Annotated in this window: 111 protein-coding genes (1 of these 111 running past the window's edge); 55 read left to right on the top strand and 56 right to left on the bottom strand. The window is 32.2% G+C overall.

Features of this window, described 5'->3' with window-relative positions:
- The 3 genes from WN975_RS01765 to WN975_RS01775 form a co-directional block, all read right to left on the bottom strand.
- Nucleotides 1–56, bottom strand: partial view of a hypothetical protein gene (locus tag WN975_RS01765; protein WP_099711565.1) — the 5' portion only. The gene continues 271 nt to the left of window position 1, outside the view; only the first 56 of its 327 coding nucleotides appear in the window; its start codon is at nt 54–56; the stop codon falls past the left edge of the window.
- A 5-nt stretch (nt 57–61) separates the two neighbouring features.
- Complete coding sequence (locus WN975_RS01770; protein ID WP_337964934.1) at nt 62–1,318, bottom strand: dihydroorotase; 1,257 nt, start codon at nt 1,316–1,318, stop codon at nt 62–64.
- A gap of 79 nt (nt 1,319–1,397) precedes the next feature.
- Nucleotides 1,398–3,326 carry a BatA domain-containing protein gene (locus WN975_RS01775; RefSeq protein ID WP_337964935.1) on the bottom strand — a complete coding sequence of 643 codons (1,929 nt, stop codon included), beginning with the start codon at nt 3,324–3,326 and terminating at the stop codon, nt 1,398–1,400.
- 285 nt (nt 3,327–3,611) lie between these two features.
- Between WN975_RS01775 and WN975_RS01780 the strand changes: the two genes are divergently transcribed.
- On the top strand, nt 3,612–4,724 hold the full coding sequence (locus tag WN975_RS01780) for a lactonase family protein (RefSeq protein WP_337964936.1): 1,113 nt from the start codon (nt 3,612–3,614) through the stop codon (nt 4,722–4,724).
- Nucleotides 4,725–4,875: 151 nt separating this feature from the next.
- Here WN975_RS01780 and WN975_RS01785 read toward each other — a convergent pair whose 3' ends face one another.
- The 9 genes from WN975_RS01785 to WN975_RS01825 all read right to left on the bottom strand — a co-directional run bounded on the left by WN975_RS01785 (nt 4,876) and on the right by WN975_RS01825 (nt 15,896).
- Nucleotides 4,876–6,228 carry a DEAD/DEAH box helicase gene (locus tag WN975_RS01785; RefSeq protein WP_099711569.1) on the bottom strand — a complete coding sequence of 451 codons (1,353 nt, stop codon included), beginning with the start codon at nt 6,226–6,228 and terminating at the stop codon, nt 4,876–4,878.
- Between the two features lie 110 nt (nt 6,229–6,338).
- Nucleotides 6,339–6,707, bottom strand: coding sequence for a response regulator (locus WN975_RS01790; RefSeq protein ID WP_337964937.1), 369 nt, complete (start codon nt 6,705–6,707; stop codon nt 6,339–6,341).
- A gap of 9 nt (nt 6,708–6,716) precedes the next feature.
- Complete coding sequence (locus WN975_RS01795) at nt 6,717–8,930, bottom strand: DUF4838 domain-containing protein (protein ID WP_337964938.1); 2,214 nt, start codon at nt 8,928–8,930, stop codon at nt 6,717–6,719.
- A 5-nt stretch (nt 8,931–8,935) separates the two neighbouring features.
- Nucleotides 8,936–10,198: a YaiO family outer membrane beta-barrel protein gene (locus WN975_RS01800; RefSeq protein WP_337964939.1), complete on the bottom strand. Its 1,263-nt coding sequence runs from the start codon at nt 10,196–10,198 to the stop codon at nt 8,936–8,938.
- 7 nt (nt 10,199–10,205) lie between these two features.
- Nucleotides 10,206–11,642, bottom strand: coding sequence for a glycosyltransferase (locus tag WN975_RS01805; RefSeq protein WP_337964940.1), 1,437 nt, complete (start codon nt 11,640–11,642; stop codon nt 10,206–10,208).
- Nucleotides 11,639–12,700, bottom strand: a complete 1,062-nt coding sequence (locus tag WN975_RS01810) for a HEAT repeat domain-containing protein (protein ID WP_337964941.1) — start codon at nt 12,698–12,700, stop codon at nt 11,639–11,641. The genes WN975_RS01805 and WN975_RS01810 overlap by 4 nt, the downstream gene beginning before the upstream one ends.
- Before the next feature lie 73 nt (nt 12,701–12,773).
- The gene (locus tag WN975_RS01815; RefSeq protein WP_337964942.1) at nt 12,774–13,538 is read right to left on the bottom strand and encodes a TIGR02757 family protein; all 765 of its coding nucleotides are present in this window, start codon (nt 13,536–13,538) and stop codon (nt 12,774–12,776) included.
- Nucleotides 13,531–15,231 carry a hypothetical protein gene (locus tag WN975_RS01820; RefSeq protein WP_337964943.1) on the bottom strand — a complete coding sequence of 567 codons (1,701 nt, stop codon included), beginning with the start codon at nt 15,229–15,231 and terminating at the stop codon, nt 13,531–13,533. Before WN975_RS01820 ends, WN975_RS01815 begins: the two co-directional genes overlap by 8 nt.
- The gene (locus tag WN975_RS01825; RefSeq protein ID WP_337964944.1) at nt 15,231–15,896 is read right to left on the bottom strand and encodes an ABC transporter ATP-binding protein; all 666 of its coding nucleotides are present in this window, start codon (nt 15,894–15,896) and stop codon (nt 15,231–15,233) included. Before WN975_RS01825 ends, WN975_RS01820 begins: the two co-directional genes overlap by 1 nt.
- A 132-nt stretch (nt 15,897–16,028) precedes the next feature.
- Here WN975_RS01825 and WN975_RS01830 point away from each other — a divergent pair, with 132 nt between their 5' ends.
- Together WN975_RS01830 and WN975_RS01835 are read left to right on the top strand one after the other, a co-directional pair.
- A complete protein-coding gene (locus WN975_RS01830; protein ID WP_337964945.1) occupies nt 16,029–16,754 on the top strand; it encodes a phosphodiester glycosidase family protein in 726 nt (241 codons plus the stop codon).
- A 114-nt stretch (nt 16,755–16,868) separates the two neighbouring features.
- Nucleotides 16,869–17,165, top strand: a complete 297-nt coding sequence (locus tag WN975_RS01835) for a hypothetical protein (RefSeq protein WP_337964946.1) — start codon at nt 16,869–16,871, stop codon at nt 17,163–17,165.
- Here the strand turns inward: WN975_RS01835 and WN975_RS01840 are convergent.
- The 6 genes from WN975_RS01840 to WN975_RS01865 form a co-directional block, all read right to left on the bottom strand.
- A complete protein-coding gene (locus WN975_RS01840; RefSeq protein ID WP_337964947.1) occupies nt 17,162–17,464 on the bottom strand; it encodes a diacylglyceryl transferase in 303 nt (100 codons plus the stop codon). The genes WN975_RS01835 and WN975_RS01840 overlap by 4 nt on opposite strands.
- A gap of 33 nt (nt 17,465–17,497) precedes the next feature.
- Nucleotides 17,498–17,938 carry a DUF6146 family protein gene (locus WN975_RS01845; protein WP_337964948.1) on the bottom strand — a complete coding sequence of 147 codons (441 nt, stop codon included), beginning with the start codon at nt 17,936–17,938 and terminating at the stop codon, nt 17,498–17,500.
- 188 nt (nt 17,939–18,126) lie between these two features.
- Complete coding sequence (locus tag WN975_RS01850; protein ID WP_337964949.1) at nt 18,127–18,690, bottom strand: hypothetical protein; 564 nt, start codon at nt 18,688–18,690, stop codon at nt 18,127–18,129.
- 102 nt (nt 18,691–18,792) lie between these two features.
- A complete protein-coding gene (locus WN975_RS01855) occupies nt 18,793–19,743 on the bottom strand; it encodes a D-2-hydroxyacid dehydrogenase (protein WP_337964950.1) in 951 nt (316 codons plus the stop codon).
- Nucleotides 19,744–19,978: 235 nt separating this feature from the next.
- Nucleotides 19,979–21,049, bottom strand: coding sequence for a 3-phosphoserine/phosphohydroxythreonine transaminase (serC, locus tag WN975_RS01860; RefSeq protein ID WP_337964951.1), 1,071 nt, complete (start codon nt 21,047–21,049; stop codon nt 19,979–19,981).
- A gap of 93 nt (nt 21,050–21,142) precedes the next feature.
- A complete protein-coding gene (locus WN975_RS01865; RefSeq protein ID WP_337964952.1) occupies nt 21,143–22,216 on the bottom strand; it encodes an acyl-CoA reductase in 1,074 nt (357 codons plus the stop codon).
- 135 nt (nt 22,217–22,351) lie between these two features.
- Between WN975_RS01865 and WN975_RS01870 the strand changes: the two genes are divergently transcribed.
- The 3 genes from WN975_RS01870 (at nt 22,352) to WN975_RS01880 (ending at nt 24,444) form a co-directional block, all read left to right on the top strand.
- On the top strand, nt 22,352–22,702 hold the full coding sequence (locus WN975_RS01870) for a 4Fe-4S dicluster domain-containing protein (protein WP_129537800.1): 351 nt from the start codon (nt 22,352–22,354) through the stop codon (nt 22,700–22,702).
- A 67-nt stretch (nt 22,703–22,769) separates the two neighbouring features.
- Nucleotides 22,770–23,120 (top strand): hypothetical protein, encoded by a 351-nt coding sequence (locus WN975_RS01875; RefSeq protein WP_337964953.1) that lies wholly within the window; start codon nt 22,770–22,772, stop codon nt 23,118–23,120.
- 160 nt (nt 23,121–23,280) lie between these two features.
- Nucleotides 23,281–24,444: a hypothetical protein gene (locus WN975_RS01880; RefSeq protein ID WP_337964954.1), complete on the top strand. Its 1,164-nt coding sequence runs from the start codon at nt 23,281–23,283 to the stop codon at nt 24,442–24,444.
- A 351-nt stretch (nt 24,445–24,795) separates the two neighbouring features.
- Here WN975_RS01880 and WN975_RS01885 read toward each other — a convergent pair whose 3' ends face one another.
- The gene (locus WN975_RS01885) at nt 24,796–27,462 is read right to left on the bottom strand and encodes a TonB-dependent receptor (RefSeq protein ID WP_337964955.1); all 2,667 of its coding nucleotides are present in this window, start codon (nt 27,460–27,462) and stop codon (nt 24,796–24,798) included.
- A gap of 317 nt (nt 27,463–27,779) precedes the next feature.
- Between WN975_RS01885 and ychF the strand changes: the two genes are divergently transcribed.
- The 12 genes from ychF to WN975_RS01945 all read left to right on the top strand — a co-directional run bounded on the left by ychF (nt 27,780) and on the right by WN975_RS01945 (nt 42,270).
- Complete coding sequence (gene ychF, locus WN975_RS01890; RefSeq protein WP_053473683.1) at nt 27,780–28,874, top strand: redox-regulated ATPase YchF; 1,095 nt, start codon at nt 27,780–27,782, stop codon at nt 28,872–28,874.
- Between the two features lie 492 nt (nt 28,875–29,366).
- Complete coding sequence (locus WN975_RS01895) at nt 29,367–30,044, top strand: TIGR02117 family protein (protein WP_337964956.1); 678 nt, start codon at nt 29,367–29,369, stop codon at nt 30,042–30,044.
- Nucleotides 30,045–30,052: 8 nt separating this feature from the next.
- Nucleotides 30,053–30,727, top strand: a complete 675-nt coding sequence (locus WN975_RS01900; RefSeq protein WP_337964957.1) for a hypothetical protein — start codon at nt 30,053–30,055, stop codon at nt 30,725–30,727.
- A 355-nt stretch (nt 30,728–31,082) separates the two neighbouring features.
- Nucleotides 31,083–32,042: a YihY/virulence factor BrkB family protein gene (locus WN975_RS01905; RefSeq protein WP_337964958.1), complete on the top strand. Its 960-nt coding sequence runs from the start codon at nt 31,083–31,085 to the stop codon at nt 32,040–32,042.
- Complete coding sequence (locus WN975_RS01910) at nt 32,039–32,563, top strand: NAD(P)H-dependent oxidoreductase (RefSeq protein WP_337964959.1); 525 nt, start codon at nt 32,039–32,041, stop codon at nt 32,561–32,563. The genes WN975_RS01905 and WN975_RS01910 overlap by 4 nt, the downstream gene beginning before the upstream one ends.
- A 3-nt stretch (nt 32,564–32,566) precedes the next feature.
- Nucleotides 32,567–33,544, top strand: a complete 978-nt coding sequence (locus WN975_RS01915; protein ID WP_337964960.1) for a transglutaminase domain-containing protein — start codon at nt 32,567–32,569, stop codon at nt 33,542–33,544.
- Between the two features lie 44 nt (nt 33,545–33,588).
- Nucleotides 33,589–34,572 carry a transglutaminase domain-containing protein gene (locus tag WN975_RS01920; RefSeq protein WP_337964961.1) on the top strand — a complete coding sequence of 328 codons (984 nt, stop codon included), beginning with the start codon at nt 33,589–33,591 and terminating at the stop codon, nt 34,570–34,572.
- An 88-nt stretch (nt 34,573–34,660) separates the two neighbouring features.
- Entirely contained in the window at nt 34,661–35,836 is a 1,176-nt protein-coding gene (gene pncB, locus WN975_RS01925; RefSeq protein ID WP_337964962.1) for a nicotinate phosphoribosyltransferase, read from the top strand.
- A gap of 162 nt (nt 35,837–35,998) precedes the next feature.
- The gene (locus WN975_RS01930; RefSeq protein WP_337964963.1) at nt 35,999–37,870 is read left to right on the top strand and encodes a DNA topoisomerase IV subunit B; all 1,872 of its coding nucleotides are present in this window, start codon (nt 35,999–36,001) and stop codon (nt 37,868–37,870) included.
- Between the two features lie 19 nt (nt 37,871–37,889).
- Nucleotides 37,890–38,996, top strand: coding sequence for a PDDEXK nuclease domain-containing protein (locus WN975_RS01935; protein ID WP_337964964.1), 1,107 nt, complete (start codon nt 37,890–37,892; stop codon nt 38,994–38,996).
- Between the two features lie 24 nt (nt 38,997–39,020).
- A complete protein-coding gene (locus tag WN975_RS01940; RefSeq protein ID WP_337964965.1) occupies nt 39,021–41,741 on the top strand; it encodes a DNA gyrase/topoisomerase IV subunit A in 2,721 nt (906 codons plus the stop codon).
- A 196-nt stretch (nt 41,742–41,937) separates the two neighbouring features.
- Nucleotides 41,938–42,270 (top strand): hypothetical protein, encoded by a 333-nt coding sequence (locus tag WN975_RS01945; protein WP_337964966.1) that lies wholly within the window; start codon nt 41,938–41,940, stop codon nt 42,268–42,270.
- Nucleotides 42,271–42,278: 8 nt separating this feature from the next.
- Here the strand turns inward: WN975_RS01945 and WN975_RS01950 are convergent, their stop codons facing one another.
- From WN975_RS01950 to murQ, 8 genes are all read right to left on the bottom strand, one after another.
- Nucleotides 42,279–42,905 carry a 3'-5' exonuclease gene (locus WN975_RS01950; RefSeq protein ID WP_337964967.1) on the bottom strand — a complete coding sequence of 209 codons (627 nt, stop codon included), beginning with the start codon at nt 42,903–42,905 and terminating at the stop codon, nt 42,279–42,281.
- Nucleotides 42,906–42,907: 2 nt separating this feature from the next.
- Entirely contained in the window at nt 42,908–44,827 is a 1,920-nt protein-coding gene (locus WN975_RS01955; protein WP_337964968.1) for a DUF294 nucleotidyltransferase-like domain-containing protein, read from the bottom strand.
- A gap of 162 nt (nt 44,828–44,989) precedes the next feature.
- On the bottom strand, nt 44,990–45,361 hold the full coding sequence (locus WN975_RS01960) for a DNA topoisomerase IV (protein ID WP_337964969.1): 372 nt from the start codon (nt 45,359–45,361) through the stop codon (nt 44,990–44,992).
- A gap of 152 nt (nt 45,362–45,513) precedes the next feature.
- The gene (locus WN975_RS01965; RefSeq protein WP_337964970.1) at nt 45,514–45,978 is read right to left on the bottom strand and encodes a hypothetical protein; all 465 of its coding nucleotides are present in this window, start codon (nt 45,976–45,978) and stop codon (nt 45,514–45,516) included.
- Nucleotides 45,979–46,009: 31 nt separating this feature from the next.
- Complete coding sequence (locus WN975_RS01970) at nt 46,010–46,585, bottom strand: DUF1572 family protein (RefSeq protein WP_337964971.1); 576 nt, start codon at nt 46,583–46,585, stop codon at nt 46,010–46,012.
- Between the two features lie 77 nt (nt 46,586–46,662).
- Nucleotides 46,663–47,235, bottom strand: a complete 573-nt coding sequence (locus tag WN975_RS01975; RefSeq protein ID WP_337964972.1) for a pentapeptide repeat-containing protein — start codon at nt 47,233–47,235, stop codon at nt 46,663–46,665.
- Nucleotides 47,236–47,308: 73 nt separating this feature from the next.
- Nucleotides 47,309–47,530 (bottom strand): DUF6095 family protein, encoded by a 222-nt coding sequence (locus WN975_RS01980; protein ID WP_099712824.1) that lies wholly within the window; start codon nt 47,528–47,530, stop codon nt 47,309–47,311.
- A gap of 227 nt (nt 47,531–47,757) precedes the next feature.
- Nucleotides 47,758–48,570 carry an N-acetylmuramic acid 6-phosphate etherase gene (gene murQ / locus WN975_RS01985; protein ID WP_337964973.1) on the bottom strand — a complete coding sequence of 271 codons (813 nt, stop codon included), beginning with the start codon at nt 48,568–48,570 and terminating at the stop codon, nt 47,758–47,760.
- A 104-nt stretch (nt 48,571–48,674) separates the two neighbouring features.
- On the opposite strand from murQ, the gene WN975_RS01990 reads away from it, so the two are divergent.
- The 3 genes from WN975_RS01990 to WN975_RS02000 all read left to right on the top strand — a co-directional run bounded on the left by WN975_RS01990 (nt 48,675) and on the right by WN975_RS02000 (nt 53,602).
- A complete protein-coding gene (locus WN975_RS01990) occupies nt 48,675–49,820 on the top strand; it encodes a helix-turn-helix transcriptional regulator (protein WP_337964974.1) in 1,146 nt (381 codons plus the stop codon).
- 100 nt (nt 49,821–49,920) lie between these two features.
- Nucleotides 49,921–51,063 carry an AraC family transcriptional regulator gene (locus tag WN975_RS01995; RefSeq protein WP_337964975.1) on the top strand — a complete coding sequence of 381 codons (1,143 nt, stop codon included), beginning with the start codon at nt 49,921–49,923 and terminating at the stop codon, nt 51,061–51,063.
- 154 nt (nt 51,064–51,217) lie between these two features.
- Nucleotides 51,218–53,602 (top strand): TonB-dependent receptor, encoded by a 2,385-nt coding sequence (locus WN975_RS02000; protein WP_337964976.1) that lies wholly within the window; start codon nt 51,218–51,220, stop codon nt 53,600–53,602.
- A gap of 237 nt (nt 53,603–53,839) precedes the next feature.
- On the opposite strand, the gene WN975_RS02005 is transcribed toward WN975_RS02000, so the two are convergent.
- Nucleotides 53,840–54,508, bottom strand: a complete 669-nt coding sequence (locus tag WN975_RS02005; RefSeq protein WP_337964977.1) for a ZIP family metal transporter — start codon at nt 54,506–54,508, stop codon at nt 53,840–53,842.
- An 85-nt stretch (nt 54,509–54,593) separates the two neighbouring features.
- Nucleotides 54,594–55,358: a class I SAM-dependent methyltransferase gene (locus WN975_RS02010; protein WP_099711607.1), complete on the bottom strand. Its 765-nt coding sequence runs from the start codon at nt 55,356–55,358 to the stop codon at nt 54,594–54,596.
- Nucleotides 55,359–55,490: 132 nt separating this feature from the next.
- Between WN975_RS02010 and WN975_RS02015 the strand changes: the two genes are divergently transcribed.
- The 3 genes from WN975_RS02015 to WN975_RS02025 all read left to right on the top strand — a co-directional run bounded on the left by WN975_RS02015 (nt 55,491) and on the right by WN975_RS02025 (nt 57,797).
- Complete coding sequence (locus WN975_RS02015) at nt 55,491–56,654, top strand: THUMP domain-containing protein (RefSeq protein WP_337964978.1); 1,164 nt, start codon at nt 55,491–55,493, stop codon at nt 56,652–56,654.
- A 194-nt stretch (nt 56,655–56,848) separates the two neighbouring features.
- Nucleotides 56,849–57,085 (top strand): hypothetical protein, encoded by a 237-nt coding sequence (locus WN975_RS02020; protein WP_337964979.1) that lies wholly within the window; start codon nt 56,849–56,851, stop codon nt 57,083–57,085.
- A gap of 19 nt (nt 57,086–57,104) precedes the next feature.
- Nucleotides 57,105–57,797 carry an aspartate/glutamate racemase family protein gene (locus WN975_RS02025; RefSeq protein WP_337964980.1) on the top strand — a complete coding sequence of 231 codons (693 nt, stop codon included), beginning with the start codon at nt 57,105–57,107 and terminating at the stop codon, nt 57,795–57,797.
- 76 nt (nt 57,798–57,873) lie between these two features.
- Here WN975_RS02025 and WN975_RS02030 read toward each other — a convergent pair whose 3' ends face one another.
- The 3 genes from WN975_RS02030 to rlmD are packed head-to-tail and all read right to left on the bottom strand — an operon-like array spanning nt 57,874 to nt 60,674.
- Nucleotides 57,874–58,710, bottom strand: a complete 837-nt coding sequence (locus WN975_RS02030) for a DUF6048 family protein (RefSeq protein ID WP_337964981.1) — start codon at nt 58,708–58,710, stop codon at nt 57,874–57,876.
- Complete coding sequence (locus tag WN975_RS02035; protein WP_337964982.1) at nt 58,682–59,248, bottom strand: DUF6452 family protein; 567 nt, start codon at nt 59,246–59,248, stop codon at nt 58,682–58,684. Before WN975_RS02035 ends, WN975_RS02030 begins: the two co-directional genes overlap by 29 nt.
- 13 nt (nt 59,249–59,261) lie before the next feature.
- A complete protein-coding gene (gene rlmD / locus WN975_RS02040; protein WP_337964983.1) occupies nt 59,262–60,674 on the bottom strand; it encodes a 23S rRNA (uracil(1939)-C(5))-methyltransferase RlmD in 1,413 nt (470 codons plus the stop codon).
- A 100-nt stretch (nt 60,675–60,774) separates the two neighbouring features.
- Here rlmD and WN975_RS02045 point away from each other — a divergent pair, with 100 nt between their 5' ends.
- Nucleotides 60,775–61,884 (top strand): HAMP domain-containing sensor histidine kinase, encoded by a 1,110-nt coding sequence (locus WN975_RS02045; RefSeq protein WP_337964984.1) that lies wholly within the window; start codon nt 60,775–60,777, stop codon nt 61,882–61,884.
- Nucleotides 61,885–61,989: 105 nt separating this feature from the next.
- On the opposite strand, the gene WN975_RS02050 is transcribed toward WN975_RS02045, so the two are convergent.
- The 3 genes from WN975_RS02050 to epsC all read right to left on the bottom strand — a co-directional run bounded on the left by WN975_RS02050 (nt 61,990) and on the right by epsC (nt 64,798).
- Nucleotides 61,990–62,976: an aldo/keto reductase gene (locus tag WN975_RS02050; protein ID WP_337964985.1), complete on the bottom strand. Its 987-nt coding sequence runs from the start codon at nt 62,974–62,976 to the stop codon at nt 61,990–61,992.
- 140 nt (nt 62,977–63,116) lie between these two features.
- Nucleotides 63,117–64,004 (bottom strand): cysteine synthase CysM, encoded by an 888-nt coding sequence (cysM, locus tag WN975_RS02055; RefSeq protein WP_337964986.1) that lies wholly within the window; start codon nt 64,002–64,004, stop codon nt 63,117–63,119.
- Between the two features lie 2 nt (nt 64,005–64,006).
- A complete protein-coding gene (epsC, locus tag WN975_RS02060) occupies nt 64,007–64,798 on the bottom strand; it encodes a serine O-acetyltransferase EpsC (protein ID WP_337964987.1) in 792 nt (263 codons plus the stop codon).
- A 190-nt stretch (nt 64,799–64,988) separates the two neighbouring features.
- Here epsC and WN975_RS02065 point away from each other — a divergent pair, with 190 nt between their 5' ends.
- Nucleotides 64,989–65,690, top strand: a complete 702-nt coding sequence (locus tag WN975_RS02065; protein ID WP_337964988.1) for a DUF1003 domain-containing protein — start codon at nt 64,989–64,991, stop codon at nt 65,688–65,690.
- A gap of 168 nt (nt 65,691–65,858) precedes the next feature.
- On the opposite strand, the gene WN975_RS02070 is transcribed toward WN975_RS02065, so the two are convergent.
- Entirely contained in the window at nt 65,859–66,125 is a 267-nt protein-coding gene (locus tag WN975_RS02070; RefSeq protein WP_338140827.1) for a DUF2752 domain-containing protein, read from the bottom strand.
- Nucleotides 66,126–66,249: 124 nt separating this feature from the next.
- Between WN975_RS02070 and WN975_RS02075 the strand changes: the two genes are divergently transcribed.
- Together WN975_RS02075 and WN975_RS02080 are read left to right on the top strand one after the other, a co-directional pair.
- The gene (locus WN975_RS02075; RefSeq protein WP_337964990.1) at nt 66,250–66,435 is read left to right on the top strand and encodes a hypothetical protein; all 186 of its coding nucleotides are present in this window, start codon (nt 66,250–66,252) and stop codon (nt 66,433–66,435) included.
- Nucleotides 66,425–66,976, top strand: coding sequence for a DNA mismatch repair protein MutS (locus WN975_RS02080; RefSeq protein ID WP_337964991.1), 552 nt, complete (start codon nt 66,425–66,427; stop codon nt 66,974–66,976). The genes WN975_RS02075 and WN975_RS02080 overlap by 11 nt, the downstream gene beginning before the upstream one ends.
- A 143-nt stretch (nt 66,977–67,119) precedes the next feature.
- Here the strand turns inward: WN975_RS02080 and WN975_RS02085 are convergent, their stop codons facing one another.
- Complete coding sequence (locus tag WN975_RS02085) at nt 67,120–68,085, bottom strand: hypothetical protein (protein ID WP_337964992.1); 966 nt, start codon at nt 68,083–68,085, stop codon at nt 67,120–67,122.
- A gap of 86 nt (nt 68,086–68,171) precedes the next feature.
- On the opposite strand from WN975_RS02085, the gene WN975_RS02090 reads away from it, so the two are divergent.
- Nucleotides 68,172–69,296 carry a cysteine desulfurase family protein gene (locus WN975_RS02090; protein WP_337964993.1) on the top strand — a complete coding sequence of 375 codons (1,125 nt, stop codon included), beginning with the start codon at nt 68,172–68,174 and terminating at the stop codon, nt 69,294–69,296.
- A gap of 123 nt (nt 69,297–69,419) precedes the next feature.
- Here WN975_RS02090 and WN975_RS02095 read toward each other — a convergent pair whose 3' ends face one another.
- Nucleotides 69,420–69,980 (bottom strand): L-threonylcarbamoyladenylate synthase, encoded by a 561-nt coding sequence (locus tag WN975_RS02095; RefSeq protein ID WP_337964994.1) that lies wholly within the window; start codon nt 69,978–69,980, stop codon nt 69,420–69,422.
- A 243-nt stretch (nt 69,981–70,223) separates the two neighbouring features.
- On the opposite strand from WN975_RS02095, the gene WN975_RS02100 reads away from it, so the two are divergent.
- Complete coding sequence (locus tag WN975_RS02100; RefSeq protein ID WP_337964995.1) at nt 70,224–70,985, top strand: hypothetical protein; 762 nt, start codon at nt 70,224–70,226, stop codon at nt 70,983–70,985.
- A gap of 98 nt (nt 70,986–71,083) precedes the next feature.
- Here the strand turns inward: WN975_RS02100 and WN975_RS02105 are convergent, their stop codons facing one another.
- Entirely contained in the window at nt 71,084–71,848 is a 765-nt protein-coding gene (locus WN975_RS02105; RefSeq protein WP_337964996.1) for a DUF4422 domain-containing protein, read from the bottom strand.
- Nucleotides 71,841–72,953 carry a UDP-galactopyranose mutase gene (glf, locus tag WN975_RS02110; RefSeq protein WP_337964997.1) on the bottom strand — a complete coding sequence of 371 codons (1,113 nt, stop codon included), beginning with the start codon at nt 72,951–72,953 and terminating at the stop codon, nt 71,841–71,843. Before glf ends, WN975_RS02105 begins: the two co-directional genes overlap by 8 nt.
- A gap of 54 nt (nt 72,954–73,007) precedes the next feature.
- Here glf and WN975_RS02115 point away from each other — a divergent pair, with 54 nt between their 5' ends.
- Nucleotides 73,008–73,874: a hypothetical protein gene (locus WN975_RS02115; protein ID WP_337964998.1), complete on the top strand. Its 867-nt coding sequence runs from the start codon at nt 73,008–73,010 to the stop codon at nt 73,872–73,874.
- 42 nt (nt 73,875–73,916) lie between these two features.
- Nucleotides 73,917–74,693, top strand: a complete 777-nt coding sequence (locus tag WN975_RS02120; RefSeq protein WP_337964999.1) for a Kdo domain containing protein — start codon at nt 73,917–73,919, stop codon at nt 74,691–74,693.
- Here the strand turns inward: WN975_RS02120 and WN975_RS02125 are convergent.
- The 4 genes from WN975_RS02125 to WN975_RS02140 form a co-directional block, all read right to left on the bottom strand.
- Nucleotides 74,690–75,460 (bottom strand): glycosyltransferase family 2 protein, encoded by a 771-nt coding sequence (locus WN975_RS02125; protein ID WP_337965000.1) that lies wholly within the window; start codon nt 75,458–75,460, stop codon nt 74,690–74,692. The genes WN975_RS02120 and WN975_RS02125 overlap by 4 nt on opposite strands.
- A complete protein-coding gene (locus WN975_RS02130; protein ID WP_337965001.1) occupies nt 75,457–76,533 on the bottom strand; it encodes a glycosyltransferase family 9 protein in 1,077 nt (358 codons plus the stop codon). Before WN975_RS02130 ends, WN975_RS02125 begins: the two co-directional genes overlap by 4 nt.
- Nucleotides 76,534–76,655: 122 nt before the next feature.
- Nucleotides 76,656–78,431 carry an LTA synthase family protein gene (locus WN975_RS02135; protein WP_337965002.1) on the bottom strand — a complete coding sequence of 592 codons (1,776 nt, stop codon included), beginning with the start codon at nt 78,429–78,431 and terminating at the stop codon, nt 76,656–76,658.
- A 387-nt stretch (nt 78,432–78,818) separates the two neighbouring features.
- Complete coding sequence (locus WN975_RS02140) at nt 78,819–79,634, bottom strand: 2,3,4,5-tetrahydropyridine-2,6-dicarboxylate N-succinyltransferase (RefSeq protein ID WP_026982140.1); 816 nt, start codon at nt 79,632–79,634, stop codon at nt 78,819–78,821.
- A 290-nt stretch (nt 79,635–79,924) separates the two neighbouring features.
- On the opposite strand from WN975_RS02140, the gene WN975_RS02145 reads away from it, so the two are divergent.
- The 3 genes from WN975_RS02145 to WN975_RS02155 all read left to right on the top strand — a co-directional run bounded on the left by WN975_RS02145 (nt 79,925) and on the right by WN975_RS02155 (nt 82,746).
- Nucleotides 79,925–80,554, top strand: coding sequence for a PAS domain-containing protein (locus tag WN975_RS02145; RefSeq protein ID WP_337965003.1), 630 nt, complete (start codon nt 79,925–79,927; stop codon nt 80,552–80,554).
- Between the two features lie 154 nt (nt 80,555–80,708).
- A complete protein-coding gene (ruvX, locus tag WN975_RS02150) occupies nt 80,709–81,125 on the top strand; it encodes a Holliday junction resolvase RuvX (RefSeq protein ID WP_099711640.1) in 417 nt (138 codons plus the stop codon).
- A 121-nt stretch (nt 81,126–81,246) separates the two neighbouring features.
- Nucleotides 81,247–82,746: a malate:quinone oxidoreductase gene (locus tag WN975_RS02155; protein WP_337965004.1), complete on the top strand. Its 1,500-nt coding sequence runs from the start codon at nt 81,247–81,249 to the stop codon at nt 82,744–82,746.
- Nucleotides 82,747–82,782: 36 nt separating this feature from the next.
- Here the strand turns inward: WN975_RS02155 and WN975_RS02160 are convergent, their stop codons facing one another.
- The gene (locus tag WN975_RS02160; protein WP_337965005.1) at nt 82,783–85,005 is read right to left on the bottom strand and encodes an FUSC family membrane protein; all 2,223 of its coding nucleotides are present in this window, start codon (nt 85,003–85,005) and stop codon (nt 82,783–82,785) included.
- Nucleotides 85,006–85,206: 201 nt separating this feature from the next.
- Between WN975_RS02160 and def the strand changes: the two genes are divergently transcribed.
- The 4 genes from def (at nt 85,207) to mazG (ending at nt 88,251) form a co-directional block, all read left to right on the top strand.
- Nucleotides 85,207–85,797 carry a peptide deformylase gene (gene def / locus WN975_RS02165; protein WP_337965006.1) on the top strand — a complete coding sequence of 197 codons (591 nt, stop codon included), beginning with the start codon at nt 85,207–85,209 and terminating at the stop codon, nt 85,795–85,797.
- Between the two features lie 69 nt (nt 85,798–85,866).
- On the top strand, nt 85,867–86,355 hold the full coding sequence (locus WN975_RS02170) for a DUF5606 domain-containing protein (RefSeq protein WP_337965007.1): 489 nt from the start codon (nt 85,867–85,869) through the stop codon (nt 86,353–86,355).
- A 250-nt stretch (nt 86,356–86,605) separates the two neighbouring features.
- Nucleotides 86,606–87,376, top strand: coding sequence for a carbonic anhydrase family protein (locus WN975_RS02175; RefSeq protein ID WP_337965008.1), 771 nt, complete (start codon nt 86,606–86,608; stop codon nt 87,374–87,376).
- A 104-nt stretch (nt 87,377–87,480) separates the two neighbouring features.
- Nucleotides 87,481–88,251 (top strand): nucleoside triphosphate pyrophosphohydrolase, encoded by a 771-nt coding sequence (gene mazG / locus WN975_RS02180; RefSeq protein WP_337965009.1) that lies wholly within the window; start codon nt 87,481–87,483, stop codon nt 88,249–88,251.
- 1 nt (nt 88,252) lies between these two features.
- Here mazG and WN975_RS02185 read toward each other — a convergent pair whose 3' ends face one another.
- Nucleotides 88,253–88,933: a Crp/Fnr family transcriptional regulator gene (locus tag WN975_RS02185; RefSeq protein WP_337965010.1), complete on the bottom strand. Its 681-nt coding sequence runs from the start codon at nt 88,931–88,933 to the stop codon at nt 88,253–88,255.
- A gap of 205 nt (nt 88,934–89,138) precedes the next feature.
- Here WN975_RS02185 and WN975_RS02190 point away from each other — a divergent pair, with 205 nt between their 5' ends.
- From WN975_RS02190 to WN975_RS02225, 8 genes are all read left to right on the top strand, one after another.
- A complete protein-coding gene (locus WN975_RS02190) occupies nt 89,139–91,532 on the top strand; it encodes a heavy metal translocating P-type ATPase metal-binding domain-containing protein (protein ID WP_337965011.1) in 2,394 nt (797 codons plus the stop codon).
- A 109-nt stretch (nt 91,533–91,641) separates the two neighbouring features.
- Entirely contained in the window at nt 91,642–91,833 is a 192-nt protein-coding gene (gene ccoS, locus WN975_RS02195) for a cbb3-type cytochrome oxidase assembly protein CcoS (protein WP_026982149.1), read from the top strand.
- A 2-nt stretch (nt 91,834–91,835) separates the two neighbouring features.
- The gene (ccoN, locus tag WN975_RS02200; protein WP_337965012.1) at nt 91,836–94,022 is read left to right on the top strand and encodes a cytochrome-c oxidase, cbb3-type subunit I; all 2,187 of its coding nucleotides are present in this window, start codon (nt 91,836–91,838) and stop codon (nt 94,020–94,022) included.
- Nucleotides 94,023–94,029: 7 nt separating this feature from the next.
- Entirely contained in the window at nt 94,030–94,224 is a 195-nt protein-coding gene (locus tag WN975_RS02205; RefSeq protein WP_121325800.1) for a CcoQ/FixQ family Cbb3-type cytochrome c oxidase assembly chaperone, read from the top strand.
- Nucleotide 94,225: 1 nt separating this feature from the next.
- Nucleotides 94,226–95,164, top strand: coding sequence for a cbb3-type cytochrome c oxidase N-terminal domain-containing protein (locus WN975_RS02210; protein WP_337965013.1), 939 nt, complete (start codon nt 94,226–94,228; stop codon nt 95,162–95,164).
- Between the two features lie 12 nt (nt 95,165–95,176).
- Nucleotides 95,177–96,595 carry a cytochrome c oxidase accessory protein CcoG gene (gene ccoG, locus WN975_RS02215; RefSeq protein WP_337965014.1) on the top strand — a complete coding sequence of 473 codons (1,419 nt, stop codon included), beginning with the start codon at nt 95,177–95,179 and terminating at the stop codon, nt 96,593–96,595.
- Between the two features lie 12 nt (nt 96,596–96,607).
- On the top strand, nt 96,608–97,057 hold the full coding sequence (locus WN975_RS02220) for a FixH family protein (RefSeq protein WP_337965015.1): 450 nt from the start codon (nt 96,608–96,610) through the stop codon (nt 97,055–97,057).
- Between the two features lie 363 nt (nt 97,058–97,420).
- Nucleotides 97,421–98,122, top strand: coding sequence for a sulfite exporter TauE/SafE family protein (locus WN975_RS02225; protein WP_337965016.1), 702 nt, complete (start codon nt 97,421–97,423; stop codon nt 98,120–98,122).
- Here WN975_RS02225 and hemN read toward each other — a convergent pair.
- The 5 genes from hemN to WN975_RS02250 all read right to left on the bottom strand — a co-directional run bounded on the left by hemN (nt 98,119) and on the right by WN975_RS02250 (nt 102,849).
- Nucleotides 98,119–99,483, bottom strand: a complete 1,365-nt coding sequence (gene hemN / locus WN975_RS02230; RefSeq protein WP_337965017.1) for an oxygen-independent coproporphyrinogen III oxidase — start codon at nt 99,481–99,483, stop codon at nt 98,119–98,121. The genes WN975_RS02225 and hemN overlap by 4 nt on opposite strands.
- A gap of 119 nt (nt 99,484–99,602) precedes the next feature.
- On the bottom strand, nt 99,603–100,079 hold the full coding sequence (locus tag WN975_RS02235; RefSeq protein ID WP_337965018.1) for a hypothetical protein: 477 nt from the start codon (nt 100,077–100,079) through the stop codon (nt 99,603–99,605).
- A 114-nt stretch (nt 100,080–100,193) separates the two neighbouring features.
- A complete protein-coding gene (locus WN975_RS02240) occupies nt 100,194–100,556 on the bottom strand; it encodes a hypothetical protein (protein WP_337965019.1) in 363 nt (120 codons plus the stop codon).
- Between the two features lie 120 nt (nt 100,557–100,676).
- A complete protein-coding gene (locus WN975_RS02245; protein ID WP_337965020.1) occupies nt 100,677–101,099 on the bottom strand; it encodes a DoxX family protein in 423 nt (140 codons plus the stop codon).
- Between the two features lie 121 nt (nt 101,100–101,220).
- A complete protein-coding gene (locus tag WN975_RS02250; RefSeq protein ID WP_337965021.1) occupies nt 101,221–102,849 on the bottom strand; it encodes a carboxyl transferase domain-containing protein in 1,629 nt (542 codons plus the stop codon).
- A gap of 200 nt (nt 102,850–103,049) precedes the next feature.
- On the opposite strand from WN975_RS02250, the gene WN975_RS02255 reads away from it, so the two are divergent.
- The 4 genes from WN975_RS02255 to WN975_RS02270 all read left to right on the top strand — a co-directional run bounded on the left by WN975_RS02255 (nt 103,050) and on the right by WN975_RS02270 (nt 104,724).
- Complete coding sequence (locus WN975_RS02255; RefSeq protein WP_337965022.1) at nt 103,050–103,640, top strand: TetR/AcrR family transcriptional regulator; 591 nt, start codon at nt 103,050–103,052, stop codon at nt 103,638–103,640.
- A gap of 164 nt (nt 103,641–103,804) precedes the next feature.
- On the top strand, nt 103,805–104,167 hold the full coding sequence (locus WN975_RS02260; protein WP_337965023.1) for a hypothetical protein: 363 nt from the start codon (nt 103,805–103,807) through the stop codon (nt 104,165–104,167).
- A 6-nt stretch (nt 104,168–104,173) separates the two neighbouring features.
- Nucleotides 104,174–104,494 (top strand): DUF3817 domain-containing protein, encoded by a 321-nt coding sequence (locus tag WN975_RS02265; protein ID WP_337965024.1) that lies wholly within the window; start codon nt 104,174–104,176, stop codon nt 104,492–104,494.
- 23 nt (nt 104,495–104,517) lie between these two features.
- The gene (locus tag WN975_RS02270) at nt 104,518–104,724 is read left to right on the top strand and encodes a hypothetical protein (protein WP_337965025.1); all 207 of its coding nucleotides are present in this window, start codon (nt 104,518–104,520) and stop codon (nt 104,722–104,724) included.
- Nucleotides 104,725–105,068: 344 nt separating this feature from the next.
- Here WN975_RS02270 and lpxD read toward each other — a convergent pair whose 3' ends face one another.
- The 4 genes from lpxD to prfB all read right to left on the bottom strand — a co-directional run bounded on the left by lpxD (nt 105,069) and on the right by prfB (nt 108,425).
- Complete coding sequence (gene lpxD, locus WN975_RS02275) at nt 105,069–106,067, bottom strand: UDP-3-O-(3-hydroxymyristoyl)glucosamine N-acyltransferase (protein WP_337965026.1); 999 nt, start codon at nt 106,065–106,067, stop codon at nt 105,069–105,071.
- Between the two features lie 115 nt (nt 106,068–106,182).
- Nucleotides 106,183–106,728, bottom strand: coding sequence for a DUF1697 domain-containing protein (locus tag WN975_RS02280; protein WP_337965027.1), 546 nt, complete (start codon nt 106,726–106,728; stop codon nt 106,183–106,185).
- 72 nt (nt 106,729–106,800) lie between these two features.
- Nucleotides 106,801–107,247, bottom strand: a complete 447-nt coding sequence (gene msrB, locus WN975_RS02285; RefSeq protein ID WP_337965028.1) for a peptide-methionine (R)-S-oxide reductase MsrB — start codon at nt 107,245–107,247, stop codon at nt 106,801–106,803.
- Nucleotides 107,248–107,326: 79 nt separating this feature from the next.
- Nucleotides 107,327–108,425, bottom strand: a protein-coding gene (gene prfB, locus WN975_RS02290; RefSeq protein WP_337965029.1) for a peptide chain release factor 2 whose coding sequence is annotated in 2 segments (ribosomal slippage) — nt 107,327–108,361 and nt 108,363–108,425 — 1,098 coding nt in all. Because the reading frame shifts where the segments join, the coding sequence is not laid out codon by codon here.
- Nucleotides 108,426–108,953: 528 nt separating this feature from the next.
- On the opposite strand from prfB, the gene WN975_RS02295 reads away from it, so the two are divergent.
- Nucleotides 108,954–109,973 carry a GntG family PLP-dependent aldolase gene (locus WN975_RS02295; protein WP_099711668.1) on the top strand — a complete coding sequence of 340 codons (1,020 nt, stop codon included), beginning with the start codon at nt 108,954–108,956 and terminating at the stop codon, nt 109,971–109,973.
- Between the two features lie 206 nt (nt 109,974–110,179).
- Here the strand turns inward: WN975_RS02295 and WN975_RS02300 are convergent, their stop codons facing one another.
- Nucleotides 110,180–110,500, bottom strand: a complete 321-nt coding sequence (locus WN975_RS02300) for a YbaB/EbfC family nucleoid-associated protein (protein WP_041517942.1) — start codon at nt 110,498–110,500, stop codon at nt 110,180–110,182.
- Between the two features lie 144 nt (nt 110,501–110,644).
- Between WN975_RS02300 and WN975_RS02305 the strand changes: the two genes are divergently transcribed.
- The 3 genes from WN975_RS02305 to WN975_RS02315 all read left to right on the top strand — a co-directional run bounded on the left by WN975_RS02305 (nt 110,645) and on the right by WN975_RS02315 (nt 115,011).
- Nucleotides 110,645–112,705: a S9 family peptidase gene (locus WN975_RS02305; RefSeq protein WP_337965030.1), complete on the top strand. Its 2,061-nt coding sequence runs from the start codon at nt 110,645–110,647 to the stop codon at nt 112,703–112,705.
- Nucleotides 112,706–112,775: 70 nt separating this feature from the next.
- The gene (locus WN975_RS02310; protein WP_337965031.1) at nt 112,776–113,816 is read left to right on the top strand and encodes a cysteine synthase family protein; all 1,041 of its coding nucleotides are present in this window, start codon (nt 112,776–112,778) and stop codon (nt 113,814–113,816) included.
- Between the two features lie 340 nt (nt 113,817–114,156).
- A complete protein-coding gene (locus WN975_RS02315) occupies nt 114,157–115,011 on the top strand; it encodes a LamG domain-containing protein (protein WP_337965032.1) in 855 nt (284 codons plus the stop codon).
- Nucleotides 115,012–115,343: the final 332 nt, after the last annotated feature.

The raw sequence follows: 115,343 nt of genomic DNA on the forward strand, positions 1-115,343 counted from the left end.
ATCAAAATATAACTGGTAATTGCGATTGATTTTCCCTCTTCTATTGAATTATTCATTTTAATTATTTAGATGTAATAAGTTGATTTTGGTTCAAAATTCCGTACACAGAACCTTTTATTTCGGTTCCTAAAAAAGCAGAATTTTTAGATTTTGAAAGGATATTTTCTTTCGTAAAAGTTGATTTCCCTTCCGGAGTAAAGAACGTAAAGTTAGCTTTAGAACCTTCAGCAATTGAGTTATTTTCGATTCCAAAAACTGCTTTCCCTAAAGTAAGTTTTTCGATTATGGTTTCCAGAGGTAAAACAGTAAGTAAAGCTCCAAAAGCACTTTCTAAACCAATAGTTCCGTTTTTAGCGGTATCAAATTCCATTTTTTTGAATTCAATATCAATCGGGTTGTGATCAGAAGTAATCATGTCAATTGTTCCGTCTGTAACTCCTTTTAATAAAGCTTGTCTGTCGCTTTCAGTTCTTAGCGGAGGCGTAACCTTAAAACGAGTGTCAAAACCTTCTAATTTTTCATCGGTTAAAACCAAATGATGAACAGATACACTTGCCGTTACGTTCAAACCTTTTGCTTTAGCTTCTCTAATTAATTCAACAGATTTTGCTGTAGATATTGTCGGAATATGAAGTTTTCCTCCAGTATATTCTAATAGAAATAAGTTTCTCGCTACTTGCAATTCTTCTGCTAAAGTTGGGATTCCTTTAAGGCCTAATTTCGTAGAAACGATTCCTTCATTAGCGACACCATTTCCTTTTAGATTCGCATCTTGTGCATATGTAATTACTAAACCGTCAAAATCCTGTACATATTGTAAAGCGATTTTTAAAAGATTAGCGTTGTCGATACTTTTATTATAATCTCCAAAAGCAATCGCTCCGGCTTTTTTCATATCAAATAATTCTGCCATGTCTTTTCCTTCGCTGGCTTTTGTTAAAGCTCCAATTGGGAAAAGTTCTGTAGCAAAACCATTCGCTTTATTTTTTACAAAATTTACCTGCGATTGATTGTCGATAATAGGGAAGGAGTTGGGTTGTAAAGCAATTGCAGTAAAACCGCTTTTTGCAGCAACATTTAATCCGTTTGCGATTGTTTCTCTGTCCTCATAACCTGGTTCTCCAAGAGAAACACTGCTGTCAAACCAACCTTGTGAAAGATGTAAATTGTCAAATTTTACCTCAGTTGCTTCATTGTTTTCAGGAAGTGAAGTTCCTATTTTTTCTATTAAACCATCTGCAATTAAAAGATCAATAGTCTGGTTATGAAACGGACTTTTTGAATCGATAATTTTGGCGCTTCTGATGATTATTTTCATATGTAGATAAATTTATTTTGTACTGAAATCGTAAAATGATTTTTGTAAAAAGTAAAATGGTTAAAAGTAAACTCGAAAATTACTTTACAAATTTGATGATCGCCATTTCTAATGCTAAAAATAACAGTGCAAAGATAATAAACCATTTCCAAATTTGGCTGTCTGTTCGCTCAGTTTGTAGTGTATTAAAAATGGTCGAAATAGTATCAGCGGTTTTAAAATCTGAAACTACATTTGTATTGATCTGACTTAAATCACTTTCGCTTCTTTTGTAGTTGAAACTCAGGTTTTCAATCCATTCTTTTTTATCAAAAATGCTATAATTTCCAGCTGTTTCAGGAAAATCATTGAATGTTAATTTTACTTTATTATTCAATATTTGCTGAATCGGAATAAAAGAATCTTCGTTTCCTTTTACTTCCAGAATAGCATCTTTTGTCAATAAAACATCTACAAAATAAGGCTGATTGTTACCAATTGTCAATACATTTACACCAGTTTTTTGGTTGTTTTGTCCCATTTTATAAAACAATGGAACTATTAAAGGTGATTGCTGAAAATTTGAATTCGTAGTATTTATTGGTGCCGAAAAAACGGTAATTCCAGAAACCGGATTTTGAATTGCAGTTACAAATATACTTTGATCTTCATAAGACAAAACAGCCGGATATGGGCTTGAAATGACAAATGAGTTTGTTGTTTTTGGATATTGAAAATTGGTGATTTTATTTTCAAAAACACCTGAAAACAATGGATGATCGAAGTTTATTTTGGTAATTAATTTGCTTTTATTTTCGAGAGATCCAAATTGAACTTTTCCAAAATTGCCTAAAAAAGAATTCAAATTTGAAATCGAACTTTTTTCAGAAGGAATTACAACCAAATTTCCGCCTTTGGTTACAAATGCTTTTAAAGTAGTTTGCAATGCTTGAGGAATTTCGACCAATTCATTTAAGATAATCGTATTTTGTTTATCTAAACTATTATAATCTAAACTGCTTATCGAATAATTGTTATAATTAAATTCTGCTGAAGTATAAATTCGGGATAAGAAATTGCTTTTTTCCGGTTCTCCAATACTAATAACATTCGTCTTTTTAGTTTTTGAAATGCTAAAAAACAGCTTATTATCATAAGTTAAACCATTGTCTTCAATAGTTACATATCCGTGAAAAGCTTCTTTTGGAATTGTAAAATTGATTTTCTTTTTCTTCGTGTCGAATTTGATAATCGTTTTTGCAATTAATTTATTCTGATTGTATAAAGCCATCGAAACAGGTTTGAAATCTTCTCCATAAGCAGATAAATTAACTGCGATTTCATAGAAATTTTCTAAAGTCTGATTGATATAAACACTGTCAATTGCAATATTATTTTTTTGTTCAGCTTCCGGAATAATAAAATAAGGTTTCTCTTCGCTATCAATGTTTTTCACATCTTTTTCGGCCAAACCAATAGCGTCTGTAATAATAACAATGTCTTTTTTATGTGCCGATTTATGCGCTTTTATCTTCGCCATAATTGAAGGAAGCTCAAATTGAGTTGCGCTGTAATTTAGATTTTGTAAGGCACTTTTAGAAGATTTTATATCCGTATTCCAGTAATTTTCAGTGTTGGTTAACAAGGAGAATTGTGTAGTTTCGGGAGTATTTTCTAATAATTCCTGAACAGCACGTTTCAATAATTCACCTTTTTTTCCTTTGGCTTGCATACTGAAGGAATTGTCCAGAATGATATACATTTCGTTTGAAGCATTTTTACTGTCTTTGGCTTCAAAAAAAGGTTGGGCAAAAGCCAAAATAATACACGTTAGCAATAATAAACGAGTTGCTAATAAAAGTCTTTTTTTGATTTTTGAACTTTTCCGAGTTTGTACAGCAAGTTCTTTTAAGAAGCGTACATTCGTGAAATAAGAGATTTTAAAACGACGTAATTGAAATAAATGTACCAAAATTGGAACAATCAATAAAAACAGAAAGTATAGAATTTCGGGGTGTTTAAAATGCATTCCGGCTTAGATTTACTTCACTACATTTTGTAGATGCTGGTCAAAAATACAAATTTTTCATCAAACCTTACAGGTAATATTGGTTAAACCATATAAGTTATATAAGATCATTTAATTTTTGCTAAATTAAGTCTTGCTTATAATTTCTTATATCACTTATATGGTTTAAATTTTGAGTCCAATAGTTTAAAAAATGTAACTTTTGAGAATTCTTTTGTAATAAATAATGAGTTTGCGAAAGATATTATTGAGTATTTTAGCATATTCAAAAAACAAATAAAAAATATGAGAAGATTATATATACTGCTTTTTGCAGTTTTTGCTTTCGTAAACTTACAAGCTCAGAACAAATTCAATTTATTGGTGGGAGCTTATACCAATACTTGCCAAAGTAACGGGATTTACGTTTATGAATTTGACGCTTCAACAGGGGATTTTAAATTAAAAAATTCATCTGAGAACGTAATAAGTCCAAGTTATTTATCCGTTTCTGCAGATAATAAATTTATATATGCTGTAAACGAAAATGGAAAGGAAAGTGCGGTAAGTGCTTTTAAATATGATTCAAAATCAGGGAAAGTTAGTTTTTTAAATAAAAATGATGCTTTAGGCGCTGATCCTTGTCATATAATTAATGATGATAAAAATGTAATTGTTTCTAATTATTCTGGTGGAAGCCTTGTTGTTTTTAAGAAAAAAGCAGACGGAAGTATTACTGAAGTACAACAATTAATTCAGCATGAAGGAAAAGGACCAAATGCTGGGCGTCAGGAAAAAGCACACGTACATATGGCTGTTTTCTCACCGGATAAAAAGTTTGTTTTGTCTAATGATTTAGGTTTGGATAAGGTTTTTGTATATAAATACAATCCAAATTCAGCAAATGAAATGTTGACTTTAAAAGGAAGTGTTGACGTAAAACCAGGAAGTGGACCAAGACATTTAACTTTTAGTAAAGACGGTAAATTCGTTTATTTGATTCAGGAATTAGACGCTACTTTGACGACTTTTAGTTACGATAAATCAGGAAGTTTAAAAAAGATTGCCGAAACAAGTATTTTACCAAAAGGTTTTACTGGCGGAACTGGTGCTGCAGCAATAAAAATTTCGCCTGACGGAAACTTTTTATACGTTTCAGATCGTGTAGATGCAAATTCAATTTCGGTTTATAAAATCCGTAAAAACGGTGGTATTGACTTGGTTGAACAAGTTAGCACTTTAGGAAAAGGCCCAAGAGATTTTGCGATTGATCCAACAGGAAATTACCTTTTAGTAGGACACCAATACACAAACGATATTATAATATTCAAAAGAGACAAAGCAACAGGAAAAATAACCGATACCGGTAAAAAAATAGAATTGTGTTCTCCGGTTGGGTTGGTTTTTACGAAAATATAGTTGAGGAAAGGTTCTGAGGTACTAAGTTGCTAAGGTTCTAAGTTTAAAATAAAAAAAGCTAAAAAAAAGGCGGAATTAAGTTATTTCTTAATTCCGCCTTTTTTTAGCCTTAGAACCTTAGCAACTTAGTACCTCAGAACCTTAAAAAAAACTATTTATCCTTATCTTTTCTTTTCTTATCTCTCGTTTTCAACATGTTTCGATTGACAGATCCGTGAGTTTTCTTTTTTGTTTTTGAAGGTCCTCCTAAGTTAACTTTCTTATTCTTTTTATCTTTTTCATGAAAAGCACCTTCACCTTTTAGGGTTTGTTTTTTCATTAAAAATTTAATCGGTTGTTTGTCTTTTTCAGGTTCAATTAGTTTAGCTGAAATTTCTACTTCTTCCGGAAATTCTGCTATTTCAAGTTCCTGATTCATTAAAACTTCAACTTCCACTTTAAACTCTTCTTCACGAGGCGTGATAAAGCTAATTGCTGTTCCTGTAGCATCTGCACGACCTGTACGACCAATTCTGTGCATATACAACTCAGGAAATTCTGGAAGTTCGAAGTTAATAACGTGAGAGATATTCGAAATATCCAAACCTCTCGCCATAATATCAGTAGTGATCAATCCACGAAGATTTCCTTCCTGGAATTCAGCCATTGTACTTAAACGATAATTCTGAGATTTATTGGAGTGAATTACTCCAAACTGACCTTCGAAATCTTCTTCGATTCGTGTATGAAGCATATCTGAAATCTTTTTATTGTTCACAAAAACCAAAACACGTTCCATGCTTTCGTTTGTTTCTAATAAATGTTTTAACAGATTTACTTTTGTATTAAAGTTTGGAACATTATAAGTAATTTGAGTAATGTTTTCCAACGGAGTTCCTGATGCAGCAAGTGTTACTTCTTCAGGAAAATCAAAAAAGTCATTCAAAACAGCATCAACTTCATCAGTCATTGTTGCAGAGAATAAAATGTTCTGACGTTTGGTTTTCATCATCGCCAAAAGCGCCGTTAATTGTGTACGGAAACCAAGATTCAGCATTTCGTCAAACTCATCGATAACTAATTTTTGAGTTTCATCAAAACGAATTACAGCATCAAGAGCTAAATCCATTGTACGACCTGGCGTTCCAACTAAAATGTCAACACCTTCGTAAACAGCTTTTTTCTGTGTATTAATATTTACTCCACCAAAAATACCAAGCGTCTTAACAGACATGTATTTGGTTAGTTTTTCAACTTCTTCTACAACCTGAACAACTAATTCACGAGTTGGAACCAGAATTACGATTTTAGGCGTATTGGTTGGTGTAAATTTGTATAATTTTAAAAGTGGTAGTAGGTATGCAAATGTTTTTCCAGTACCGGTTTGTGCAATTCCCATCATATCTCGACCAGACATAATAACTGAAAAAGATTTTTCCTGAATAGGAGTAGGCGTAACAAATCCTAATTCGTCGATTGCTTTTTGTACTGATTTTGGAAGATTGAATTTCTCGAAAGTGCTCATTTGCATTAAATTTTGTGCAAAGATAGCTATAAATAGCTGAAAAATCGATACTTCTTAGAAATTACGAAAGCTTGGGGTATTCGTATTTCTCAAAAAAGGGCTTTCAAATACTATAAAAAACGTTTTATTCGCAATAAAAGTTCGTTTGGATTAAACGGTTTTGCAATAAAATCGTCGACGCCCAATTCAAAAGCTTCTTCTACAGTATTTTCTTCTTCGCCAAGTGACGAAAGTGCTACAACACGAATGTCTTTGAAGTTTTTTTTAATATGACTTATGATTTCCAATCCGGATTTTAACGGAATTGTTATCGTTGTTATTACAAGATCAGGCATAATTGTCGCCATACGTTCTATGGCGTTAATTCCATCTTTTGCAATACTTATTTTGTAGCCTTCTTTTTTGAAAATGAATTTTAGAATTTCAATCGTCATTTCATCATTCTCAATAATCATAATTTTTTTTTCACTGGTGCTCATTTCTAAGGTTTATTTTTTATACAATTCTACTTCGTCAAGCATAACCATTGGCTTTTTGTTTTTACGTTTTCTCCAAACAGGTATTTCTGTTTGGTTTTCTATGATCACTTTTATCTTGGCAAAACTACTAAAGTCCTCATTTTTAGTTTCCCATGATTTTGTTGTAATTTCATTGTTTTCTGTTAAAATTTCACCATTCAATTCTTGTAAGAAATTCCATTTTTGATCTTTAAAACCATAGATTTTTATTTTTTTTGGTGTAAAAATCCAATGTCTCTGATCATTCAGAAAATTTAATTTTAAAGTATTAAAGTTTAATTTATTTGTTTCAATTTCAAATTCCGCATTGTTTTCATACCAGCCAATCCAGTTGATATTGAAATCTTTAAAACCTCGATTTCCATCTACTAAACTGTAACTTCCTTTTCCTTTAAACTCATTTGAAGGTTGTGTAATAAAATTTACTTTTAAATCTTCACCCAGATGAGTTGTGGTGTTTTTACAGATTTTCAGCCATTCTTTATAATAATTATCAGGAGAAAGTCCTCCTTCGCTCAATTCATAAATTCCCAAAGTATTACATGTTTTAGAGAATTTCAAAACTCTTTCGGTTAGTCCTTCGCGAACTTCTTTTTCTCCTTTATTATTTACGACAAACATTCCGTGTTGGTTTTTTCCATAAAACTTAGATTGCTCAAAAAAGGCAAATTCAAGTGCTAATCTTAATTTTTGAATTCGAAGACTTAAAACCGAATCCGTTTCAACAGCATTTGCCGCTTGCTCTAATAATGTATCGTATTGATCCATCGCTTCAGGCGTTAGAAACGTATTTCGGGCTTGAACCGGACCAGAATAAATGTCTAAATTCGCATTGCTTTTACTTTGATATTCTGCCAAGAGATTTAAATATTTATTGACAAATGGCGCTGCTTTTCCGTAGAAACCTCTTAAAAAATCAGAAGTTGTAGCTTCAATATTAATATCAGTATTCCACATTAATTTGGCCAAAAGATATTGTCTCAATTCTGAGAAATCTCCCGGAACATCTGCATATCCCTGAGCAAATATTCCTTTAACTTTATTCTGTTTGAAGAGTTTATAATTGCTCTGAAAAGGCTCAATATTTGGAAATGGTGACATATAATTTGAAAATTGTACTGTATAATCCCAAAGAAATAAATGCGGAGAAGTTACGCTCCAGTTTTCAAGTGTTTTTACAAATGTTGGCGAGTTTTGAACCGTAATTGCTTTTCCTCTGTTTAGCTCAATCGGGCAGAAAATCGTATAAATATTAGGTTCTATTTTTAGATTTACTGGCGGTTTAAGTGTGTGAAGATAAGCAAGCGTTGTGATTTTTGTTTTAGGAAAATGAGCTGCAATTTTATTCAAAAAATAATATAATGAACCTTGAGGACCGCCATATTTCTGGTTTATTTTTCGGCATTCTGTACATTCACAATAAACAACATCATCGTTTTGACTTACAGAATAGAATTGCGCATTTGGAGTTTCGGCAATAATTTTTGCCATTTTTTTCTCGACCAAATCGACAACAGTATCGTTGGTCATACATAATGATTCTGTATTTCGTTCGCCTTCGTATAAAGCAAAAAGCTTCGGATTACTTTTGAAATATTCTTTTGCCGGAACAAGCATATTAAATGAATGTCCCCAAATACCAAAATCCTCAACTTGCCAATCGAGTTTATGCCAATCTCTAAAATCTTCATCATAACAATCCGGATAAAAAAGCGCTCTGTAATCAAATGAAGGTTTCTCTATTTTTTTGGTGTTTTTTGCAAAAGTGACTTCTGATAGATTCGGAATATAAGTTTCTACGGAAGTAAATTTTCTAAACTCCCAAATTTCAAGTAAACTGTAAATGGCGTAACGCAAATATTTTTGATTTGGAGCAATTAAATAAATTGATTTTGAATCACTTTTTATAATGAATTCATTCGGATTTAGTTTTTCCGTATTCGAAATTTCTAAAATTATTTCAGATGAAGTATTATCTTTTTTACTTTCAGATGAAATTTCAAAAGATTTTTTGAAGGCTTTATCCAGATATGTTTTCAAAATTTTTGCTGCTTGCTGAGTATTTTCAGAAGTAGTAATAATTTTGTTTTTTTCGGTAATAATGATTTCAGATTGTGCCATCATATTGAAGGTGAACATGAAAAAAAAGAGAAACTGTAGGTATACGTGATGCTTTTTCTTCATGATATTTAAAATTTATATTGTAATAAAACCGCAAAATCAAGTTCGGTTTGGTATTTGTTTTTGGTGTATTCCTGTTCATTATCAGTGATTAGAAAGCCAAAAACATAATGGTTCTGTATTAATTTATAAAATCCTGCACTTAATCTATAAGAACTTAATGATTTTCTCATATCATATTCTGCAGCTCTAGTTCTATCGTCAGGCGAAGTTCCGTAACCGGCAATTAAAGTTACATAATCAAACTTTGTTTTGTAATAATAACGCGATGTTAAGATAAATGAAGGACTATCTTTTTGAATATAAGATCTAAAATTTAGCCAATAAGAACCAAGATATTTCCCAATTCCTATATTTAATGTTTTTAAATCGCTATTATCCTGCATTTTGATATACCGAACTCCTAAATCAGCTTCCCAACCTTTCTTGAAATTCTGAAAATACGAATAACCCAATCGCCATTCCGGAAAAGCGCTGTCTTTACTGTAAGCGACATCAATATATTGATAACTATTTTTTTTAGCAAAAAGATAAGATTCGGCCTCAAACTGGAGTCCGCTTGCCATAACCAAATTCGAAGACAGTCTTTTTGCATAGCTGACTCTGCCAATCAAACTTCCCCAAGCACGTTGACGCATATAATCTGCGCTAGCTAAATGCCACGGACCAACTCCGTCACGATCAATTGTAGTCAGATTATAATATGCGCCTACGCGATCGATATTAGTTTTAGAATATAAATCAAAAAGTCGCTGTTCTATATCTGGATCATGAGGAAATTTTGCCCGAATAGATTTAAGATATTTTGCCTCGTTTTTAGTGTCATTTTGCAATGAATAAAGCTCAATTCTTTTAAGTCTGAAATCTTTGTTGTCAGGATATAAATCAATTGCTTTATAAGTTGTGGTTAGCGCTTCGTCATAATTTTTGTCTTCTAAATCCATGTTTATGAGATAAAGAAAAGCGTCTGCATATCTCGGATTTTTATCAATTACATATTTGTAATAATATCTCGCGCTGTCTTTTTGTTTTGCTAAATCGTAATTTCGGCCTAAAGCCAAAGAAAAATCAACGTAATCCTGCGCAAGTTTTTTTCCTAATAAAGCTCTTTTTATATTCAGTTTATAATCAGGATGTGCGCTTTTCATGTCTTTTATTACAACGGTTAAAAGACTGTCTGTGTCAATTTTTTGTGCTTTAATAGTTTGATTCGAAAGTAAAAACAAACAGAAAAGCAGTCTTGCTATATTTAGAAGTTTACTATTTTTCATAATCAAATTATTTTTTAGCGGGTGATTCAAAACCTTTGCGAACCATAACGCCCCATTTTTGTTCTTTTTTTCTAAAAAAATGCCAATATCCAGTTAACGAAGCATAAATCGTAATAGGATGATAAACAAAAGGCTCAATAATCGCCATTCCAATAAGCGTAATAAGTTCTTTGTAACTCGCATAACTCTTATAAAGTACTTCGTCAATTAAGATCGATATTATGGTTATTGACAGATAAAAAAGATAGACTAAGAAACTGATAAGAAACAGAAATTGAAAGTTTATTATACCAAAGACAAAACTTGCGATTAACGTAATTATTCCCGTAAATTCGACAATTGGCACCAGAAATTCAAAGCTGAAAAAGAATGGTAAAATCAAGAATCCTGTTCGCCCATATTTTGGATTTAAAAACATTTTCCGATGTAAATACAAGGTTTGAACCAATCCTCGTGCCCAACGAATGCGTTGCCTTAAAAATATTTCTCTCGTGCTTGGAACTTCTGTCCAACAAAGCGATTCCGGAATGTATTTTATTAAAAAATCTTCTTTTGCGTCATGCATGTATTTTCTCATGCGCGTTATGAGTTCCATGTCTTCGCCTAAAGATTGATGCCAATATCCGCCGGCTTTTATAACAATATCTTTGTCAAACATTCCTAATCCGCCTGAAACTAGTAATAATCCGTTTATTTGGCTCCACGCCATTCGTCCAAACAAAAAAGATCGGACATATTCAAGCTCCTGAAAACGCGGATACCATTCTTTAGGATAATGTACTTTATACAAAAAACCTTCTTTAATGTCGCAAGAATTTGAAATTCTAATTCCTGCTCCGGTTGCAATAACGCGAGTTTCATTTTCCATGAACGGTTTTGCAAGCTTTAAAATTGTATTGCTTTTTAAGATACAATCAACATCGGTGCATAAAAATAAAGGATATTGCGAAGAATTTATTCCTGCATTTGAAGCGTCGGCTTTACTTTTTCCGTTTATTTTATCTACAATTAATAATCTTGAATAAACAGGATTTGTCGATTTATAATGTCCGCGAACAGGTTGCGTTACGATTTTTTCTTGGTAATAAAAATCAATTTTAACGAGATCAAATTCGGTTATTAATTTTTCGAGAGTATTATCAGAACTTCCGTCATTTACGATTATGATTTCAAATTTGGGATATGTTAGCGAGAGAAGCGATTTGACATTATATACGATGTTAACGCCTTCATTAAACGCCGGAGCCACAATAGAAACGCCTAAAATATGATTGGATCGAATTAGAACTTCTTCTTCGAGATATTTTTGATATTTTAAATGTTTTATAATCGCCCAATACGACAAAATGGAGAGAACTATATAAAACGAAATATAACCAATGGAAAAACAGGCGACAAAAATATCATAAACACGAATAAGATAGTATAGAAAATCATGTGTCATAGCTGTAATTTTCTAGTGTGATTAATCATTTTTTGAGTGTCCGAATCGTGCGCGCCTAAAGCATCGAGAGTTATGGAATCGAGTTTGTTTAAGCAAAAGACCATTTTTAGTTTGATATCTTTTATTTCTTGTTTTTCGATTTCATTTTTAAGAAAAGCAATTGTTTTTTCGGAACCAACTACGGCAAGAGCGTCTAATATTTCGATTTGAATTTCTATTGATTCAGTTGCGAAAATTTTAATCAATTCGTCTTCGGCTTCTTCTAAAAATAAATCTTGAATTGCCGTAATAACATCAATTTTTAGAGCTTTATCTTCATGATGAAGCAACTTTATTATTTGGGCAGATTTATTGGTATAATTATAGAAAACCATTGTCATAATCGCCAGTTTTAGAATCGTTGGATTTTCTGATTCTATCCAAAGATCTATTTGTGGCGGAATTGGTATTTTTTCTGCATGTAAAACATCCATGACTTTTATCGTGGTAATTATCGATACCTTAACAGGAATGTTGTTAATCGCCTGCCAATCGCCTTTTGATAAAGCCAGATAAGCAATATTGGCATTTGACCGAATAATTTTGTTGGGATGGAATAAATATTTTTTTATGAGCGAAATTCCGGGTTTGTATCCTAAAGATTGAAAATGATAAATTCCTTCGCATTTTTTATATTTTCTAAAATCCCGAATTAAACTTGCAGAGTAATGGTTTAAATTGAGTTGTTTGTAAATAATCAGAATGTTTTTGGCAGTTTGTCCTTTCAGATTACTTTTCATTCTAATCATATCTTCAATTAGCATTTCTTTGCACCAGGTACGATGTATCGGAATTTCAGATTTGAATTTGGCGATTTTGTATTTTAAAATATTTTTGTCCGGTCTTGATAAGGTAATTTCCGTCAGAAATTTTTCGGATTTACGAATAATGAGATGTCTGGAAGGCAAATTGTATTGATAATAGACTCTATTCAATACTAGAATAACGGCTAAAGATAAGGTTACGATTAAGAAAGACGGAATGATGTAATATTTTAAATCGAATATAAAATGTTCCATACAAAAAGGCTTTTATATGGTAATATTACGAAAAAAAAAGGAGAAAAACTAATGAAATCTGTTGGTTTTGAGGCTAAAATCCTTCAAAAACACCTAATCCAAAAAGTGCAAAATCATATTTAACAGGATCTTTTGCATCCATTTCTCTCAATTTTAAATCTAATTCGGCTAAAGCTTTTCCGTCGTTTTGCTTTCGCGAAAGCAAACTTAATTTTCTGGCAACATTTCCGGAATGAACATCTAGCGGACAAGATAATGCGGAAGGAGAAATGGTTTTCCAAATTCCTAAATCGACTCCTTTTGTGTCCTGACGAACCATCCAGCGCAAATACATATTGATTCTTTTTGCTGCCGAATTGTTTAAAGGATCTGAAATGTGTTTTTGAGTTCGTGGCAAATGATCGATTTCAAAAAAGATCTTTTTGAATTCGCTTATACTTTTTTGCAAACTGTCGGTTTCCTGATTTTTGGCAAAAACAGCTTCCAAACCATTATGATTTTTGTAGATATGTTGTAAACCTTTTATAAAACCTCCAAAATCTTTTCCATTAAAAGTACGATGAACAAAACTTTCCAGTCTTTCCAGATCTTCATTAGAATGCGACATAACAAAATCGAAAGGCGTGTTTCCCATTAATTCCATCATTTGGTGGGAGTTTTTAATAATCATTTTACGATTTCCCCACGCGATTGTAGCGCTCAGGAAACCAGCGATTTCAATGTCTTCTTTTTGCGAAAATAAATGCGGAATTTGTACAGGATCGCTTTCAATGAAATCTTGATTGTTATATTGTATGACTTTTTCGTCGAGAAATTCTTTGAGTTCTTTTTTATTCATTTCCTGGAATTTGTTTGGTGTAAAATCCGTCCTTTAAATCGTTCATTCGCATTTGCGGAATCGTGTAAAAATACTTTTCAAAATATTCGATTTGCTCTTTATTCACGCAAGGTAAATCACCATCGCCATTTGCCCAGAAAAATTCGTTGTTTATTGGCGAATTGTATTTTAGATTTCCAAGCTTAATAGTAGTAAACGCTGTATTGTTTTTTGTGTTTTTATAAGGAAAGACAATATTTTTAAACGAGAAATTACTGATTTCCAACATAAACTTATGATTCGAAAAATGATTTAAATTAACCGGTAAAAATAGAACGATAATAGTTGGAATGAGTGATATAATTAGTAACGCCTGAATCATTTTTTTGTTTTGTAGCACGCAAATAAGACAAAACAAAGAAAAGAACAATATGAAATTCATGAAAAATCGATATTGTGGCGATGTTACAAAAAGCAATAATAATTGCAAAACCATTATGAAATACAAAGTCCATATTGCTTTTTTATTTTGAAACTTAAAAATAAAATACGGAACAATTAGAATCAATAGAATACCAATTTTATTAAATAAGCCATTTAGTTTAGGCATTGATATCCATTGTAAAAACAAGTCATAATTTGACATTAAACTATATTGTTCGGCGGTGATAAAAAAGCCGTAATATTTGATCTGATCATAATAAAAACCTTCTATCGAATCAGGAATTGCATAACTTGCTGTAAGTGAAGTGAAAATCTTGGAAGGGAAAATAGGAGATCCGCAGATAATCATATTTTTTATTACAAAAACCGATAATACAAGCGTCGCTAATAAAAATGGTTTTAGAAGTTGTCTGGATAAAGTCTTAAAATGAAGCGCCAATAAAATTACTGGAAATATTGCAAAAGTTAATGTCGTGTTTTTGATGTAAAGCAAAAAAAGAACTAAAATCACGATTAGATTAAATATTTCCGGAGTTGTTTTTTTGAAATTTTCTAAGAAATAAAAGAAGAAAATAAAAGAGAAAACATAAACTGGAATATCTGGTGAAGGCGCGCTGATAAATTGGAAAAAGAAAATATTGAAAATTGGAAATAATCCAATAATCAGATAGCTTTTATTGTCATTTTTATAATACTCATTTAGTTTTTGAATGGAAAAAATGTTCCCTAAAAGCAGACAAAAACCACTTAAATCATTGAAGTTTTTATATAAAAAAGAAAAATTAAAAACACTTTGAGTAATATGCCAGCCGCTGGTTTGTCCTAAAAACAAATGCAGATTTACAAGACCTTTTACAAAGCCATATTCATTAAGCCATTTTATGGTTTGAATGTAATAAGATTCATTGTCAATTACGAATGGAACCGAAGCACATTGTGCAACAATTAATATCGAAATTAAAATCAAAACAATTTTTAAAGACTTTTGTAATTGCTTGAATTCAAATATAAATGATTTGTAAATTTCAAAAATAGGATTGCGAAACAAAACTATCAAGAGAATATTCAGAAATAACAAAAACACATGAAATTCAATGTTTATCCGACCAAAAATTGCCCAAATTGATGCCAGAATAGTTGCTGAGAATAATCCCAATATGGATGTAACAACAAAATTTCGATTTTTTAACCGAAGTACTTTGTCTGTTAAAAAACCTAAATTAATAGTGGTGAACAGGATATAAATCCAACTAATGAAAATTAAAATCATTAAGCAAGGATTTGTCCGTCAGACATTACCAATTTTCTATCGGCCATATTTGCAAGTTCTTCGTTGTGGGTTACGATGACAAAAGTCTGTCCAAATTCGTCACGAAGCTGAAAGAACAATTGATGTAAATTTTCGGCAGAATGTGTATCGAGATTCCCGGAAGGTTCATCGGCAAAAATAACGTCCGGTTTATTAATTAAAGCCCTTGCAACGGCAACACGTTGTTGTTCTCCGCCCGAAAGTTCATTTGGTTTATGATCAATTCGGTGTGATAATCCTAAAAAGGTCAATAGTTTTTTAGCTTCAGCTTCGGTTTCTGAAGGTTTTTTTCCGGCAATATAAGCGGGAATACAAACATTTTCTAAAGCTGTAAACTCAGGCAAAAGCTGATGAAACTGAAAAATGAAACCAAGATTTAAATTTCGGAATTTTGATAATGTTTTATCATTAAGTCCCAGAACATTTTGACCATTTATAGTCAAAGAACTATCTGTGTCAGCTTTCGAAGGTTTATCAAGTGTGCCTAAAATATGTAATAAAGTCGTTTTTCCGGCACCAGAAGCGCCAACGATAGAAACAATTTCTCCTTTTTTAATATGCAAATCAACTCCTTTAAGAACTTCAAGTTGGTCGTAGAATTTATGTATATTTTTTGCGTGTATCATTTTGAAACTGTTTCTACAAAGAAACAAAGATTCTCCCGATATAAAAATGAGTTGTAACAGAAATTTAAGAAGAGATTGATATAAATGATTATTAGGTTTTTTATTTTACATTTATAATAAACTATATAAAGAATGAAATTAAAATTTGGAATTCTGGGATTGGCAATAGTTGTACTTGCAATTTTTGTAAATGCAAAACTATATACTCAAGATCAATTTGTGGTGTATAAAGTAGATCTTAAAAAACAAGATTTAAAATTGTATTGGAAAAATGAAGCCGGACAAAATTTTGGAAGTATTCTAAATTTGAAAAATTGGACAGAAAAAAATAATTCATCACTAAGTTTTGCGATGAATGGCGGAATGTATAAAAAAGATAATTCGCCACAAGGACTTTATATCGAAAAGAAGAAAGTTTTATCTCCATTAGACACGACTAAAGCCGAAGGAAATTTTTATTTAAAACCTAACGGAGTATTTTATTTAACAACCGGGAAAACGGCAGAAATTTCCACAACTGAAAAATTTAAAAATAACGGAAAAATAGAATATGCAACGCAATCCGGACCAATGTTGGTTATTGATGGTGAAATTCATCCTGATTTTAAGAAAGGTTCAACTAATTTAAATATTAGAAATGGAGTAGGTATTTTGCCGGATGGAAAAGTAGTATTTGTGCTTTCTAAAAAAGAGATCAATTTCTATGATTTTGCTAATTATTTTAAAAGTTTGAGATGTAAAAATGCCTTGTATCTCGATGGATTTGTGTCAAGAGCTTATGTTCCGTCGGAAGATTGGATTCAGACTGACGGAAATTTTGGCGTATTATTTGCAGTAAGTGAGAAAAAGAAAAAGTAAATTAATTAGAGTTAATGTGTTAATCATGTTGGAATTACACAAGAAAAACATTTTTAGAAATAAATTACTTTGATTAATTCTTTTTAAATTCGAATAATATCTAAATACAAGAAGATGCAAGATTTAGGAATAACAAGTGAGGAAAGAACCAGAAAACTAATTCTAGGTTTACTTTTGGATGGAATAGGAATGTTAACTTATTCTGTTTTTGGATTTGCAGAATTTGGAGATATAATTTGGGCGCCAATTGCGGCTTTTATTATGACCAGAATGTATAAAGGTCGAGTAGGGAAAGTGGCAGGTATTTTGACTTTTGTTGAAGAGATATTACCTTTTACAGATATAATTCCGTCGTTTACATTAACGTGGATTTATACGTATTACTTTCAGAAATCTGGTAGAGATATTTAGTTTTTGAAAAGAAATCCGAGTCCCATATTTTTAAGCATTTTCTTTTCGAAATTCCAAAAGAAACGGAATTGTCCAAAAATGCTTCCTATTATAACTAGTAAAACCTGATAAATAGGGAAAATAATCAATAAACGAATTAAAGTAAACCAACCGCCAAAGTCTTCTTTGGTAATGCCAAGCCATACACAAAAAGGTTTAGACAAATACGCAGATGCCGATCCAGTAATGGCAAAAACGATAAGAATGATAATGGCTTGTACATTTGAGGTAATTCCCCAACGTTTCTTTAATCTATTCATGCTTTATTTATAACAATTACAAATATAGCAAGATTATCGCATTGGAACGTAACCGGCGAGCTTTTGTTTGTATGTATTTTGAAAATAAATCATATAATTATAAATCAAGTAATTTACTTCATATCCGTAATGAATTTCAGGTCGGTAATCAATGGTCATTTCGTATAAATTTGGATTGTAACGTTGTGGTTGTAAAGCTCTGATATTCCATTCCGTTACATACAGCCTATTTTTAATTTCAAGATAAGATAACGAATAATAATTTCTTGGAAGTGCTGTTGAAGCCAGCCACGTGCTAAAACCATTGTCAATAATAATAACTTCGTATTCAAGAGAATCATTCGCAATTCGTACAGTATCATTTACAGCAACTTTTGGAGTTGCTACAGGATTTGTTGCGCTAATATTTTTTGATGCAGTTGAACAAGCAATTATCGTAAACAGAAGAACTAATATGGAAAAGCATTTTTTCATGACTTTTATTTTCAATACTTTAAAATTACAATTAAATTTCAGAATAGGCTGTTAAGATTGTTATAATCTAATTTTTCGAGGTTTAAAATTCGACAATAAAAAAGCCATTTGCAGAAGCAAACAGCCTTTAATATTTTGCAGTATTCTAAAAAGCTTAGAGACTTAGAGCCTCAGAAACTCAGAACCTTTTATTTACTTCCAAACAATTTTCCAATAAATCCGGCTATTCCACCTTTTGTTTTTGTTACTACAAGAACATCGGCTACATCTACTTTTCCGTCAGCATTTTGATCTAAACCAAATTGCATTCCGTATTTAGAAATCGTATCCATAATTCCCGAGGCTTGTCCGCCATTTCCTGAGATAGCACCAATAATATCCGAAATATTGAAACTGCTGTCGTTAGGATCTTTGGCTTTGTTTACTAATGAACCTAAAATCTGCGGAATCATGCTTGCTGCAACACCAGAAGAAGCCTCGCTGCTTAATCCAAATTTTTCTCCAAGATTTCCTGTCACTTGTTGTGTTATTTTTTGCACAACCGGATTAGAACTGTCTATCGATGATGTTCCGCTAAATAAACTTGCAAGTTGTTCACCACCACCTTCTGAGGCGATTTTTTGCAATCCTGCAAAAATTGAAGAACTCGTTTCGCTTATTACAGCTTCATTGTGCTCATTTGGGATAGCAGAATTGTTTACTACGGCATCGCCTCCGTATTGTTGTACTAATTGTGTTAATTGTTCAAACATGATTTTTAGATTTAGATTAAACGACAAAATTACAAAAAAAAGAAAGGGATTTACTACAAAATTGTAGTAAATCCCTCTAAAGTTAATCTATTTTTTAATTACTTAGCTCAACAAAGTAATAATTTGTGAAGCTAATTCTGTTCCAATTCTGTCTTGTGCTTCTCCAGTTGCAGCTCCAATGTGTGGAGTCAATGAAATTTTAGTGTGCATTAAGATTGCCATTTCAGGTTTTGGTTCGCTTTCGAAAACATCTAAACCAGCAAAAGCAACTTTTCCTGAGTCTAAAGCTTTTACTAAAGCAACTTCGTCAATAACACCACCACGAGCACAGTTTACGATTCCAACACCATCTTTCATGATCGCCAATTCTTTCTCTCCAATGATGTAACCATCCTGAGCAGGAACGTGCAATGTAATGAAATCAGCTTCTTTAAATAAAGATTCTAGTGATTGAGAAACAATTGTAGTTGTGATAGATTGTCCGTCAAAAAACTCAACTTTTACATCTACAGACGGAATAAAACTATCTGCAGCGATAACTTTCATACCTAAACCAAGAGCCATTTTTGCAGTAGCTTGTCCAATACGACCAATACCAACAATACCTAAAGTTTTACCTCTTAATTCAGTTCCGTTTGCGTAAGCTTTTTTCAAACCATCAAAGTTTGAATCCCCTTCAAGAGGCATATTTCTGTTAGAATCATGCAAGAAACGAACACCAGAAAACAAGTGACCAAAAACCAATTCAGCAACAGATTCTGATGATGAAGCCGGAGTATTAATTACATGAATTCCTTTGCTTTTTGCGTATTCAACATCGATATTATCCATACCAACACCACCGCGACCAATAATTTTTAATCCTGGGCAAGCATCGATAATATCTTTACGTACTTTAGTTGCAGAACGCACTAAAACAACGTCAACATTATTTTCATTCACAAAATTAGCTACTTGTTCCTGAGCTACTTTTGTAGTTATAACTTCAAATCCACCTTTTTCTAAGGCTAGAATTCCACTTTTAGAAATTCCGTCATTTGCTAATACTTTCATTATAGTTTATGTGTTTATTTGTTTAATCGGTTAATCGTATAGATTAGATGATAAACATATATTATAATTTTTTCTTTTTTTGTTTTGGAGCTAATCCCGCTATTCGTTCCAATCTTTTATTTTTTTAAAGAAAAAAAATAAAAGGATTTCCACTTCTATCGGGGCTAGGATTTTAGGATTCAATTCAAGTTTTCGATTAAACAGTTAAACAAATTAACGATTAACCGAAAAAAAATTAAACTTTAGTTTCTAAAGCTTTCATTACATCAACCAATACCTGAACACTTTCGATAGGCATTGCGTTGTAAATAGAAGCTCTGTAACCACCAACAGAACGGTGTCCAGGCAATCCAGAAATTCCGGCTGCTTTCCATAAAGCGTCGAATGTTTCTGTATGATCAGCGTTGTTTAATAAGAAAGTAACATTCATTTTAGAACGATCTTCAACCGCTGCAGCACCTTTGAATAATGGGTTTCTGTCGATTTCAGCATAAAGTAAATCAGCTTTTGCATCGTTTAATTTCTCAACAGCAGCAACTCCGCCTTTAGCTTTAATCCATTGTAAAGTCAATAACGAAACATAAACAGCAAAAACAGGAGGAGTATTGTACATACTTTCTGCTTTAATATGTTTAGCGTAATCTAACATACTTGGAATTGTTCTTCCTGATTTCTCTAGGATTTCTTCTTTAACAACTACCAAAGTAGTTCCTGCAGGACCCATATTTTTTTGAGCTCCGGCGTAGATTAAGTCAAATTTAGAAAAATCTAAATTGCGGGAAAAAATATCAGAACTCATATCGCAAACAACAGGAATATTTGTTGCTGGAAAATCTTTCATTTGAGTTCCAAAAATAGTATTGTTACTAGTGCAGTGAAAATAATCAGCATCACTAGGAATTGTATAACCTTTTGGAATATGGTTGTAATTTTCTTCTTTTGAAGAAGCTACAACAACAGTTTCTCCAAAGTTTTTTGCTTCTTTTATAGCAGCAGTTGCCCAGGTTCCGGTATCTAAATAAGCGGCTTTTCCGCCTTCTTTCAATAAATTATAAGGAGCCATTAAGAATGCTGTACTTGCACCACCTTGTAAAAATAAGGCTTGATATCCTTTTCCTTCAAGGCCTAATAATTCTAAAGCAAGGGATCGAGCTTCGTCCATAACTGCAACGAAATCTTTGCTTCGGTGCGAAATTTCCAGAATAGAAAGTCCTGAATCATTAAAATCTAAAATTGCTTTTGATGCTTTCTCAAAAACTTCTTGAGGTAAGATACTTGGTCCTGCGCTGTAGTTGTGTTTTTTCATGGTTGTTGTTAATAGTCGAAAATTTTAAAGACGCAAATTTCGGCAATAGGAGCTGAAAAAGCGATAAATTATTCGAAATAATTGAACATTTTTTTACTTTGTTGTTAACAAAAACGTTATAGTATCTACGTTATCTGCATAATCCCACAAATGAGGATTTTGGGTTTGACCAAAAGAGGTGCTGTTTTTTACTAAATCATTGCTCACGATGCACTGAATTTGTTCAGCATCAGCTTCAAGACGCGTTTGTAAATCCTCGATATTTTCGTAGAATTCATAAAAAACGCTCGAAATAGGCGAGGCATAGCTAGAATCTTCTTTAATAGTTAGAAAACCATTGTCTAATAATTTGAAATTACTCATTAAGAATACAGCTTTATTATAATCATAATTATTAGCGTATTTCTCATAATGAATAACGTCCTGATATTTGAAAATTGCTTCAAAAAAAGCATCAAATGAATAGCCTTTTGGAACAAAAAGTTTTGAAACGTTACGACATCCTAAACCAAAATATCTAAAAATATCTTCGCCTAAATTTTCTAAATCTTCTTTAGTTTCTTTTCCGTTTAAAACGGCAGCCGAATTTCTGTTTTTTCGAATAATCGAAGGTTTATCTTTAAAGTAATATTCAAAATAACGGGCTGTATTATTGCTTCCTGTGGCAATTACGGTGTCGAAATTTTCCAGTTTGCCTTCCACGAAAGTGACTTTATCTTTTAAACTTTCATCAACAGCAATTAAATACTTGGCTAAAAATGGTAATAAATGCTGATCGTTTGAAGATGTTTTTATTAAAGCTTTATTTCCCGTTATCAAAACGGATAGGAAATCGTGAAATCCTACTAACGGGATATTTCCAGCCAATATTAAAGCGACTGTTTTTTCTTTTTTGTCTTCCTGAGAAAATTCAGTTGCATATTTTGAAAGCCATTTGTCAATGTTTTCTTCTGTTAAAGCGTCTGCCCATGATTTTATGGCAAAATACACTTGTTCAGGTGTATACCAACCATTATGAGATTGTGATAAATGTATCAGCTTTTCGAAATCATCAAAAAATAAATCGTTATGTAAAACATCCGATTTTTTAATTGTATCCTTTTCAGAGAATTGTTTTAAGAATTTCCCTAATTCAACAAAAACACTTTTTTTTGTTTCTAATGTCATAATGTTTGTTTATGAAGAGTTTTGATTGTAATTTTGCACAAAAATAAGCTATATTAAGTTATAAGACAAAGCAGAATAAAATCTTCGTATTATTATTTCTCAACTTCTAACTTTTAACTCGTAACCAAGAACAAAATGGCAATAATTATAACTGACGAATGCATAAACTGTGGGGCTTGTGAACCGGAATGCCCAAATACAGCAATTTATGAAGGAGCTGACGATTGGAGATATAAAGACGGAACAAAACTTTCTGGAAAAATAATTTTACCTGACGGAACTGAGGTTGATGCTGAAGATGCTCAAACTCCAATTTCTGACGAAGTATATTACATCGTTCCAGGAAAATGTACAGAATGTAAAGGTTTTCATGATGAACCACAATGTGCAGCTGTTTGTCCAGTAGATTGTTGTGTGCCAGATGATAATCACGTAGAAGATGAAGAAACCTTGTTGAATAGACAAGCGTTTTTGCACGGTGAATAACAGAAAATTTATTAAGAAGAATGCAAAAAGTATCGCTTTTCTTCTTGTTTATATTGTGTTTATTTACTTGAAAGTTACTAATCTTGACAATTATTATTTTTATGATGGAAAAGTAACAGGATTATATAAAGTAGTTAAAGATTATTCTTCAGGAGATCATGGTTCAGTATTAATTGGTAGAGAAATTCCTGAAATTGAGTATTATATAAACAATGATACAATAAAATGCGATCAGGGAGATTTAAGATTAATTACTAATTTTAAATTAAACGAAAAAATTACAGTTCTGGTTGATAAGGAAAATAAGTATAAAACTAAAATTTACAGTTTGTTTTATTATTGGATTGATTTTAATGAATTAATTCTTTTTTTATTTGCCTTTCTATTTGTCTTTGGATATATTAAGATCTTCATATAAATAAGTAAAAATCCTGAGTTCTGACACTCAGGATTTTTTTTGTCGCTTTTTTAATATAATTTTTTTGTATAATACTGGTATTTAATGTTTTATTTTAGTTAATTTGATGATAATTTTCTAATGCTTCATTGTTTTTGATCGGGAAATTTAATAATAGCTTATGAAAAAACTGATACTTTTATTTGTTTTATGTTTTAATATCGGCGTCTTTGCTCAGAAAGTTGAGTATTCAATTGTTGTAAAAGATATTGAAACACAATTACCTATAGAAAATGCTGCCGTGCTTATCATGAAAACGAAACAAACGTTGATAAGTAATCACGATGGTAAAGTAACTTTTATGCTAAGCGGAGCTTCGAATATTCAGGTTTCCGAAACAAATTACGAAAAAGTAACACTTCGATGGGGAGCTTTAAAACCAGATATGTTTGTAGTTTATCTAAAAAGCAACAACAATAAACTGGATGAAATTGTGGTTTCAAAAGAAAAACCATTTAAAACTCTGAGTAAAATTGTTTCAAATTCAAGGCAAAAATTAGCAGATTCATACCGACTTAAAGTTTATGTAAGAGAGTTTTTTATGCTTGACAATAAATATTCTTACTATAATGATGGTTTGGTTAATTTTCAATTTGTTGCACGCCAAAAAAAGGTGAATACAACTTTGTTGGTGGAACAAAATAGATCTTACGGTTTATTGGAAACAGATGTAAGTGCTGATTTAAAAGGATATAATTTGAATAATATAATGGAGAATTATTCTAATTTTAAGTATTTCGATCCTTTGTTGGACCCGAAAACAAAAAAGGAATATGATTTTATAACAAAAGGACATCCCAAAAACAAGAATTATTATGTCATGACGGCTACACCTTTGAATAAATCAAAAAAAGCTATTGACAGTTTTGAAATTACTTATGATCCCGAGAAAAAATTAATTATTGAATTTACAATTGCTATTGCTCCTGGAAATATTCCAGAAACAGAAGAAAAACCAAGTATTGGTTCTAAACATATTACGAGATCTTTTGTAAAAGTTAATTACAGAGCAGAGGGCTTAGATTATTATTTGCTGAGTTCTAATGAAGAAATAGCGTATGATTTGATATTGAAAGATAAAGTCAAAAACATTCAGGTTAGGAATAATTTTGTAACCACAAATTTCAATAGAAACAATTTTACTTATAGCGAAAGTGATGTTTTTAAAGAGAAATCACTATTTAATAAAAAGAATAAAATTCTAACCAATTATTGGGATATTTCAGGATTTGTTGCTACTGATGAAGAAAAAGCAATTGTAATTTCGCTGGAATTTAAGATGTAATTTTTTTAATTGTTAATTGTGAATTGTTAATTGTGAAATGTCTTAATATAAAAATCCTGAGTTTTTAGCTCAGGATTTTTTTATTCTCTTGTCAGATTGAGCAAAGTCTGAGAATTGCGCAGAAAGACGCAATTATGTTAGAAATTATCAATCAATAGTTTATTAAACTCTACAATTTGTGCCTTTAGGCACTAAATATTGGTAGAAAACAGTAATCGTTATAGATTTAGCGTGCCGTAGGTACGCAATAGTTATCGTTTTGTTGCGTACCTACGGCACGCTTACGTATTTCTAATCTACAAAAACTACCAATATTTAGTGCTTAACAGCACATTTCAATTCTTATTTGTATTAGAAATTAAATCCAAGTCTTGCATAGTAGTAAGCTCCGCTGAAACCCATTTGTACAGCGTCCCAATATCCACCAGCTTCAGTATTGCCTTGTTCATCTTGTTTAGTAGGATAAACGTTGAATAAGTTGTTGCTTCCAATACTTACTTTTAGGCTTTTACTTAATTTATAACCTAGCGTTACATCAGTTACCAATCTTGGATTGTAAACATCATCTTCGTCTGCATAATCAACCAAAACTACTTTACTAAAACGTGTAAAAGCTAAACCTGCATCAAATTTATGTATTGAATAATTTAAGTTCAAACCAAATTTACTGTCTGGAGCAGAAGCTAATAAAAATGCTTTTTCACGTTTTCCGAAGAAAATATCGCCTGGCAAAGTGCCATTTTTTACATTATCAATTTTCATATCGTTAATGTTTCCAACTAATGTTGCTCCAAATTGTCCAAAGTCAAATGATTTTTTCCAAGAGAAAACTAAGTCCAAACCATGTGTGCTTGTATCTACACCATTTGCAAAAAACTGAGCTTTATCAACTCCTAAATTCAATGGTTTTGCATCAAAATATCCGGTAAGAACGATACGATCTTTTACTTTAATATAATATCCATCAACAGTTGCTGTGAAATCTCCAAAAGTTGCTGTGAAACCCAAAGAAGCATTTACAGCTTTCTCTTCGTTTAACTTTTGAATTCCGAAAGCTCTCGTAACCGGACTATCATTTGGAGCCAAAAGTACTTCGGTTGCTCCGCCGGCATTGAAATTTGTAAAACGTAAATTATAATAAACCTGTGCTAATGATGGCGCACGGAAACCTGTACTTACAGAACCTCTTAGATTAATATGATCTGTAATTTTAAGTCTTGAAGCTAATTTTCCGTTTAGAGTACTTCCAAAATCACTGTAATTTTCAAAACGAACGGCTCCGCTTACCATTAAAGATTCCGTTACATCTAACTCAGCATCCGTATATAAAGAGAAGTTTGTACGGCTTTCATTTACGACATTCGCAGGGCTATATCCTGGGAATCCCTGAGAACTTCCCGGTCTTGGAATAGTTGGTGAAGAGGTTGGATCTGTAGGATCATAATCAGGATTCGGGATTGTTGGCGGACTCTGAGTCGTTGGATCTGTGATTGGTTTTCCGTTAGTATCATAAGTAGTATATGAACCTTCTTCACCAGCAAAGATTTCGAATTTTTCCACTCTGAATTCTGTTCCAAAAGCAATATTGAAACCTTTTAAAACATCAGGATAATTTTTAGAAATATCAAAATTAGTTGTGTTTTGAAGTAAACTATGTCCACCAGCATCAAATTGAAGAGGAGATTTGTCTAAAAGAGAAGCATTTATTGTTCCTTTTATATCATAATGAAATTTATTTTTTCCGAAAGTATTACTTAAATCCATTTTCCATCCGCCAGAAGTTTCTGTTCTAATTCCTGCTGCGATAGAATTGTCATTGATTTTTGAAGTAATTCTTGGAGTATATCCACCAGGATAAACAGATTCTACAACTCTTTCACCATCATTTCTGGTAAAAGCATATGCATCGGTATTTCTAACGCTGCTTCCGCCAAAAGCATAAAATTCTGTTTTATCAGCAATTGGAACAGCAAGATTTCCAAAGAAATTCAATCCATTGATTTGTGCGTCACCAAAACCTTTTCTGAAATCATAACCAGGTCTTAAAGTTTTTTCTTTATTGATAAATTCCCCTGTAAAATTAACGTAACCGCCTTTGCTGCCTAATGCAACTCCATAATTGGCAGCCACTTTTACAGATTGACCATCAAGTGATTTGTCTTTTCCGTAAGAGTTTCCATTTCCTTTTGTGTCCAATCTATAACCTTTAGTATTTGGTGTTCCCGGTAAAAAGTCTCCTTTTGCATCTGTATTAAAAGCTCCGTAAGTAACAGATCCTGTTAACTCATTAACATTATCTGCAGTTACAATATTGATAACACCTGCAATAGCATCAGAACCGTATTGTGCAGCGGCACCGTCTCTCAAAATTTCAATTCTTTTGATAGAAGCAACCGGAATAGCATTCAAATCCGTTCCAGTATTTCCACGTCCGCGAGTACCAAATAAGTTGATAAGAGACGATTGATGTCTTCTTTTTCCGTTAATTAAAACCAAAGTCTGGTCAGGTCCCATACCTCTTAAAGAAGCAGGATCGACGTGGTCAGCACCATCAGATCCGGATTGTTTGTTGGCATTAAAAGAAGGAGCAACATATTGCAGTAGCTGATTGATTTCTATTTTCCCGCTTTGAGTTGTTACATCTTTAACATTAATGACATCAATTGGAACTGCGGAATTTACAACCGTCCTTTTGGTATTTCTCGATCCAACGACAACTACGTCACTTAAAATTTGACCGCCGTTTTGATCTAATACAATGCTAACATCGCCACTTGTAGCTTGTTTTTCAACAGTAGTATATCCAATATAACTGAAAATTAAAGTAGCGCCATCTTTAACTTTTATTCTGTAACTACCTTCAAAATCAGTTGATACGCCGTTGGTAGTTCCTTTTTCAAGAATGTTAACGCCGGGTAAAGGCGCGCCTGCTTTGTCTTTTACAACTCCCGAAATTTCTTTTTGTGCAAAAAGAAACACTGTGTTTAATAGAAATAATAATAATGCAATCTTTCTCATGGTTGTGTGAGTTTGGTTTATTTTTTCGTTTTGATCGTTGTTAAATGTAGTATTTTTTAACAAAATATTAGCAAAAAGTTTAATTATTTTATTAGTTGTGCTTTAAAATATATTAATCGTCATTTTTACTTCACTTACGAGCTATTAAATCTTATATTTGCAAAATTTTAAAGCCAAAAAATATCATTTCGGCAGAAACAAAAAATTAAAACATAAATTATAGATCATTAAAGTAAGCGCCTATATATTAAGGTAGAAGCATTACTGATAAGACCTGAGAAATTCAGGATCAAATAAAAAATAAATAGAAACAACAGATGAAAGCAGGAATTGTAGGATTACCAAATGTTGGAAAATCAACATTATTTAATTGTTTATCTAATGCAAAAGCGCAAAGTGCGAACTTTCCGTTTTGTACAATCGAACCTAATATTGGTGTTGTAAACGTTCCGGATCCAAGAATCAACAAATTAGAAGAATTGGTGAAACCAGAGCGCGTACAAATGGCAACAGTTGATATTGTTGATATCGCAGGTTTGGTAAAAGGTGCAAGTAAAGGTGAAGGTCTTGGAAACCAATTTTTAGGAAACATTAGAGAGTGTAATGCTATTATTCACGTTTTACGTTGTTTTGATAACGATAATATCGTTCACGTTGACGGAAATGTAAATCCAATTCGTGACAAAGAAACGATCGATATCGAGTTACAATTAAAAGATTTAGAAACTGTTGAAAAACGTTTAGAGAAAGTAAATCGTGCTGCTAAAACAGGAAATAAAGAAGCACAAACTGAAAAAGCACTTTTAGACAGAATCAGAGAAGCATTATTACAAGCTAAATCTGCTCGTACAATTACTCCTCAAGGTAATGACGAAGAAGTTTTAATGGAATCTTTTCAATTAATTACTGCAAAACCAGTATTATACGTTTGTAATGTTGACGAAAATTCAGCAGTAAACGGAAACAAATATGTAGATCAGGTTCGTGAATTAGTAAAAGACGAAGATGCTGAAGTAATTATCCTTTCAGTAGGAGCTGAGGCTGATATTACAGAATTAGAAAGCTACGAAGAGCGCCAGGTTTTCCTAGAAGATATGGGATTAACAGAGCCAGGAGCATCAGTTTTAATTCGTGCAGCTTACAAATTATTAAAACAACAAACTTACTTTACTGCAGGTGTAAAAGAAGTTCGTGCCTGGACAATCAACATTGGAGCAACTGCGCCACAAGCAGCAGGAGTTATCCACACTGATTTCGAAAAAGGATTCATTCGTGCTGAGGTAATTTCATACGAAGATTACGTTCAATATGGTTCAGAAGCAAAAGCAAAAGAAGCAGGAAAATTCAAAGTAGAAGGAAAAGAATACGTAGTAAAAGATGGTGATGTAATGCATTTCCGTTTTAACGTTTAATTTTTTCTGGAGATTTTTTTAGATAAAAGAAGAAAGAATAAAGATTATAGATTAAAACTGCTGGAGAAATTCAGCAGTTTTTTTTTATGCTAAAAAAAGAAATGATATTCTTTGCATAAAGTTTGTCATTTCGAGGAACGAGAAATCACACGAGAAGCTCGACAAAAAAATCCGCATAAAACAATAAAAAAATCCGTTTAAATCCGCGTTTTCGCTTTAGCGAATCCGTATCATCCGCGTATTATTTTTCAGAAATAATTTTCAGATTTACATTTCAAGATTTTTCCTGAATTTATTTTTGGATCTGGTATAAAAACAGCTTCTTCCAGTCGCTTTTTTATCATCACAAAAAAATAAATAATAAAAAAAATCCTTTTAAATCCGCGCTTTCGCATTAGCGAATCCATATAATCCGCGGACCATCATTTTTTTGGCTTAAAAATTGGTTACAACAAAAAAGACCACTTCATTAACCTAAAACAACCAACCAAAATGCTAAAAACAACCTTCAAATTTCTAGGCTGGACAATCCTCGGAATCATTACTTTTCTTGTTCTTTATGTAATCTCCGTTTATTTAATTTCTAAAATTACTGTCAATTCTGATATTGTACAAGTTGACGAAAAAGACGCGATTCCTATTTACATACTTTCCAACGGAGTTCATACTGATATTGTGGTTCCAATTACGACTGAAATTAAAGATTGGCGAAACGAAATCCAATTCAGTCAAACACAATCAAAAGATAGTTTAATGCAATTTGTAGCTTTTGGCTGGGGCGATAAAGGATTTTATTTGCATACGCCGGAATGGTCAGATTTGAAAGCAAGTACGGCTTTAAAAGCTATTTTCGGAGTCAGTTCATCTGCAATGCATACTACGTTTTTTAAACAACTAAAAGAAGGCGAAAATTGTAAACGTATCCTGATTTCAAAAGACAACTATCAAAAGTTAGTCGCCTATATTTCAGAAAGTTTCAATAATCCCACAAATCCGGAATGGATTCAAGGTTATAGCTACGGAAAGAAAGATGCTTTTTATGAAGCAAAAGGAAGTTACAGTTTGTTTTATACTTGTAATACCTGGGCAAACTGCGCACTAAAAGCCGCCAATCAAAAAGCAAGTTTATGGACGATTTATGATAAAGGGATTTTTTGTCATTATCAATAAAAGTAGCCATGAAAAAGATAATTTTAATTCTCATTTTACTTGTTGTTTTAACTTCATGTAAAAAAGCTGATGCTCCAGCTTGCGAAGACTGTTTGGCTTTTTATTTTGAAAATCCACAACCTTATAATGATTCTGAATTAACGGGCTTTCCATCTAAATTCAGAGGATTGTATAGGAATGATGACTCAACTTTTATTAGAATTGAAGAGGATAGAATTTTAAGAGAATATTTCTATACAAATATCATTCATAAAAAGGCTTTAGATTCCTTAAAAGAGGATTATAATATTATAAATGGTAAACTGGTGATTAAAGATTTTAAAGCAGAATATAACCTAAAACCAAAAGGCGATTCAATACTTTTGACACGGAAAATGATTGATACTTTATTTAGATTTTCACTAAATCAGAAAGCAAAACGTATTAATGGTCAGTTGGTTTTAAGTAGAAAAGATTCTGTATTTTGGAATGTTCAGTTTCTTTCAATTGAAAAAAATACAATTAAGTTTAAAAATCTTTATGAAAAAGAAGATTTAAAGAAGTTAGATTCAGTTACCCAAATTAAAGGTAAAATGTTAGATTCAACTTCATATTTAATAAAACCAACGCGACGTGAGTTTAAAAATATCTTTAAAATTAAACATTTGGGAACGGATGCTGAGTATAAAAAGGTTTCAAAATAAGATTTTTGATTTGTTTTATTTTCAAGTGTAATATGTGTAGTCCCTACGGGACATTTGTGTGGGGATGATTATTTTCTACCGACATTTAATCTCTACGAGATATATTAACTAGAGGCATTGTTTTGTTATTTTTGAAATATTGTTTTACTAAATATACTCCGTTAGGAGTAACATATCGGTAGAAAATGTTCCAGAAAATCACCCCACGCAAATGTCTCGTACGGACTACACATATTACACAGATATATTAAAAATGAAATTTAAACATGGTTAAAATATAAAATTCATCTAAAATACAAGAATTCAAAATTTTTGAAAATTCCTTAAATTTGAGAGAATATCAAAAATACAGTTCATGAAAATTAAAAATATATTCTCCAAAACTTGGTTTCTTCTAAAAAATACCTTTTTAGAATTTAACGATGATAATGCAATTAAGCTGAGTGCAGCATTGGCATATTACACCATATTTGCCTTGCCGCCTTTATTAATTATTATAATCACAATTTGTGGTTTCTTTTTTGGAGAAGAAGCTGTAACAGGAGAATTGTATGGACAAATTAATGGTTTGGTAGGTAATGGCGCGGCGAGTCAAATTCAGGAAGCTATAAAAAATGTGCAGTTATCCGGCGATAATCTTTTTGCAACAGTATTTGGAATCGTTATGTTGTTAATTGGAGCATCTGGAGTTTTTGCTGAAATACAAAGTTCCATAAATTTTATTTGGGGATTACGTGCAAAACCAGACAAAGGGATTAAGAAATTTATTCAAAATCGCTTAATGTCATTCTCTATGATTGCTTCAGTAGGATTTTTAATGTTGGTCAGTCTTTTTATAAGTACAACTTTAGACTTACTGAGTTCACGTTTAAAAGTATATTTTCCAGAGAGTACTGTTTATTTATTTTATGTGGTTAACCTAGTTATTGTGCTGGCGAGTATTACAACTCTTTTTGCCATTATTTTTAGAACATTGCCTGATGGAAAAATAAGATGGAAAGATGCTTTTATAGGATCAGGAGTTACAGCTGTCCTTTTTATGATTGGTAAATTTGCCATTGGTTTTTATTTAGGTAGTTCTACGGTTGCTTCTGTGTATGGTGCGGCAGGTTCTGTTATAATAATTCTGGTTTGGGTTTATTATTCGGCAATAATTCTTTACTTTGGAGCAGAATTTACGAAAGTCTATGCTAAGTCTTATGGAGGAAAAATTTATCCAAACGAATATTCTGTAGAAATAGCAAAAGAAATTTATGAAATCGACAAACCCAAAAAAGAACCCATAGAAGAAACATTACAAAAAGAGAAACCATGAAAATAGTAGCCTTTGGAGGAAGTAACAGTCAGCATTCTATCAACAAACATTTTGCAACTTATGCAGCAAGCTTATTTGAAAATGCAGACGTCGAAGTTTTGGATTTGAATGATTTTGCAATGCCATTATTTAGTGTTGATTTAGAAAAAGAAATCGGTCAGCATGAACTTGCAAAAGCTTTTCTGAAAAAAATAGAAAGTGCTGATGTTTTAGTTATTTCTTTAGCAGAAAATAATGGAAATTATTCTGCGGCTTTTAAAAATTTGTTTGATTGGAGTTCCAGAATAACCAAAGAGGTTTTTCAGCAAAAAGCTACTTTATTATTAGCAACTTCTCCGGGACCTAGAGGAGGAGCTTCAGTTTTAGAAATTGCCAATAATGCTTTGCCAAGATATGGGGCACAAATCAAAGCGACTTATTCATTACCAACTTTCAATGCTAATTTTAATCTGGAGGAAAATAAAATCTCAAATACAGAGTTAGATAAAGAATTAAAAGACATTATTAAGTCTAGTTTTTAATCTATGATCCTAAAAAAGATTGCCTTCATATTCCTTTTCCTGAGTTTTATTTTTCCGCATTTGTCGTATTCTCAAAAATACGATGCGATTGATAATATAGTACTGAAATATCCCAAGCATTTTGGTTCTACAGAAAGTCTTGCCGAAAGAATTCAAAAAGATTTTACAACAGAACATGATAAAGCAAGAGCGATTTACAGCTGGATTGCTTTGAATATAAAATACGACTACAAAGCTTATTTAAATCCGCCAAAATCAATACGATTTAGCTACAGAAATGAAGCCGAAAAACAGAGACAAATAGAAGCATTAAAAGATAAAACGTGGCAAAAAGCATTTGATTCTCAAAAAGCGGTTTGCGAAGGTTTTACACTTTTATATCAGCGTTTAGCTACTTTAGTTGGTTTGAAAGCAGAAGTTATTCGTGGCGATTCAAAAAGATTATTGAGTGATATTGGCCGCGAAAATTTACAATCAAATCACGCCTGGAATATGGTTCAGATTGACAGAAAATGGATTTTGGTCGATGCAACCTGGGGACAAGGATATTATGACAGTAACAAAAAAGCAATGGTGAATTATTTTAATTCTGTTTATTTTGATACTGATCCCAAGTACTTTTTTGCGAAACATTTTCCTGATTCGGGAGTTTATCTGAATGAAAAATTAAACAAAGACGATTTCTTAAATGGACCTCTTATTTTTGATGCAACAATCGAAGGAAATTATGAAATTTTATCGCCTGATTCGGGAATTATAGAAGCAAATGATGGAGATAAAATTACTTTCAGAATTAAAAATATTTCAAAAGCAGATACACTTTTTTATGTGAAAAAAGGAAAAGCAACTAAAATCGAAAATCCAAGAGAAGTAAGAGGATCATTAGAATTTCAGGTTACTTATGATAAAAAAATGGGATCTTATATTACTTTCTTTTTGTATCAAAATAGTATCGCATCTTTCAAAATACTTCCAAAATAATAAAACAACTTATTAAATTTTACTTTTTACAATTTAAACCTCTTATGACACTAAGAAAAATCGTCTTTGCATTCTTTTTATTAAATATTGTTTCTATCAATCTATCTTATTCACAACAATACAGCGCGATTGATAGTCTTGTTTTGAAATATCCAAGTTTTGGAAGTACAGAAAAATTAGCCGAAAGAATAAAAAAAGATTTTACATCAGAACATGATAAAGCGCGAGCAATTTATAGTTGGATTGCTTTGAATTTGGATTATGACTTAAAAACGTATTTAAATCCGCCAGAACCAAAAACTTTTACTTCTAAGAATGAAGCAGAGAATGCCAAACAAATTCAATTAGCGCATACAAGTACAACTCAGAAAACATTTAGATCTAAAAAAGGAGTATGCGAAGGATTTTCTTTATTGTACCAGCATTTGGCTACATTATCGGGATTAAAATGTCAGGTCGTAGTTGGAGATTCTAAAAGATTATTGAATGATATTGGAAGAAAAAGATTAGGATCAAATCATGCTTGGAATACAGTTCAAATCGACGGAAAATGGATCTTAATTGATGCTACGTGGGGAAATGGGTATTTTGATGAGAAGCGTCAAGTTGTTGTAAAGAAATTTACGTCAATTTATTTTGATATGGCTCCGGAATATTTCTACATGACACATTTTCCAGAATCGTCAATGTATGCAGGTAACACCGGAAATAAAGAAGCGTTTTTAAATGGACCACTTATTTATGATGAATATGTAGATAATTCCTGCGAAATTTCAGCTCCATATTCAGGAATTGTTCATGCAAATGATGGCGATAAAATAACTTTTCAAATTAAAAATATTTCAAGAATCGAGAATCTTTATTATTTGAATAAGAAAGAAGAACATGTCAATATTGAAAACGCAAAAGAAAAAGACGGAGCATTAGAATTTCAGGTTACTTATAATAGAAAATATGGCCGATTTATAACTTTTTTTCTTTATAACCGAGCTCTTGTAGCTTTTAAAATTGTTCCTAAACAAATATAATCCAGATGTTTGTCTAAAGGATTTTCTTCTTTTATCGAATTGACGTATCTTAGCAATTACGGTTTTTGATAATTAACAGTGCCAGATTATGGAAACAACTTTCCTGAAATCAATTTTAGATAATGATTTCTACAAATTTACGATGCAGCATACTGTAATAAAACTTTTTCCAAAGGCAAGAGTTCGTTATGGTTTTATAAATAGGGGAAAACATGTTTTTCCGCCAGGATTTGCAGATTTACTTCGAAAATCTGTTGATGCAATGGCCGATTTGCGATTGACAAAAGAAGAAAAACTATATTTATCGCATCATTGTCCGTATTTAGATCCAACGTATTTCGACTTTTTACACGGATATGTTTATGATCCGTCAGAAGTTCAAATTAGTCAGGAAGGATCAGAAATAAAAGTTACTGTTGAAGGATATTGGTATCGCACGATTTTATGGGAAGTGCCTTTGATGGCTTTGATTTCGGAGCTTTTTTATAAATCCAATCATTTAATTCGCTTAAACGACGAAGCTGTAAAAGAGCTTACCAAAAACAAAATAGATAATTATAACAAACTTGGAGTTTCGATTTTAGAATTTGGTACAAGACGTCGTCATTCTTATGATGTGCATGTTTTGATAAATGATACACTACGAACATTTGGTTCAGAAAGTTTTATAGGAACCAGCAATGTACATTTTGCAATGGTTAATAATATCAGGCCTTTAGGAACTCATGCACATGAATGGTTTATGTTTCATGCGGCGCAATATGGGTTTAAAATGGCTAATTTTATGAGTCTCGAGCATTGGACGCAAGTTTATGGTGGAGATTTAGGAATTGCCTTGACGGACACTTATACGACTGAAATTTTCTTTAGTCAATTTGATAAAAAATATTCTAAACTTTTTGATGGAGTTCGTCATGATAGCGGAGATCCAATTGAGTTTGCCCAAAAAGTAATTTCACATTATACTAAAATGGGAATTGATCCGAAATCTAAAGTGATTGTTTTCTCGGATTCTTTAAATTATGATAAAGTAAAAAGTATAACCGATTTTTGTAAAGATAAAATCAAAATGTCGTTTGGTATAGGAACCAATTTTACCAATGATGTAGGTTTGCCATCTATGAATATGGTTATAAAACTAACCGAAGTTAAACTTGAAAACAGATATTGGGAAGGAGTTGTAAAACTTTCTGACGAGAAGAATAAAAACACGGGAACGCCCGAAATGATTGAATTGGCTAAAGAAGTACTGGGAATCAAATAGTATTATTTTGTTTCAAAGTTGATTTTTTATATTTTTAACGGTCGTATTATTTTAAAATCAATTTAAATAGAATTCAAAGCTGTTATAATTCGTAACAAAAAAGAAATACGCTTTCATTTTTTGACTATAAATGGTACATTAGCCAAAAATCCAATTTACTTTATGCTAGAGCAAAATCAATATACCGAAGATAATATTCGATCACTCGATTGGAAAGAACATATCCGTATGCGTCCCGGGATGTATATCGGAAAATTGGGAGATGGATCTTCGCCGGATGATGGTATTTATATTCTGTTAAAAGAGGTTTTAGACAACTGTATCGATGAGTTCGTAATGGGCTCAGGAAAAACTATTGAAGTGACTATCAAGGATAAAACGGTTTCTGTTCGTGATTACGGACGTGGAATTCCGTTAGGAAAAGTAGTCGATGTTGTTTCGAAAATGAATACCGGAGGAAAGTACGATTCTAAAGCTTTCCAGAAATCAGTAGGTTTAAATGGTGTCGGAACAAAAGCAGTAAATGCACTTTCAAATTATTTTAGAGTAGAATCTGTTCGTGATGATAAACAAAAAGGAGCAGAGTTTTCAGCAGGAAATTTAGTTTTAGAAGAAGATATAATCGACACTACGAAGCGAAAAGGAACAAAAGTTACTTTTACGCCGGATGAATCGATCTTTAAAAATTACAAATTCCGTATGGAATATGTAATTAAAATGGTTAAAAACTATTGTTACCTAAACAATGGTTTGACGATTATTTTTAATGGTGAAAAATATATTTCGGAAAATGGACTTCGTGATTTATTAGAAGAAACTATAAATGCTGAAGATCTTGAATATCCAATTATTCACTTGAAAGATCACGATATTGAGATCGCTTTAACGCACAGTAAAACGCAATATAGCGAAGAATATCACTCTTTTGTCAACGGTCAGAATACTACACAAGGAGGAACGCACTTAGCGGCTTACAGAGAAGCTATTGTAAAAACGATTCGTGAGTTTTACAACAAAAACTTTGAAGCATCTGACGTTCGTAAATCGATCGTAAGTGCGATTAGTATCAAGGTAATGGAACCGGTTTTTGAATCTCAGACCAAAACTAAATTAGGTTCTACAGATATGGGTTCTGATGATGGAACGCCACCAGTTTCTGTACGTACGTTTGTAAACGATTTTGTAAAGAATAAATTAGATAATTATTTACATAAAAATCCTCCAACAGCAGAAGCATTATTGCGTAAAATTCTGCAAGCTGAACGTGAGCGTAAAGAATTATCAGGAATTAGAAAATTAGCGACAGATCGTGCTAAAAAAGCGAATCTTCATAATAAAAAATTAAGAGATTGTCGTGCGCATCTTCCAGATACAAAGAATCCTAGAAACTTAGAAAGTACGCTTTTTATTACCGAGGGAGATTCGGCTTCCGGATCGATTACAAAGTCGCGTGATGTGAATACTCAAGCGGTTTTCAGTTTACGTGGTAAACCTTTGAATTCCTACGGAATGACAAAGAAAATTGTGTATGAAAACGAAGAATTCAATTTACTGCAAGCGGCTTTAGATATCGAAGACGGATTGGAAAAATTGCGTTATAACAATATCGTAATCGCAACCGATGCCGATGTTGATGGTATGCACATTCGTTTGTTATTGATTACGTTTTTCCTTCAGTTTTTTCCTGAGTTAATCAAAGAAGGACATTTATATATCTTGCAAACACCGCTTTTCAGGGTTCGAAATAAAAAAGAAACCATCTATTGTTATTCAGATGAAGAAAGAAAAGATGCGATCGAGAAACTAAAACCAAAACCAGAAATTACCCGATTTAAAGGTTTGGGAGAGATTTCGCCAGATGAGTTCAAAAACTTTATTGGAGAAACCATTCGACTTGATCCAATTATGATGGATAAAAATACTTCGATTGAGCAATTATTGTCTTTCTATATGGGAAAAAATACTCCGGACAGACAAGAGTTTATCATCAAGAATTTGAAGGTTGAATTGGATGCGGTTGAAGAGGAAGTTTAGAAATTTAAAATAATATATATTGCCAGACGGTCTTCAAAATAAAGTCATTTTTAAACAAGTTGCGGAGTTATTGCAAAATGCCCGACAACAGGTTTTGCGTACCGTAAATTCAACAATGACAATTACTTATTTTGAAATTGGAAGAATTATTGTTGAAGAAGAACAAAATGGGAATGATAGGGCAGAGTATGGAAAGCAGTTATTAAAAAGCCTTTCAAAGGAATTAACAAGGGAGTTTGGGAAAGGATTTTCTCTTAGAAATCTAGAACAAATAAGACAGTTCTATATGACTTATTCAAAATCTGAGTCACTGACTAGGATTTTACAAATTCAAAAAGCGCAGTCACTGACTGCGGAATTCAAATCTCAAAAAGCGCAGACACTGTCTGCGCTTTTTGAGAGACTAGATTATCAAACTTTGTCTTCATTTTTTAAGCTGACTTTCAGTCATTATATTTTTTTAATGCGAATTGATGATGAAAAGGAAAGACGTTTTTACAAAATCGAATCTGAAAAACATAATTGGAGTGTTAGAGAGTTAAAACGTCAATTTGATACGGCGCTTTATACAAGATTAGCTTTAAGTAGAGATAAGGAAGGAATTTTAAAACTTTCTGAAAAAGGTCAAATAATAGAAAAACCAAAAGATCTTATTAAAGATCCTTATATACTTGAATTTTTAGGATTACCGGAATTACATCAATATTCGGAATCTCAATTAGAACAAGAAATCATTAATAAACTAGAGCATTTTCTACTAAAATTAGGTCATGGTTTTACTTTTGTTGCAAGACAAGAAAGAATTACATTTGATGATAAACATTTTAGAATTGATCTGGTTTTTTATAATAGAATCTTAAGATGTTTTGTACTTATAGATTTGAAAATTGGCGAGTTAAAACATCAGGATTTAGGTCAAATGCAAATGTATGTCAATTATTACGACAGAGAAATGCGATTGGAAGATGAAAACAAAACCATTGGAATTGTACTGTGCCAAAATAAAAGTGAATCTGTAGTAAAATATACTTTACCAGAAAATAATGAGCAAATTTTTGCCAGTAAATATAAAACCGTTTTGCCAAGCGTTGAGGTTTTAAAACAACTCATCGAAAACAAATATTAAAATTATAATTTCGAATATAATTAAATGAAAGACGAAGAAGACGATAACATAATTCCAAACGACGACGAAAATAATTCAGAAGAAAATCAGCTTGATGAAAATCAAGAAGGGAATGATGATGAAATTATCGATGTAGATGCTAAACATTTTGAGGGGCAGCATTTTTACGAAAATACCGAAGAAGAAGGAGAAGACGTTATTACGAAAGTAACGGGCATGTACAAAGACTGGTTTTTGGATTATGCTTCGTACGTAATTCTGGAACGTGCAGTTCCGGCGATCGAAGATGGTTTTAAACCGGTTCAACGTCGTATTATGCACTCTTTGAAAGAGTTGGATGATGGCCGTTATAATAAAGTTGCCAATGTTGTAGGACACACGATGCAGTATCACCCACACGGAGATGCGAGTATTGGTGATGCTATGGTACAAATTGGTCAGAAAGATTTACTAATTGATTGCCAGGGAAACTGGGGAAATATATTAACAGGCGATGGAGCTGCGGCTTCTCGTTACATTGAGGCACGTTTATCTAAATTTGCTTTGGAGGTTTTGTATTCTCCAAAAATTACCGATTGGGGAGTTTCATACGATGGTCGTCGTGCAGAACCAAACAATCTTCCGGTAAAGTTTCCGTTGCTTTTGGCGCAAGGAGCAGAGGGAATTGCAGTTGGTCTTTCGACTAAAGTTCTTCCTCACAACTTCAATGAGCTAATTGACGCTTCGATCAAGATTCTAAAAGGAAAAGCCTTTACATTATATCCTGATTTCATGACACAAGGTATTGCCGATGTGTCCAATTATAATGACGGACTTCGTGGCGGACGTGTTCGTGTTCGTGCTAAAATTGCACAACTTGACAAGAATACCTTGGTGATTACGCAAATTCCGTTTTCGACCAATACAACGACTTTGATTGATAGTATTTTGAAAGCCAATGATAAAGGTAAAATCAAAATCAAGAAAATTGAAGACAATACAGCGGCAGATGTTGAGATTTTAATTCACCTTTTCCCGGGCGTTTCTCCAGACAAAACAATCGATGCTTTGTTTGCATTTACAGCTTGTGAAACTTCTGTAGCGCCTTTGGGTTGTGTTATCGAGGATAATAAACCTTTGTTTATTGGAGTTTCTGAAATGTTGAAAATTTCGACACACAGAACCGTTGATTTGCTTCGTCAGGAATTAGAAATTCAATTAGAAGAATTAAAAAATAAATGGCATTTCTCTACTTTAGAGAAGATCTTCATTCGTGAAGAAATGTACATTGATTTCAAATTATATTCAGATAGAGAAGCTCTTTATAAATATTTATATGACCGTTTTGAGCCGTTCAAAAAATCATTTGTCAGAGAAATTACTGATGAAGATTTACAGCGATTGACTCAAATTCCAATGATTCGTATTACGCGTTTTGACTCTGATAAAGCCGATGATTTTATTGCTAAGTTAGAAGACGAAATGAAAGAGGTTGAGTATAATTTGGAGAATCTTACTGATTTTGCCATTGCGTACTTTACTAGATTAAAAGAGAAATATGGAAAAGGTCGCGAACGTCAGACTGAACTTCGTGTTTTTGACAACGTTGAGGCTACAAAAGTAGTTTTACGTAATACAAAATTATATGTAAATCGTGACGAAGGTTTCGTAGGAACCAGTTTAAAGAAAGACGAATACGTAGGTGATTGTTCTGATATTGATGATGTTATTGTGTTTTTACGAGATGGAACATTGATGATAACAAAAGTTGATGCAAAAACATTTATCGGAAAAGATATTATACATGTTGCTGTTTTTGATAAGAGCGATAAACGTACGATTTATAACATGATGTATCGTGATGGTAAATCTGGTCCTTCTTATATCAAACGTTTCAATGTTTCGGGAGTTACTCGAGATAAAGCTTACGATTTGACTAACGGAACAAATGGTTCTCAGGTTGTTTATTTTTCGCATAATCCAAACGGAGAAGCTGAGGTTGTAACAATCTTATTGCGTCAGGTAGGAACGATTAAGAAACTAAAATTTGATATTGATTTTGCTAAATTGGCGATTAAAGGACGTGCATCAAAAGGAAATTTGGTAACGAAATATCCAATCAAGAAAATCGAGTTAAAAGAAAAAGGAATTTCTACTTTACTTCCAAGAAAAGTTTGGTTTGATGATACCGTTAAACGTTTAAATGTTGATGCCAGAGGTGAATTATTAGGTGAATTTAAACCAAGTGATAAAATCTTAGTTATTAGCCAAACAGGAAAATTAAAAGTCATTATTCCGGAATTGTCGACTCATTTTGAGGAAGATATGATTATTTTGGAAAAATGGAAACCTAAAAAACCAATTTCTGCAATTTATTACGATGGAGAAAAAGAACGTTATTTCCTAAAACGTTTCCTTGTAGAAAATGAAGGAAAAGAAGAAAGTTTTATTACAGATCATCCAAATTCTCAATTAGAAATTGTCTCAACAGATTATCGTCCGTTAGCGCAATTGGTTTTTGCAAAAGTAAAAGGAGTTCAAAAAGAAGACTTACATATCGATGTTGAAGATTTTATTGCCGTAAAAGGATTTAAAGCATTAGGAAATCAATTGACAGCAGAAAAATTAAAACAAGTTAATTTATTAGAACCATTGCCTTATGAAGAACCGGTTGAGGAAATTCCTGAAAAACCAGAACTATCAGAAGATGATGTGGTTGAAACAGAATTAGACGACGACGGCCAGATTGGTTTAGTTTTAGAATAACATAAAAATTGAAAACGCTAAGATTAATTCTTAGCGTTTTTTTATGCAAGACATTTTTTCTCAAGAGTTAAAAATCCTATAATTATACTTTTATAATTTTTAGCAGACTTATTATGGAGGATTCCAATTCTATATTTGTTTTTTAGATGTTTCTAACAAAGAAGCTCAATATAAAATCGCAAATAAAAGATTAAGAATGAAAATCAACATCCTTTTTATAATATTACTATTTTCCAGTTGTACAAAAAGTCATAATTTTAATGGACATGTATATGATTATGATACAGAGAAACCCATTCAGAATGTTGATGTTGATATCAACGGGAATAAGACCAAAACAGATAGTACTGGATATTTTTGTTTGGGAATAAACTCAAATTCGGCATACAAAATCATCTTAAAAAAAGAAGATTATGTCACGAAAAAGATATATCGTAAACCAGATTCCCTTGGGAAATTTTCGCAAAAAAGCTTAAAATATAATAGACTTTATTTATTTACAAAAGAGAGTGATTTTAGCCATAATTAAAAGGCTTTTTATTTGAACAAAGCATTTAAATTAATCTCTTTTTTCTCTTTTAATTTGCTTACGATTTTTAAAAAAGCAATTGCAGTAATATAAGCATCACCTAAAGCAGTATGTCGATCTTTTTTAGAAATATCAAATTTATCGGCAAGATCGTCTAAATTATAATGATCCTTTCGCTCAAATAAATGCGATTTAATTAAGGTTCTTTTGTATAAAATAGCAGTATCTAAACGCTGATTGGTTAATTCAGGCAAACCATTTCTCTCGAGAGCTTTATTGATCATCGTAACATCAAAAACAGTATGATGTGCAATGATTACAGAATCTCCCAAAAAAGCTAAGAATTGCTGTAAAGCTTCTAACTCAGAAGGACGCTGAATTACAAAAGCCTTTAAAATACCATGAATCTGAGCCGTAGATTTATCGTAATGATCTTGTTCAAGATAAACTTCAAAACTATTCTGAATTGAGATTATCCCGTTTTGAAGTACCAATGCACCAATACACAAAATTCGGTCATTATCGTAATCAAATCCGGTAGTTTCAGTATCTAAAACTACAAATCGAGTTTCTTCAATTGTAATATTTTCATCGAATATATCTTCTTCTTTTTTCCAAAAACTAAATAAACTCATATCTATACTACGTTTGAAATATTGAACCTTACGCTAATCAATTCCTGAAGTTCTTTTATGGTTTTAAAAGTTCTTTTTAGTTTTATCTTTTCCATTTTAGACAAAGATTCCAAAGCAATAAATTGTCCGGAATCATTATGCAAAAGTCCTTGTTTAGTTCTAAACTTCAATAAAGCTTTAAAAGAATAAGAACAAGACAAATACAGATCTCTATTATTAGGTTCTAGTTCTGCCAATTTTTCAAAACGTTCTGCAGTATTACTTATACCTTTTACAGAATGCGACAGAATCAAAACGCGAGCAGCATCAGTCAGAGGCATTAAAGCTCTTCTTTTAATGTCAAAATTATCTTTGTTGGCACCATCTTGTTCTACTAAAAACTGTCTGAAAAAGCCAGTAGGAGAAGGACTTTGCAAAGCGCCGCTCACTAAATGAACATAGAAAATAGGGTTTGCTTTAACATTCTCAAAAATATAATCAGAAAGTTGACTTGTAATTTCAGTATCACCATAAGTTACACTATAATCGAAGAAAATAAAAGATAGTAAAACTTCATTTTTCCCCGGATTTGTAATCCAATGATGTACTTTGCTTTTCCATTCATCAAGACTCATACACCATTTAGGATTCGAAGCCATCATTTCGGCAGGGCAATAATCGTAACCAATATCAAATAAACCCTTGTTTACTAAAGAAGCAAATTTCGAAAAATAGACTTTTGTTTCCTCTCTAAAAACATCAGATACATTCTCGTACACAATAGCATTATCCTGATCCGTATGCAGCATTTGCTCGCTTCGGCCTTGACTTCCAAGAGCCAGCCAGGCAAATTTTACCGGTGGCGGACTACTCATTTTTCCGAGGCAAATTTCGATAACACGCGTAGTGCAAGCTTCATTAAGTTCTGTTATAATTTTAGAAATCAAAGTCATCGGAATGTTTTGATCTAAATATCCCTGAAGCAATTGCATTATTCGGGCTCGAATAGGTTTAATTTCCTTAGGTTTTTTGGCTCTTTTTAAAGCCTTTATTAAAACGGCAGGATTATTTCCCAAAGCTACCATAACATCATGTTTAGACAAAATCCCGACAGCTTTAGTATTTATGGTTCCGTCTTTTGTCAGACATAAATAGCTAATATTACTTTTCATCATTGCCATTTGCGCTTCAGTAACCGTCATTTTTTTGGGATACGTAATAACTGGTTTTGTCATAATGGTTTCTGCCGTTGTCAGGATCGAAAAATCACCGGTTACGATTTTATTTCGTAAATCTTTATCCGTAATAATACCAATTGGCAGCATTTCGTCAACAATTAAGATGGCCCCAACCTTATTTTTATTCATGATCTTGGCAACGTCTTTGGCAGTTGTAGACGGACTGCAAGTGACAATTTTCTTCGAATATTTTATAGGCTGTAAATCAAATGAATCTCTGTTAGAATGCAAATGTTCATGAACCAAATCATCGCCATACAATTTATCTTTATGAATATCAGAATATGGATTTCGAGTATTTGAAGCGTAACTTTCGATAAGGAAATTACCAACAGTTCTATTTTCTAAGGCATAAGGTTTAAAAACAGCAATAGGAATCGCGTACAAGATGCTTTCTTCATAAGCAACAGCTTCCATGATATAATTTTCTTGTGCCAAAAGCGGACGCAATCCAAAAATATCACCTTCATCACACATGTCGAGAACATTGTTTTTCTGATTTTTTTTCAGTGCTACAGCACCTTTATGAACAACGTAAAAAGAATCATGCGTTTTATCATTTTCGGCAAATATAACGGCGTCTTTGTCTTTGTAAACAATAGAAATTTGTTCAGATAACTTTTCTAAGTCCTTTTGATGCAAAAAACTAAAAGGCGGAAAGTCTTTTAGAAAGTCAGCAACTCTATGCGAAATTGTATTTTTCATGCGTTAGATTTAGGTTCTAATGTAAGATTTAAAATAGAAATGTAAAAGAAACACTGCTAAGTTTTTTATTAAAAGGGACAAAGATGCAAAGGAGCAGAGATGCAAAGGTTTTTTCTCAATTGGGGATAAAAAAAAAGTCTCAAATTTGAGACTTTTTCTAGTTTATTCAACTTTATGAACCGTTCCGCGCTGCTTTTGATCAGAACCAACCATTCCAAATTCAAAAGTATAAGAATCTTTAGAAGTCGTTAAAATTTTCATGCTGATTGCTTTTTCCTCAGCCATATTTTTCGGATGTTTCTTCTGCAAAATATATTCACAATCACTTACCCAACGCACTGTCGAAGTATCAGTTTTTCCGTCAAAAGTTTCGATTTCAATATTGTCTTTACGTTCAAAAACAGTTGTTTTTTTGACACCATTCACTTCAAATTCAAATTTGAACTTTCCATTTTTAAAATCCTTGCAATTGTGTTCTGCATCGTAGCAAGATATTAAAGCCAAGAATGGTAATAAGAATATTATTTTTTTCATTTTAAATAAGTTGTTTTTTTAGGAGCTATTTCCCGCTGTTCCTTCCAATCTTTTGCTTTTTAAAGAAAAAAGCAAAAGGATTTTCCCTCCCATCGGGGCTAAAATGTTTGCGTTAAGCAAGCACCAATTGTGTTATTTTGATTTATTAAGTTTTAAATTTTCTGAATATAAAACTCTTTTAATTTTTTAGATTCTTTTACTTCTTCTCTAACTTCCTCTTTAGATTCGCTTTTTACTGCTTTAGGCCAGATATGAAAACCTCCTTTTGCCATCGCTTGCGCTTGTCGAAGAATGTTTGCCGAAATATCAGCAAAAAAACTCAAATCTTCAGGATTGTCCCAAAGTCCCCAAATGCCATTCTCGTCAATATCTCCAGCATAATTAATAATGTGCGTTGAATAGGTTTTGACCATTTTAAGCTTAAACTGTTCCAAATTATAAGAACCATTCCATCGAAACGGTGCAACATCATCAATTCCCGAACCGGAAATAATAGAATTTGCAAAACTCAATTCAATCGACATTTTGTGTTGGTGAGGCGAATTAGAATAACAATAAAATCCTTCCCATTCTCCGCTAGGCAAGAAATGATGTGTTTCTTTTTTGTCGTCTTTCATAATTATAGTTCTCGAATAAATATAACAATTGTTACTTCAATCTCTTCAATTCGTCATCGGTAAAGTTCTTGATTTCTTTTTCCTTGGCAAATTTTTCAGCATTATAATTTCCTGATTTATTCTTCGGAATCGATAAACTATCCCAACTGCTGTTTTTTAATTGTTTGGCATAAAAAACAATTTGCCCAACATGATAAGGATAATGTGCCAATTGACGATTAATAGCTTCTATAACCGTATGACCTTCGTTACGAATATATATAATATCAGAAAGTTGTTCCGGTTTTAAACTATTCAAAGCATCAAGAAAAACATCCCAGCCTTTGTTCCAAACTTCTGTAACTTCCTCTTTTGATTGTAAATCATTTTCAAATTCGGCATCACGATTGCGCCATTCTTTTTCACCATCAGATGTTAGAAAATCTGTCCAGCGCGACAACATATTACCCGAAATGTGCTTTATAATTGTTGCAATACTATTTGTATCATCATTAATTGCTACAAAAAGCTGTTCTGGTTCTAATTGATCCATAGCTTTTTCGCCTAACATTTTATAATATAAAAATTGCTTTTTAACGCTTTCTAAATAAGAAGTACTTGCATCCATACTTATATAATTTCGTTGAATTTACAGCTAAACAGAATTCATAGCACTTTTAAAAAAAATATTAGTGCTGAAGTTTTTTAGACAATTTTAATGTCGTATTTATCTAAAAGCCCAACAATTCCATCATTAGAAAATTGTGCTTTTTTCATCGGATTAAATTCCGGATCAATTTTGTAATTGTATGCAGTTTTAAAATTAACAGCCGACAATTGAGTATCATTAAAAATGGCTCCTTCTAAATTACAATTATCAAAAACCGAACTCGTTAAGTTGGTTCCTATAAAGGTAACTTCTCTTACGGAACAATTGATGAACTTGGTTTTCGGCATTTTTTTATTCGAAAAAATAGCATAATCCAAAGTACATTCTTCAAAATAAACCTGAAATAAGAAATCGTCACATTCGTTAAAAGCAATTCCAAGAAGTTTACAGTTTTTGAAACTAACATTCTTCAAACTTGTGCTAAACAAACTTGTCATCGAAAGATTGCAATCGATAAATTCACAGTCTAAAAAAGTATTATAAGCAAAATTACTATTGGATAAATCACAGTTTTTAAAAACACAATCTTCAAACTCACGATTGTTTATTTTTTTGTCAATATAAGCGACTTTTTCGAAGGTTTTTTGAATGTGAATTAGACTTTCCATATTAGGTTGGATAAAAAAGAGTTTTATTTGAAGATTGGATTAAATATGGTCGGGTTTACTTAAAAGACTAAGTTTAGTCATTAAATATACCTTTCATGATAATTTTCAATCCGTAGAAAATTAAAAACATAGCGCTTAAACAAGCCACAATTCCGATTCCTAAAACCAAATAATGCCAGTTTGTATGTTGATTCATAAAAGCATTATAAATTAACGAAGGCCCAATAAATAATAATGGCAATGAACCTGATAAATATTTAATTCCTTTTCCTAATAATTCTTTATTTGTTGCCATTTTTGTTTTTTGTTTGAAAGGTTTCAGGTTCTTAGAGTTTCAAGTTTCAGGTTTTTTTAGTTTCAAGTGAAAACTTTGCGATCTTATCTTTGTCAAAGTTTAAAACTTTGACAAAGATTGCTCGAGAGACTTTGCGTGCTTAGACAAAGATTGAACAATAAGCTTAGCGAACTTTGCGTAAAACCTTTGCCTCTTTGCGGTTAACTCACATCTCACCAAAACCTCTTTTATTTGTTATAATTATCAACAGCATTTCTCACGCTGCCGTATTTTTTTAATAATTCAGAAGCTTCTTCATATGAAACCGGAATTTCTCCCATAATCATTTTTACACCTCTATCAACCAATTTGACATTGCTTAACTGCATGTCAACCATTTTATTACCTTTTACTTTCCCAAGCTGAATCATTGCAGCAGTTGAGATCATATTCAGAACTAATTTTTGAGCCGTTCCTGCTTTCATTCTGGAACTTCCGGTAATAAATTCAGGTCCAACAACGACTTCAACTGGAAATTTTGCTGTAAGTGCCAAAGGACTTCCCGCATTGTTAGTAATACATCCCGTAACAATATTATTTTGATTACAGGTTTCTAAACCACCAATAACATAAGGTGTAGTTCCGGAAGCTGCAATACCAATTACGACATCATTTGGACCAATATTATTGGCTTGCAAATCAATCCAGGCTTGCGTTGCATTGTCTTCGGCATTTTCTACAGCACGGCGAATCGCAGTGTCGCCACCTGCAATAATTCCGTTTACCAAGTCAAAAGGAACTCCAAAAGTAGGAGGACATTCAGATGCATCAACAACGCCTAAACGCCCTGATGTTCCTGCGCCGATATAAAACAATCGTCCCCCTATTTTTAATTTATCAACAACCTGAGCCACTAAAGTTTCAATTTGTGGTATCGCTTTTTGGACAGCGTCAGGAACAGTTTTGTCTTCCTCGTTGATATTAATAAGCAATTCATGAACTGACATTTTTTCTAAATGTTCGTATTTTGAAGCTTGTTCTGTGGTCTTTGTAAAGGTCATTTTTTCGTATAATTACTCTTGCCCAAAATTAATCTTTTTATCACAATTTTTAGAACCTTTTTAAAAGAACTAAAATATTATATTTGAGAAATATTAAACGATAAATGGATAGATTAGTTTTTATGGATAGCGTTGCTCGCATTGCTGTTTTTGTTTCGCTGCTTTTGGCACTTTTTTTACTCACAGTAAAAACAGAGAATAAATTGGCAAACCGATTATTTGCCAGCTTTATTATTCTTTCGGCAATTGATTTCAGCGGACTTTTAGACTACACATTTCCTCAGCAATTTGTGGATTTAGAGATTTTGAGATCTACAACTTGTTTGCTCGAAATGCCTTTGATTTATCTTTATGTTTTGGCAGCTTGTTATTCAGATTTTCGATTAAAATGGAAACATTTACTTTATACGCTTCCTTTTATCGTAATGAATTTAGTTTTCATGCCCAGATTTTATTTAGAATCCGGAATTGCAAAAGAGTTGTTTATAGCAAATTATAATAAAATGTCTGAAGTGCTTTTTTTTCAGATTCTAATTGAGTTTCAGTATTGGTTTTATATTGTGACTATATTTATAATTTTAAAAAAATACAGAAAAATTTATCTCGAAAATTATACCAATCCAAGCACTTCAACCTATAATTGGCTTTTTCAAATGAATTGTGTTTTTGCAGTAATGCATTCTATTACGGCAATTAAAAATCTAATGCGTTATACAACTTCAAGAGATGCTTTTCTTTGGGGAAATGTTCTTATGGTAATAATGGCTTTGTGCGTAATTTGCTGGTTTGTAATGAAAGCACTAAATCATCCGGAGCTTTTTAGAGGAATCAATTCTAATTTGCAATTGACAAAAGACTTTTTGCCTATAGAAAATAAAGAGACAATTGAAGTAGAAATCAATCAGGATGAAGCTGTTTCGGCTCAAATTTCAGCATTGAAAAATTATATGACAGAGAAAGAACCATATCTTGATCCGTCGCTTACTATTCAGGAATTGGCGAATCAATTTAATGTTCCGGTTCGTGATTTATCCGTTTTGATTAATCATCATATGAACCAGCATTTTTTTGATTTTGTAAATGAATATCGCATTCAAAAAGCGATGGGTATTTTAAAGAATCCAGTAAAAAACAATCTGACCGTTTTAGAAATCTTATACGAAGTAGGTTTTAATTCTAAATCATCGTTCAATACTTCCTTCAAAAAACACACAAATCTCACGCCTACAGCTTATAGAAACGCTTCATAATACTAAAATTTCAAGAGCATTTTTTGTTGTGATACTTGCCTTTATGAATTCGGGTTAAAGGAACTAAAATATTATATTTGTTTAATAATCAAAAAAATTAATGAATATAGATAGTTTTTTGAGTGTTATGGGCTGGATGTCAGTTTTTGTATCACTATTACTGGCATTCTTTTTAGTCACTGTAAAAACCCAAAATAAACTGGCAAACAGATTATTTGCTTTATACTTGCTGTTTTTTGCAATTGACAATACCGGAATTTTTATAAGCGAGAGTTTCGTTAAAGCAAATTTCAATTTGGAATTTTTCAGATGGACGACTTGTGCTTTCACACTTCCTGTTTTCTACCTATATATAGTATCGGTTTGTTTTACTGATTTTCGATTAAAACCTAAGCATTTAGTTCATGCAATTCCATTTCTAATCATAAATATCGTTTTTGTATTCAGACTTTATTTTTTAAGTGATGCAGATAAAATGCAATTTTATGACCATCGAAGTCAAATGCCAGAGTTTTACAGTTTCCAGTTTATGCTGGCCTTACAAATCATAATTTATAGTATTGCAACATTTTCAGTTTTAAAAAAATATAAAGAAATATATCAGGAAAATTATACGAATCCTAAAACTTCTATTTTTAAATGGTTATTTCAAATCGCGGCAGTATTATTTACTTTATATTATTTCTCGATAGCTAAGAATGTTTTAAGATTTACTCCTTTTGAATCGTTGTGGATTTGGGCAAATGTTTTCATGCAATTTTGGGCGCTAATCGTAACGTGTTGGTTTGTGTTAAAAGCTTTGAATCATCCCGAACTTTTTAGAGGAATTGATTCAAAATTGGAATTAGCGAGAGATATTCTTCCGAAAGTAAATGTTATCGAAATAAACGATCCTAAAAACGAGATAATTTCGGCGCAAATTTCGGCACTAAAACAATATATGATCGAAAAAGAACCTTTTCTGGATCCATCGCTTACGATTCAGGAACTCTCCAATCAAATTGAAATTCCGGTTCGGGATTTATCCGTTTTGATTAATCATCATATAAATCAGCATTTTTTTGATTTTGTAAATGAATATCGTATTCAAAAAGCAATGAGTATTTTAAAAAATCCTCTAAAAAGTGATTTGACAGTTTTAGAAATTCTGTACGAAGTAGGTTTTAATTCAAAATCATCATTTAATACTTCGTTTAAAAAATATACAAATTTAACGCCTACAGCTTACCGAAACGCTTCATAATTAGCGATTTGTAAAAAGTCGTACTTCATGTCTAATAAAGTCGAACCAATTTCCTAAGTAGAAATTGGTTCGACTTTTTTTTGTCGGTCGCGTACGCAACATTTCTAAGGCAACTTTGCTTCAAATTAATCGAACAAGTTTAAAATTAGAAATTATGAAAAAAGTTAACCTCTTTATTTTTTTACTATTGCCTCTTTTTTGTTTAGCGCAAACAACCTTTAAATTAAATGGAAAAATTGCTGATGAAAAAGCTCCGGTTGCCTGGGCAGATGTTGTAATCTTAAATCAAGAAGGAAAAATTATAACAGGAACTACAACAAAAGAAGACGGAAGTTTTGAATTGATGCTAAGTAAAGGATTCTGTAAAGTAAAAATAAACCCGATTGGATATTCTGAATTTGAGAAAGATATTACGATAGAAAAAGACATCAATTTAGGTTTGATTACTTTAAAAGAAAATGTGACGAATTTGGGCGAAGTTGTTATTCAATCTAAAAGAAATATGATTGAACAAAAAACGGATCGTTTGGTTTATAATCTTGAAAATAATGTAACAAATGTTGGAGGCGATGCTTTGAGTGCGATAAATACAGCGCCGGGAGTTGCGGTACAAAATGATGTTATTAATATTTTGGGAAAAGGTGCTTCTCGTGTAATGATCGACGGAAGAATGATCGAATTAACGGGTGAAGAACTGAATAATTATCTGAAATCTATTTCGGCAAGTGATATTAAAAATATCGAAATTATCAGTAATCCTTCTTCGAAATATGAAGCTGAAGGAACTGGCGGATTAATCAATATTATTATGAAAAAAGGAGTTAGAGATTCCTGGAAAAACACAACTACAGCTTCATACGATCAAAACAAATACGGGATTTATAATTTGAGAAATAATTTCTTTTACAATAAAAACAAGTTCCGATTTTCGGCAAGTATTAACGGAAAAACGGGTTATAGTAATATTAAAGAAACGCTTGATATGTATTTTGCCGAAGGTCCTACGAAAATGGATGTAACGACAAAATATAATCAGGAAAACTTATCTGGAAAAATGGCTTTGGATTACGATCTTTCGGAAAGAACAAGTATTGGTTTTCAAATTTTAAGAGACAGAAGCAATCCGAATTTTGACTCAGATATTAGAATCAATAATTATGATGCTCAAAATCAATTAGAAAGTTACATAATCAATAAAAGCTTTTTGGACAGAAAAGTAGGCAATGAAACTTATAATCTACATTTGATTACTAAACTTGATTCTCTAAATCGTAAATTATCTTTTGATGTGGATTACTTTAATTATGATTCAAAATTTGACAGAAATTTTCTTGCGAACAATTATGATGCTGATGGAACTTTTGTTGATGTAAATCAATCGGCGCGAAATTTTTCTAATCAGAATATTGATAATTTGAGTTTCAAGGCAGATATGGATCATCCGCTTGAAGCGTTGAACTTATCTTATGGCGCAAAAGTGAGTTTTACAACCAGTAAAAGTGATGTCTTATTTTTTAATACGATTACAGGAACTCCGGTTTTAGATCCTAACCAAACGAATAAATTTAAATACACCGAATACAATCAGGCGGTTTATATTAGCGGAAATAAAAAAATCAATGAAAAATGGGATTTTCAATTGGGATTGAGATTAGAAAACACACAAACAAATGGTTTTTCGGAAACTTTAAATCAGGAAACGGTAAACAATTATTTTAAATTATTTCCAACGTGTTATGCTTCTTACAAGAGAAATGAAGATAATAATTTTAGCTTAAACTACGGAAAGAGAATCCGCAGACCAGGTTTTTCTTTATTGAATCCGTTTAGAGTTTATATCAGCAGTAATAGTTATTCTGAAGGAAATCCGTTTTTGAAACCTTCTTTTAGTGACAATTTTGAGTTTGTGCATTCTTATAAAAAAATATTGAGAACAAGTCTTTTCTTAAATTCAATTACGGATGGTTATGGCGTAATATTTACTGCAAATCCAGAAACGCTTACGCAAGTTGTGTCGAGAGATAATTATTTTAAAGGTATTAATTATGGAATTGGAGAAACGTATTCGGTAAGTTTTGCAGATTGGTGGGAAAGCGAGAACTCAATTTATTTTTTAGGATCTAATATTAAGTTTATAAAAGATATAAATGCAACTCCGGCAAATGGTTTTGAAGTCGATTTTTCTACAAACAATACATTTTCATTAGGAAAAACATCAAAATTGCAAGTAGATTTTACTTATACTTCTCCTTACAAAAGTGGTTTGTATGCAACGGGTTATGTGTCGAGTTTGAATATTGGTTATAAACAAGATCTGTTAAACAAATCATTGCAAATAGCTTTTCTATTAAATGATATTTTTAATACGTCTTACTTAAAAGATGATGTTTCGATTGTAAATGGCGTGAAACAGGTTTATAGCCAAAATGAAAGTAACCGATTTGCGCGTGTATCTGTAGTTTATAATTTTGGAAACAAAAAAATCAATGTTAACCAACGTACTTCTGGAAATGAAGAAGAGAAAAACAGAGCTAGATAATTAGATAATTTGTCAATTAGAAAATTAGATAATTCTGGAATTTTACTTTGTCTATATAGTATCCTGACAGGTTTTTTCAATCTGTTAGGTATTTTTTTAACGATAAGTTCTTGTTTTTTGCGTGAGGGATAGGAGTAGACTACCGAAGTAGTATGGATAGCCCGACCGTATCCCGGTGAGAGGGCGAATAACCGTAAAGTAAATTTGCCCTCTTATCGGGATAGGGTCACGCCCAAATTATAATAAAAATGCCAATAAAATTCCTAGAACTATCATTGAAACTTTGGCAATATTGAATTTATGTCCTTCGCTGCTTTCAAAAATAATAGTTGATGAAATATGGAATAAAATTCCAATTACGATTGCTGTTATTTGGGTATAATATTCGTTTAGAAAAGGTAAATATTCGGAGGCAATTGTGCCCAAAGGCGTCATGATTGCAAAGGTAAGCATGAACACAAAAATGGCTTTTTTGTCCAGATTTGCATTGATGAAAAAAGTGGTTAGAATCACGGCAATTGGCAAGTGATGAATCGCAATTCCTACTGCTAAATCGTGGTGATGACTTACGGGAAAACCTTCTAAAAAGGCGTGAATACACAAGCTGATAAAAAGTAACCAAGGAATTTGAGACATTTGTGCATGTCCGTGAACGTGCCCATGTTCGGCTCCTTTTGAGAAAAATTCTAATATGATCTGGAACAAAATTCCAGCCATAATAAATAAACCAATATTGTGATTGTGTGATTCGTAAACTTCCGGCAATAAATGCATTACGGTTAACGATAGTAAAAATGAACCGCTAAATGCTAATAATAATTTTAGATTGGTTTTGTTTTTAGGTTTTAAAAACAAAGCCACAATATATCCTAAAAGTACAGAAATTAAGGGTAATAAATAACTCATTTTTTATTGTTTAATCGTTTTTTAATTGTTTAATCGTTGATTTGTTTAATCGGTAAAACGGTTAAACAATTTAACGATTTACCAGTTACTTAAAAATCATGATTAATCGTTCGCTTTCTAGTTTGTGAAACTTTTTTAGTTTGTAGTCTCCAAAAATATCGAGCAGAAAAATACCGGCTTCGGCCATTAATTCTTCAAAGTCTTTTAATGTCAGGGCTTTTACTTTTTCGGTAAAATGATAGGTTTGGCCTTGATCTTCAAAGTCTATTTCTTTAAAAATATGTCCGTCTTCAACATATCTTTTAATTTTAAAATCAATTCCTTCAACGGTTTTTACTTCTTCCGGCACTAAAGTTTCGATTACCTGATTTACATTCATGAAATCAATTACGGCAAAACCATATTCAGACAAGCTTTCTTTGATTGCTTTTAGGGTTGTTAAGTTGTCGTCATCACTTTCGAAATATCCGAAACTGGTAAACAAATTAAAAATAGCATCAAATTTTTCTTCGAATGGCTCGCGCATATCGTGCACTTTAAAATGCAGGGTTTCGTTGCTGTTTTTGCTGGCTTCGGCGATACTATTTTCAGACAAATCAGCGCCTAAAACGTTAAAACCTAATTGGTTTAAGTAAATCGAATGACGTCCTTTTCCGCAAGCTAAGTCAAGTACTTTTGCTTTTTCGGGAAGGTTTAGATAATGCGTAAGATTATCCATAAAAATCTGCGCTTCTCTGTAATTTCGGTCTTTATAAAGAATGTGATAATACGGAGTATCAAACCATGATGTGAACCAGTTTTGAGTGTTACGTTCCTGATTTGGTGTTGATGAGTTTGGTGCTTCAGACATTTATTCTATTTCAATTAATTCAAAGTACCGCAAATTTAGTGTATTTTTGCCGAAAAATAACTATTTCGTGACGATACCTGAATAATCAGATGTGTGTTTGCGATCGGAGTTTTTTTTAATACAAAAATAAAGATGGAAGAAAATTTTAGAATGATTGCCAAATGTTTTTTTGGTTTTGAAGAAATATTAGAGAATGAATTGCGTGCTCTTGGCGCTCAGGATGTCGAAAAAGGAGTGAGAATGGTGAGCTTTAAAGGTGATAAAGGTTTTATGTATAAAGCCAATTTGTCTTTGCGTACTGCTCTTAAAGTTTTAAAACCTATTTACTCGTTCAGAGCCAATAATGAACAAGCTTTATACAAAGGAATTTCGGGCGTTAACTGGTCTAAATTATTAAACGCAAACCAGACTTTTGTAATTGATGCGACGGTACATTCGACTTATTTTAATCACTCAGAGTTTGTTTCTCAAAAATGTAAAGATGCAATTGTAGATCAATTTAGAGAAAGAACTGGGCAGCGTCCAAGTATTGATAAAGCGTTTCCAGATTTGAGAATTAATATTCATATTGACAAAGATCAGGTTTCGGTTGCATTAGATACTTCAGGAAATTCATTACATCAACGTGGTTACAGAACGGCAACTAATATTGCACCAATCAACGAAGTTTTGGCTGCGGGAATCTTATTATTATCGGGTTGGGAAGGACAAAGTCACTTTTTGGATCCAATGTGTGGTTCAGGAACTTTCCTTGCAGAAGCTGCGATGATTGCTTGTAATATTCCGGCAAATATCAACAGAAAAGAATTTGCATTCGAAAAATGGAAAGATTGGGATAATGATTTATTCGATCAGATTGTAAATAGTTTGATGAAAAAAACAAAAGAATTCCACTATACTATAAAAGGTTTTGATAAAGCGCCAAGTGCTGTAAATAAAGCCAAAGATAATATTAGAAATGCCAATCTAGAGGATTATGTTACAATTTCTGAAAACAACTTTTTCGATACAGAAAAAGAAGTAGAAGGAAAGCTTCATATGGTTTTTAATCCGCCTTATGATGAGCGTTTGGATATTCATATGGAAGAATTCTACAAAAATATTGGAGATACTTTAAAGAAAAGTTACCCGGGAACAAACGCTTGGTTTATTACCGCTAATCTTGAAGCCTTGAAATTTGTGGGACTAAAACCGTCAAGAAAAATCAAACTTTTTAACGCAAGCCTTGAAGCACGTTTGGTAAAATACGAAATGTACGAAGGTAGTAAGAGAACGAAATTTCAGGTTAATGAATAAAGGTACAAAGGGGCAAAGGTTCAAAGGAACAAAGAGAAATACCTTGTGATTTTGAAACTGCGTAATTTTGATTCTGAAAAAAATGATAAATCTACAGTTTAACGAATAATAAAAGAGTAAGAGGTTCAAAAGAGCAAAGCGAAAAACTTTGTTCCTTTGAACCTTTGTAACTCTGAACCTTAAAAAGAAAAAAAATGTCAAAACTACAAGTAAGAGCTTTTTTATACCAATTAGGATGTTTCGCAATTTTGTTTATTGCAGGGAGATTCGTGGTTGCAACATATACTCAATTAACAGGTCTTTGGATTCCGGTGACGGCATTTATAGTGGCGACATTGATTTCGCCTAAATTTCAGGCGGTAAGAACCAAAGATGGCGAGAAGTTGTTTATGAAATGGATTTTTATAAAAGGAATTAGAGAAATAGGGTAACTAAAAAAATGATTTTTGTATGAAGATAATTGGACTTATAGGCGGAATTAGCTGGGTTTCTACAGCAGATTATTACAAACTTATAAATGAAGGTGTCAACGAGAAAATGGGAGGACTTAACTTCTCAGAATGTTTGATTTATTCGTTCAATTATGCCGAAATCAAAAAGAATAATGATGCCAATGATTGGGATCGTACTTTTGAAATGCTTTTTAAAGGTTGTCAATTCTTAAAATCGGGTGGAGCAGAAGCAATTGTTTTATGCGCCAATACAATGCATCTTATTGCTGATAAATTGGAAGCAGCAATTGATTTGCCTGTTATTCATATCGCAACAGAAACTGCTATTGAAATTGAGAAGCAAAATCTTAAAAAAGTAGCATTATTGGGAACTAAGTTTACAATGGAACTTGATTTTTTTAAAAACAAATTAATCAATAAAGGCATTGAAGCAATTATTCCGGAAAATAGTGACGATAGAGATTTTCTTCACACTGCAATCTTCGAAGAGTTAGGAAAAGGTATTGTTACCGATGAAACTAAAAAACGTATTCTGAGGATTTCAAATGAATTAATAGAAAATGGTGCAGAAGGAATTATTCTGGGTTGTACAGAACTTCCTTTGGTTATAAAACCGGAAGATGTTTCAGTTCCAATTTTTGATACTACTTTAATACATTCAAATGCTGCAATAGCTTTTCAATTGTCTTAAGAAAATTAATTATATACATATAAAAAAGCCCCAAATTTTAAATTTGGGGCTTTTTTTATTTTAGAAGAAAATCTAATTATTTCTTTTTAGGAATTTCTTTTACAGTTTCTGGTACAATTACTTTTTTCTTGTATAAAGGTATAAAGTAAGAAACAGTATAATTGAATCCTACTCCAAAATTTCCGTCATAAGTTCTGTTAAAACCAGGAATGTAAAGATTGTCAAAACCGCTTGGTTTGTTGTTCATAACCAAAAGTTTTAGCTGAACTCCAAAACCAACGAATACATTGTTGAACACTTTTGCTTTTATTCCTAATGCGACTTCCAGCCATCCAGCTGTTAAACCGTTGTATTTTTCGCCGGAAACAATCGCAGGTTGTTCTCCCCAATACGGATTAGCGTTGTAGATTTTGTAACTATTTAATTGTTGACTAAAACTACTAAAACCACCACGTAAACCTATTGTAATAAGGTTTTCCATGTCAAGCCAGTTTTGATACGTATTGTAGTCAAAACCTCCTTTTATGTAAGTTCCCGTTGCTGTTGAGTTTAATCTGTCATCATCAGTGGTTTTATCTTCAAAACCAAGTTCAGCTGCAAGATAATATTTTTTCGTCAAGCGAAAATCTCCCACAAATTCAACACCTTTATAATCTTTGTCATAAAAACCGCGGGTTAATTTATATAAATCAACACCAACGCGCAAACCATAACGATCTGTTTTTGGAATACTATCGGTTTTAGTTTCCTGAATCGCAGGTTTAGCTGGTTTCGCAGGTTCTGTTTTTGATTTTAGTTTTGGCTTTTCCTGAACAATTTCTTTGGTTGCTGTAGCAGGTACTTCTTGTGCCTGAACCAAAAACATTGAAAACAAAAGGCAAAAACTAAAAGTATATTTTAATGTGTGTCTCATTTTCAGATTCAATGTTATATTGTTCTACATTAATTACTCTCATCCAGGCTCCGTCTGTTCCCGGATCTAGTAGAAAAGGTTGTGATGGAGGTGCCGTAACAAAAGGATTTAATGTAAAAAGAGTTTTAAAACCACATGCTCTCGATACATATACATCTTTGTGAGTATAGTCAAATTTTATTATATCTGTATTAGTCAAAGTAGGATCTGTACTTGCAGCATTATAAATAAAACTATAAGTAGTAGAATTTTCATTTGTCTGTAACGGAATCGAAATTGAAGTACCATTTGCATAATACTTCGTATCTGTTGTGCTAGTTGGATTAAACACAATTCCGGTAGGCAAATCTTTTCCTTCTTTATCTTTTCCAACTACTTTTAAATTAACTACTTTTCTAGCTAAATTTGCATCGGCATTATCAAAAAATGATATTACCAATCGGGGAGTAGTGGGTGTATTAGGATCACAAATATCATCTTTCTCACAGCTTGATAAGCCAAAAGTAAAGAGTAATAGAAAAGCGACTATTTTTTTCATTTATAGTTTTTTGTTATCTAAGTTCTAAAAGTACAACATTTTCAACGTGATGCGTTTGCGGAAACATATCAACCGGTCTCACACGTGTTACCTTGTATTTCTCATCCATTAAAGCTAAATCACGTGCTTGTGTTGCAGAATTACAACTTACATAAACTACTTTTTTAGGAGCAATTTTCAAGATTTGATCAATAACGTCTTTATGCATTCCGTCTCTTGGTGGATCTGTAATAATAACGTCGGGTTTTCCGTGTTGAGCGATAAAAGCTTCGTTAAAAACGACTTTCATGTCTCCTACAAAAAACTCACAATTCGTTATATTATTGCGTTCAGCATTTGCTTTAGCATCCAGAATTGCTTCAGGAACACTTTCTACACCAATTACTTTTTTTGCTTTTTTAGAAACAAATTGCGCGATAGTTCCGGTTCCTGTATATAAATCGTAAACAGTTTCTTCTCCGGTTAATCCCGCATAATCACGTGTTATTTTGTATAATTCGTATGCTTGATCAGAGTTGGTTTGGTAAAAAGATTTAGCATTGATGCTGAATTTTAAACCTTCCATTTCTTCCAGAATATAATCTCTGCCTTTATATAGTTTGATATCCTGATCGTAGATTGTATCGTTTTGTTTTGCATTTACAACATATTGTAATGAAGTAATTTGCGGAAATTTCTCGTAAATATGATCTAAAACCAACTCGCGGTTCTTTTTATCATTTTCGAAAAACTGAATCAAAACCATAATTTCGCCAGTTGAAGCTGTACGAATCATCAAAGTTCTCAATAATCCAGAATGTTCTCTAGGATTAAAGAAAGCTAAATTATGCTCGTTTGCAAAAGCTCTGATTTCATTTCTGATTGCATTTGAAGGATCTTCTTGTAAATGACATTTGTTGATGTCCAGAATTTTATCCCACATTTTAGGAATGTGAAATCCTAACGCATTTCTGTTTCCTAAATCTTCTGTGCTTTCAATTTCTTTTTCGGTTAACCAACGGCTGTTAGAAAACGAAAACTCCATTTTGTTTCTATAGAAAAATTGTTTTTCCGAACCTAAAATAGTTTCAAATTCAGGAAGTTCTACCTTTCCTATACGTTGCAAATGGTTTTTTACTTCATTTTGTTTGTAATACAACTGTTGGCTGTATTTCATATTTTGCCATTTACATCCTCCACAAACTCCAAAATGATCGCATATTGGTTCAATACGATGTTCTGAAAATTCGTGAAATTTTACGGCTTTGCCTTCATAATAGGCTTTTCTTTTTTTGAAAGTTTGTACGTCAACTACATCACCCGGAACAACATTCGGAATAAAGATTACTTTACCGTCAGGAGCCTTAGCTACTGATACTCCTTTTGCTCCAGCATCAAGAACTTGAATTTGATGAAAGACAACTTTGTCTGTATTTTTTCTTCCCATAGCGCAAAAATAAGGGTTTGTAAACTTTTATAAATTTAAATTTCAAAATATTTTATCAAATTCTTCAAATTACTAGTTTTATCAAGTTTAAAAACTAACTTTGTTTACAGCAATAACCCCAAATGCTACATTGTTAACTTATAGTATTGTTATTATTTTTATGAAGTTGTATCATAATCTTTCACAAATTGGCTTTCTTAAGAAAAGTTATGTGTTTAAATTCCTATTTGTTGCTTTTATAGGTATACATATTCCCTTGATTGGCATTTTGTTTTTTGTGACTTTTTCAAACCATACTATTTCTCCAATTTCTATTTTAATTTTTGCTTTGATAATGACTTTATTGGCGACTTTAGTGACGCTTTTAGTTTTAAATCAGTTAATTAAACCAATTGTTTTAGCTTCAAAATCTTTAGACGATTATAGAAATAACAGACAATTATCTGTCTTACCAACAGAATATTCAGATGAAGCCGGATTGTTGATGTGTAATATTCAGGAATCAATCTATGAATCAGAAAGTTTTATAAACGAAAAACAAGATTTGATTTATATGCTTTCTCATGATTTGAAGAACTTTGCCGGAAATCCGCAAGGTTTGGCGCAATTAATTTTGAGCGAAGAACCATCAGATTCTATTAAACATCTGGCAGAATTAATTTGTGAGTCGACAAATTTGCAATTCCGATACATCGAAAATTTTATAAAACTTCTAAAAGAACAAGATCAGATCGTCAAAGTAAATCATGATCCAAAGAATATTGTATTCCCTAATATTTTGCCTTTTATAAACGAACAGCTTGAGCAACGTTTATTGGATAAAAATATTAAATTAAGTTTAAGCTTAGAATTAGTCGAAGCAAAACTTAAAATCGACGAAGGTTTATTGGTTCAGGTTTTAGTGAATTTAATAAGCAACGCTATTAAGTTCTCTTATTTTGACAGCGAGATTAAAGTTCGAATGTTTATCCAAAATTCAAATTTGATTATCACAGTTGCCGATAAAGGAATTGGTTTCGATAAAACTCAGATTGATGAATTGTTCAAGAAATTCACGAAAATGAGCCGTTTAGGAACTGCAAATGAATTGTCTACCGGAATTGGATTGTATTTATGTAAGAAAATTATCGAAAGAAACAAAGGTAAATTAAGCGCTACAAGCGAAGGAAAAAATAAAGGCGCCGAATTTAAAATCGAGTTCGAAGTATAGTTTTTTTTAAGGTTCTGAGATACTAAGGTTCTAAGGTTCTGAGGTATTTTTCAATCAGACTTAAAACTTAGTAACTTAGTATCTCAGAACCTCAGTATCTTAGAACTACCATAGATGATGTACAGAAGGTTTTATATATTCTTCGTAAATAGCATTCATGGCTGCGATTTTCTCAGGAGTTAATTTTGGTAAATCATAAAGAGATAAATTCGATAAAACGTGACTTTCTTTTGAAGCACCTGGAATAATACAACTGATATCTTGAAAACTCAAAATCCACTGAAGCGCAATTGGAGCAAGATTTGTTGTTTCCGGAAATAATGCTTTTAGTTTTTCTACCGCTTTTAAACCTAATTCATAATCGATACCAGAAAAAGTTTCGCCTTTATCAAAAGCGTCACCATTTCTATTGAAATTTCGGTGATCTTGAGCGTCAAAAGTAGTTTTCGCATCAAATTTACCTGTTAAAAGTCCACTTGCTAAAGGAACTCTCGCAATGATTCCGATATCTTTCTTTCTGGCTTCAGAGAAAAATAATTGAGAAGGACGCTGACGGAATAAATTGAAAATAATCTGAACCGTTGTTACATTCGAATATTCAATTGCTTTTAAAGCTTCTTCAACTTTCTCAACACTAACACCAAGATTCTGGATTTTACCTTGTTCTTTTAATCGGTCGAAAAGTTCGAAAATCTCAGGACGATAAAAAACTTCAGTAGGAGGACAGTGCAACTGAATCAAATCGAGCGTTTCTAATTTCATTCGTTTTAAACTGTCTTCAATAAATTTCTGAAGTACTTTTGGCTGATAACCTTCACTAACATGCGGGTTAATATGTCGGCCGCATTTTGTAGCAACATAAATACGTTCAGATCGCGAACGAACAACTCTTCCAACAGCAGTTTCGCTTAATCCATTTTCGTAAACATCGGCAGTATCGATAAAATTGACGCCATTGTCAATTGCCGTATTCAAAAGTTCGTCTGCGGTTTTATTGTCAAACGCAGATCCCCATTTTCCGCCAACTTGCCAAGTGCCAAGTGATATTTCAGATATATTGAAGTTTGTTTTTCCTAGTTTTCTATAGAGCATTTTTTTCTTTTAAAGGTTTAAAAAAGGTTCAGAGGTGCAAAGGTGCAAAGGTTTTTCTCGTAGAGGCGCACAGCAGTGCGTCTTTTTTAGAGTTACAAAAGTCTTTGTACCTCTGAACCTCTGAACCTTTGTCCCTTCCTCTAGTCAAATAAATCCGAAGATAAATAACGATCACCGCGATCGCAGATAACGGCAACGATAACACCGGATTCTAATTGTTCGGCAATTTTAAGGGCTACGGCTACTGAACCACCGCTGCTCATTCCGGCAAAAACACCTTCTTCGAGTGCTAATCTTTTAGTCATCTCTCTGGCATCATCTTCGCTTACGTCTATCACGGTATCAACTTTTGAAGCATCAAAAATTTTAGGTAAATATTCCTGTGGCCATTTGCGGATTCCCGGGATTTGAGATCCGTCACTTGGTTGCGCGCCAACAATTTGAATTGCAGGATTTTTTTCTTTTAAATAAGTCGAAGTTCCAATGATTGTTCCTGTCGTTCCCATTGCCGAAACAAAGTGTGTAACCGTTCCGTCAGTGTCATTCCAGATTTCAGGACCAGTGGTTTTATAATGTGCTTTCCAGTTGTCATCATTTGCAAACTGATTTAGCATGATATAACCGCCTTCTGCAACCTTTTTGTCGGCATAATCCCTCGAACCAATAATTCCTTCGCTAGCAGGCGTTAAAATTACTGTAGCGCCATAAGCACGCATTGTTTGAGTACGCTCTTTTGTAGAATCTTCCGGCAGAACCAATTCTATTTCTATTTGAAACAATTGAGCAATCATTGCCAGAGCAATTCCCGTGTTGCCACTTGTAGCTTCAATTAGTTTATCTCCTTTTTTGATATCGCCTCTTTCAAGTGCCGAAGCGATCATGTTATATGCAGCTCTGTCTTTTACACTTCCGCCAGGATTATTTCCTTCAAGCTTCAGTAAAAGTTTTACGTTTTTATTTTTAACCAAATTGACAGTTTCCATCAATGGAGTATTTCCAATTAGGTTAAGCAATTTCTGTGGACCCATTTTTATTTCTTTTCTTTTATTTTAACTTCAGTTGTAGTAGTATTCAGAACGATAGAATCTTCGGGAATTGATTTGGTAATCCAAGCGTTTCCTCCAACAATGCTGTTTTTACCAATTATGGTTTCGCCGCCCAAAATCGTTGCATTGGCATAAATGCAAACATTCGCTTCTACCGTTGGATGTCTTTTGGCATTTTTCATTTCTTTGCTTACGCTTAATGCGCCCAAAGTTACACCCTGATAAATTTTGACATGTTTTTTAATTACGCTCGTTTCGCCAATAACGATTCCGGTTGCGTGATCAATAAAAAATGGTGAAGCAATTTTGGCGCCTGCATGAATATCCGTTCCGGTAATTCTATGCGCATATTCGCTCATTAATCTCGAGAATAATAGTAAATCCAGATTATAAAGTTCGTGGCTTAATCTGTAAATTGCAATGGCGTAAAAACCTGGATATGCCAAATAAACTTCGTCGATACTGTTTGATGCAGGATCATTTTCCAGAATATAAGCGGCATCTTCATTTAGTTTTTCTAAGACAATTGGTAATTTTTCCAGAAAGCGATCCCAAATCGATTCGCATAAGTTTTCCGGTTTTTTGCAAGCGAGAACAGCAATCTCTTTAAAACGAATTTCGAGTTCGTCGATGCTTTCATCTAAAGCTGCATTCGAATCAAAAAGAGTATAGAAAAGTTTCTCTGTAAAATCTTCTGTTTTGGTTTTGATCCCGTAATTTATGTTTGAATGGCTTTTTAGAGCTTTTATATTTTGTATGATACTGTCTTTAGTCACAATTGTAAAATTGAGTGGATAATTTAAAACGTTAAAAGTAAGGTGTTTTTTGTAAATAAGGGCACGAATTAACTAAAGAAATTTTGCATAGTAAATTCAATTTGTGATAAAAAAAAGAATAATAAAAGCGATTATTTTATATGATTCTTAAGAAGTTAAATGCGTAAATTAGCCAGTAAAATTTATATAAATGAAAAATAATTCAACTTTTAAGAGCGCTATTTCTAATCTTGAATTTCCGGAAAGTGAGAAAATTTATGGAAAATCGATACATGATCCCATTTTAGGATTAATTATCAAAGATCATCCTTCTTTTTGCGACGATGATTGTATTGGAGTTAAGGAATTAAATGAATATCGTCAGCAATATGTTTCGGGTTATTTGTCTACCGAAATCGGAGCACTTTCGGATCTTGAAAAAAGTGTGATTGCCTCTTTAAAAGAAGATAAATCAATTGTGAGTATTGTAGAAGACGAACAAGAAACGAGAAGTTTTGGTCAAAAGATAGCAGATAAAGTAGCAGATTTTGGCGGAAGCTGGACTTTTATTATTTCGTTTTTACTTTTTATAATTGTTTGGATTGGTGCCAATGTTTATATTTTAGTCAATAAAGGTTTTGATCCATATCCGTTTATTTTACTGAATTTAATTTTGTCTTGTATTGCAGCTTTGCAAGCGCCGGTAATTATGATGAGTCAAAATCGTCAGGAAGAAAAAGACAGGAACAGAGCCAAAAAAGATTATATGATTAACTTGAAATCTGAACTGGAAATTAGAATGATTCATGATAAAATTGATCACATGATTATGCATCAGCAACAAGAATTAATCGAAATTCAGAAAGTGCAAATCGAAATGATGAATGATATTCTGAATCAAATCAAGAAATAAAAAGACTAAAATAATCGTTGGGTATCATTCGTAAAAAAAAATGTTTAACACATAGAAAGATAGATTTTATTTTAAAAAGAATACAAAAAATTGAAACGCCTACTTTTTTAGTTTGCAAAATCTATGTTTCTATGTGTTGAAAAAATTAACACAACGATTCAGAAAAAGTTAAAGATAGAAGTGTTTGTAGTAATATCCGCCAAGCATAAAAACGAGATTTACGAGTGCCATATTCCAAACCAATTTTTTGTAATTTCTTGATTTGTCTAAAAAATATAAAGCCACAAAAGCAAAAAATAATAGCGTAGTAAAGACAGCCGGATACATCTTGAAAGCAGCCAAAAATTCACCTTGAAAAAGTAAGAGTAATGCGCGCTGAAAACCACATCCTAAACACTCGAAACCAAAGAGTGTTTTGAATAAGCAAGGGATCATATATTTTTCTAAGTGCAAGTCGATTATTTTTTACAATTTTACAAAAAAAATATTTGATAACATTTCAAAAGGAGCGAACTGCTATTTTAAAGTTTTATACTTTTGAACTCTTATACTTTAAAAAATGAAAGCGATTAAAATTATAATAATGATTCTTGCTATTTCGGTTGCATTATACGAGCAAGTTTCACCCGAAAAAAATATCTATATAACGGTAATTGCAATTGTAGTTTTCATGTTTGGAATGATGCAGTTGAGCGCAAAAACACCGAGTAAAAATCAAGAAAAAGAAGAGAACGATGTTGACTAAAGGAGATAAGGTTTCGGTTCTGGACGAAGCTATAAACGGAACGGTGATTTCGGTAAAAAACAATGAGGTTTTGATAGAAACTGAGGATGGATTTACGATGACATTTTTTGTCAATGAATTGCTTAAAATTCAGGATTCCAGTAATTTAATGAATTCTATTAAAAGGATTAATTTAGAAGAGATTACAAAAGAGAAAACAGAGCCAAAAGCAAGGAGTTTTGTGAAAGAAAAGAAAGATAAACGCGAAATTGCAGCTCCGGAGTTTGATTTGCACATCGAAAAATTGGTTCCAAATAAACGCGGGATGTCAAATTATGATATTCTGACTTTACAGACTGAAACCGCCAAAAGACACATTGAATTTGCAATTAGAAATCGCATTCCTAAAATTGTATTTATTCACGGTGTTGGCGAAGGAATTTTGAAAGCCGAACTTGATTTTTTATTAGGCCGTTACGACGGAATAGATTTTCAGGATGCCAATTATCAAAAATATGGTTTAGGTGCAACCGAAGTTTATTTTAGACAAAACAACAAATAAAACTGCTTTTTTTATCTAAAGCATTTCATTTTAAAACATAAAAAAACGTCTGTTTTTCTTTCTGATTTTATATATAAATCAGCTTAGAAAAACAGACGTTTTTTGTAAGAATTAAATAGGTGTTTAAATTCCTTTTTTTATACCTAGTTTGTCGATTTAGTTACAGTTCCTAAGACAAAATTATTACCTAATTTAAAGCTGCTGTTTCCTTTTACAAGTGTAACATTTCTTAGTGTAATAGTATGCATAACGATATTGTTTGTTATTTGTGTAGCAACTTCAACTGTACCATTAGTACCATTCCAGGTTTCTTTTACTGCAGGGTTTGATGGAACTGGAACATTGCAGAAATAAGCATCAGTTAAAGCAACACCGGTAAGCGCACGATAAACGACATTGTTTTGTGTTGATGTAATATCTCGTATTCTAGGTTTGTCTGCGGGAGTTGCTTCGTTTACAAACAAAGTCGGATCAAAGTGTTCCAGCATAACATAGAATGCTGCGTTATAGTTGTAGACCTGATTGAATGTTGTACATTCTTTAGCTTCTTCAGGTTTGGCAAAAGTTAAATTTAGTGGATTTTGTGTAATTTTAAAATCACCAAAAACATATTTTTCTTCTACTTGTGGTCCTGCAGGTTTAAGAAAGGTTATGTTTCTAAAGATAATATTATGGTTATAACCTGTAATTCTTGTGCTGCCATCAACTTCACTTGGAGGTGAAGTAATTTGTGTAGTCGTAATTTCTATTTTTCCCTGAGTTCCAACCCATTCTTCTATAACATTTGGTGTTTTTGGAGGGATAATTCCGCAAATATTAGAAACTCCAACTTTGCCATCATATGATCTGTAAACAACACGATTTTGACCTTCGTTGTCTATGTTGATAATTACGGGTTGACCTGCTGGTGTTGGGTCATTATCAAGACTACCTTGATCTAATTGCAGTAGCAATGCCTCTCTGTCTTTAAGTTTATAAAGTAAAGTGTTTGTTGTATCACAGTTTGTTGAGGCAACAGTATCAAAATCTATAGTGTCAACTGTTAAATTGCCGTCGTCGCAACCATTTAAAAGTAGCGCAAATAAAAGAAGGCATGCATATTTTTTCATCGTAAATTTATTTGGGTCAAAAATAGTGAAAAATTTGGCAATTGATATTTAAGATTTCACAATTGATATTTCTTAACTTTGCAATAATGAAAAAAGTATATCTCGACAACGCCTCTACAACCGCTATGCGCCCTGAAGTTATTCAGGAAATGACTAAAGTTATGACAGAAGATTTTGGAAATCCGTCTTCTACACATAGTTTTGGACGTAATGGAAAAACTGTTTTAGAACTTTCAAGAAAAAGTATTGCCAAACATTTAAATTGCTCTGCACAGGAAATTATTTTTACTTCGGGAGGAACCGAGGCGGATAACTGGATACTTCGCTCTGCGGTTGAAGATCTTAAAGTCGAGAGAATCATTACTACAAAAATTGAACATCACGCCGTATTGTACGCGACTTTGGCTTTACAATCTGACTATAATATTGAGGTTGATTATGTCAAAATTAATCCTGACGGAAGTATCGATTTAACTCATTTGTCTAATTTATTGTCTGATGAAAAAAAGACGATTGTTAGTTTGATGCATGTAAACAACGAAACCGGAACTATTTTAGATTTAGACAGAGTTGGTGTTATTTGCAAGCAATATAATGCTTTGTTTCACTCTGATACGGTGCAATCTGTTGGAAAAACAGAAATCGATCTTCAAAAGACTTCTGTAGATTTTATTGTAGCAAGTGCGCATAAATTTCATGGTCCAAAAGGAGTTGGTTTTGCTTTTGTTCGAAAAAATTCAGGTTTACAGCCTTTAATTTTTGGAGGAGAACAGGAAAAAGGGCTTCGCGCAGGAACCGAAGCTGTGCATCAAATTGCCGGAATGGCAAAAGCATTATCGCTTTCGTATGAAAATTTAGATAGCGAAAGAAAATACATTACAGACTTAAAAATGTACTTGATTGAGCAATTAGAAATTCATTTTCCTGGTTTTAGAATCAACGGAAAAAAAGACGATTTCTATAATATCATCAATATAATTCTTCCGTTTTCTTCGGATAAAACTTCTATGCTTTTGTTTAGTTTGGATATGAAAGGAATTGCGGTTTCAAGAGGAAGTGCCTGTCAATCCGGAAGTATAAAACCATCGCATGTTTTGAAAGAAATGTTATCGGAGACTGATTTAAAATTACCAAATCTCCGAATTTCATTTAGTCATTATAACACAAAAGAAGATATCGATTGGTTGATTGAGTGCCTTAAAGCTGTTTAAGAAGGTTCAAAGGTTCAGAGTTGCAAAGGTTCAAAGGTTTCTCTTGAGTTGCTAAGTTTCTAAGGAACTAAGTTGCTAAGTTTTTTTAATTCAAAAAAGACATTAACAATTAATAATCAACAATTATTTACGGATTACTTTTACTTGTGAATCATTTGTCAATTTGATAATTGTCGAAGGTTTTCCTCCAATTCTATCCTGATTTAATTTTACTACATAATCAACACCTTTTATGATTTCGGGATTAATATCTTTGAAAGCAATAGGTGTAGGCTGTCCTGAAATATTAGCCGAAGTTGAAACTAAAGGCTTTTTCATTCGCTCTAATAATTTAAAGCAAAACGGTTCTTTTACGATACGAACGGCAAGAGAATTATCTGCAGCGATAATATTTTTGGCCACATTTCTTGGTTCGTCTAAAATTAAAGTGGTTGGTTTTTCAGATAAATCTAAAATTTGCCACGCCACTTCAGGAATGTTTTTGAACACATTATACATCATTTTTTCGCCGTTCATCAATACAATCATGCTTTGAGTTTCGGCACGTTGTTTCAATTTGTATATTTTGGCAACAGCTTCTGGATTTGTGGCGTCACAGCCAATTCCCCAAACGGTATCAGTAGGATACAGAATGATTCCGCCTTCTTTAATGACTTCGTAAGCGTTGATTATTTCTTCGTTCATTTTAAAAATCTTTGATAGGTAATTATAATGCAAATATAATGCTTCTGTTTCTTTGATAAACTAAAATAGAAGTTTAAGATTTTATATTTGGTATTGTAAGAATAATTTGTGTTTTTTAGTAGTAATGAAGTTAAAAAAATGTAGTATAATCATTATATTAAGATATGCAAATAAAATTTACATAAAAATATTCCTATGTTTGTTGTTGAATTTATACGTTTAATTTTAACTTAAAACCCAAAAATGAAAAAATTATTACTTAGTATTTTAATTGCCAGTTCATTACTTTCATGTAGTAACGATGAACAAAGTGTAGTTTCTAATGAGACTGCAAACACTAATAAAAAAGAACTTTTTATTAGAAATACAGATGGAAAAATTGTTGAAGAACTTCCAACAGAAATTTATAATAAAATAATTTCTGACTTTAGAAAAAGTAATGATTTAGAAAAAATAGAGATATTAAACTCTGAATATAAGAATAATAATGGAGTAACAAAGCTTATTTCTACTGTGTCAAAAACAGCAAAGAGTAGTTTGACTGGAAAAACTGAAGCAGCAATAACGTTTCAATATAAAGCACATATTAGTTCTTATAATTATAAAGATTATCGCGGAATAGAGACTAGTAATCAAGGTGGATGGCAAATGTGGACTGATTTAGGAAAAGAAGCTGGAACTACTGGATATAGTGCCAGATTAGAGGCGTTACAGTTTACTTCTCAAGTTTATATCAATGGCTTTCAGGCAAGAGCTTACGTTCAAAATTCTGGATGGTTGCCTTATGTTGGTTTTGGAGAAACTGTAGGAACTACAGGAAGATCATTAAGAATGGAAGCTTTACAGATATTTGTTCCAAGTACTTTTGCTACTAATGTTTATTATCAAGTTTATGTTCAAAATATTGGATGGATGCCTAGTGTAAATAACGGAGAAGTTGCAGGAACAATGGGACAATCTCTTAGAATTGAAGCATTTAAAATGTATATGTTTATTGTGATTTAATCTTTACGATTTAAAAATAATAAAACTTAGTTATAAATAAAAAGGGCAATTTTCAATTGAAAATTGCCCTTTTTTAATGATTTGTATCGTTTGGAATTCTATAAATCTATTATTTTATAAGATGGAACTCCTTTAATTTTAAATTTGTGGTGATACATATAAAGGTTAATCAGTCTTTCTGAAATAAAACCAAAAATTCTGGCTTGATATGCGTCTTCCGGAATCGTAATTCTGGATTCAAGGTCAAAAAGAATAGAAAACAACCAAGTGTAATAAGCGTCAAATTTTTCTTTAGAAGAAATCATCATATTTCCAATGTGAAAAGTTGTTCCTTCGTCTAAAAATGTAACAATACTATCTTTGTATTCCGGATATTTTTCCAGAATTATCTTTTTAGTCAAATCCCAATCTTCCGGACGGTGATCATCGCAATAGTTTTTAGTCAAAGTAGTGTCTTTGAATGTATACGGTTTGCACATAATCACATCATATTCTGAAAGAACAGACGCTATTTTTTGCTCTAATTTATCAGAAGGAGTTTTGTATAATTTGGTATTTTTAAAATCTTCGGTTTTGATTTTTTTCTGTGCCGAAGGTTTAAGATTATACCAGTCATTATAAAAATTCAAGTATCTTCTATAATGGCAAATACCAACATAATCAGCATCTTTTACGTTTTTCCATATCCAATAAGCTGCTGTTAATTCACAATAATTACCGTTTTTTGCTGCAATATTATCAAGAGTATTGTCTCTCAATATAGTTGCTGTAATAGGTTCGTTTGTCCCAACCTGAATAGGTACAAGCACATCATTTGCTAATAAAGGATCTTCTTTATGGGTAACTACAAAAATTTTAGTCATTGTTTAATTCTTTTTTAGATCTTGTTAATGCCATAGCAATTACCTGATGCATGTCATAATATTTGTATTCTGATAATCTTCCTCCAAATATTACATTTTCTTCTTTTAGAGATAGTTCTTTATATTCTTCAAACAAAGCTTGGTTTTTATCATCATTTATAGGATAAAAAGCTTCGTTTGATGGATTCCATTCCTGCGGATATTCCTTTGTGATAACAGTTTTGCTTTGTTTACCAAATTCAAAATGTTTGTGCTCAATTATTCTGGTAAATTTGTAACTGGCATCATTATAATTAACGACAGCATTTCCTTGAAAATTGTCTGTATCGAGAACTTCGTTTTCAAAATGAAGCGATCTGTATTCTAAAACGCCAAGTTTGTAATCAAAATATTCATCGATTTTTCCTGAATAAACTATTTTATCCGCAATAGCGTCAAATTTAGCTCTGTCTGCAAAATAATCAGTATTTGTAACGACTTCAATTCCTTCAAGTAAACCTTCGATTAGTTTATTGTACCCGCCAATTGGAATTCCCTGATATTTATCGTTAAAATAATTATTATCGAAAGTAAATCTAACCGGAAGTCTTTTTATAATAAAAGCCGGTAATTCAGTAGCTTTTCGTCCCCACTGTTTTTCCGTATATTCTTTAATGAAATTATCGTAAATGTCTTTTCCGGCAAGACTTAAAGCTTGTTCTTCCAGATTTTGAGGATTTTCGACTCCATACATTGCAACTTGTTCCTCAATCTTTGCTTTTGCTTCCTGAGGTGTTTTTGTACCCCAAAGCTGATAAAAAGTATTCATGTTAAAAGGTAAATTGTATAATTTTCCTTTTGATAATGATAATGGAGAATTGACGTAATTATTAAATTCAACAAATTGATTTACATAATCCCACAATCCTTTATCGTTGGTATGAAATATATGTGCACCATATTTATGAACATTAATTCCTTCAATATTTTCACAATATACATTTCCGCCGGTATGCTCTCTTTTGTCAATAACCAGACATTTTTTTCCTGCTTTTGTTGCTTCATGGGCGAACACACTTCCAAAGAGTCCTGACCCAATTATTAAATAATCATATTGCTTTTTCATGACGTAAAAATAGATATTAATTAGTAAATTGCAACAAATTTTATAAAAGCATCAATGACAGGAAAAATACAAGTTGGTTATCTGGTTTCGTACGATTATGAATTGCTAAAGAATGCATTACCAACGACATACAAAGATGCAGACACGATTTTCTTAGCTATTGATAAAAACAGAAACACCTGGAATGGAGGGACTTTCACTATTGAAAATTCTTTTTTTGAATGGCTTGAAGCTTTTGATGTTGACAAAAAAGTAGTCATTTATGAAGATGATTTCTATGTTCCTGAACTAACAACAATGCAATGTGAAATTAGAGAGCGCAAGATGCTTTCTGAAAAAATGGGTATTGGAAATTGGTTAATCCAAATAGATTGTGACGAGTACTTTATTGATTTTAAGAAGTTTGTTTCGGATTTAAGAAAGTACGATTCTTATTTAGAGAATCCTCTGAAAAAATCAATTCAAATTGCTGCATTTTGGATTATTTTATACAAATATACTCCAGAAGGAATTTTATATGTTGACAAACCAACAAAAGCAATCTTCGCTACAAATAATCCTCAATATGTTGTTGGCCGCCGAATAAAAGGACAGGTTATTTATACCAATAATATTGTTTTGCACGAATCATTGTCACGAACAGAAGAAGAATTACGTTTTAAATTCGAAAACTGGGGACATAATACTGATACCAATAAAGATTTCTTGAATAAGTGGATTGCTGTAAATGAAAATAACTATAAAGAATATAGCGATTTCTATTATATCGAACCGGAAAGATGGAAAAAGCTGGATTATTTTCCAACAAAAGATATTAAGACAATTAGAGATATTGTAGAAAAATCTGAAAATTTAAACATTCCAAAAACGAAATTATTCTTTAAGAATTTCGGGCAATGGTTTAAATATTTACTAAAATAAGATTGTTGTATTTTATTGCAATAATTGATTAAAATTGAAAAATTGAAAAAGAGCATAATTCTAAATACTTCTTTTATATCCGATCACAAGGAATTACTTAAAGCCATTGAAAACTTCGATTCAAGCGGAACTCTTTTTGGTAATGGCGATCGTAATCAAATTAAACTTTTTAAGATTGATGATAAAACAGTCAATATTAAGTCGTTTAAAGTTCCTCATTTAATTAATAAAATTGCTTACAAATATTTTAGAAAATCAAAAGCGAGACGCTCTTACGAGTATGCTAATGCGTTATTAAAATTTGGAATTGGAACTCCAAGTCCAATTGCTTTTTGCGAAAATTTTTCGATTGTTGGTTTAGATAAAAGTTATTATGCGAGCGAACATCTTACTTGCGATTTGACTTATAGAGAACTTGTAGAAGTTCCTGATTTTCCGGATCATGATGCTATTTTAAGGCAGTTTACGAAGTTTACTTTTGATTTGCACGAAAAAGGAGTGGAGTTTTTGGATCATTCACCTGGAAATACTTTGATTAAAAAAGTAAGTGAAAATAAATACGAATTTTTCCTTGTTGATTTAAACCGAATGAATTTTCATGATTCGATGAGTTTTGAGCAGCGTATGAATAATTTTAGCCGTTTAACGCCTCAAAAAGGAATGATTGCAACAATGAGCAATGAATACGCAAAGTTTTATAAAGATAAAACTGAAGCTGAAATTTTCGAAAAAATGTGGCAGGCAACTTCTGATTTTCAAGAAGGATTTGCAAAAAAGAAAAGACTTAAAAAGAAACTTAAATTCTGGAAAAAATCTTAGCTTTTTGCTCTGATTTTTTTAAGTTCCTGAAAACGTACCGCAACACTCAAGGCGTTTAAATAACAAATTATAACGCCTCTTTTGCCATCCAGAAAACCAAAACGAACTAAATATTGATTTAGAAATTGATATACTGGACGAACATAAAAATGGAAGTAATTAGGACTCGTTTTTTTTAATACTTCTTCCTGCGCTTTTAATTGTCCGTAGAAAATCATTTTTTGCTTATAATCTTCATAATTTGAGTATGAATGATGAATAAGCTTGTTTTTTAGCTTTCCGGTTTTTCCGTTTACGATTAATTTTTCGTGAACGATTTTTTTGATATTATAACTGGCATTTTCTCTTTTAAAAAGACGAATTATTTTATCTGTTTGCCATCCGCTAAAGCGTAATTTTTTGTTTTCGAACATGAAATTACGACGCATGAAATAAGCAGAATCACTATTTTTTTTATTGATTACAAGGCTAATTTCTTCCTGAAGTTCCGGTGTTAGTCTTTCGTCAGCATCCATAAAAAGTATCCATGAATTTGACGCCAGACTTAAAGCATAATTGCGTTGAGAAGCAAAATTATCAAAAGAACGTTGAACCGTTTTTACGTTCGGGAAAGAAGTTGCTATTTCAAAAGTTTTGTCTGTGCTGAAAGAATCTACAACGATAATTTCATCGGCGAAAGCCAAATGATCGAGAACAGTTTTTATATTTTGTTCTTCATTATAGGTAATTACCAATGCCGTTAAAAGTTGTTTTTCTTGTAAAATCATTCTGCAGAAGAGCTAAGATTTTGCTTTAAAAACAATTCGATTTTATCCTTAAAAAATTCAGGTTTAAATTCCTGATATAAAGACAAAGATTCTTTCTTAAGCATTTTTTCTGTTTTTTGTTCGAACAAATCAGAACGATAATCATTTAGATGTACAGAAAGATGCTGAATTCCATCTTCAAAAGTAGCCCAGATTTTCTTTTCGATCCAAGGAGAAAAAATAATAAAAGAGGGTTTGTTCAATGCTTTTGCCATATTTATAGCGCCGCCATCGTTACCAATAATAAGATCACATTGATTTACTAAACCAATAAACGAACGCAAATCTCCTCCTAATAAATCAAAGTAAATTTTTTCCTGAGTCGAAGGTTTACAAGCATCAAATACAGTTTTTGCTTCTTGAATTTGTTTTGGAAAGTAATTGAAAAGAATATTTACATCAGCATTATCAGCGATATAGTCAACCACTTTTGCCATGAATTCTAAAGGATATGTTTTTAATTTTTCACTTCCTAAAAGGCTTATCATAACCGTTTTTCGGTCTTTTCGAACATTATGCTTTTCAAAAAGCGCAATCGCTTCCTGATTTTCTTTTTCAGAAACAAATAATTTAGGAATTGGATCTGTTTTTATCTTTAAATCCAAAGGTTCTAATAATGAAAGTCGTCTTTCAATAGCAAGACCTAAATTGGTTTTTGGGAAAGGCTCAAACGGAACATTATCTGTATATAAAAAGTTTCTTCCCGGTTTTTTATACGAGATTTTTTGTTTGGCATTACTTAATAAAACCAAAATCCAGCTTTCGAGTTTAGAATAAGCGTCAATTAATAAATCGTACTTTTCTTTTCGAATCTGTAATCCAAGATTTAATAATTCCTTTTTGCTTTTTCTGTGTTTTTCTTCAAATAATATAATATTGTCGATACTTGAATTGCCTTCAAGAACAGCAGTTGTCGAGGCATAAACTAAATAATCTATTTGAGCATCTGGATAAGCAGTACGCAAATTATTGCATATTATACTGCTAATCAAAACGTCGCCAATCATTTTTTGTTGAATTACAAGTATCTTCATATAGAAAACAGAATCATTTTGTTTGATTACAAATTGAAGCAAAAAAAAACCAAATTCCAATAATTATCAATTCGAATTTGGTTTTTTTAATTTGTATTAGAAATCTTTTATTTTAAGATTCTTTAAATAACAAGTTCATTATTAATGACTCTTCCATTAAAAGTTTGAATGTATGCTTTTAAGAAAGTTTCCATTTTTTTTACTTGTAATTTGTCTGTATGCATTAAGTTTCTTTTTAATAAAACATCTTTTTTCCAGTTGTATAATCCAATAGTTTCATTGTTTGCAAAAGCTAAATAATAATCATCCTGAACTAAATGATAAGTTCCCTGAAGATAATAAACCGCAAAATTTTGTTTGGATTTATAACTTTTCCCAAAACTAATCATATCGCTTTTAATATTGAGATAATCTAAGACACTTGGCATAATATCGGTTTGCTGAAAAATCTTTTCGTCAACACCGGTAAATCCAGGATTTGAAGGATCAAAGAATAAAATTGGGATTCTGAATTTTCCCATATTTGTTTTGTCTATATCTTTATCTCCGCCTGCTGATGTGTGATCTGCAGTAAAAACAAAAAGAGTGTTTTTGTACCAATCTTGTTTTTTTGCAGTATCAAAAAATTTACGCAAAGCATAATCGGTGTAAGCTACACTTTCATGAATTTCTGTAGTTCCTTTTGGGAATTTTCCTTGATATCTTTCTGGAATTGTATATGGTGTGTGTGACGAAATGGTAAATAATGTCGTGAAAAATGGTTGTTTGAATGTTTTTACTTTGGAAGCAAAAAATTGCAAAAATTCCTCATCAAAAACTCCCCATTTACCATCAAAAGATTCTTTGCCTGTATATTCATCTTTACCAAAGTACTGATCAAAACCGGTTACTTTTGTATATTGATCAAAGTTTTGGCTGCCATTGAAAGCGCCATGAAAAAAGGAAGTATTATAGCCTTTATCTTTTAAAATTTTAGGAAGTCCGTCTACTTTATTTAATGAAAAACTAGATGTTATAAATGAATTATTCATTAAACTCGGAATGCTCGAAAGTACAGAAGGAACAGCATCGATTGAAACTTTTCCGTTTGCAAAGGCATTTTTAAAATAATGAGATTTTGTTATAAGCGAATCTAAAAAAGGAGTTTGTCCACGTCCAACATTTTCATTTCCATAGCTTTCTAAAATTATAATGACAACATTTTTTTTGATAGGAGCCTGAGTTGGGTTTAATGAAATTTTTGCATTGTAAATATTGATTAACTCTTTCTTGTTGAAGTAGTTAGTTTCTTCAATATCATCAGTTTTTGAAATGGTTTTTAAAATAGTAAATGGTGTATTTAAGACTAATCCGGTATTTTGAAGTGCTCCATATTGAATCGCATCTACAATTTTAATAGGTTTCTCTTGTAAACCTCCACGTCCAATAATTAAAATTATTACAATTGAAATAACCAGATATGCGGATTGTTTGTAATAATCTTTTTTGGTTAATTTTTGTACTGAAATGTCATTATCTGGTTCAGAAATTAGAAACCATAATAAAATACTAACTACAAAAAAGATAAAGGTAATATACCAGAACTCTACAAGAAAAGTTGGAATTAATCCAATTGCTTCGTGTTCCATTCCTTTTGCGGTAATCATGTTATAGGTACTTCTTCGGCCAGTAAATCTAAAATAGATTAGGTCAATAAAGTTTGTTGCTATAAAAATTAGATTGACAGTATAAAAGGCAATTTTTAAAGTCTTTTGATATTTGGGTTTGTATTTGAAATTACCCGGAAAAAGATATGCAATTATGAAAAAAGTATTTAAATAAGCAACTGCGGAAAGATCAAAAAGTAAACCGCCAATAAATGTTTCAAAAGAAAATGTTCCAAATAATTCTATGTTCATGAAATAGAATAAGGCTCTAAATGCGGTGTAAATAATAATAATTAAGAGGAAATTTTTTAAAAATGTTATAGCGCTTTTTTTGTGATTAACCATTTACTTATTATTATCAAATTGTTATTTAACTAGGGGAAATTTTTTGCAAAAGAAAAAAAAAATTAAATAATATAAGAAAAAAACAGGGGTTATTTGAAGCTTTTTATGTTGAATGTTGATAACCAGTATTTTAGTGTTAAAAATGCATGAGTTGCTTTTTAAACATATAAAATTGCCCCTATAAGTCATTTTTGTATTAAAATAAGTCGGCTTTTTTAATTCGTATAAACAAAAAAGCCTTCCTGTGATCAGGAAGGCTTTGATATTTCGAGAGTTGAATTTTATATCTAAAACTTAAACAGCAACATCATATTCGCGAAGTGCATTGTTTAATGAAGTTTTTAAATCTGTAGATGGTTTGCGTGTACCAATAATTAAGGCACATGGAACCTGAAATTCACCAGCAGCGAATTTTTTAGTATAACTTCCAGGAATCACAACTGAACGAGCAGGAACAAAACCTTTCATTTCAACAGGCTCATCACCAGTTACATCAATAATTTTTGTTGAAGCAGTCAAACAAACGTTTGCACCAAGAACAGCTTCTTTACCAACATGCACACCTTCTACGACTATACATCGAGAACCAATAAAAGCACCGTCTTCGATAATTACCGGAGCAGCTTGCAATGGTTCTAAAACTCCACCAATACCAACACCACCACTTAAGTGAACGTTTTTACCAATTTGAGCACAACTACCAACAGTAGCCCAAGTGTCAACCATTGTTCCTTCGTCTACATAAGCACCAATATTTACGTAACTTGGCATCAAAATAACACCGCTTGAAATATAAGCTCCGTAACGTGCAACAGCATTTGGTACTACACGAATTCCTTTTTCAGCATAACCTCTTTTTAGCAACATTTTATCGTGATATTCGAAAATACCAGATTCCCATGTTTCCATTTTTTGAATTGGGAAATACATTACAACTGCTTTCTTAACCCATTCGTTTACTTGCCATTTGTCTCCAACTGGTTCAGCACAACGTAATTTTCCAGCATCAACCAATTCGATAACTTCTCTAATAGCATCAGTTGTAGTAGTTTCTTGTAATAAAGCTCTGTTTTCCCAAGCTTGTTCAATTATAGTTTGTAAAGAATTCATAAGTTTTAATTTTTGGCAAAGATAAGGTATTTGAGCAAAAGCAAAAAAGTAAAACCTTTGTAAAATGTTACAGATGTAACTTTTTGTTTTTAATTTGATAAATAAAAATCACTTTCTATAATCATAAAGTTCTGAAAAAAGTTCCTCTAAAAGTTTTTTTAATATCAAAATATGACAAAAGTCAGATTTTGATTTTTTTCTTCTCTTTAATTTCGCGGCATAATTCCGGAACAACTTAGAACTGGAATTATGAAATACTATTCCAAAACAAATCACTTAATCAGTATAAAATGAATCAAGAAAATCAGCTGAGAAACCAAGTTACAGTTATCGATAAAGAAGTCTCGTGGGATAAAACTCAGGTTATTATGAGTAAAACAAATGCTTTTGGCATAATTGAATATGCAAATGAGACATTTGTTGATGTTTCGGGTTATGAAGATTACGAATTAATGGGACAACCACACAATATTATTCGTCATCCTGATATGCCAAAAGTTATTTTTAAAGTGCTTTGGGAGAATCTTAAAGCTGGAAAAAATTTCCACGCAATTGTAAAAAATCTAGCCAAATCAGGTAGATATTATTGGGTTATCACTGATTTTGAAATCGCTAAAGATGAAAACGGTGTAATTGTTAATTATTTTGGACGAAGACAATCTGTTCCGCAAGAAGTAATCACGCAACATATTATTCCTTTATATAAGAAGTTATTGCAAATTGAAGCGGCAAGCGGAGTTGAGTTTAGCGAAAAATATTTGATTGGCTTTCTCGAAGAAAAAAAGAGAAGTTATGTCGAATATATTAAGGAGTTGATTTATGAACACGAAAAAGGTCAGGCAAAGTTTTCTCAATATGTAGCAGAAGAGGAGGAGGAAGAAGAGGAAAGAGGTTTTTTCAGAAGGTTATTTAATAGATAGATTTTAATTATATTTTTTTTAGGTTCAGATAATTTGGGTAAAGTCCGTTTTGAGTTTTCAAAACGGATTTTTTATAGATGAATAATATATAAAATATAGAGATTCTCTTTAAGTTTGTAATTTTTCCTTTCTATCTTTGAATAAAAATTAAAAAATGCCAAGAATTCTCTCTATAGACTACGGACAAAAACGTACCGGAATTGCCGTTACTGACGAAATGCAAATTATAGCTTCGGGTTTGACAACGATTCCTACGGCGACTGTAATCGATTTTTTGAAAGATTATTTTGCTAAAGAAAAAGTCGAGACGGTTTTAATTGGTGAACCTAAACAAATGAACGGCGAACCTTCGCAAAGTGCTTCAATCATTAAAGGTTTTGTGACTCATTTTTCTAATATTTTTCCGGATATGAAAGTCGTTCGTGTAGATGAACGATTTACTTCAAAGATGGCTTTTCAAACGATGATCGATAGCGGACTGAGTAAAAAGCAGCGTCAAAATAAAGGATTAATTGACGAAATTTCGGCTACAATAATGCTTCAGGATTATCTTTCTTCAAAACGTTTTTAATTTTTTTAACGTTCAAAGCAGTAGTCTTTTATTTTTTAGAAAAACATAACTTTTATCATGTAATTTTAGTTTTTTTTTGCAATTATAAAAAGTACCTTTGCACTTTAAAAACAATACTGTTATGCCTGACGAAACAATACGTTCTAATAGTGAAGTAGTACTCATTGGAGCGGGAATTATGAGTGCCACTCTTGGAGTAATTTTGAAAGAATTACAACCTGACATAAAAATTGAAATTTACGAAAGATTAGATGTTGCTGCTGCCGAAAGCTCTGATGCTTGGAATAATGCAGGAACGGGACATTCAGCTTTCTGTGAGCTAAATTACACTCCGGAAAAGGCTGACGGAAGTATTGATCCAAAAAAAGCAATAAGTATAGCAGAATCTTTTGAGATTTCTCGCCAATTCTGGTCTTATCTAGTTCAGGAAAATAAAGTGCCATCTCCAGATAATTTTATTAAAAGTGTTCCTCACATGAGTTTCGTTTGGGGAGAAAAAAATGTTGAGTATCTTAAAAAGAGATTCGAAGCGTTGCAAAGCAATCCAATTTTTTCTCAAATGGAATTTAGTTCTGATTTTGAAAAACTAAAAGAATGGATGCCACTTGTAATGGAAGGCAGAGAAGAGACTGAGAAATTAGCTGCTACTCACATGGAAATTGGTACCGATGTTAATTTTGGAGCTTTAACCAGAAGCATGTTTAATTATTTAGAGAAGCTTGATGGTGTTAAGTTGTATTTTAATCATGAAGTTGAAAAATTAAAACAACGCGAAGATAAAACGTGGAGAATTAAGATAACTGATATCGCAACAGGTCAAAAACGAAAAGCTTATACTAAATTTGTTTTCATTGGTGCTGGTGGAGGTTCTTTGCCTTTATTAGAAAAAGCAAACGTTCCGGAAGGAAACGGTTACGGAGGTTTCCCTGTAAGCGGACAATGGTTGAAATGTACAAATCCGGAAGTTATTGCTAAACATCAGGCAAAAGTTTACGGAAAAGCAAGTGTTGGAGCGCCTCCAATGTCTGTTCCTCATATTGATACTCGTGTAATTGATGGAGAAAAAGCGTTGCTTTTTGGACCTTTTGCAGGATTTTCGACTCGTTTCTTAAAAAATGGTTCTTATTTAGATTTACCATTATCTATAAAAGCAAACAATTTAATTCCGATGTTATCAGCGGGATTCCATAATATTCCATTGACTAAATATTTAATCGAGCAAGTACGTCAATCTCCAAAAGACAGAATGAAAGCTTTACGCGAATATTTACCATCGGCACGTTCTAAAGACTGGAAATTGGAAAAAGCAGGACAACGTGTTCAGGTGATTAAAAAAGATGAAAAAGAAGGTGGAGTTTTAGAATTTGGTACTGAGGTTATCAATACGCATGACGGAACTTTAGCAGTATTATTAGGAGCTTCTCCGGGAGCATCGACTGCAGTTGCAATTATGATTGATTTGGTAAGCAGATGTTTTACAGACCAAATTAAAACGCCGGAATGGGAAGCAAAAATGAAAAATATGATTCCTTCTTACGGACAAACTTTAAATGATAAACCGGAGCTTTTAGCAGAACTTAGAAAACATACTTCTGAAGTTTTGAAATTAAGAAATTACTAAACTCAGGTGCTATAATAAATAACAAATCCAGATGAATTAATCTGGATTTGTTGCTTTTATCTCTTCTGTAATTTTCAGGATTTTTTCGGCAAGATTACTCATCCAAATCAATTGCTCAATAACCATTTGTGCTTCCTGCATTTTAGCCTGACGTGTTTCTTTGTCAAGTTCGTCATCTGCAGCTAAACGTTTAAAATTAACACGTTTTAGTTCTTCAAATTGCAGCGTGACATCTTCCTTATCAAAAAAAGTATCGGTTATAATTGCTTCATTTCTTAGAATAGAAATCGAATGATCTAAATTTGATAATATCGTTTTTATAATATAATTAAATGATTCTGAAGCTGATGTTGTTTGGTGCGATTGAATGTAAGTCGATAATGAAGCTAAAGCTGATAATATCGAATGATTTAAAACAACCAATTTATTAACCAATGGCAATGTTTTTTGCTTTGATTTTGGTTCCTGCATCATTCGTTGAAAAGAAGTCATTAAATTCCCAATTTCAACAAAAGCATTTTTTCGGGCTAATCGGTAAGAAGTTGGTATTTCTCCTTTTTTATTATAAAAATCAGCAATTTCTTTAAGGTAATTTCTATTCGCACGAATCGTATTTTCAATATGAATAGGCGTATTTATAAATTCCCAGGCAGGCCATAAAAACTGATTCGCAATAAAGGCCAAAACGGCTCCGGCAATTGTATCTAAAACTCTAAATTGAATAACTTCAACAACATTGGGAGTTAAAATTCCGTATATAAAAACAACGTACATTGTCACAAAAGTGGCACTTGTTTTATAGTTGATTTGTGTAAACGAAATTCCAAGAAGCATACAAACAATAGATAATATGCTAAGTGCTACGTGGTTTTGAACAAAAGAAACGATTCCAAAAGCTAGTAATCCTCCCAGAATGGTTCCGAAAATTCTATTGTAAGAGCGTTCTTTGGTTAATCCATAACCTGGACGCATAATTACGACTATCGTCAATAAAATCCAATATACGTTTTGAAATGGTAACAGTTGTCCCATGCAAAAACCAATCAATATTGTAATCGTCAGACGTAAAGAATGTCTGAAAATTGAAGAAGAAAAACTTAAATTTTCAGTTAATGTACGTAATGGATAATATTGTGGTGTCAGGAATTTTTCAAGTTCTTTGTCCTTGTCTTTCAGCTTGAAAGATTGCATTGCAAGTGAAAAAGCGCGTTGAATAATTTTGATTTTCCCAACTTGGTTTTTAGCATATTTCAGCATATTAGTTAGCATCAAAACACCTTCGGCAGCTTCTTCTTTGCCTAATGTTTTTTCGTAATCAAAAATGGCAAATTCAAGAGCATCAAGTTCATTTTTTAAATCATTTTTATCTACATAAACGGCAATATGGTGTACGTTTTTAGATAACTTCTTTAAAGTTGAAGCCAGTTTGTACGCTACATTTTGATACGTTCTTAAAACGTCAGGATGTTTGGCAAATTTTTCGTGAAGCTTACTATGGTCAAATGAAGTGTAAAGTGCAAGTTCCTGAATTTCGACAAGAGTGATAAAAACAAGCAACATTTTACGATTTTGACTTGTAGTTGCTGATGCATTTTGATTGCCAATAAGCATTTTTCTTAAATCTTCATGAATCAGATTCAGATCAACCTGAACAGCCAATTGTTTTTCGATGATAGCTTGTCTGTTAGCTTCGGGACTCCATAAATCACCTCTTAATTTTAAATATTTTGCAGTTAATTTTATTCCTTCGGCAATTTGTAATTCGACATATTTATAAGGTTGTACAAAATGGAAAACAAGAGATACAATCAAATATAGAATACCACCAACAAAGATAAAACCTGAATATTCAAAAGCTTGCCATCCTTCATGCAAATGCCCAAATGATAGAGAAATAGACAATAAAGCCGAGAATGAAACTAATGTTGCACGTTGTCCATACACTGAAATCATCGAGCATAAAAAAAGTAAAAATCCCAGAAAAGGATAAAATAGTAATGGATATGGATAAGCAAGATTTATTAATAAATTGACGCCAGACACAATAAATGATGCCACAATAAGTCCTTTGATTTTATGACTTAATGAACTCGGAATATCACTGGGATAAGTATAAAAGGCACCTAAGGCAATTGTAAAGCCAATTTCGAAGTGCCCAAAAAAGTTTAAAACTAAAACAGGAACGACAGAAGCAATAGTTACTTTTGAGGCATTTAAGAAAGAAGTACTGTTGGTGAATTTCGAGATATGATCAAGCATATATTGCGGTTTACTAGCAAAGGTAAGAATTGTACGAATTATTTTGGCATAATATTGGATGAGATTTTGCGCAGGAAGCAAAAAGAATATATATTCTAATGTAGAAAATTATTCATTGACTATTTTTTACTATTTTTGCCAACTGAATTAAGGAGGACTAAATTTAGGTTTTTCAGTAGATAATACATTAAAATAATACAAATGATTTTACCAATTGTAGGATATGGTGATCCTGTTTTAAGAAAAGTAGGAGAGGCAATTACGCCAGATTACCCAAACTTAAAAGAAACGATAGCAAACATGTATGAAACCATGTACAACGCTTATGGTGTTGGACTTGCTGCACCGCAAGTAGGTATGGCAATTCGTTTGTTTGTGATTGATACGACTCCTTTTAGCGATGATGAGGATTTACCATCAGAAGAGCAAGAAGATTTAAAAGGTTTCAAAAAAACTTTTATCAATGCTAAAATTCTTAAAGAAGAAGGTGAGGAGTGGAGTTTTAACGAAGGATGTTTAAGCATTCCGGATGTTCGCGAAGATGTTTATAGAAAACCAACTGTTACGATAGAATATTGCGAAGAAGATTTTGTAATGAAAACAGAGGTTTTTGATGGTTTGATAGCAAGAGTTATTCAGCATGAATATGATCATATCGAAGGCGTTTTATTTACGGATAAAATTTCTTCATTGAAAAAACGTTTGATTCAAAAGAAATTGAAAAATATTACTGAAGGTAAGACTTTTCAAGATTACAGAATGAAATTTGCTGCTGCTAAAAAGGGGAGATAAGTATTCTAAAGTAAATTTAGAATCAATAAAATATAATAAATCAAATTCTTAATACTAATTTTAATAAACATGAATTTAGAGAAAATTTTAGCCATTTCTGGGAAACCAGGTCTATATGTATTGAAAGTACAAACTCGTACAGGTTTTGTGGCAGAATCATTATTGGATGGAAAAAAAATCACAGTAAACTTAAAAAGTAATGTAAGTTTATTGTCTGAAATTTCAATTTATACACACGAAGGCGAAAAACCATTAACTGAAGTTATGCAACGTATTGCAACTAAAGAAAATAAAGGTCAAGCTATTTCGCACAAAGAAGATAATGCTACATTAGCGGCTTATTTCAAAGAAATTTTACCTGATTATGATGAAGAAAGAGTTTATCCTTCTGATATTAAAAAAGTATTAAACTGGTACAATACGCTTGAGGCAAAAGGTTTAGTTACTGATGCAGCTCCAGCTGCTACTGCTGAAACTACTGAGGAAGCTCCGGTTGCTGAAGAGAAACCAAAAAAAGCTCCAGCTGCTAAAAAAGCAAAAGCTAAAAAAGAAGAATAGTAAATTTTTACATTCAAATATATTAATCCTGTTAAGATGTTTTCTTAGCAGGATTTTTTTTTGTAGGTATTTTTTGTATTTTATTTATGATTTCTGATAGTGTGAAACTAAATTTAAAATTTAATTTTGTAGGAAAAATAAGTATTTTTTACAATTGATAGTTTAAAGAAAAAGAATCATGTTTCAGACATAATTCTTGATTTTTTACGATTAATTGAAAATCAAGGAAATTAAATTTTAAATAAAAAAAATGAAAAGAGTTACCGCAAAAATTTTGTTTGGTGCAGTTCTGATGATGTTTGTTGCATGTTCAGATAAAAATAGCACAAAAGAAGAAGAAAAAAAACATTGGAATTACGAAGGGGAAACCGGACCGGAACATTGGTCAGAAATTGATCAGAATGATTGTGGAGGAAGTGCACAATCGCCAATAGATATAATGGAGACAGAAACGGATAAAACTTTGCTTCCAATTGATTTTCATTACGATCAAAAAACAAAAATTCATGATATCATAAATAATGGACATTCTATTCAGGTTGATTTTGAACCGGATGATTATATTATGGTCGATGGCGATAAATATGATTTAAAACAATTTCATTTTCATGAACCTGCAGAACATACTATTCGAGGAGTGAGATATCCATTGGTTATTCATATGGTTCATATGAACAAAGAAGGAAAGTATGTTGTACTTGCAATTATGGCTCAGGAAGATAAAGAAATCAATGAAGCTTTTGAATTTCTTGATAAATTTTTGCCTCTAAAAGTTAATGAGAGCATAAAAGTAAATGAAGATTTCAATATAAATAAAGTCTTGCCGGAAAATAAAGCATATTATACCTATACAGGTTCACTTACTACTCCGCCTTGTACGGAAGGAGTTCAGTGGTATATTTTTAAAAGTCCGGTGGGCGTTTCTTTAAAAATAATTGAAGACTTAAGAAAGATAATGCCGATTAATAATTTTAGGAATGTACAGCCTTTAAACGGAAGAATAATTAAGGAATCAATATAATATTTTCATTAAACAAAAAAGAAGGTCATAATAGACCTTCTTTTTTGTTTTTATACATCATTTAATTAATAAAATATTTAATTTTGATTCAACAATAGAAAAAAATGAGCAAAGAACTTCAACTTAAGGCCTTCGAAAGATTATTAATTATAATGGATGAGCTTCGTGAGCAATGTCCTTGGGATAAAAAGCAAACTTTGCAAACGCTCAGACATCTTACGATTGAAGAAACTTATGAATTAGGTGATGCCATTTTGGATAATGATCTAAATGAAGTTAAAAAAGAGTTAGGTGATTTATTACTGCACATTGTTTTTTATGCTAAAATTGGTTCTGAAACCAATGATTTTGATATTGCTGATGTTTGTAATGAAATCTGCGACAAATTAATTCATCGTCATCCTCATATTTACAGCGATACAGTTGTTAAAGACGAAGAAGAAGTCAAACAAAATTGGGAAAAACTAAAGCTAAAAGAAGGCAAAAAATCAGTTTTGGAAGGTGTTCCAAGAAGTTTACCGGCATTAGTAAAAGCAAGCCGAATTCAGGATAAAGTAAAAGGAGTTGGTTTTGACTGGGAAGAACCACATCAGGTTTGGGATAAAGTGCAGGAAGAACTTGAGGAATTACAAGTCGAAGTAACATCTGGTGATCAGGATAAAATCGAAGCCGAATTTGGCGATGTTTTGTTCTCGATGATTAATTATGCAAGATTTCTAAATGTAAATCCCGAAGATGCTTTAGAACGCACAAACAAAAAGTTTATCAAGCGTTTTCAATATCTTGAAAGTAAAGCTGGTGAATTAGGAAAACCATTAATGGATATGACTTTGGCAGAAATGGATGTCTTTTGGAACGAAGCTAAAAAACTATAAACTATTCAGCTAATTTTTTTAATGCCTTTACGTTTTTAAGGATTATTTTTTTTCCTAGTAATTCAATCAATTCCAGTTTATTAAAATCAGATAATAATCGAATGCAGCTTTCTGTTGCAGTTCCAATCATTCCTGCTAATTCTTCTCTGCTAAGTTGTACTTTTAGAGTTTTGTCCGTGTTTTCCCCAAACGCGTCATATAAGTACAGTAAAGTTTCTGCTAATCGTTGTTTTACGGTTTTTTGAACTAATGCAATTTTTTCGTTTTCAGATTCTTTCAAATCTTCACAAACAGATTGCATCAGGTTCATTGAGAATTGATTATTAGTATTGAAGAAATGTATGATTTCACTTTTTGGAATAAAGCAAACTTCCATATCAGCAACAGCTTTTGCTGTCAAATTTGCCGGCTCATTACTAATCATAGAACGTTGTCCTAAAAGTTCGCCGGATTTTACAAGCTTAATAATCTGGTCTTTTCCGTTTGCACTTAATTTAGAAAGTTTTCCAACGCCATCTTTTACACAAAAGACACCATTTGTTACTTCACCTTCTTCAAAAATTGCTTCTCCTTTTTTTATGGTGTAAGTAGATTTGCTATTAGCCAACTTTATAACCTCGTCTTTATTCAGTGCTTTAAGAGAAGATAACTGTCTTACGATACATTGGTCACATTTATTCATAGCAAAAAAAATTTACTGCAAAATTAACCATTATTAGCTTTCGAAGGTATCATTATTACTGAAAAATCATATAAAAAATCCTATGTTGTTATTTACCAGTTTTATTTCAGTAAATTAGAATTCGATTTAATTGTAATATGATAAATGTCATATTTAAAATCGCTTCTTATTTGGAATATTTGTTACATTAAAAAAGAAACAAATTATGACTGAGCAGAGTTGCTTTCATTGTGGACTTATCATTCCTAAAAATGAAGAAATCAATTTTGATGAAAAAAAGTTTTGTTGCAACGGCTGTAAAACCGTTTATGAAATTTTTAGTCTTCATGATTTAACCTGTTATTATGATTTTGAAAAATCGCCTGGAGCCACTCCTCAAGATATACAAGGTAAATATGATTTTCTGGATAATGAAGCTATTTTATCAAAAGTATTAGAATTTCAAGAAGGAAACACCGCAATAGTTTCTTTAAATATACCACATATTCATTGTAGTTCTTGTATTTGGATTCTTGAAAATCTAAATAGAATTCAATCCGGAATAAGCACTTCTCAGGTTAATTTTCCTGAAAAAAGAGTCCGAATTACTTTCAATTCAGATCTTGTTTCTCTTAAAGCTATCGTTAATTTATTAAGTTCAATTGGTTATGAACCATATATAAGTTTAGAAAATTACGAAACAGGAAAAAATAGCGTCGATCGTAGTTTAACCTACAAACTTGGAGTTGCCTTTTTTTGTTTTGGAAACATCATGTTGCTTTCTTTTCCCGAATACTTTGAAATCAAAGAGTTCTGGCTTGATAATTACAAACCTTTTTTTAGAATTTTGATCTTTGTTTTAGCATTGCCAAGCTTTTTATATTCAGCAAGCGGTTATTATGTTTCTGCTTATAAAAGTATAAAATCCAGAATGTTAAACATTGATATTCCAATTGCTTTAGGGATTATCGTAATGTTTGTACGAAGTACGTTTGACATTGTTATGAATTACGGATCAGGTTTTTTTGATAGTTTAACGGGATTGGTATTTTTTATGTTACTCGGAAAAATGTTTCAAATAAAGACTTATAGTTTTTTAAGTTTTGAGAGAGATTTCAAATCCTATTTTCCAATTGCTGTTACTAGAATTAATGCAGATGCTTCTGAAGAAAGTGTTCCTATTTATGATATTTTAAAAGGCAACAGATTATTAATTAGAAATCAGGAATTAATTCCCGTTGACGGTATTTTAATAAGCGAAAGTGCCGAAATTGATTATAGTTTCGTTACTGGAGAAGCGGTTCCGATAACAAAAAAATCCGGAGACAAAGTATTTGCAGGTGGAAAACAAATAGGCAAGGTTGTCGAAATGGAAGTTTTACATTCTGTTTCACAAAGCTATTTGACGCAATTATGGAGCAATGAAATTTTTCAGAAAAAGGTATTTCAAAAACACAAAACGATTACCGATGCAATTAGCCGTTATTTTACACCTATATTATTATTAATTGCTTTTGGAGGATTTGGTTATTGGATATTTATTGATGCTAATACCGCTTTCAATGTTTTCACAGCAGTTTTAATTGTAGCTTGTCCTTGCGCATTGGCACTTACAGCACCATTTACTTTTGGAAATATTCTGAGGATAATGGGCAAGCAAAAAATGTATCTTAAAAATGCTTTGGTAATTGAACAATTAGCAAAAGTTGATACCATAGTTTTTGATAAAACAGGAACAATTACAACCAATAAAAAATCAAATATTCTATATGAAGGAGATAAATTGAGTGATGAAGATTTTGGTCTTATTAAAAATGTTCTTCGTGGCTCAAATCATCCTTTAAGCCGTATGTTGTATGATTTTCTGCCAGAATCAAAAAGACTTATAATTGATGATTTTCAGGAGATAACCGGAAAAGGAATTCAGGCTTCTGTTGAAAATAAAATGATCAGGATTGGTTCTGCAGAATTTATAGATAGTCCTGTTTCGGATATTTCAGAAATCGAAAAAACAGGTTTGCATATTAGAATCAATGATACTTATTATGGGAAATTTACATTCCAGAATCAATATCGAGAAGGTTTAGAAAAATTATTCCACACATTAAGCAAAAACTATCAAATAAAAGTACTTTCTGGAGATAATGATGGAGAACGTGCTAATTTGGAAGCGATTTTACCTGAAAATACAGAATTAATTTTTAATCAAAAACCAGAACAGAAACTGGAGTTTATAAAAAAACTACAAGAAAGTGGTCAAAATGTAATGATGGTTGGCGATGGCTTAAATGATGCCGGAGCGTTGGCACAGAGTAATGTGGGGATTTCTATTTCTGAAAATGTGAATGTGTTTTCTCCCGCTTGTGACGCGATTTTGGCAGCAAGTGAATTTTCACGATTGGATTACTTTCTTAAGTTATCACAAAAGTCTATTACAATAATAAAAATGAGTTTTGTTTTATCGTTACTCTACAATGTTGTAGGACTTTCTTTCGCTATAACAGGCAATCTACTTCCTTTGGTTGCGGCAATTATTATGCCTTTAAGTACAATTACAATTGTAAGTTTTGTGACTTTTATGTCTAACTATTTCAGTAACAGTAATTTAAAACGATTATAAATAATTCAACGTTATTTTTAGTTAAATTTAACTTATCTCCTTACAGTATGATAATTATCATATTTTACCCGCCTCTAACGTAGTAATTTTGTTAACATAAATTTATGGTATGAGTGTTATTTATCTATTAATTTCAGTAAGTATTTTCGTCGCAATTGGATTTTTTATTGCTTTTATTATCGCTGTTAAATCGGGACAATACGATGACGATTATACTCCTTCAGTCAGAATGCTCTTTGACGACGAAACCAAAATTACCCCGCAAAATAATAATTCACCAACCGAAGAAAAACAAGTATAATTATGGAAATGGAACAGTTTTACTACGACAACAAAATTGTAAAAAAATTCATTTATGCCACTATCCTTTTTGGAGTAGTAGGTATGTTAGTGGGGCTAACCTTAGCGGTTATGTACCTTTTTCCCAACATCACAGATGGGATTTCATGGCTTAGTTACGGTCGATTAAGACCATTACATACCAATGCGGTTATTTTTGCCTTTGTCGGAAATGCCTTTTTTGCCGGTATGTATTATTCGCTACAGCGATTGCTAAAAGCCAGAATGTTTAGTGATTTTTTAAGTAACTTACATTTTTGGGGTTGGCAACTTATTATTGTTGCAGCGGCTATAACATTACCTTTAGGTTATACTTCTTCAAAAGAATATGCCGAATTAGAATGGCCAATTGATATCGCTATTGCAGTTATTTGGGTTGTAATGGGAATCAATATGATTGGTACAATGTTGCGTCGTAGAGAGCGTCATTTATATGTTGCAATCTGGTTTTATCTTGCAACATTTGTAACAGTTGCCGTTTTACATATCTTTAATAATATTGAACTTCCGGTTTCGGCTTTAAAAAGTTACTCTGTTTATGCAGGAGTTCAGGATGCATTAGTGCAATGGTGGTACGGACATAATGCAGTTGCGTTTTTCTTAACAACACCATTTTTAGGATTAATGTATTACTTTATCCCAAAAGTAGCCAATCGTCCTATTTACTCGTATCGTTTATCAATTATTCACTTTTGGTCTTTGATATTTATTTATATCTGGGCGGGACCACACCATTTATTATACTCAGCTTTACCAAACTGGGCTCAGAATTTAGGAGTTGCATTTTCGGTAATGTTAATCGCTCCGTCTTGGGGAGGAATGATCAACGGATTATTGACTTTAAGAGGAGCGTGGGATAAAGTTCGTGAAGAACCAGTTTTAAAATTCTTTGTAGTAGCAATCACAGGTTACGGAATGGCGACTTTTGAAGGTCCAATGCTTTCTTTAAAAAATGTAAATGCTATAGCGCATTACACAGATTGGATTATTGCACACGTTCACGTAGGAGCATTAGCATGGAATGGGTTTATGTCATTTGGTATCATTTACTGGTTGATTCCCAGAATGACAAAAAGTACATTATTCTCTAAGAAACTTGCCAATTTCCATTTCTGGATTGGGACTTTAGGAATTATTTTATACGCTTTACCAATGTATGTTGCTGGTTTTCAACAAGCGTCAATGTGGAAACAATTTAATCCAGATGGTACATTAACTTATGGAAATTTCCTTGAGACAGTTACTGCTATTATGCCATTGTATTGGATGAGAGCAATTGGAGGTAGTTTGTATTTAATTGGTATGTTAACGCTGGTTTATAATATTATAATGACCATTAAAGCCGGTGATACGATTGAAGATGAATTAGCTCAGGCTCCAGCATTACAAAGAATCAGCAGCAATAGATTAAGTGGAGAAAAATTCCATACCTGGTTAGAAAGAAAACCAATTCAGTTGACCATTTTGGCAACAATAGCTATTCTAATTGGTGGTATTATTCAAATTGTACCAACAATTATGGTCAAATCAAATATACCAACAATTTCAAGTGTCAAACCATATTCACCTTTAGAACTAGAAGGTCGTGATTTATATATCAGAGAAGGCTGTGTAGGTTGTCACTCACAGTCCGTACGTCCTTTTAGAAGTGAAGTAGAACGTTATGGACCACAATCAAAAGCGGGAGAGTTTGTGTACGATCATCCATTCCTTTGGGGATCAAAACGTACAGGTCCAGATTTGTTAAGAGTAGGTGGTAAGTATAATGATAACTGGCATTTTAATCATTTCTGGAATCCGCAAAGTATTTCTGCAGGTTCAATTATGCCGGGTTATAAGTGGTTGTTTGATAATGAGCCAATGGATATTTCCCTAACTCAAAAGAAAATGCAAGCCATGGTTACACTTGGAGTTCCTTATACAGAAGCAGAGATTACAAATGCACAAAAAACATTAAGAACTCAGGCACTTGCAATAGAAAAAAGCTTAGAAAACGATCCTGATTATGTAAAAAGTTATGAGGATAGTAAGAAAAAAGCAGCTGCAAAAGGCGAAAAATTTGTTCCTATGAATGAGAGAGAAATCGTTGCGATGATTGCTTATATACAAAGACTTGGAACTGATATAAAAGTAAAAGAGACTTCTAAATAACAGCATTATGTTTGAACAGATAAAACACAATATGGAGACTATTTCGGGTATAGAAATTTACCCGATACTTTCTCTCTTAATATTTTTCTTCTTTTTTGTTGGCTTAGGCTTTTGGGTGTTCTCGTATAAAAAAGAAAAAATCCAGGAAATGAGTGAAATACCTTTAGATGAAGGACATGGTATAATTTCAAAAGATATTTAATATGAAAAAATTTTTCCCAGTATATGTAAGAGTACCGCTAATTTTCTTCATCGTCTTTGGATTGATGGAATACTTTATAGATTCAGGTGATAAACCGGCTTTTATAAAATATCCAATGGTTTCTGTCTTTTTGTTGGTCTTTTTATTTATTCTGATAGCAATCGAGATTACATTAAGCGCCGTTAATCGCGTTATGTATCAATTGATGTCACCAGAAGAAAAGGCAAAACTAGATTACGAGAATAGTTTGAGCTTAACAGAAAGTACTTGGTATAAAGATTTAATGCACAAGCTTACTCAAACGCCACCGATCGAAAGAGAAGGAGACTTGTTAATGGATCATGATTATGATGGAATTAAAGAATTAGATAATAATTTACCGCCTTGGTGGGTGTATTTATTTTATATCTGTATTATTTTCGGAGTATTCTATGTTGCACGTTATGAGATTTTTGGAGGAGATGATCAAGAAACAGAGCTTAAAAAAGAAATGGCTCAGGCAAAAATAGATGTAGACGAATATCTTAAAACAGCTCCGGATTTAATGGATGAAAAAACGGTTGTTTTACTTACGGATCCAGAAAATCTAGCAATTGGAAAAGAAATTTTTACAACCAATTGTGCTGCTTGTCACCGTGCTGATGCTGGTGGACAAATTGGACCAAACTTAACAGATGATCGTTGGATTTTAGGTGGAGGAATTAAAAATCTTTTTCATACAATAACCAATGGAGGTCGTGATGGTAAAGGAATGATCGCCTGGAAAGGAACCTTAAAACCTAAGGAAATCCAAAAAGTAGCGAGTTACATCCTTTCCTTACAAGGAAGCAATCCAAAAGACCCGAAAGAATCAGAAGGCGAAGTTTGGGTAGATGAAAGTGCACCAACGAAAGATACCGCAGCAAGTACATCAAAAGATAGTACTGAAGTTAAAAAATAATACTACAACATCATGTCAAATTTACCAGACGAAGCTTTTAGAGATACCATCGGAACTATTGATGAAGGAGGTAATCGAAAATTTATTTTCCCTAAAAAACCGTCTGGTAAATTCTATGAATACAGGAAAATAGTTAGCTATGTTTTGCTGGCTATTTTAGTTGCAAATCCGTTTATAAAAGTAAATGGAAACCAATTTATGATGTTCAATGTTATGGAACGTCGATTTAATATTTTTGGATTTCCATTTTGGCCGCAAGATTTTTATCTCTTTGTAATTTCAATGCTTGTTGGTATTGTATTTATTATCTTGTTTACAGTTGTATTTGGCAGAATTTTTTGCGGTTGGATTTGTCCACAAACGATTTTTCTCGAAATGGTTTTTCGCAGAATTGAATATTGGATTGATGGTGATCGTGGTGCTCAATTGCGATTGTCAAGACAAGAATGGAATTCAGAAAAAATTAGAAAGAGATTAGTAAAATGGATCATTTTTTTCTTGATTTCATTTGGTATCGCCAATGTTTTTCTGGCTTATTTGGTAGGGAGTGACCAATTATTTTTAATGGTTGAAGAAGGACCAGTTAAACAAGCAAGTAATTTTATTGCCTTATTGATTTTTACCGGAGTCTTTTACTTTGTTTTTGTTTGGTTTCGTGAACAGGTTTGTATTATTGCTTGTCCATACGGAAGATTGCAAGGTGTACTTTTAGATGATAAATCAATTAATGTAGCTTACGATTTTGTACGAGGTGAAAAAGAAGTCGGACGTGCAAAATTCAATAAAAAAGAAGATAGAGTCACAACCGGAAAAGGCGATTGTATTGATTGTCATCAATGTGTACACGTTTGCCCAATGGGAATTGATATTAGAAACGGAACGCAATTAGAATGTACCAATTGTACCGCTTGTATTGACGAATGCGATACGATTATGGAAAGCGTTGGTTTGCCTAAAGGACTTATCAGATATGCGTCTGAAGATGAAATTGTAAAAAAAGCACCTTTCAAATTTACAGCAAGAATGAAAGGTTACACAGCTGTTTTGTTCATTTTGTTAAGTGTTTTTATTGGAATGTTATTTTTAAGAACAGATGTTCAGGCAATTGTTTTACGCTTGCCAGGACAGTTATTTCAGCACAAAGGAGATAAAATTAGCAATGTGTATACTTATAAGATTGTTAACAAAACAATGAAAGATTATCAAGATGTTCATTTTGAATTAATTGATCAAAAAGGAACGATTAAAAATGTCGGTAATCAACATTTTAAAGTTTTAAAAGAAGGAATTTCACAAGGAACTTTGTTTATAGAAATCGATCAGGCACTTTTAGAAAGTGATAAAACCAAAGTTAAAATTGGAGTTTACAACGGGAAAGAGTTGATAGAAACTACAGCAACTAATTTTTTAGGACCAAGAAGTTTTAATTAAAAACATACTAAGATGAAAATAAATTGGGGAACCGGAATTGTCATTGCATTTGCATTGTTTATGACTTTTATTTTATATTTTGTTTTTGAAGTACAATCAAATAGTAAATACGACAACGACTTGGTTGTCGAAGAATATTACAAACACGATTCTCATTTTCAGGACGAAATGGCTCGAATTCAAAATGCTCATGATTTACAGCAAAAACCTTCTATAACTTATACTGAAAGCGGTGTGAAAATTGCTTTTCCTGCCACTTTTGAAAATGATAAAGTAAAAGGGAATGTATTATTGTACAGACCTTCAAACAAGAAATTTGATTTTGATACCCAAATAGCTTTGACAAATTCTGCTGTGCTTATTCCGCAAAAGAAGTTGATTAAAGGGCGTTGGGATGTTAATATGGAATGGGAATATAAAGGAACAAAATACCTTTCGAAAGAAGTGATTTATGTGAATTAATAGGATGTTTTTCTAACAGAGAGATTATATTGATTCACACAGTTTTTTTTGGAAAAGTATCTAATGTTGGATTGGGATATATAGTTCCTACGGGACAAAAGAGTATTATATGATTCTTTTTTGCCGACATGTTATCTCTACGAGATATACTTTGTTAACGTTTATAAATGGAGCTATTCTTTAAAATGTTTTAATCTCTGAAGAATATACTCCGTTAGGAGTTGTATATCGGTAGAAAAAATAATTCGCATTAAAAAAATGTCCTGGAGGGACTAGACCATATAAATTGATATTTAATTGGAATAAAAAAACAATCACTTTTAATCCAATTAATCTGTGGCAAAAAAGAAAAATATATAGCAAATGTTGTACTCAGCTTTTATATTAGGATTAATTAGTAGTTTGCACTGCATAGGAATGTGTGGTCCAATTGCTATGATGTTACCGGTAGACCGACAAAATGAAGCTAAGCGAGTAACTCAAATTATAACCTATCATTTAGGTCGTTTGACAGCTTATGCGACAATAGGTTTGATTTTTGGTTTATTAGGAAGAGGTTTTTTTCTCGCAGGATTACAGCAAAAAATGTCAATTTTTATTGGCGTAGCAATGATAATCGTGGTTTTAATTCCGGAGAAAGTTTTTTCGAAGTATAATTTCTCAAAACCTGTTTATAAAGTCATTTCTAAAATAAAATCAAGTCTGGGAAATCAATTTAAAAAGAAAACTTATAAATCTCTTTTTACAATTGGATTATTAAATGGCTTTTTGCCTTGCGGAATGGTTTACGTAGCTTTGTTTGGTGCTATTGCTATGCAAAGTGCTAGTTTTGGAGTTTTGTATATGATCTTATTTGGTTTGGGAACAATGCCGCTTATGACAATTGTAGTATATGTAAATTCGTTGATAAAACTTCCTTTTAGAAATAAAATACAAAAAGCAATTCCTTACGTTGCTGTTATTATTGGAGTATTATTTATCCTTAGAGGACTTGGATTAGGAATTCCTTATATTTCTCCATCAAATATGAGTTTGTTTGTACAAGGAACTCCTAACTGTCATTAAACCGTCATTGAAAACAAATTAGTTTCCGGTGATTTTCTTTTTAGATGTAAATCAAAAGCCATACAAATATTTCGAACGAATGGTTTTCCTGCTTCCTTGATTTTAATCTTATCTTCTTCTATTACTATTAATTGATCGTTTTCTATTTCTTTTAGATCCAATAAAACACTCGGAAGTTCTTGAAAATATAAGGATTCATTAGACCAGGAAGTTTCAAATTCGCAGGTTAAGTTCAAGATATGTTTTCGAATAATCAAATCTTCATTATCTAAAATATGCCCTTTCACAATTGGAAGTTTGTCCCATTCTAACAACTGATAATAATCTTCCAGATTTTTTGTGTTTTGAGCAAAACTATACCAACTGTCACTTATAGAAGAAACGCCTAAACCAATCATCAATTGAGTTTTTGAAGCGCTATATCCCATAAAATTTCGATGCAGTTTTTTATTTTGCGTCGCTTTATGTAAACTATCAGATTCTAAAGCAAAATGGTCCATACCAATTTCGTCATAGCCATTTTTAGAAAGCAGTTGTTTTCCAACTTCATATAATTGTCTCTTTTCAGCATCTTTCGGAAGGTTTTCATCATTGAAACCACGTTGTCCGTTTCCTTTAATCCAAGGCACGTGTGCATAACTGTAAAATGCAAGACGATCTGGTTTAAGAGAATTTGTTTTTTCGATTGTATCTGTAACATCTTCAATAGTTTGAAAAGGTAATCCAAATATAATATCATGACCAATAGAAGTATAACCAATTTGTTTGGCCCAAAAAGTCACCTTCGCAACATTGTGAAAAGGTTGTATTCTATGTATTGCTTTCTGTACTTTTTCGGAATAATCCTGAACACCTAAACTTACTCGGCGAAAGCCTAAATCGTATAATTTTTTGAGTTGTTCGTAAGTTGTATTATTAGGATGACCTTCAAAACTGAATTCATAATTTTCGGCCTTATTGGCAAAACTGAAAATGCCATTTATAAGATGTTCTAAATTCTTTTCCGAAAAAAAAGTTGGAGTTCCTCCGCCTAAATGTATTTCTTTTATAATTGGCTTTTCGGATAATAATTTACAATATAAGCTCCATTCTTTTAAAAGCGCTTTTATATAAGTTTCTTCTACAGAATGATTTTTTGTAATTCGTTTATTGCAACCACAAAAAGTACACATGCTTTCGCAGAATGGTAAATGAATATACAAACTTATTCCGCTTTGTGAATTGCTTTCTGTAAATGCTTTTTGAAAAGATTCTATCCATTTTTCTGTTGTAAAACAGGCTTCATTCCAATAAGGAACCGTTGGATAACTCGTATATCTGGGACCTGGGACATTGTATTTTTGGGTCAGTGAGATTTTCATAAAAGACGGATTTTGTGTCTTTCAAAATTAGAGTTTACCTGTAAGAGATAAAATGACAAATGTCATGTAATTAACAAAAAAAAGAGACTCATAATGAGCCTCTTTTCTGAATTAAATAACTAACGTGAAATAGAATCTTGGATGATTTTAAGCCATTTTTTAGCAAACATATGATCCTGATAAGCGCTTATTTGTTTGATGCGATCATCGTCAAAATCATAGAATGGAATTGTAATTTTTTTAGAAGTTTCCTTTTCCTGAAATTCAAAATCAATTTTCAAGATTGTATCTGAATTTCCATCATTGGTTAAAACTATTTTACAAGAAGAAACACTTTTTAAATCTAAATAAGTTGACTCTTGTTGATTTGGATTAAAATTCATTAAAATAAACCTTCTGTTTTTTTGATCTATTGTAAGCGTTTTGTTGCTTTGAGATTCTGTTAAATCAAAATCTTCAGGATGTGTTGAATTGAACTTCTTTTTTATGTTTAAAATCTTTGTTTTGTTTGCAGCGCTCGATCGAGCAGAAAAATAAACGGGTACGGCTACAATGATAGCAATCACGAGACCAATTATGGTTACACTTGTTTCCATTTTTGTTTTTAAAATTTGATAAATAATATGAAATGATAAATTGTTTTCAGAAAGAAAATAATTTACTTAGTTTAGAAGAAATAGGCTCTTCTGATTAGAATTTCATGTATTTGTCTACCAAAAAAAATGGAAAGGATAGAGCATAAGTAAGACCTTTTTGCTCTGAGTCAGAAATTGATTTGCAAAGTTTGATGTTGATTTTACTGCTTTGTGCTGCGGAATCACCATCAATACAGCATCAAACCATTTATTTAGAATAGATGGATTTGTTTTTAAGTTTGCTGCAAATTGATAACTGGTTTGTGGCTGAATAAAAGCCAAAGAATCTGAAGAATCAATAGAGAAATTGGAATCCGTTTTTTGATTTTCGGTTTCTTGATAGTCACTTTTTTGCACAGCCAATTCGTTTGCTTGACAAGCAAAGAAGGCAATGATCACAAGTGATACAAAAATAACGGTTTTACGAATCCAATTCATGGTGGCGAATTTAACTCATAAATGACAATTAAAGAAATTTTAAAGAATTAATTAACTTTAAAAGTAAGGTTATTATTTTATCCTCAAGATTTTACTAGTACCATTGAGGATAAAATAAGGTTATTGTTGCATTTTGAAATAATAATCAGCCGAACGTTTTCCACTTCCATAGAACAAGAAAAATACGCAAATTAGTAAAACCACAATTGCCAGAATTAAGTTTTCAGAGTGCATATGTCCCATGAAGTTTACTAGAATTGCTCCAAAAAGTATTGGTAGCTGAGCTGCAATTGCCCATCTTGTAAGTAACCCAAAAACAATCATAATACCTCCAATCATGTGGGCCGGCGCGATATAATGCAGTAAAAACATTCCGCCTCCGAATCTATCAATTGGAGAAATTAAATCATGCAGATATTGAACGTTTGTTACAAATGAAACTCCTTTCATAAATAAAAAAACACCCAATACAATACGTACTAAATCTACTGGTAAATAAGTGTGCGCATTTGCCCATTTATTCAAACTTTTTACATTTTCCATGATACTACGTGATTAAAAATTATAAATAAAGTTACTAATTTTTAATGATATATTTATTTTTAAGTACCTGAAAATAAGTTTTTTACTTTTTATTTAACGTATTTTGATATTATCCGAAATTCTAAACTTGAATAACGCCCAAATTAAATGGTTTTTGAATAGGAGCGTGGTTTGCAGCTTCGATTCCCATAGAAATCCATGTTCTGGTATCTAAAGGATCAATAATCGCATCTGTCCACAATCTTGAAGCCGCATAATAAGGTGAAGTTTGCTCGTCGTAACGTGCTTTAATTTTATTAAAAAGCTCAGTTTCTTTGGCTTCGTCTACAATTTCTCCTTTTGCTTTAAGCGAAGAAGCTTCGATTTGTGCCAAAACTTTTGCAGCCTGAGTTCCGCCCATAACAGCAAGTTCTGCACTTGGCCACGCAAAAATTAATCTTGGATCATAAGCTTTACCGCACATTGCATAATTTCCTGCTCCGTATGAGTTTCCAACAATTACAGTAAATTTTGGTACAACCGAATTACTTACCGCATTTACCATTTTGGCACCGTCTTTTATAATTCCGCCCTGTTCAGATTTCGATCCAACCATGAAACCGGTAACGTCTTGTAGAAAAACCAGTGGAATTTTCTTTTGGTTACAATTAGCAATAAAACGAGTTGCTTTATCAGCGCTATCTGAGTAGATTACGCCACCAAATTGCATTTCGCCTTTTTTGGTTTTTACAACTTTTCGTTGATTGGCAACAATTCCGACTGCCCAACCGTCAATTCTTGCATAACCGGTAATTATAGTTTGACCGTAACCATCTTTGTAAGCTTCAAATTCTGAATTATCGACCAACCGATTGATGATTTCCATCATGTCATATTGCTCGTTTCTAGCTTTTGGCAAGATTCCATAAATATCTTTTGGCTCAAGCGTTGGTTTTTCTGCTTTTATTCGGCTATAGCCAGCTTTGTCAAAATCACCAATTTTATCAACTATATTTTTTATTTTATCCAGAGCGTCTTTGTCGTCTTTGGCTTTATAATCAGTTACGCCTGAAATTTCGCAATGTGTAGTTGCACCGCCTAAAGTTTCATTATCGATTGTTTCTCCAATTGCAGCTTTAACCAAATAACTTCCGGCAAGGAAAATACTTCCGGTTTTATCTACAATTAGCGCTTCATCGCTCATAATTGGCAAATAAGCACCTCCGGCAACACAACTTCCCATAACGGCCGCAATTTGTGTAATTCCCATACTGCTCATTTGAGCATTATTTCTAAAAATACGTCCAAAGTGTTCTTTATCAGGAAAAATTTCATCCTGAAGCGGTAAATAAACGCCTGCACTATCCACTAAATAGATAATAGGTAATCTATTTTCCATCGCAATTTCTTGTGCACGCAGGTTTTTCTTTCCTGTGATAGGAAACCACGCTCCGGCTTTTACAGTTGCATCATTAGCAACCACAATGCATTGTTTTCCTTTTATATATCCTATTTTTATAACAACACCACCAGATGGACATCCGCCGTGTTCTGCGTACATTCCTTCGCCAACGAAACCTCCAATTTCTATACTTTTAGAATTTTCATCTAATAAATACTCAATACGTTCGCGAGCAGTCATTTTACCTTCGGCATGTAGCTTTTCGATGCGTTTTTCACCTCCGCCTAATTTTACTTTGGCAAATTTTTGTTTTAGTTCAGAAAGTAATAGTTTATTGTGATCTTCGTTTTTATTGAAGTTTAAATCCATAATATATTGATGTTTTTACAAAATAGTGTTGGCTAATTTACAAAATCAATTGAAACTGACATCATAAAATATATTCTTCGGATGAAATAAAAGTAAGTTTCTGATATTAAAAAAACGAATAATTTATGCGGGAAAGCCAAATAAAGAATAAGTCGTTTTTTTTATCTTAATTTGTTGTTTCATACTAATTAGTATCTTTTATGTCAAAAGCAGCAAATACAAGACTTACAATTCTCCAGAAAGCATTTGAATTGATTTATTCGAAAGGATATCAAACCACGAGTATTGATGAAATTATTGCGACAACCCAAGTAACCAAAGGTGCTTTTTATTACCATTTTAAAACAAAAGATGAAATGGGAGTTGCTATTATTGAAGAGATTTTGAAACCTACGATGTTGGGAAGCTTTATAAAACCAATAGAAAATTCAGAAAATCCAATTGAGGATTTTTATAATATGATTTTTTATTTGTTGCTTGAAGATCCTTTATTGGAAGTAAAATATGGTTGTCCAGTTGGAAATCTGACTCAGGAAATGACGCCTTGGAACAATCAATTTAGTCTGGCTTTGTCAGAGTTGGTAAACCAATGGATGATGACAATAGAAAAAGCAATTGTAAGAGCGCAAACTTTAGGATTAGTCAGAAAAGAGGTGAATGGCGAACAAGTAGCTTTTTTTATCATGTCTGGCTATTGGGGAATACGTAATTTTGGAAAACTACAGGATAGTAATTCCTGTTATATTGTTTATTTAAAGGAGTTTAGGAATTATCTAAATAGCTTGAAATAAATTTATATTCAAAAACATACTAACTAGTATGTTTTTGAATATATTTGCATTGTCTTAATCAAAAAACAATGTATCAATCACTTTTATTTTGCCATTCTGCTTTGCGATGGTTTGTGTTAGTAAGCTTATTATACTCCATTTTTCGAGCTTACAAAGGTTATAACTTGAAACGACCTTTTACTAAAACTGATAATTCGGTCCGACATTGGACTGCTACAATCGCACATATTCAGCTTACTTTAGGAATTCTTATTTATGTACAAAGTCCGATAGTGAAATACTTTTGGAAAAACTTTAAAGAAGGAATTAAAAATACCGATGCCGCTTTTTTCGGAATACTTCATATTGTTTTAATGCTTTCCGCAATTGTTTTGATCACGATTGGTTCGGCTTTAGCCAAAAGAAAACAAAATGACAGTGATAAGTTTAAAACAATGCTGTTTTGGTTTTTTATCGCTTTATTGATCATTTTTATCGCGATTCCGTGGCCATTTTCTCCTTTAGCAAACAGACCTTATTTTAGATAACATTTTATGAAAAATTTACTGCAAACAAATACCGGAAGATTACGAATTATTGGATTTCTGGAAGGAACATCTTTATTGATATTATTATTTATAGCTGTTCCGCTGAAATATATTTTTGGAATGCCATTTTTAACAAGACCCGTTGGTACAGTTCATGGCGCTTTATTTCTACTCTTTATTTTTAATGCTTTAAGCGTAGGAGTAGAGCAAAATTGGAGATTTGCAACGACGACCTGGAAAGTGCTTTTGGCTTGTATTATTCCGTTTGGAACTTTTTATATTGATCATAAAATTTTAAGCAAAATAAAAGTGAAATCTGAAAATTAAATCAACTTAAAAGAATTCAAAAGATGGTTTTAGTATTTAAAACAAATGTAGATTCTGTTTCGAAAGTGAAAAGAATTGCTCCAAAACTGAATCGGTTATTTCCAAAAACAAAATGGAATTTTGATCTTGAAGATTGTGATCGTATTTTACGACTTGAATCGGATAATGATATTATAAAGGAGATTATTGTTCTAATGAAAGTATTAGGGTTTAACTGTGAAGCTTTGTAAATAGTCTTTTTTAGAATCAATACAAAAACTGTTGAGCTATAAAAATTAAGGATGAATTTAACCGCAAAGCACGCAAAGGTTTTTATCCCATAAATATGCATAGTAAACGCAAAGTTCGCAAAGCTTTGTGTTGATAAAGCTTTGTGTTGATAAAGCTTTGCGAACTTTGCGTTTGTATAAAACCACGTAATAAAAAAAACTTTGCGCGCTTTGCGGTTAAAATAATAAGTCAATACAAAATGTTTTATGTTTCTGCACAGGTTGATCCCTTTTTATAATTGTGAAATAGGCATAAAAAAACCAGAAGATAGCTTCTGGTTTTTTATATATAAATGTTATTTAGATTATTTTTTAGAATCGCAAACCATTCTTTTCAAGATTGCCCATTGTTTTAGAGCATCACGAGCTTCTACTGCTGGATAACCCAACATAGTTTTTCCTGCAGGAACATCACCAACAACACCTGAACCAGCTCCAACAATTGCTCCGTCACCAATAGTGGTATGATCTTTTATAGAAGCGCTTCCGCCAATAATAACACCATTTCCTAGAGTTACAGAACCTGCTAAACCACTATTTCCGGCCATAATACAAAATTTACCTAATTTACTATTATGTCCAATTTGTACTAAATTGTCGATTTTGCAACCGTCACCAAGAACGGTGGAACTAAATTTACCACGGTCAACACAAGTGTTTGCACCAATTTCAACTCCGTTTCCGATAATTACATTTCCGATTTGTGGAATTTTCACCAAACCTTTTTCGCTACAAGGGCGAAATCCAAAACCATCTGCTCCAATTGTTGCATTTGGATGAATAATACAATCGTTACCAATATGACAACGTTCGCGAACTACTGTTCCTGACCAAATGATTGTGTTTTTACCAATAGTACATTCGTCCAGAATTGTTACGTTTGGATAAATAGTAGCAAAAGCACCAATTTCAACTTTTGGACCAATATAACAACCAGCACCAATTCTTGCACCTTCGCCAATAATGGCAGTTTCGTCTACAACTGCTGTTCTGTGAATATCATTGTGGAATACAGGAGTAGGAGGGGCAAAAAGGGCCAAAATTTGAGACATTGCTAAATCGGCATTTTTTACTTTTATAAAAGCGCGATTTTCTCCCGGTTCTATCGAAATATCTTCGTTTACTACTGCAATAGATGCATTTGAAGCAGACCAAAATTTTTCGTATTTTTTGTTTCCTATAAATGAAATTTCTGAAGTTGTAGCTTTTTCTAATTGCTCTGTTGCAGTAATGCTTTGTGAAGTATTGCCGTAAATTACGCCATTTATAACTTCATTGATTTCTTGAATTGAATAGGATTTCATTGAGTAAATTTAATTGACTTAGGGTTAATTTTTGCCAAATAAAATCAATTAGATTCTAATTACCTAATATTTTTTTTGTGTTTGTTAAAAAGTGTTTAAAATAATGCTCCAAATATTACAAATTTAACATTAAATCTATCAATTTATTAATTGTTTTCCAGTTTCTGGTCGTTGCTTTTACTTTCAGTTTACTCTCGATTATGCTATTTGTAAGTTTTGAATTTACTGTTGGATTAGGATAAAAGATATACATTACTTTGTTGATTGTTATGTGTTTATCTTCTTTGAAATCGATTGATTTAAAAAGGTCAAGATCTGTAATTGCTGGTTCTTTTGATAAAAAAGTAACGTAAGGCTGCGTCGGATCATTTATTTTATCATCAGAATATGGATTTTGTTGTGCACATTTTTGTAATTCTTCCAAAGTCAAAATTAACACAGGAACCTGATAGCCAAAATGTTTTTCGATACTATTTGCGATCTGATTTTCTAAATCGGAAATATTAGTAAGATTACTAGTAAAAATAATATTTCCACTTTGAATATAAGTGCTGATGTTTTTAATGGGAAGCTCTGTTAATATGGATCTTAAAATTTCCATTTTAATAAGTTTTTGTCCACTGACATTAATACCACGCAGAAAAGCAATATAGGTTTGCATTGTTTTTGAAGCTTAGATTAAAATAAAAAGCGATTCACTTTTGATAAAAGGAATCGCTTTTTTTTAAAATATTTATTCTGTTATTTTGGATAACGAAATAGCATTAATACAATATCGCAAACCGCTTGGCTCAGGTCCATCAGGAAAAACATGTCCTAAATGTGCGTCACAAGTATTGCAAACTACTTCAACACGAATCATTCCGTATGATTTATCGGCATGATAAGCGATTGCATTTTCTTTTAAAGGTTGTGTAAAAGAAGGCCAGCCTGTTCCTGATTCAAACTTTTCTGAAGCATCAAAAAGCAAAGTCCCACAACATTTACATTCATAGATTCCGGGATCAAACAAACTGCAAAGTTCAGAACTAAATGATCTTTCGGTACCTTTTAAGCGTGTTACCTGAAATTCTTCAGGCGTTAAGATCTGTTTCCATTCTTCTGTTGTTTTCTCAACTCTTTTCTCCGGAACTGGATTTCCTTTATTTGTATAACGAATTATGTCTGCCCATTTTATCATAACTTTTTCTTTTAGTTTGAGGTTTCACGTTTCAGGTTTACTTTGACTGAATACTAAAAACTGAATACTGACACTTTATTTATTCTTCTTCTTTTTGTCCCATCATCATCAGGAATGCTTTCAGGAATGGGTCAATATTTCCGTTCATAACGCCATCAACATCGCTGGTTTCGTAACCGGTACGAACGTCTTTTACTAATTTATAAGGCTGCATTACATAATTACGTATTTGCGAACCCCATTCAATTTTCATTTTTCCGGCTTCAATATCGGCACGTTGTGCTTGTTGTTTTTTCAATTCGATTTCATACAATTGAGAACGTAACATTTGCATGGCACGCTGTCTGTTGTCTTGTTGTGATCTGGTTTCAGAACACTGAATCTGAATTCCGGTAGGTTTGTGTACTAATTGTACTTTTGTTTCTACCTTATTTACGTTTTGTCCTCCGGCTCCACTAGAGCGAGAAGTTGTGATTTCGATATCGGCAGGATTAATGTCAATTTCGATACTATCATCAACAAGCGGATAAACATAAACTGAAGCAAATGAAGTGTGACGTTTTGCGTTACTATCAAAAGGAGAGATTCTGACCAAACGGTGTACACCATTTTCTCCTTTTAAATATCCAAAAGAATAATCTCCTTCAAACTCGAGCGTAACGGTTTTGATACCGGCAACCTCGCCAGCCTGAAAGTTCAGTTCTTTTATTTTGTAACCGTAACTTTCTCCCCACATCATATACATACGCATCAACATTCCCGCCCAATCACAACTTTCAGTTCCTCCGGCGCCGGCAGTAATTTGAACTACGGCACTTAAACTGTCGCCTTCGTCAGAAAGCATGTTTTTGAACTCAATGTTTTCGATATGAGTTTGTGTAATCTTGTAATGTTCGTCTAATTCTTCTGAAGAAAGTTCTCCTTCTTTATAAAAATCATGCGCCAGTTGTAATTCGTCTGTAAGCTCAATGGCTTTGTTGTAATCTTCGATCCATTTTTTCTTGTTTCGAAGGTTTTTTACAATGACTTCGGCTTCTTTTGCATTGTTCCAAAAGTCGGGTGCGAAGGTTTTTTCTTCTTCGTTGGCAATTTCGATTAGCTTGGCATCAACGTCAAAGATACCTCCTCAACGCACCAAGGCGCTCCACAATACCTTTTATTTGTTCGGTAGTTGTCATAAATTAATAGTAGTTTTTTAGGTTTTTTGTAAATATTAAGTAATTATTTAAAAGCTGAATTTTGATCAAACTTCATCAAATTGAACGATTTGTAAATACGTAATTTTGTTGTACAAAAATAAGACATAGTTTTCAGAATATTGAAAAAATTTTAACATAAGAAGAAAGTATCTTCAAAAGTATTAAGTGATGAATAATCTGTTACTTTCATAAGCAAATTCAACTTATGTAGAAGTGATTTGGTTTAAGAATATCAGAAGGTAATATGTTGCTTATGAAATTATCAAGGACAATGAAGCTGTATAGTATTGTGTATGTGTGAACTAGATTTATTATTTTGGTAAACAAAATAGTTTCTAAAATTATAAGTTAGATTTAGAATATTATATTAGTTTTATATGTTTTTTGCAAATATTACGTTAATTTGGTTTTATAGTAAGTCACAAGTTAAATTTTAGTAAAACTTGCCAAGAATAACTATTAGTAATACGTAATTTTGCTGCACAAAAAAGATACACTTTTTAGAATATGGAAATAAATTTAATTAGCGATACCATTACCAAACCAACATACGAAATGTTGCAGTATATGTTTAACGCTCATGTTGGCGATGACGTATACAGGCAAGATCCTACAGTTATTGAATTGGAGACTAAAGTTGCTGAATTTTTTGGTATGGAGGCCGGACTTTTTTTCCCGTCAGGAACTATGGCAAACCAAACCGCTATTAAATTACACACACAACCAGGAGAGCAATTAATTGCCGATAAATATGCACACGTTTATCATTATGAAGGAGGAGGAGTTTCTTTTAACAGTGGCGTTTCATGCTGCTTGTTAGACGGACATCGCGGAATGATAAATGCAGCTCAGGTTGCAGCAGCGATTAATGATCCTGAGTTTTACCACAGTCCGTTAACGAGTTTAGTTTGTGTAGAAAACACGACAAATAAAGGTGGTGGAGCTTGTTATGAATTAGAAGATTTAAAAGAGATAAAAAAGGTTTGCGATGCCAATAATCTGAAGTTTCATTTGGATGGAGCCAGAATTTGGAATGCATTGGTTGCTAAGAGACAAAACCCGAAAGAATTTGGAGCAATTTTCGATACTATTTCGGTTTGTTTGTCAAAAGGATTAGGCGCTCCAATTGGTTCTATTTTGCTTGGAACTAAAGATGATATTCGCAGAGCGTTGAGAATCAGAAAGATACTTGGTGGAGGAATGCGCCAAGTTGGATATTTGGCTGCAGCCGGATTGTTTGCTTTGGCTAATAATATCGAAAGACTAGCAGAAGATCATAGAAGAGCTAAAGAAATTGCCGCAATTTTAAGCACAAAACCTTGGGTATCTCATATTGAGCCAGTTGAAACCAATATTTTGATTTTCTCACTAGCCGAAGGTTACAGCGATCAGCTTTTGATTGAAAAATTAAAACTTAAAAACATTTTAATAAGTTCAATGGGGCACAATAAACTTAGAATTGTGACGCATTTAGATTATAAAGAAGTAATGCATACGTATGTAATTGAAACGCTTCAGAAGTTTTAGGAAGAAGGTTCAAAGTTGCAAAGGCTCAGAGGTACAAAGGTTTTAAAAAAAAGGCCCAAAGTCGCAAAGGTTCAGAGGAACAAAGGCTAAAAAAGAAAGACGCACTATATTTAGTGCGTCTTTCTTTTTTGATTGAGAAGTATTCAAGATTTATGCGTCAAGCGAAAAACCTTTGTCCCTTTGAACCTTTTTTAAGCCTTTGAACCTTATTTAAACAAATTATCCATTCCCGGAATCATTGGCATATCCATTTTTGCAACAGCATCCAATTCTCTTTCGTTAACACTTGTAGCTTTTTCAATAGCTTTATTTAAGGTTACGATTAAGTAATCTTCCAGTTGTTCTTTGTCTTCAAGTAAAGAGTCGTCGATAGAGATTGTTTTTACTTTTCTATTTGCAGTAAGCGTTACTTTTAATAATCCATCAGCGCTTTGTTCGTCAATTAAAACTGTATCTAAACGCTTTTTTGTATCTTCAATTTTTTGTTGGGTTTCTTTAAGTTTACCCATCATTCCCATTAAATCCATTTTTTGTTGATTTTTAAATTATTTCATACAAAATTAGTATATTGCTGTATTATATCAATAGAATATTTTATGAAAAAATTAATTTGGTTCTATTGTGATTGTAGTATTTTTGCAACTCCGAATTTACAAACCAATGCTTAATCAATGCAAAACGATATAATGGCTCCAAAGGCCAAAGAAATTCCAAAAACACTAAAAAAACATAAAGAAGCCCGAATTGATAATTATTTTTGGCTTAACGATCGCGAAAATCCTGAGGTTATCGATTATTTAAATCAGGAAAATGCATACTACCAAAGCATGACAACGCATACAAAAAATCTTCAGGGAGATTTGTATGAAGAAATGAAAGGCAGAATCAAAGAAGACGATTCGTCAGTTCCTTATTTTTATAATGGATACTTTTATATTACCCGTTTCGAAACCGGAAAGGATTATCCAATTTTCGCCAGAAAAAAAGGAAGCCTTTCGGCAGAAGAAGAAATTATGTTCAACTGTAATGAATTGTCAGTAGGACACGCTTATTTTAAATTAGGTGGATTGAGTATAAGTCCAGATAACAAATTTGCCAGTTTTGGTGTTGATATTGTTGGAAGAAGAATTTATACCATTCAGTTTAAAAACTTAGAAACAGGAGAAATTCTGTCTGATAAAATCGAAAATGCTACAGGCGCATCTGTTTGGGCAAATGATAATAAAACGGTTTTTTACACCAAGCAAGACGAAGTTACTTTAAGAGCGGATAAAATTTTCAAGCATAAATTAAACACAGATTCAGTAAATGATACTTTGGTTTTTGATGAAACCGATGATACTTTTAATGTTTCTGTAGGGAAAGAAAAATCCAGAAAATATATTGTTATTAGTTCAGGAAGCACTCTGACGACCGAATATAGAATTTTGAATTCAGATAATCCAGATGGAGAATTTGAAGTATTTCAAAAACGTGTTCGTGGATTAGAATATAGTATTTCGCATTTTGAAGATTCTTTTTATGTCCTGACTAATAAAGATGAGGCGACTAACTTTAAGTTGATGAAAACGCCTGAGAATAAAACAGGAAAGAAAAATTGGGTCGATCTTATTCCGCATCGCGAAGATGTTTTGTTAGAAGATATCGAAATCTTTAAAAACTATTTAGTTGTTGAAGAGCGCTCAAACGGATTAAATCATATTCGTATAATGCCGTGGAATGGTGAGCCTGATTATTATCTTCCATTTGGCAGCGAAACATATAATGCTTTTACGACCTCAAATATTGATTTTGATACAGATGTTTTGCGTTATAGTTATCAATCTCTTGCAACGCCATCGTCTGTAATTGATTTTAATATGAAAACTAAAACCAAAGAGATCTTAAAAGAGCAACAGGTTTTAGGTGGTAAATTTGATAAAGAAAATTACGTCGAAGAACGCGTTTGGGCAACTGCCAGAGATGGAGTAAAAGTGCCAATTTCGATGATTTATCGCAAAGGATTAAATAAAGATGGCGAAAATCCGTTATTGCTTTACGCATATGGCTCATACGGAATCACAATGGATACTTATTTTTCATCAACGAGGCTTTCTTTGTTAGACCGCGGATTTGTGTACGCAATTGCTCATATTAGAGGAGGAGAAGATTTAGGAAGACAATGGTATGAAGACGGAAAACTGTTAAAAAAGAAAAATACCTTTACAGATTTCATCGATTGCTCTAAATTTGTAATTAACGAAAAATATACTTCTTCGAAACATTTGTATGCAGAAGGAGGATCAGCAGGAGGACTTTTAATGGGAGTTATCATAAATGAAGCTCCTGAATTATACAACGGAGTGATCGCTCAGGTGCCTTTTGTTGATGTTATTACAACAATGTTAGACGACAGTATTCCGTTGACAACTGGAGAATACGACGAATGGGGAAACCCAAACAAGAAAGAATATTATGATTATATGTTATCGTATTCACCTTACGATAATGTAAAAGCGCAAAATTATCCAAATATGTATGTATCAACCGGATTGCACGATTCGCAGGTACAATATTGGGAGCCAGCCAAGTGGGTAGCCAAATTGAGAAATGTGAAAACAAATAACAATCTTTTGTTTTTAGATACCAATATGGATGCTGGACATGGCGGAGCTTCAGGACGTTTTGAGGCTTTAAAAGACTTAGCAAAAGAATTTAGTTTTTTATTAGATTTAGAAAAAATTAAAAGCTAATTAGAAATTTTTTGTTAAATTTGCAACCTATCAAGGTTATTTTAAAATGCCTTTGATTAACTATTTTTTTATGAAAGAAGAAATAAACGCTTATAATAATGTTTTAGAATTAATAGGTAACACCCCACTTATTAAGCTAAATAAAATTACCGACGACTTAGAAGGAAATTTCTACGCAAAGGTGGAAGCTTTTAATCCAGGACATTCCTCAAAAGATAGAATAGCGTTATATATTATTGAAGAAGCCGAGAAAAAGGGAATTCTGTCACCGGGAGACACCATTATAGAAACAACATCTGGTAATACAGGTTTTAGTCTGGCAATGGTAAGCATTATTAAAGGTTACAATTGTATTTTGGCAGTAAGTTCAAAATCATCGAAAGACAAGATTGACATGTTGAGAAGTTTGGGAGCAAAGGTATATGTTTGTCCGGCGCACGTTTCAGCAGATGATGAAAGATCATATTATAACGTAGCCAAACGTCTACACGAAGAAACAAAAGGTTCGGTTTATATTAATCAGTATTTTAACCAATTAAATATTGATGCACATTATAACAGTACCGGTCCTGAAATTTGGGAACAAACCAAAGGACAAATCACACACCTTGTTGCTTGTAGCGGAACAGGAGGAACTATCTCAGGAACTGCAAAATTCTTAAAAGAGCAAAATCCAAATATTAGAATTTTAGGAGTAGATGCTTTTGGATCAGTATTGAAGAAATACCACGAAACAAAAGAATTCGATAACAAAGAAATTTATCCTTACCGTATAGAAGGTTTAGGTAAAAACCTGATACCATCGGCAACGGATTTTGATATTATTGATAAATTCATGAAAGTAACCGATGAAGAAAGTGCTCACTCAGCAAGAGAGATCACTAGAAAAGAAGGTTTATTTGTTGGATATACATCTGGAGCAGTAATGCAAGCGATCAGACAATATGCAGAAGAAGGAGAGTTTACAAAAGACAGTAATATTATTGCAATCTTCCCAGATCACGGATCACGCTATATGAGTAAAGTATTTAGTGATGATTGGATGAATGAACAAGGATTCTTTGATAGTATCAATGAAGAAGAAGTTCAAAAAATTGAATTCGTAAAGTAGTAAATAAAATACTTTAAAAATATAGAACTCCATTTGTTTCGACAAATGGAGTTTTTTTTGTAAAAATGTTTTTACAAAAAAGTGGTTAAAATTGTGTTTTATTGCTACAAAATTTTATTTTTATGAGAATACTGTATTTAAATTCGAATAACGTTTGTTAAGTTGAATAAAATTTATAGTTTTAACAAAATTTACAATTGTATAAGCAAATTTAATCGGAAATTTTAAAGCATCAATTTTGATTATTTAAGTTCATTGCTGAATAAATCTCGACTAGATATATTATAATAGTAGTATTATTTAATAAATGCCTTTTTAAATGCCTCTAAAATCTGTCAATATGAATAAATTATTACTGACATTAATGTTTGTAAGTTTCTTTAATGTGAATGCTCAAAATCCCGTTCAGCAATTTAATTTCGACGGAAACACAAGTAATAACGATAAAACAATTTCTTTTTTAGGATCTTCCACTTTCGCTAATGACAGAAATGGAGTTGCTAATGGCGCTATCAGACTTACAAATAAATTTTTGCAGACGGTTGTTGGCGATCTTCCACAGGATAATAAACCAAGATCAATTTCAATTTGGATAAAATTTAATGCAATTGCTACAGTAAATTATATTTTTGGTTATGGGAGTCCTATAAATGGACAATACTTTGGTTTGGTACAGCAAGCTGCAACTGGAGCGACTTCTGATTTAAGTTTGGCAGGTTGGGGAACGACAAATAATGTAATAGTTGCAACGCCGCTTGCAAAAGGCGTTTGGTATCAATATAGTATTACTTATGATGGAACTACATCTAAAATATATCGTAATGGCGAATTGTTAAAATCATCAGATGCAATTGCTCGCGCAACAAAAGGCTATATTCTTAAGTTAGGACAAATGAATACTGCACTTGGTATTAATGCAGATATAGACGATCTTAAGATTTATAATGTTGCAATGACAGACGAGCAGGTTATGGAGTCATACACCAGTTCGAAACCATCAGGAGTTGTAGCTGAAAATGTTGCAACGGTAAAAAAAGGAGCAGCAGATTTAAAAAATACACCTGAAGGTAATGTGGTTGCAAAAAAAGTTGAGGTTTTCTCACAAGGAAAGAAAATAATCAGAAATAACACCACTAATATTAGTGACTTACCAGAAGGTACTTATTTGTTGAAAATAACAAATGGTCAAAACTAAGAATTGCCACTTATAAGCAACAAATAATAAATATTGTTTTCTAAAATATATAACTCCATTCGTTTCTGCGAATGGAGTTTTTTTTGAACTATTCCAGAACTTCTACAGAATAGGTATGTATTTAATATCCAGATATTTTTTGTTTTTAAGTGAATGTTAATTTTTCTGATTTAATTGTAAATAACGTATTTATATGTAAGATTATTTGGTTTTGATTGAAGTAAAATTATTATTTTAATAGTATTAGTGAAGGTATAAATAAATGCAATTAAGCGTTTAAAATCATCGATTTTGGTTATTTAAACGATTATTTAGGTTAGTTATCGAAGAAA

The sequence above is a fragment of the uncultured Flavobacterium sp. genome (genome assembly GCF_951805225.1).
GTDB lineage: Bacteria > Bacteroidota > Bacteroidia > Flavobacteriales > Flavobacteriaceae > Flavobacterium.

Excerpts from the sequence above, each read along its gene's own strand:
- ychF (WP_053473683.1), top strand. The coding sequence starts at position 27,780 with ATGAAAGCAGGAATTGTAGGATTACCAAATGTTGGAAAATCAACATTA.
- WN975_RS02015 (WP_337964978.1), top strand. The coding sequence starts at position 55,491 with ATGGAAGAAAATTTTAGAATGATTGCCAAATGTTTTTTTGGTTTTGAA.
- WN975_RS02255 (WP_337965022.1), top strand. The coding sequence starts at position 103,050 with ATGTCAAAAGCAGCAAATACAAGACTTACAATTCTCCAGAAAGCATTT.
- WN975_RS02035 (WP_337964982.1), bottom strand. The coding sequence starts at position 59,248 with ATGAAAAAAATAGTCGCTTTTCTATTACTCTTTACTTTTGGCTTATCA.
- WN975_RS02075 (WP_337964990.1), top strand. The coding sequence starts at position 66,250 with ATGAAAGCGATTAAAATTATAATAATGATTCTTGCTATTTCGGTTGCA.
- WN975_RS01840 (WP_337964947.1), bottom strand. The coding sequence starts at position 17,464 with ATGAATAGATTAAAGAAACGTTGGGGAATTACCTCAAATGTACAAGCC.
- WN975_RS02220 (WP_337965015.1), top strand. The coding sequence starts at position 96,608 with ATGAAAATAAATTGGGGAACCGGAATTGTCATTGCATTTGCATTGTTT.
- WN975_RS01960 (WP_337964969.1), bottom strand. The coding sequence starts at position 45,361 with ATGAAAAAAATAATATTCTTATTACCATTCTTGGCTTTAATATCTTGC.
- WN975_RS01850 (WP_337964949.1), bottom strand. The coding sequence starts at position 18,690 with ATGTTTGAACAATTAACACAATTAGTACAACAATACGGAGGCGATGCC.
- WN975_RS01900 (WP_337964957.1), top strand. The coding sequence starts at position 30,053 with ATGAAAAAGATAATTTTAATTCTCATTTTACTTGTTGTTTTAACTTCA.
- WN975_RS01785 (WP_099711569.1), bottom strand. The coding sequence starts at position 6,228 with ATGAGCACTTTCGAGAAATTCAATCTTCCAAAATCAGTACAAAAAGCA.
- WN975_RS02295 (WP_099711668.1), top strand. The coding sequence starts at position 108,954 with ATGGAAATAAATTTAATTAGCGATACCATTACCAAACCAACATACGAA.
- WN975_RS02080 (WP_337964991.1), top strand. The coding sequence starts at position 66,425 with ATGTTGACTAAAGGAGATAAGGTTTCGGTTCTGGACGAAGCTATAAAC.
- serC (WP_337964951.1), bottom strand. The coding sequence starts at position 21,049 with ATGAAAAAACACAACTACAGCGCAGGACCAAGTATCTTACCTCAAGAA.
- WN975_RS01970 (WP_337964971.1), bottom strand. The coding sequence starts at position 46,585 with ATGGATGCAAGTACTTCTTATTTAGAAAGCGTTAAAAAGCAATTTTTA.
- murQ (WP_337964973.1), bottom strand. The coding sequence starts at position 48,570 with ATGACCTTTACAAAGACCACAGAACAAGCTTCAAAATACGAACATTTA.
- WN975_RS01915 (WP_337964960.1), top strand. The coding sequence starts at position 32,567 with ATGATCCTAAAAAAGATTGCCTTCATATTCCTTTTCCTGAGTTTTATT.
- WN975_RS01950 (WP_337964967.1), bottom strand. The coding sequence starts at position 42,905 with ATGAGTTTATTTAGTTTTTGGAAAAAAGAAGAAGATATATTCGATGAA.
- WN975_RS01820 (WP_337964943.1), bottom strand. The coding sequence starts at position 15,231 with ATGATTTTAATTTTCATTAGTTGGATTTATATCCTGTTCACCACTATT.
- WN975_RS02225 (WP_337965016.1), top strand. The coding sequence starts at position 97,421 with ATGTTGTACTCAGCTTTTATATTAGGATTAATTAGTAGTTTGCACTGC.
- hemN (WP_337965017.1), bottom strand. The coding sequence starts at position 99,483 with ATGAAAATCTCACTGACCCAAAAATACAATGTCCCAGGTCCCAGATAT.
- def (WP_337965006.1), top strand. The coding sequence starts at position 85,207 with ATGATTTTACCAATTGTAGGATATGGTGATCCTGTTTTAAGAAAAGTA.
- WN975_RS01905 (WP_337964958.1), top strand. The coding sequence starts at position 31,083 with ATGAAAATTAAAAATATATTCTCCAAAACTTGGTTTCTTCTAAAAAAT.
- WN975_RS02085 (WP_337964992.1), bottom strand. The coding sequence starts at position 68,085 with ATGAAAAAATATGCATGCCTTCTTTTATTTGCGCTACTTTTAAATGGT.
- WN975_RS02130 (WP_337965001.1), bottom strand. The coding sequence starts at position 76,533 with ATGAAGATACTTGTAATTCAACAAAAAATGATTGGCGACGTTTTGATT.
- WN975_RS01780 (WP_337964936.1), top strand. The coding sequence starts at position 3,612 with ATGAGAAGATTATATATACTGCTTTTTGCAGTTTTTGCTTTCGTAAAC.
- WN975_RS01865 (WP_337964952.1), bottom strand. The coding sequence starts at position 22,216 with ATGACATTAGAAACAAAAAAAAGTGTTTTTGTTGAATTAGGGAAATTC.
- WN975_RS01845 (WP_337964948.1), bottom strand. The coding sequence starts at position 17,938 with ATGAAAAAATGCTTTTCCATATTAGTTCTTCTGTTTACGATAATTGCT.
- WN975_RS01835 (WP_337964946.1), top strand. The coding sequence starts at position 16,869 with ATGCAAGATTTAGGAATAACAAGTGAGGAAAGAACCAGAAAACTAATT.
- WN975_RS01920 (WP_337964961.1), top strand. The coding sequence starts at position 33,589 with ATGACACTAAGAAAAATCGTCTTTGCATTCTTTTTATTAAATATTGTT.
- WN975_RS01965 (WP_337964970.1), bottom strand. The coding sequence starts at position 45,978 with ATGAAAGACGACAAAAAAGAAACACATCATTTCTTGCCTAGCGGAGAA.
- WN975_RS01810 (WP_337964941.1), bottom strand. The coding sequence starts at position 12,700 with ATGGAACATTTTATATTCGATTTAAAATATTACATCATTCCGTCTTTC.
- WN975_RS01945 (WP_337964966.1), top strand. The coding sequence starts at position 41,938 with ATGAAAATCAACATCCTTTTTATAATATTACTATTTTCCAGTTGTACA.
- WN975_RS02300 (WP_041517942.1), bottom strand. The coding sequence starts at position 110,500 with ATGGATTTAATGGGAATGATGGGTAAACTTAAAGAAACCCAACAAAAA.
- WN975_RS02125 (WP_337965000.1), bottom strand. The coding sequence starts at position 75,460 with ATGATTTTACAAGAAAAACAACTTTTAACGGCATTGGTAATTACCTAT.
- mazG (WP_337965009.1), top strand. The coding sequence starts at position 87,481 with ATGAGCAAAGAACTTCAACTTAAGGCCTTCGAAAGATTATTAATTATA.
- WN975_RS01830 (WP_337964945.1), top strand. The coding sequence starts at position 16,029 with ATGAAATTAAAATTTGGAATTCTGGGATTGGCAATAGTTGTACTTGCA.
- WN975_RS01995 (WP_337964975.1), top strand. The coding sequence starts at position 49,921 with ATGAATATAGATAGTTTTTTGAGTGTTATGGGCTGGATGTCAGTTTTT.
- WN975_RS02175 (WP_337965008.1), top strand. The coding sequence starts at position 86,606 with ATGAAAAGAGTTACCGCAAAAATTTTGTTTGGTGCAGTTCTGATGATG.
- WN975_RS01980 (WP_099712824.1), bottom strand. The coding sequence starts at position 47,530 with ATGGCAACAAATAAAGAATTATTAGGAAAAGGAATTAAATATTTATCA.
- WN975_RS01975 (WP_337964972.1), bottom strand. The coding sequence starts at position 47,235 with ATGGAAAGTCTAATTCACATTCAAAAAACCTTCGAAAAAGTCGCTTAT.
- WN975_RS02155 (WP_337965004.1), top strand. The coding sequence starts at position 81,247 with ATGCCTGACGAAACAATACGTTCTAATAGTGAAGTAGTACTCATTGGA.
- WN975_RS02025 (WP_337964980.1), top strand. The coding sequence starts at position 57,105 with ATGAAGATAATTGGACTTATAGGCGGAATTAGCTGGGTTTCTACAGCA.
- WN975_RS02280 (WP_337965027.1), bottom strand. The coding sequence starts at position 106,728 with ATGCAAACCTATATTGCTTTTCTGCGTGGTATTAATGTCAGTGGACAA.
- WN975_RS01930 (WP_337964963.1), top strand. The coding sequence starts at position 35,999 with ATGCTAGAGCAAAATCAATATACCGAAGATAATATTCGATCACTCGAT.
- WN975_RS01895 (WP_337964956.1), top strand. The coding sequence starts at position 29,367 with ATGCTAAAAACAACCTTCAAATTTCTAGGCTGGACAATCCTCGGAATC.
- WN975_RS02115 (WP_337964998.1), top strand. The coding sequence starts at position 73,008 with ATGACAGGAAAAATACAAGTTGGTTATCTGGTTTCGTACGATTATGAA.
- WN975_RS02250 (WP_337965021.1), bottom strand. The coding sequence starts at position 102,849 with ATGGATTTAAACTTCAATAAAAACGAAGATCACAATAAACTATTACTT.
- ccoS (WP_026982149.1), top strand. The coding sequence starts at position 91,642 with ATGAGTGTTATTTATCTATTAATTTCAGTAAGTATTTTCGTCGCAATT.
- ccoN (WP_337965012.1), top strand. The coding sequence starts at position 91,836 with ATGGAAATGGAACAGTTTTACTACGACAACAAAATTGTAAAAAAATTC.
- WN975_RS02190 (WP_337965011.1), top strand. The coding sequence starts at position 89,139 with ATGACTGAGCAGAGTTGCTTTCATTGTGGACTTATCATTCCTAAAAAT.
- WN975_RS01885 (WP_337964955.1), bottom strand. The coding sequence starts at position 27,462 with ATGAGAAAGATTGCATTATTATTATTTCTATTAAACACAGTGTTTCTT.
- WN975_RS02185 (WP_337965010.1), bottom strand. The coding sequence starts at position 88,933 with ATGAATAAATGTGACCAATGTATCGTAAGACAGTTATCTTCTCTTAAA.
- WN975_RS02160 (WP_337965005.1), bottom strand. The coding sequence starts at position 85,005 with ATGCTTGATCATATCTCGAAATTCACCAACAGTACTTCTTTCTTAAAT.
- WN975_RS01870 (WP_129537800.1), top strand. The coding sequence starts at position 22,352 with ATGGCAATAATTATAACTGACGAATGCATAAACTGTGGGGCTTGTGAA.
- WN975_RS02000 (WP_337964976.1), top strand. The coding sequence starts at position 51,218 with ATGAAAAAAGTTAACCTCTTTATTTTTTTACTATTGCCTCTTTTTTGT.
- WN975_RS01795 (WP_337964938.1), bottom strand. The coding sequence starts at position 8,930 with ATGAAGAAAAAGCATCACGTATACCTACAGTTTCTCTTTTTTTTCATG.
- WN975_RS02135 (WP_337965002.1), bottom strand. The coding sequence starts at position 78,431 with ATGAACATAGAATTATTTGGAACATTTTCTTTTGAAACATTTATTGGC.
- WN975_RS02170 (WP_337965007.1), top strand. The coding sequence starts at position 85,867 with ATGAATTTAGAGAAAATTTTAGCCATTTCTGGGAAACCAGGTCTATAT.
- cysM (WP_337964986.1), bottom strand. The coding sequence starts at position 64,004 with ATGGGTCCACAGAAATTGCTTAACCTAATTGGAAATACTCCATTGATG.
- WN975_RS02050 (WP_337964985.1), bottom strand. The coding sequence starts at position 62,976 with ATGCTCTATAGAAAACTAGGAAAAACAAACTTCAATATATCTGAAATA.
- WN975_RS01815 (WP_337964942.1), bottom strand. The coding sequence starts at position 13,538 with ATGAATAAAAAAGAACTCAAAGAATTTCTCGACGAAAAAGTCATACAA.
- WN975_RS02205 (WP_121325800.1), top strand. The coding sequence starts at position 94,030 with ATGTTTGAACAGATAAAACACAATATGGAGACTATTTCGGGTATAGAA.
- WN975_RS02310 (WP_337965031.1), top strand. The coding sequence starts at position 112,776 with ATGAAAGAAGAAATAAACGCTTATAATAATGTTTTAGAATTAATAGGT.
- WN975_RS01990 (WP_337964974.1), top strand. The coding sequence starts at position 48,675 with ATGGATAGATTAGTTTTTATGGATAGCGTTGCTCGCATTGCTGTTTTT.
- msrB (WP_337965028.1), bottom strand. The coding sequence starts at position 107,247 with ATGATAAAATGGGCAGACATAATTCGTTATACAAATAAAGGAAATCCA.
- WN975_RS02210 (WP_337965013.1), top strand. The coding sequence starts at position 94,226 with ATGAAAAAATTTTTCCCAGTATATGTAAGAGTACCGCTAATTTTCTTC.
- WN975_RS02235 (WP_337965018.1), bottom strand. The coding sequence starts at position 100,079 with ATGGAAACAAGTGTAACCATAATTGGTCTCGTGATTGCTATCATTGTA.
- pncB (WP_337964962.1), top strand. The coding sequence starts at position 34,661 with ATGGAAACAACTTTCCTGAAATCAATTTTAGATAATGATTTCTACAAA.
- WN975_RS02095 (WP_337964994.1), bottom strand. The coding sequence starts at position 69,980 with ATGAACGAAGAAATAATCAACGCTTACGAAGTCATTAAAGAAGGCGGA.
- WN975_RS02265 (WP_337965024.1), top strand. The coding sequence starts at position 104,174 with ATGAAAAATTTACTGCAAACAAATACCGGAAGATTACGAATTATTGGA.
- rlmD (WP_337964983.1), bottom strand. The coding sequence starts at position 60,674 with ATGGGAAGAAAAAATACAGACAAAGTTGTCTTTCATCAAATTCAAGTT.
- ccoG (WP_337965014.1), top strand. The coding sequence starts at position 95,177 with ATGTCAAATTTACCAGACGAAGCTTTTAGAGATACCATCGGAACTATT.
- WN975_RS02030 (WP_337964981.1), bottom strand. The coding sequence starts at position 58,710 with ATGAGACACACATTAAAATATACTTTTAGTTTTTGCCTTTTGTTTTCA.
- WN975_RS02245 (WP_337965020.1), bottom strand. The coding sequence starts at position 101,099 with ATGGAAAATGTAAAAAGTTTGAATAAATGGGCAAATGCGCACACTTAT.
- WN975_RS02070 (WP_338140827.1), bottom strand. The coding sequence starts at position 66,125 with ATGATCCCTTGCTTATTCAAAACACTCTTTGGTTTCGAGTGTTTAGGA.
- WN975_RS02145 (WP_337965003.1), top strand. The coding sequence starts at position 79,925 with ATGAATCAAGAAAATCAGCTGAGAAACCAAGTTACAGTTATCGATAAA.
- WN975_RS02240 (WP_337965019.1), bottom strand. The coding sequence starts at position 100,556 with ATGAATTGGATTCGTAAAACCGTTATTTTTGTATCACTTGTGATCATT.
- WN975_RS01770 (WP_337964934.1), bottom strand. The coding sequence starts at position 1,318 with ATGAAAATAATCATCAGAAGCGCCAAAATTATCGATTCAAAAAGTCCG.
- WN975_RS01800 (WP_337964939.1), bottom strand. The coding sequence starts at position 10,198 with ATGAAAAATAGTAAACTTCTAAATATAGCAAGACTGCTTTTCTGTTTG.
- WN975_RS02065 (WP_337964988.1), top strand. The coding sequence starts at position 64,989 with ATGAAAAATAATTCAACTTTTAAGAGCGCTATTTCTAATCTTGAATTT.
- ruvX (WP_099711640.1), top strand. The coding sequence starts at position 80,709 with ATGCCAAGAATTCTCTCTATAGACTACGGACAAAAACGTACCGGAATT.
- WN975_RS01790 (WP_337964937.1), bottom strand. The coding sequence starts at position 6,707 with ATGAGCACCAGTGAAAAAAAAATTATGATTATTGAGAATGATGAAATG.
- WN975_RS02005 (WP_337964977.1), bottom strand. The coding sequence starts at position 54,508 with ATGAGTTATTTATTACCCTTAATTTCTGTACTTTTAGGATATATTGTG.
- WN975_RS02090 (WP_337964993.1), top strand. The coding sequence starts at position 68,172 with ATGAAAAAAGTATATCTCGACAACGCCTCTACAACCGCTATGCGCCCT.
- WN975_RS01880 (WP_337964954.1), top strand. The coding sequence starts at position 23,281 with ATGAAAAAACTGATACTTTTATTTGTTTTATGTTTTAATATCGGCGTC.
- WN975_RS02100 (WP_337964995.1), top strand. The coding sequence starts at position 70,224 with ATGAAAAAATTATTACTTAGTATTTTAATTGCCAGTTCATTACTTTCA.
- WN975_RS01910 (WP_337964959.1), top strand. The coding sequence starts at position 32,039 with ATGAAAATAGTAGCCTTTGGAGGAAGTAACAGTCAGCATTCTATCAAC.
- WN975_RS02315 (WP_337965032.1), top strand. The coding sequence starts at position 114,157 with ATGAATAAATTATTACTGACATTAATGTTTGTAAGTTTCTTTAATGTG.
- WN975_RS01825 (WP_337964944.1), bottom strand. The coding sequence starts at position 15,896 with ATGATACACGCAAAAAATATACATAAATTCTACGACCAACTTGAAGTT.
- WN975_RS02270 (WP_337965025.1), top strand. The coding sequence starts at position 104,518 with ATGGTTTTAGTATTTAAAACAAATGTAGATTCTGTTTCGAAAGTGAAA.
- WN975_RS01775 (WP_337964935.1), bottom strand. The coding sequence starts at position 3,326 with ATGCATTTTAAACACCCCGAAATTCTATACTTTCTGTTTTTATTGATT.
- WN975_RS01940 (WP_337964965.1), top strand. The coding sequence starts at position 39,021 with ATGAAAGACGAAGAAGACGATAACATAATTCCAAACGACGACGAAAAT.
- WN975_RS01955 (WP_337964968.1), bottom strand. The coding sequence starts at position 44,827 with ATGAAAAATACAATTTCGCATAGAGTTGCTGACTTTCTAAAAGACTTT.
- WN975_RS02010 (WP_099711607.1), bottom strand. The coding sequence starts at position 55,358 with ATGTCTGAAGCACCAAACTCATCAACACCAAATCAGGAACGTAACACT.
- glf (WP_337964997.1), bottom strand. The coding sequence starts at position 72,953 with ATGAAAAAGCAATATGATTATTTAATAATTGGGTCAGGACTCTTTGGA.
- WN975_RS02305 (WP_337965030.1), top strand. The coding sequence starts at position 110,645 with ATGCAAAACGATATAATGGCTCCAAAGGCCAAAGAAATTCCAAAAACA.
- WN975_RS02105 (WP_337964996.1), bottom strand. The coding sequence starts at position 71,848 with ATGACTAAAATTTTTGTAGTTACCCATAAAGAAGATCCTTTATTAGCA.
- WN975_RS02140 (WP_026982140.1), bottom strand. The coding sequence starts at position 79,634 with ATGAATTCTTTACAAACTATAATTGAACAAGCTTGGGAAAACAGAGCT.
- WN975_RS02020 (WP_337964979.1), top strand. The coding sequence starts at position 56,849 with ATGTCAAAACTACAAGTAAGAGCTTTTTTATACCAATTAGGATGTTTC.
- WN975_RS01805 (WP_337964940.1), bottom strand. The coding sequence starts at position 11,642 with ATGACACATGATTTTCTATACTATCTTATTCGTGTTTATGATATTTTT.
- WN975_RS01855 (WP_337964950.1), bottom strand. The coding sequence starts at position 19,743 with ATGAAAGTATTAGCAAATGACGGAATTTCTAAAAGTGGAATTCTAGCC.
- lpxD (WP_337965026.1), bottom strand. The coding sequence starts at position 106,067 with ATGAAATCCTATTCAATTCAAGAAATCAATGAAGTTATAAATGGCGTA.